Source organism: Serinicoccus shuyuelongi (genome assembly GCF_045032955.1).
Classification (GTDB): domain Bacteria; phylum Actinomycetota; class Actinomycetes; order Actinomycetales; family Dermatophilaceae; genus Ornithinicoccus.
The window spans coordinates 1-114,147 of the sequence record NZ_JBJFZU010000013.1 but is presented as its reverse complement, the minus strand read 5'-3'; the positions used below and the strand labels follow the sequence as shown (position 1 = coordinate 114,147).

Annotated in this window: 104 protein-coding genes (1 of these 104 only partly in view); 54 read left to right on the top strand and 50 right to left on the bottom strand. The window is 71.0% G+C overall.

The window, feature by feature from the left end; all coding sequences use genetic code 11:
• Window positions 1-1,303, top strand: the 3' portion of a protein-coding gene (locus tag ACI3EY_RS15320; RefSeq protein ID WP_405041005.1) for a sensor histidine kinase. Its footprint begins 185 nt before the window's first position; 1,303 of the gene's 1,488 nt are visible here — the last part of the coding sequence; the start codon falls outside the window, past its left edge; it ends in the stop codon at window positions 1,301-1,303.
• 45 nt (window positions 1,304-1,348) lie between these two features.
• Window positions 1,349-2,686, top strand: a complete 1,338-nt coding sequence (locus ACI3EY_RS15315; protein ID WP_405041004.1) for a S1C family serine protease — start codon at window positions 1,349-1,351, stop codon at window positions 2,684-2,686.
• A 119-nt stretch (window positions 2,687-2,805) separates the two neighbouring features.
• Here ACI3EY_RS15315 and ACI3EY_RS15310 read toward each other — a convergent pair whose 3' ends face one another.
• Window positions 2,806-4,509 carry an ABC-F family ATP-binding cassette domain-containing protein gene (locus tag ACI3EY_RS15310; protein WP_405041003.1) on the bottom strand — a complete coding sequence of 568 codons (1,704 nt, stop codon included), beginning with the start codon at window positions 4,507-4,509 and terminating at the stop codon, window positions 2,806-2,808.
• 157 nt (window positions 4,510-4,666) lie between these two features.
• Here ACI3EY_RS15310 and ACI3EY_RS15305 point away from each other — a divergent pair, with 157 nt between their 5' ends.
• The 3 genes from ACI3EY_RS15305 to ACI3EY_RS15295 all read left to right on the top strand — a co-directional run bounded on the left by ACI3EY_RS15305 (window position 4,667) and on the right by ACI3EY_RS15295 (window position 8,426).
• Window positions 4,667-5,890 (top strand): NAD-dependent epimerase/dehydratase family protein, encoded by a 1,224-nt coding sequence (locus ACI3EY_RS15305; RefSeq protein WP_405036361.1) that lies wholly within the window; start codon window positions 4,667-4,669, stop codon window positions 5,888-5,890.
• Window positions 5,887-7,098 (top strand): glycosyltransferase family 4 protein, encoded by a 1,212-nt coding sequence (locus tag ACI3EY_RS15300; RefSeq protein ID WP_405036360.1) that lies wholly within the window; start codon window positions 5,887-5,889, stop codon window positions 7,096-7,098. Before ACI3EY_RS15305 ends, ACI3EY_RS15300 begins: the two co-directional genes overlap by 4 nt.
• Window positions 7,099-7,160: 62 nt before the next feature.
• On the top strand, window positions 7,161-8,426 hold the full coding sequence (locus tag ACI3EY_RS15295; protein WP_405041002.1) for an NRAMP family divalent metal transporter: 1,266 nt from the start codon (window positions 7,161-7,163) through the stop codon (window positions 8,424-8,426).
• A gap of 6 nt (window positions 8,427-8,432) precedes the next feature.
• Here ACI3EY_RS15295 and ACI3EY_RS15290 read toward each other — a convergent pair whose 3' ends face one another.
• Window positions 8,433-8,735, bottom strand: a complete 303-nt coding sequence (locus tag ACI3EY_RS15290; RefSeq protein ID WP_405041001.1) for a thiamine-binding protein — start codon at window positions 8,733-8,735, stop codon at window positions 8,433-8,435.
• Window positions 8,736-8,793: 58 nt separating this feature from the next.
• On the opposite strand from ACI3EY_RS15290, the gene ACI3EY_RS15285 reads away from it, so the two are divergent.
• Entirely contained in the window at window positions 8,794-10,959 is a 2,166-nt protein-coding gene (locus tag ACI3EY_RS15285; RefSeq protein WP_405041000.1) for a HelD family protein, read from the top strand.
• On the opposite strand, the gene ACI3EY_RS15280 is transcribed toward ACI3EY_RS15285, so the two are convergent.
• Window positions 10,956-11,921 carry a glycosyltransferase family 2 protein gene (locus ACI3EY_RS15280; protein ID WP_405040999.1) on the bottom strand — a complete coding sequence of 322 codons (966 nt, stop codon included), beginning with the start codon at window positions 11,919-11,921 and terminating at the stop codon, window positions 10,956-10,958. The two genes, ACI3EY_RS15285 and ACI3EY_RS15280, sit on opposite strands and share 4 nt — an antisense overlap.
• 177 nt (window positions 11,922-12,098) lie before the next feature.
• Between ACI3EY_RS15280 and ACI3EY_RS15275 the strand changes: the two genes are divergently transcribed.
• The 3 genes from ACI3EY_RS15275 to ACI3EY_RS15265 all read left to right on the top strand — a co-directional run bounded on the left by ACI3EY_RS15275 (window position 12,099) and on the right by ACI3EY_RS15265 (window position 14,066).
• Window positions 12,099-12,740, top strand: coding sequence for a hypothetical protein (locus tag ACI3EY_RS15275; protein ID WP_405036355.1), 642 nt, complete (start codon window positions 12,099-12,101; stop codon window positions 12,738-12,740).
• Window positions 12,741-12,907: 167 nt separating this feature from the next.
• A complete protein-coding gene (locus ACI3EY_RS15270; RefSeq protein WP_405040998.1) occupies window positions 12,908-13,348 on the top strand; it encodes a hypothetical protein in 441 nt (146 codons plus the stop codon).
• Complete coding sequence (locus ACI3EY_RS15265; protein ID WP_405040997.1) at window positions 13,338-14,066, top strand: HD domain-containing protein; 729 nt, start codon at window positions 13,338-13,340, stop codon at window positions 14,064-14,066. Before ACI3EY_RS15270 ends, ACI3EY_RS15265 begins: the two co-directional genes overlap by 11 nt.
• Before the next feature lie 97 nt (window positions 14,067-14,163).
• On the opposite strand, the gene ACI3EY_RS15260 is transcribed toward ACI3EY_RS15265, so the two are convergent.
• Window positions 14,164-14,943, bottom strand: coding sequence for a DUF4031 domain-containing protein (locus ACI3EY_RS15260; RefSeq protein WP_405040996.1), 780 nt, complete (start codon window positions 14,941-14,943; stop codon window positions 14,164-14,166).
• Between the two features lie 115 nt (window positions 14,944-15,058).
• Here ACI3EY_RS15260 and ACI3EY_RS15255 point away from each other — a divergent pair, with 115 nt between their 5' ends.
• Window positions 15,059-15,355, top strand: a complete 297-nt coding sequence (locus ACI3EY_RS15255; protein WP_405036351.1) for a WXG100 family type VII secretion target — start codon at window positions 15,059-15,061, stop codon at window positions 15,353-15,355.
• A 213-nt stretch (window positions 15,356-15,568) separates the two neighbouring features.
• Here ACI3EY_RS15255 and groL read toward each other — a convergent pair whose 3' ends face one another.
• Window positions 15,569-17,200 carry a chaperonin GroEL gene (gene groL, locus ACI3EY_RS15250; RefSeq protein ID WP_405036350.1) on the bottom strand — a complete coding sequence of 544 codons (1,632 nt, stop codon included), beginning with the start codon at window positions 17,198-17,200 and terminating at the stop codon, window positions 15,569-15,571.
• 236 nt (window positions 17,201-17,436) lie between these two features.
• A complete protein-coding gene (locus ACI3EY_RS15245; protein ID WP_405040995.1) occupies window positions 17,437-18,285 on the bottom strand; it encodes an MBL fold metallo-hydrolase in 849 nt (282 codons plus the stop codon).
• Between the two features lie 156 nt (window positions 18,286-18,441).
• Here ACI3EY_RS15245 and ACI3EY_RS15240 point away from each other — a divergent pair, with 156 nt between their 5' ends.
• On the top strand, window positions 18,442-18,888 hold the full coding sequence (locus tag ACI3EY_RS15240) for a universal stress protein (RefSeq protein ID WP_405040994.1): 447 nt from the start codon (window positions 18,442-18,444) through the stop codon (window positions 18,886-18,888).
• Complete coding sequence (locus tag ACI3EY_RS15235; RefSeq protein WP_405040993.1) at window positions 18,885-20,546, top strand: sodium:solute symporter family transporter; 1,662 nt, start codon at window positions 18,885-18,887, stop codon at window positions 20,544-20,546. The genes ACI3EY_RS15240 and ACI3EY_RS15235 overlap by 4 nt, the downstream gene beginning before the upstream one ends.
• A 27-nt stretch (window positions 20,547-20,573) precedes the next feature.
• Here the strand turns inward: ACI3EY_RS15235 and ACI3EY_RS15230 are convergent, their stop codons facing one another.
• Entirely contained in the window at window positions 20,574-22,241 is a 1,668-nt protein-coding gene (locus ACI3EY_RS15230) for a formate--tetrahydrofolate ligase (protein ID WP_405040992.1), read from the bottom strand.
• Window positions 22,242-22,290: 49 nt separating this feature from the next.
• Window positions 22,291-22,581, bottom strand: coding sequence for a DUF3263 domain-containing protein (locus ACI3EY_RS15225; protein ID WP_405040991.1), 291 nt, complete (start codon window positions 22,579-22,581; stop codon window positions 22,291-22,293).
• 117 nt (window positions 22,582-22,698) lie between these two features.
• On the opposite strand from ACI3EY_RS15225, the gene ACI3EY_RS15220 reads away from it, so the two are divergent.
• The 6 genes from ACI3EY_RS15220 (at window position 22,699) to ACI3EY_RS15195 (ending at window position 27,623) form a co-directional block, all read left to right on the top strand.
• Window positions 22,699-23,376: a uracil-DNA glycosylase gene (locus ACI3EY_RS15220; protein WP_405040990.1), complete on the top strand. Its 678-nt coding sequence runs from the start codon at window positions 22,699-22,701 to the stop codon at window positions 23,374-23,376.
• On the top strand, window positions 23,373-24,269 hold the full coding sequence (locus tag ACI3EY_RS15215) for an SGNH/GDSL hydrolase family protein (protein WP_405040989.1): 897 nt from the start codon (window positions 23,373-23,375) through the stop codon (window positions 24,267-24,269). Before ACI3EY_RS15220 ends, ACI3EY_RS15215 begins: the two co-directional genes overlap by 4 nt.
• A gap of 201 nt (window positions 24,270-24,470) precedes the next feature.
• On the top strand, window positions 24,471-24,866 hold the full coding sequence (locus tag ACI3EY_RS15210) for a TOBE domain-containing protein (RefSeq protein WP_405040988.1): 396 nt from the start codon (window positions 24,471-24,473) through the stop codon (window positions 24,864-24,866).
• The gene (gene modA / locus ACI3EY_RS15205) at window positions 24,863-25,681 is read left to right on the top strand and encodes a molybdate ABC transporter substrate-binding protein (RefSeq protein WP_405040987.1); all 819 of its coding nucleotides are present in this window, start codon (window positions 24,863-24,865) and stop codon (window positions 25,679-25,681) included. The genes ACI3EY_RS15210 and modA overlap by 4 nt, the downstream gene beginning before the upstream one ends.
• Before the next feature lie 47 nt (window positions 25,682-25,728).
• A complete protein-coding gene (locus ACI3EY_RS15200; RefSeq protein WP_405040986.1) occupies window positions 25,729-26,532 on the top strand; it encodes an ABC transporter permease in 804 nt (267 codons plus the stop codon).
• Complete coding sequence (locus ACI3EY_RS15195) at window positions 26,529-27,623, top strand: ABC transporter ATP-binding protein (protein WP_405036340.1); 1,095 nt, start codon at window positions 26,529-26,531, stop codon at window positions 27,621-27,623. The genes ACI3EY_RS15200 and ACI3EY_RS15195 overlap by 4 nt, the downstream gene beginning before the upstream one ends.
• A gap of 5 nt (window positions 27,624-27,628) precedes the next feature.
• Here the strand turns inward: ACI3EY_RS15195 and ACI3EY_RS15190 are convergent, their stop codons facing one another.
• Genes ACI3EY_RS15190 through ACI3EY_RS15170 form a run of 5 tightly spaced genes read right to left on the bottom strand, consistent with a single transcriptional unit; the run spans window position 27,629 to window position 33,450 of the window.
• Complete coding sequence (locus ACI3EY_RS15190) at window positions 27,629-28,495, bottom strand: carbohydrate ABC transporter permease (protein WP_405036339.1); 867 nt, start codon at window positions 28,493-28,495, stop codon at window positions 27,629-27,631.
• The gene (locus ACI3EY_RS15185) at window positions 28,485-29,396 is read right to left on the bottom strand and encodes a carbohydrate ABC transporter permease (RefSeq protein ID WP_405036338.1); all 912 of its coding nucleotides are present in this window, start codon (window positions 29,394-29,396) and stop codon (window positions 28,485-28,487) included. The genes ACI3EY_RS15190 and ACI3EY_RS15185 overlap by 11 nt, the downstream gene beginning before the upstream one ends.
• Window positions 29,393-30,691, bottom strand: a complete 1,299-nt coding sequence (locus ACI3EY_RS15180) for an ABC transporter substrate-binding protein (RefSeq protein WP_405040985.1) — start codon at window positions 30,689-30,691, stop codon at window positions 29,393-29,395. The genes ACI3EY_RS15185 and ACI3EY_RS15180 overlap by 4 nt, the downstream gene beginning before the upstream one ends.
• Window positions 30,692-30,703: 12 nt before the next feature.
• Window positions 30,704-32,377, bottom strand: a complete 1,674-nt coding sequence (locus ACI3EY_RS15175) for an FAD-dependent oxidoreductase (RefSeq protein ID WP_405040984.1) — start codon at window positions 32,375-32,377, stop codon at window positions 30,704-30,706.
• Entirely contained in the window at window positions 32,377-33,450 is a 1,074-nt protein-coding gene (locus ACI3EY_RS15170; protein WP_405040983.1) for a LacI family DNA-binding transcriptional regulator, read from the bottom strand. Before ACI3EY_RS15170 ends, ACI3EY_RS15175 begins: the two co-directional genes overlap by 1 nt.
• A gap of 199 nt (window positions 33,451-33,649) precedes the next feature.
• Between ACI3EY_RS15170 and ACI3EY_RS15165 the strand changes: the two genes are divergently transcribed.
• The 3 genes from ACI3EY_RS15165 (at window position 33,650) to ACI3EY_RS15155 (ending at window position 38,135) form a co-directional block, all read left to right on the top strand.
• Window positions 33,650-35,947: a DUF1349 domain-containing protein gene (locus tag ACI3EY_RS15165; protein ID WP_405040982.1), complete on the top strand. Its 2,298-nt coding sequence runs from the start codon at window positions 33,650-33,652 to the stop codon at window positions 35,945-35,947.
• Between the two features lie 240 nt (window positions 35,948-36,187).
• On the top strand, window positions 36,188-37,336 hold the full coding sequence (locus ACI3EY_RS15160) for an acyl-CoA dehydrogenase family protein (protein ID WP_405040981.1): 1,149 nt from the start codon (window positions 36,188-36,190) through the stop codon (window positions 37,334-37,336).
• A 25-nt stretch (window positions 37,337-37,361) separates the two neighbouring features.
• Entirely contained in the window at window positions 37,362-38,135 is a 774-nt protein-coding gene (locus ACI3EY_RS15155) for an SDR family NAD(P)-dependent oxidoreductase (RefSeq protein WP_405040980.1), read from the top strand.
• Here ACI3EY_RS15155 and ACI3EY_RS15150 read toward each other — a convergent pair.
• Genes ACI3EY_RS15150 through ACI3EY_RS15135 form a run of 4 tightly spaced genes read right to left on the bottom strand, consistent with a single transcriptional unit; the run spans window position 38,095 to window position 40,333 of the window.
• Window positions 38,095-38,574 (bottom strand): DoxX family protein, encoded by a 480-nt coding sequence (locus ACI3EY_RS15150; RefSeq protein WP_405040979.1) that lies wholly within the window; start codon window positions 38,572-38,574, stop codon window positions 38,095-38,097. The genes ACI3EY_RS15155 and ACI3EY_RS15150 overlap by 41 nt on opposite strands.
• A complete protein-coding gene (locus ACI3EY_RS15145; protein WP_405040978.1) occupies window positions 38,571-39,476 on the bottom strand; it encodes an alpha/beta hydrolase fold domain-containing protein in 906 nt (301 codons plus the stop codon). The genes ACI3EY_RS15150 and ACI3EY_RS15145 overlap by 4 nt, the downstream gene beginning before the upstream one ends.
• A 10-nt stretch (window positions 39,477-39,486) precedes the next feature.
• A complete protein-coding gene (locus tag ACI3EY_RS15140; RefSeq protein ID WP_405040977.1) occupies window positions 39,487-39,897 on the bottom strand; it encodes a hypothetical protein in 411 nt (136 codons plus the stop codon).
• A 43-nt stretch (window positions 39,898-39,940) separates the two neighbouring features.
• Window positions 39,941-40,333 carry a hypothetical protein gene (locus tag ACI3EY_RS15135; RefSeq protein ID WP_405036328.1) on the bottom strand — a complete coding sequence of 131 codons (393 nt, stop codon included), beginning with the start codon at window positions 40,331-40,333 and terminating at the stop codon, window positions 39,941-39,943.
• A gap of 154 nt (window positions 40,334-40,487) precedes the next feature.
• Here ACI3EY_RS15135 and ACI3EY_RS15130 point away from each other — a divergent pair, with 154 nt between their 5' ends.
• Together ACI3EY_RS15130 and ACI3EY_RS15125 are read left to right on the top strand one after the other, a co-directional pair.
• Window positions 40,488-41,015 carry a DUF421 domain-containing protein gene (locus ACI3EY_RS15130; protein ID WP_405040976.1) on the top strand — a complete coding sequence of 176 codons (528 nt, stop codon included), beginning with the start codon at window positions 40,488-40,490 and terminating at the stop codon, window positions 41,013-41,015.
• Window positions 41,016-41,103: 88 nt separating this feature from the next.
• Window positions 41,104-41,808 carry a TetR/AcrR family transcriptional regulator gene (locus tag ACI3EY_RS15125; protein WP_405040975.1) on the top strand — a complete coding sequence of 235 codons (705 nt, stop codon included), beginning with the start codon at window positions 41,104-41,106 and terminating at the stop codon, window positions 41,806-41,808.
• Between the two features lie 6 nt (window positions 41,809-41,814).
• Here the strand turns inward: ACI3EY_RS15125 and ACI3EY_RS15120 are convergent, their stop codons facing one another.
• From ACI3EY_RS15120 to ACI3EY_RS15100, 5 genes are all read right to left on the bottom strand, one after another.
• Entirely contained in the window at window positions 41,815-42,888 is a 1,074-nt protein-coding gene (locus tag ACI3EY_RS15120; RefSeq protein ID WP_405040974.1) for a YihY/virulence factor BrkB family protein, read from the bottom strand.
• Entirely contained in the window at window positions 42,885-43,187 is a 303-nt protein-coding gene (locus tag ACI3EY_RS15115; protein WP_405040973.1) for a DUF3618 domain-containing protein, read from the bottom strand. Before ACI3EY_RS15115 ends, ACI3EY_RS15120 begins: the two co-directional genes overlap by 4 nt.
• Window positions 43,184-43,642 (bottom strand): phage holin family protein, encoded by a 459-nt coding sequence (locus tag ACI3EY_RS15110; protein WP_405040972.1) that lies wholly within the window; start codon window positions 43,640-43,642, stop codon window positions 43,184-43,186. The genes ACI3EY_RS15115 and ACI3EY_RS15110 overlap by 4 nt, the downstream gene beginning before the upstream one ends.
• Window positions 43,643-43,677: 35 nt before the next feature.
• Complete coding sequence (locus ACI3EY_RS15105) at window positions 43,678-44,232, bottom strand: hypothetical protein (RefSeq protein WP_405036322.1); 555 nt, start codon at window positions 44,230-44,232, stop codon at window positions 43,678-43,680.
• Between the two features lie 103 nt (window positions 44,233-44,335).
• Window positions 44,336-45,250, bottom strand: a complete 915-nt coding sequence (locus tag ACI3EY_RS15100; protein ID WP_405040971.1) for an NAD(P)-dependent oxidoreductase — start codon at window positions 45,248-45,250, stop codon at window positions 44,336-44,338.
• Window positions 45,251-45,499: 249 nt separating this feature from the next.
• Here ACI3EY_RS15100 and ACI3EY_RS15095 point away from each other — a divergent pair, with 249 nt between their 5' ends.
• The 3 genes from ACI3EY_RS15095 to ACI3EY_RS15085 all read left to right on the top strand — a co-directional run bounded on the left by ACI3EY_RS15095 (window position 45,500) and on the right by ACI3EY_RS15085 (window position 47,856).
• The gene (locus tag ACI3EY_RS15095; protein ID WP_405040970.1) at window positions 45,500-46,462 is read left to right on the top strand and encodes a hypothetical protein; all 963 of its coding nucleotides are present in this window, start codon (window positions 45,500-45,502) and stop codon (window positions 46,460-46,462) included.
• A 75-nt stretch (window positions 46,463-46,537) separates the two neighbouring features.
• A complete protein-coding gene (locus tag ACI3EY_RS15090) occupies window positions 46,538-47,389 on the top strand; it encodes a class F sortase (protein WP_405040969.1) in 852 nt (283 codons plus the stop codon).
• Window positions 47,390-47,439: 50 nt separating this feature from the next.
• Entirely contained in the window at window positions 47,440-47,856 is a 417-nt protein-coding gene (locus tag ACI3EY_RS15085) for a hypothetical protein (RefSeq protein WP_405036319.1), read from the top strand.
• 81 nt (window positions 47,857-47,937) lie between these two features.
• Here the strand turns inward: ACI3EY_RS15085 and ACI3EY_RS15080 are convergent, their stop codons facing one another.
• The 6 genes from ACI3EY_RS15080 to ACI3EY_RS15055 all read right to left on the bottom strand — a co-directional run bounded on the left by ACI3EY_RS15080 (window position 47,938) and on the right by ACI3EY_RS15055 (window position 53,651).
• Window positions 47,938-48,765: a hydroxypyruvate isomerase family protein gene (locus ACI3EY_RS15080; RefSeq protein ID WP_405040968.1), complete on the bottom strand. Its 828-nt coding sequence runs from the start codon at window positions 48,763-48,765 to the stop codon at window positions 47,938-47,940.
• Between the two features lie 10 nt (window positions 48,766-48,775).
• On the bottom strand, window positions 48,776-49,438 hold the full coding sequence (locus ACI3EY_RS15075) for a class II aldolase/adducin family protein (RefSeq protein ID WP_405040967.1): 663 nt from the start codon (window positions 49,436-49,438) through the stop codon (window positions 48,776-48,778).
• Window positions 49,435-50,691: a 3-oxo-tetronate kinase gene (otnK, locus tag ACI3EY_RS15070; RefSeq protein ID WP_405040966.1), complete on the bottom strand. Its 1,257-nt coding sequence runs from the start codon at window positions 50,689-50,691 to the stop codon at window positions 49,435-49,437. Before otnK ends, ACI3EY_RS15075 begins: the two co-directional genes overlap by 4 nt.
• Before the next feature lie 12 nt (window positions 50,692-50,703).
• Window positions 50,704-51,990, bottom strand: a complete 1,287-nt coding sequence (locus ACI3EY_RS15065; RefSeq protein WP_405040965.1) for a TRAP transporter large permease — start codon at window positions 51,988-51,990, stop codon at window positions 50,704-50,706.
• Window position 51,991: 1 nt separating this feature from the next.
• The gene (locus ACI3EY_RS15060; RefSeq protein ID WP_405040964.1) at window positions 51,992-52,525 is read right to left on the bottom strand and encodes a TRAP transporter small permease; all 534 of its coding nucleotides are present in this window, start codon (window positions 52,523-52,525) and stop codon (window positions 51,992-51,994) included.
• Between the two features lie 64 nt (window positions 52,526-52,589).
• Entirely contained in the window at window positions 52,590-53,651 is a 1,062-nt protein-coding gene (locus ACI3EY_RS15055; RefSeq protein ID WP_405040963.1) for a TRAP transporter substrate-binding protein, read from the bottom strand.
• A 138-nt stretch (window positions 53,652-53,789) separates the two neighbouring features.
• On the opposite strand from ACI3EY_RS15055, the gene ACI3EY_RS15050 reads away from it, so the two are divergent.
• Window positions 53,790-54,620 (top strand): DeoR/GlpR family DNA-binding transcription regulator, encoded by an 831-nt coding sequence (locus ACI3EY_RS15050; RefSeq protein WP_405040962.1) that lies wholly within the window; start codon window positions 53,790-53,792, stop codon window positions 54,618-54,620.
• Window positions 54,621-54,721: 101 nt separating this feature from the next.
• On the opposite strand, the gene ACI3EY_RS15045 is transcribed toward ACI3EY_RS15050, so the two are convergent.
• The 8 genes from ACI3EY_RS15045 to ACI3EY_RS15010 all read right to left on the bottom strand — a co-directional run bounded on the left by ACI3EY_RS15045 (window position 54,722) and on the right by ACI3EY_RS15010 (window position 65,312).
• Entirely contained in the window at window positions 54,722-56,005 is a 1,284-nt protein-coding gene (locus ACI3EY_RS15045) for a mandelate racemase/muconate lactonizing enzyme family protein (protein WP_405040961.1), read from the bottom strand.
• 32 nt (window positions 56,006-56,037) lie between these two features.
• Window positions 56,038-56,811: an RraA family protein gene (locus ACI3EY_RS15040; RefSeq protein ID WP_405040960.1), complete on the bottom strand. Its 774-nt coding sequence runs from the start codon at window positions 56,809-56,811 to the stop codon at window positions 56,038-56,040.
• A 40-nt stretch (window positions 56,812-56,851) separates the two neighbouring features.
• Complete coding sequence (locus ACI3EY_RS15035; protein WP_405040959.1) at window positions 56,852-58,018, bottom strand: oligopeptide/dipeptide ABC transporter ATP-binding protein; 1,167 nt, start codon at window positions 58,016-58,018, stop codon at window positions 56,852-56,854.
• Window positions 58,015-60,000 carry a dipeptide/oligopeptide/nickel ABC transporter permease/ATP-binding protein gene (locus ACI3EY_RS15030; protein ID WP_405040958.1) on the bottom strand — a complete coding sequence of 662 codons (1,986 nt, stop codon included), beginning with the start codon at window positions 59,998-60,000 and terminating at the stop codon, window positions 58,015-58,017. Before ACI3EY_RS15030 ends, ACI3EY_RS15035 begins: the two co-directional genes overlap by 4 nt.
• Window positions 59,997-60,932: an ABC transporter permease gene (locus ACI3EY_RS15025; RefSeq protein WP_405040957.1), complete on the bottom strand. Its 936-nt coding sequence runs from the start codon at window positions 60,930-60,932 to the stop codon at window positions 59,997-59,999. The genes ACI3EY_RS15030 and ACI3EY_RS15025 overlap by 4 nt, the downstream gene beginning before the upstream one ends.
• Window positions 60,933-60,997: 65 nt before the next feature.
• A complete protein-coding gene (locus tag ACI3EY_RS15020) occupies window positions 60,998-62,506 on the bottom strand; it encodes an ABC transporter substrate-binding protein (protein WP_405040956.1) in 1,509 nt (502 codons plus the stop codon).
• A 233-nt stretch (window positions 62,507-62,739) separates the two neighbouring features.
• A complete protein-coding gene (locus tag ACI3EY_RS15015; RefSeq protein ID WP_405040955.1) occupies window positions 62,740-64,476 on the bottom strand; it encodes a dihydroxyacetone kinase family protein in 1,737 nt (578 codons plus the stop codon).
• 38 nt (window positions 64,477-64,514) lie between these two features.
• Window positions 64,515-65,312, bottom strand: coding sequence for an aldo/keto reductase (locus ACI3EY_RS15010; RefSeq protein WP_405040954.1), 798 nt, complete (start codon window positions 65,310-65,312; stop codon window positions 64,515-64,517).
• A 197-nt stretch (window positions 65,313-65,509) separates the two neighbouring features.
• Here ACI3EY_RS15010 and ACI3EY_RS15005 point away from each other — a divergent pair, with 197 nt between their 5' ends.
• Genes ACI3EY_RS15005 through ACI3EY_RS14985 form a run of 5 tightly spaced genes read left to right on the top strand, consistent with a single transcriptional unit; the run spans window position 65,510 to window position 70,051 of the window.
• On the top strand, window positions 65,510-66,298 hold the full coding sequence (locus ACI3EY_RS15005; RefSeq protein ID WP_405040953.1) for an IclR family transcriptional regulator: 789 nt from the start codon (window positions 65,510-65,512) through the stop codon (window positions 66,296-66,298).
• A 56-nt stretch (window positions 66,299-66,354) separates the two neighbouring features.
• Complete coding sequence (locus ACI3EY_RS15000) at window positions 66,355-67,311, top strand: NAD(P)-dependent oxidoreductase (RefSeq protein WP_405040952.1); 957 nt, start codon at window positions 66,355-66,357, stop codon at window positions 67,309-67,311.
• Window positions 67,312-67,316: 5 nt separating this feature from the next.
• Window positions 67,317-68,291, top strand: a complete 975-nt coding sequence (locus ACI3EY_RS14995; protein ID WP_405040951.1) for a sugar kinase — start codon at window positions 67,317-67,319, stop codon at window positions 68,289-68,291.
• 45 nt (window positions 68,292-68,336) lie between these two features.
• Window positions 68,337-69,173, top strand: a complete 837-nt coding sequence (locus ACI3EY_RS14990; RefSeq protein ID WP_405041007.1) for a hydroxypyruvate isomerase family protein — start codon at window positions 68,337-68,339, stop codon at window positions 69,171-69,173.
• Window positions 69,170-70,051, top strand: coding sequence for a 2-hydroxy-3-oxopropionate reductase (locus ACI3EY_RS14985; protein ID WP_405040950.1), 882 nt, complete (start codon window positions 69,170-69,172; stop codon window positions 70,049-70,051). The genes ACI3EY_RS14990 and ACI3EY_RS14985 overlap by 4 nt, the downstream gene beginning before the upstream one ends.
• 43 nt (window positions 70,052-70,094) lie before the next feature.
• Here the strand turns inward: ACI3EY_RS14985 and eda are convergent, their stop codons facing one another.
• Window positions 70,095-70,745 (bottom strand): bifunctional 4-hydroxy-2-oxoglutarate aldolase/2-dehydro-3-deoxy-phosphogluconate aldolase, encoded by a 651-nt coding sequence (eda, locus tag ACI3EY_RS14980; protein WP_405040949.1) that lies wholly within the window; start codon window positions 70,743-70,745, stop codon window positions 70,095-70,097.
• A gap of 282 nt (window positions 70,746-71,027) precedes the next feature.
• Between eda and ACI3EY_RS14975 the strand changes: the two genes are divergently transcribed.
• Together ACI3EY_RS14975 and ACI3EY_RS14970 are read left to right on the top strand one after the other, a co-directional pair.
• Window positions 71,028-72,491 (top strand): protein adenylyltransferase SelO, encoded by a 1,464-nt coding sequence (locus ACI3EY_RS14975; RefSeq protein ID WP_405040948.1) that lies wholly within the window; start codon window positions 71,028-71,030, stop codon window positions 72,489-72,491.
• A gap of 145 nt (window positions 72,492-72,636) precedes the next feature.
• On the top strand, window positions 72,637-72,798 hold the full coding sequence (locus ACI3EY_RS14970; RefSeq protein WP_405040947.1) for a hypothetical protein: 162 nt from the start codon (window positions 72,637-72,639) through the stop codon (window positions 72,796-72,798).
• Window positions 72,799-72,901: 103 nt separating this feature from the next.
• On the opposite strand, the gene ACI3EY_RS14965 is transcribed toward ACI3EY_RS14970, so the two are convergent.
• Window positions 72,902-73,675 (bottom strand): enoyl-CoA hydratase/isomerase family protein, encoded by a 774-nt coding sequence (locus ACI3EY_RS14965; protein WP_405040946.1) that lies wholly within the window; start codon window positions 73,673-73,675, stop codon window positions 72,902-72,904.
• Between the two features lie 195 nt (window positions 73,676-73,870).
• On the opposite strand from ACI3EY_RS14965, the gene ACI3EY_RS14960 reads away from it, so the two are divergent.
• Window positions 73,871-75,091: a CaiB/BaiF CoA transferase family protein gene (locus tag ACI3EY_RS14960; RefSeq protein ID WP_405040945.1), complete on the top strand. Its 1,221-nt coding sequence runs from the start codon at window positions 73,871-73,873 to the stop codon at window positions 75,089-75,091.
• A 54-nt stretch (window positions 75,092-75,145) separates the two neighbouring features.
• On the top strand, window positions 75,146-75,982 hold the full coding sequence (locus ACI3EY_RS14955) for an HpcH/HpaI aldolase/citrate lyase family protein (protein ID WP_405040944.1): 837 nt from the start codon (window positions 75,146-75,148) through the stop codon (window positions 75,980-75,982).
• Window positions 75,983-75,992: 10 nt separating this feature from the next.
• On the opposite strand, the gene ACI3EY_RS14950 is transcribed toward ACI3EY_RS14955, so the two are convergent.
• Entirely contained in the window at window positions 75,993-76,730 is a 738-nt protein-coding gene (locus ACI3EY_RS14950; protein ID WP_405040943.1) for an IclR family transcriptional regulator, read from the bottom strand.
• Between the two features lie 168 nt (window positions 76,731-76,898).
• Here ACI3EY_RS14950 and ACI3EY_RS14945 point away from each other — a divergent pair, with 168 nt between their 5' ends.
• Genes ACI3EY_RS14945 through ACI3EY_RS14925 form a run of 5 tightly spaced genes read left to right on the top strand, consistent with a single transcriptional unit; the run spans window position 76,899 to window position 82,222 of the window.
• On the top strand, window positions 76,899-78,272 hold the full coding sequence (locus ACI3EY_RS14945; protein ID WP_405040942.1) for an MmgE/PrpD family protein: 1,374 nt from the start codon (window positions 76,899-76,901) through the stop codon (window positions 78,270-78,272).
• Window positions 78,269-79,477, top strand: a complete 1,209-nt coding sequence (locus tag ACI3EY_RS14940) for a CaiB/BaiF CoA transferase family protein (protein ID WP_405040941.1) — start codon at window positions 78,269-78,271, stop codon at window positions 79,475-79,477. The genes ACI3EY_RS14945 and ACI3EY_RS14940 overlap by 4 nt, the downstream gene beginning before the upstream one ends.
• On the top strand, window positions 79,474-80,001 hold the full coding sequence (locus tag ACI3EY_RS14935; RefSeq protein WP_405036291.1) for a MaoC family dehydratase: 528 nt from the start codon (window positions 79,474-79,476) through the stop codon (window positions 79,999-80,001). The genes ACI3EY_RS14940 and ACI3EY_RS14935 overlap by 4 nt, the downstream gene beginning before the upstream one ends.
• Window positions 79,998-81,173 (top strand): acyl-CoA dehydrogenase family protein, encoded by a 1,176-nt coding sequence (locus ACI3EY_RS14930; RefSeq protein WP_405040940.1) that lies wholly within the window; start codon window positions 79,998-80,000, stop codon window positions 81,171-81,173. Before ACI3EY_RS14935 ends, ACI3EY_RS14930 begins: the two co-directional genes overlap by 4 nt.
• Window positions 81,173-82,222, top strand: a complete 1,050-nt coding sequence (locus tag ACI3EY_RS14925; protein ID WP_405040939.1) for an LLM class flavin-dependent oxidoreductase — start codon at window positions 81,173-81,175, stop codon at window positions 82,220-82,222. Before ACI3EY_RS14930 ends, ACI3EY_RS14925 begins: the two co-directional genes overlap by 1 nt.
• Window positions 82,223-82,275: 53 nt before the next feature.
• Here ACI3EY_RS14925 and ACI3EY_RS14920 read toward each other — a convergent pair whose 3' ends face one another.
• The 6 genes from ACI3EY_RS14920 to ACI3EY_RS14895 all read right to left on the bottom strand — a co-directional run bounded on the left by ACI3EY_RS14920 (window position 82,276) and on the right by ACI3EY_RS14895 (window position 88,973).
• Complete coding sequence (locus tag ACI3EY_RS14920) at window positions 82,276-83,595, bottom strand: CoA transferase (RefSeq protein WP_405040938.1); 1,320 nt, start codon at window positions 83,593-83,595, stop codon at window positions 82,276-82,278.
• Window positions 83,592-84,719: an MFS transporter gene (locus ACI3EY_RS14915; RefSeq protein WP_405041006.1), complete on the bottom strand. Its 1,128-nt coding sequence runs from the start codon at window positions 84,717-84,719 to the stop codon at window positions 83,592-83,594. The genes ACI3EY_RS14920 and ACI3EY_RS14915 overlap by 4 nt, the downstream gene beginning before the upstream one ends.
• Before the next feature lie 107 nt (window positions 84,720-84,826).
• A complete protein-coding gene (locus ACI3EY_RS14910; RefSeq protein WP_405036287.1) occupies window positions 84,827-86,137 on the bottom strand; it encodes a TRAP transporter large permease in 1,311 nt (436 codons plus the stop codon).
• Window positions 86,134-86,661, bottom strand: coding sequence for a TRAP transporter small permease (locus ACI3EY_RS14905; protein ID WP_405040937.1), 528 nt, complete (start codon window positions 86,659-86,661; stop codon window positions 86,134-86,136). Before ACI3EY_RS14905 ends, ACI3EY_RS14910 begins: the two co-directional genes overlap by 4 nt.
• Complete coding sequence (locus tag ACI3EY_RS14900) at window positions 86,661-87,734, bottom strand: TRAP transporter substrate-binding protein (protein ID WP_405040936.1); 1,074 nt, start codon at window positions 87,732-87,734, stop codon at window positions 86,661-86,663. Before ACI3EY_RS14900 ends, ACI3EY_RS14905 begins: the two co-directional genes overlap by 1 nt.
• Window positions 87,735-87,980: 246 nt before the next feature.
• Window positions 87,981-88,973 carry a hydroxymethylglutaryl-CoA lyase gene (locus tag ACI3EY_RS14895; RefSeq protein WP_405040935.1) on the bottom strand — a complete coding sequence of 331 codons (993 nt, stop codon included), beginning with the start codon at window positions 88,971-88,973 and terminating at the stop codon, window positions 87,981-87,983.
• 239 nt (window positions 88,974-89,212) lie between these two features.
• Between ACI3EY_RS14895 and ACI3EY_RS14890 the strand changes: the two genes are divergently transcribed.
• Genes ACI3EY_RS14890 through ACI3EY_RS14880 form a run of 3 tightly spaced genes read left to right on the top strand, consistent with a single transcriptional unit; the run spans window position 89,213 to window position 93,208 of the window.
• The gene (locus ACI3EY_RS14890; RefSeq protein WP_405040934.1) at window positions 89,213-90,031 is read left to right on the top strand and encodes an IclR family transcriptional regulator; all 819 of its coding nucleotides are present in this window, start codon (window positions 89,213-89,215) and stop codon (window positions 90,029-90,031) included.
• Between the two features lie 10 nt (window positions 90,032-90,041).
• Window positions 90,042-91,280, top strand: a complete 1,239-nt coding sequence (locus tag ACI3EY_RS14885) for a CaiB/BaiF CoA transferase family protein (RefSeq protein WP_405040933.1) — start codon at window positions 90,042-90,044, stop codon at window positions 91,278-91,280.
• Window positions 91,277-93,208, top strand: coding sequence for an aconitate hydratase (locus ACI3EY_RS14880; RefSeq protein ID WP_405040932.1), 1,932 nt, complete (start codon window positions 91,277-91,279; stop codon window positions 93,206-93,208). Before ACI3EY_RS14885 ends, ACI3EY_RS14880 begins: the two co-directional genes overlap by 4 nt.
• Before the next feature lie 24 nt (window positions 93,209-93,232).
• Here the strand turns inward: ACI3EY_RS14880 and ACI3EY_RS14875 are convergent, their stop codons facing one another.
• Entirely contained in the window at window positions 93,233-93,649 is a 417-nt protein-coding gene (locus ACI3EY_RS14875; RefSeq protein WP_405040931.1) for a PaaI family thioesterase, read from the bottom strand.
• A 129-nt stretch (window positions 93,650-93,778) separates the two neighbouring features.
• Between ACI3EY_RS14875 and ACI3EY_RS14870 the strand changes: the two genes are divergently transcribed.
• The 8 genes from ACI3EY_RS14870 (at window position 93,779) to ACI3EY_RS14835 (ending at window position 103,619) form a co-directional block, all read left to right on the top strand.
• Complete coding sequence (locus ACI3EY_RS14870; RefSeq protein ID WP_405040930.1) at window positions 93,779-94,585, top strand: GntR family transcriptional regulator; 807 nt, start codon at window positions 93,779-93,781, stop codon at window positions 94,583-94,585.
• A 14-nt stretch (window positions 94,586-94,599) separates the two neighbouring features.
• Window positions 94,600-95,787: a CaiB/BaiF CoA transferase family protein gene (locus ACI3EY_RS14865; RefSeq protein ID WP_405040929.1), complete on the top strand. Its 1,188-nt coding sequence runs from the start codon at window positions 94,600-94,602 to the stop codon at window positions 95,785-95,787.
• A complete protein-coding gene (locus ACI3EY_RS14860) occupies window positions 95,784-97,052 on the top strand; it encodes an MmgE/PrpD family protein (protein WP_405040928.1) in 1,269 nt (422 codons plus the stop codon). Before ACI3EY_RS14865 ends, ACI3EY_RS14860 begins: the two co-directional genes overlap by 4 nt.
• 37 nt (window positions 97,053-97,089) lie before the next feature.
• On the top strand, window positions 97,090-97,893 hold the full coding sequence (locus ACI3EY_RS14855) for an enoyl-CoA hydratase-related protein (protein WP_405040927.1): 804 nt from the start codon (window positions 97,090-97,092) through the stop codon (window positions 97,891-97,893).
• Window positions 97,894-97,934: 41 nt separating this feature from the next.
• A complete protein-coding gene (locus ACI3EY_RS14850; RefSeq protein ID WP_405040926.1) occupies window positions 97,935-99,092 on the top strand; it encodes an acyl-CoA dehydrogenase family protein in 1,158 nt (385 codons plus the stop codon).
• Window positions 99,093-99,103: 11 nt separating this feature from the next.
• A complete protein-coding gene (locus ACI3EY_RS14845) occupies window positions 99,104-100,294 on the top strand; it encodes an MFS transporter (protein ID WP_405040925.1) in 1,191 nt (396 codons plus the stop codon).
• A gap of 90 nt (window positions 100,295-100,384) precedes the next feature.
• On the top strand, window positions 100,385-101,794 hold the full coding sequence (locus ACI3EY_RS14840; protein ID WP_405040924.1) for a DUF2252 domain-containing protein: 1,410 nt from the start codon (window positions 100,385-100,387) through the stop codon (window positions 101,792-101,794).
• 22 nt (window positions 101,795-101,816) lie between these two features.
• Window positions 101,817-103,619: a DUF7800 domain-containing protein gene (locus ACI3EY_RS14835; RefSeq protein ID WP_405040923.1), complete on the top strand. Its 1,803-nt coding sequence runs from the start codon at window positions 101,817-101,819 to the stop codon at window positions 103,617-103,619.
• Between the two features lie 3 nt (window positions 103,620-103,622).
• Here the strand turns inward: ACI3EY_RS14835 and ACI3EY_RS14830 are convergent, their stop codons facing one another.
• Window positions 103,623-104,981 (bottom strand): pyridoxal phosphate-dependent decarboxylase family protein, encoded by a 1,359-nt coding sequence (locus tag ACI3EY_RS14830; protein WP_405040922.1) that lies wholly within the window; start codon window positions 104,979-104,981, stop codon window positions 103,623-103,625.
• 285 nt (window positions 104,982-105,266) lie between these two features.
• On the opposite strand from ACI3EY_RS14830, the gene ACI3EY_RS14825 reads away from it, so the two are divergent.
• Window positions 105,267-105,725: a hypothetical protein gene (locus ACI3EY_RS14825; protein ID WP_405040921.1), complete on the top strand. Its 459-nt coding sequence runs from the start codon at window positions 105,267-105,269 to the stop codon at window positions 105,723-105,725.
• Window positions 105,726-106,692: 967 nt separating this feature from the next.
• On the opposite strand, the gene ACI3EY_RS14820 is transcribed toward ACI3EY_RS14825, so the two are convergent.
• The 3 genes from ACI3EY_RS14820 to ACI3EY_RS14810 form a co-directional block, all read right to left on the bottom strand.
• Window positions 106,693-107,307 (bottom strand): hypothetical protein, encoded by a 615-nt coding sequence (locus ACI3EY_RS14820; protein ID WP_405040920.1) that lies wholly within the window; start codon window positions 107,305-107,307, stop codon window positions 106,693-106,695.
• Window positions 107,292-107,699: a hypothetical protein gene (locus ACI3EY_RS14815; protein WP_405040919.1), complete on the bottom strand. Its 408-nt coding sequence runs from the start codon at window positions 107,697-107,699 to the stop codon at window positions 107,292-107,294. Before ACI3EY_RS14815 ends, ACI3EY_RS14820 begins: the two co-directional genes overlap by 16 nt.
• Window positions 107,700-107,861: 162 nt before the next feature.
• Window positions 107,862-112,760 carry a S8 family serine peptidase gene (locus tag ACI3EY_RS14810; RefSeq protein WP_405040918.1) on the bottom strand — a complete coding sequence of 1,633 codons (4,899 nt, stop codon included), beginning with the start codon at window positions 112,758-112,760 and terminating at the stop codon, window positions 107,862-107,864.
• Between the two features lie 123 nt (window positions 112,761-112,883).
• Between ACI3EY_RS14810 and ACI3EY_RS14805 the strand changes: the two genes are divergently transcribed.
• On the top strand, window positions 112,884-113,873 hold the full coding sequence (locus ACI3EY_RS14805) for a helix-turn-helix domain-containing protein (RefSeq protein WP_405040917.1): 990 nt from the start codon (window positions 112,884-112,886) through the stop codon (window positions 113,871-113,873).
• Window positions 113,874-114,147 lie beyond the last annotated feature (274 nt).

Sequence of the window (114,147 nt, the reverse complement as noted above, 5' to 3'; positions counted from 1 at the left end):
GCCGCTGGCCCGGAGCGCGTTCACCCAGGTCGAGGAGCAGGCGGCCGGTCTGCCGCCCTCGGAGCAGCAGGTCTTCGTCCCGCCGAACCCCTACTACGTCCTGGTCACCCCCGCCGACGACTCGGTCCCCGCGATCGCGCTGCCCACCCAGCAGATCAACAACCCGCCCGACCTGGGCAGGCTCGAGACCGACGACCCGCGGCTGGGCACCCCGTTCACCGTGAAGAGCACCGACGACGTCACCCGGTGGCGGGTGCTGGCGGCGCGGGTGGAGAACCCCAGCGGCCAGATCGGCGGCACCATCGCCGTCGGGCTGCCGTTGACCGCGGTCGACAACACGGTGAGCCAGCTCTTCTTCCTCACCGTCGTGATCGGGCTCACCACGATGGTCGTCGTCGGCGTGCTGGGCTGGTTCGCGGTGCGTCGCGCCTTCCGTCCGCTGACCCGGATGGAGGACACCGCCGCCGCGATCGCGGCCGGCGACCTCACCCGACGGATCCCGCCGCCGGGCGCCAGCGACGAGGTGGGCTCGCTCTCGGACTCGCTCAACGTCATGCTCGCCCGGATCGAGCAGTCCTTCGGTGTGCGCCAGGCCTCCGAGCGACGGATGCGCGACTTCGTGGCCGACGCCTCGCACGAGCTGCGCACCCCGCTGGCGACCGTCAAGGGGTATGCCGAGCTGCACCGGTTCGGCGCGATGTCCGACCCCGAGGACGTCTCCGGCGCCATGCGCCGGATCGAGGACGAGGCGACCCGGATGACCCGTCTCGTCGAGGACCTGCTCACCCTGACCCGCTGGGACTCCGAGCCCGAGATGTCACCGACCCGGGTGGACCTGACGGTGCTCGCCTCCGACGTGGTGCAGGACGCCCGGGTCCGCGCCCCTCAGCGGACCGTCGAGCTGGTGCCGCTGTCGGAGGACCAGCCCGACCTGGTCCCGGTGGTAATGGGTGAGGACGGTGCGCTCCGCCAGGTGCTGACCAACCTGGTCGCCAACGCCCTGGCGCACACCCCGCCCGGGACGCCGGTCGACGTGGCCGTCGGCCGGGACGACGAGCTGGTCGTCGTGGAGGTCCGTGACCACGGTCAGGGCCTGGACGAGGACACCGCGGCCCGGGTCTTCGAGCGCTTCTTCCGCACCGACAAGTCCCGCAGCCGGGCCTCCGGAGGCACCGGCCTCGGCCTGGCGATCGTCGCCGCCATCGTCGGCCGCCACCAGGGAAGCGTCCGGCACGTCCCCACGCCGGGCGGTGGCGCCACCTTCCGGGTGGAGCTGCCCGCGGCACGTTCAGCAAACTCATAGCCTCGACCCAGGCTGTGCCGATCTCGACCTGATGACATAGGACATATGAGCACCCCGCACCCCGACCCCCACGCCGACCGCCGCAACGGTGACGCCGACGACCTCACCGCCCCGATCCACCGCGACGACACCGGTCCGGTGCCGGGACCGACCGCCACGGGGTCGACCCCGACGGCCGCCGCCCCGACGGGAGCACCCTCGACGGGAGGCACCCCCACGGGACCTGTGACGACGGCCACCCCGACCGGACCTGCCCCCTCCTCGGCCCCGCGGCGCCCCCGACGCCGCTCCGGTGACGTCGTCGTCGCCGCCGTGCTGGCGGCGGTGCTCGCCTCCGGTGGCACCTTCGCCCTCACCGAGCTGGCCGCCGGTGACGACGACAGCCCGCAGGTGATCGAGGCCTCCGGCGAGGCGCAGGGCACCACGGTGTCCCTCAGCGGCGAGCAGGACTGGGCCTCGGTCGCCGAGGCCGTCACCCCCAGCACGGTCTCGATCGCGGTGGCCGGTGCCGCCGGCCAGGGCTCCGGGTCCGGGGTGGTCTGGGACGACCAGGGCCACATCGTCACCAACGCGCACGTCGTCGAGGGTGCCCAGGAGGTGCAGGTGTCGCTGCCCGACGGACGCACCTACTCCGCCGACGTCGTCGGCTCGGACGTCTCCAGCGACCTGGCCGTGCTGCAGCTGCAGGACGGGCCCGACGACCTGCAGGCGATCGCCGTCGGTGACGACGACGCGCTCGGTGTCGGTGACCCGGTGATGGCCGTCGGCAACCCGCTCGGCCTCTCCGGCACGGTCACCACCGGCATCGTCAGCGCCCTGGACCGCCCGGTCAGCACGCAGAGCGCGCAGGGCAGCCAGCAGGCCCAGGCCGTGGTGACCAACGCGATCCAGACCTCCGCGGCGATCAACCCCGGCAACTCCGGCGGCGCCCTGGTGAACGCGGCCGGTGAGCTGGTCGGCATCAACTCCTCGATCGCCTCGCTCTCCTCGGGTGTCGGCGGTCAGAGCGGCTCGATCGGCATCGGCTTCGCCATCCCCTCGGGCAAGGTGCAGCTGATCGCCGAGCAGCTCATCGAGACCGGCACCGCCACCCACGCCTTCCTCGGGGTGGGGCTGAACGACGCCCAGGCCGAGGTCGACGGGGCCACCGTGACCGGCGCCGTCGTCACCCAGGTCGAGGCCGGCTCCCCTGCCGCCGGCGCCGGGCTGGCCGAGGGCGACGTCATCATCGCCATCGACGAGGAGCCGACCACGAGCGCCACGGCCCTGGTGGGCCAGGTCCGTGAGCGGGCCGCCGACGAGGAGGCCGTCGTCTCCTACGTCCGCGACGGCGAGCGCACCGACGTGACGGTGCGGCTCACCACCCGCCCCGACGAGGGCTGACCGGCGACTCTCAGCCGGTTCGTCATCCTGCGGCTCGTTCGTGCAGGACGAAGGATGACGAACCGGCTGAGAGTGGTGTCCCCTCGCCGGTATGCCCGCCCGCCGGTGACCGCGACGCGCTAGCGGGCCCGTCGCACCCGGGCCTCGTCCCAGACCGGCTCCGGCGTCTCGAGCACCCGCCCCTCGGCCGAGAAGAGCACGAACCGGTCGAAGGAGGCGGCGAACCAGCGGTCGTGGGTGACCGCCAGCACCGTCCCGTCGAAGGCGTCCAGCCCGGCCTGCAACGCCTCCGCCGAGTGCAGGTCCAGGTTGTCGGTCGGCTCGTCGAGCAGCAGCAGCGTCGCCCCGGAGAGCTCCAGCAGCAGGATCTGCAGCCGCGCCTGCTGCCCGCCGGAGAGCGACTCGAACCTCTGGTCCCCGGCCCGGGCGAGCTCGTAGCGGTCGAGCACCCGCGCCGCCTCGTGCTGCGGCATACCCCGACGGTGCTCGTCCCCACGGTGCAGGATCTCCAGCAGGGTGCGCCCCAGCAGGGCCGGGTGGTCGTGCGTCTGGGCGAACCACCCGGGACGGACCCTGGCCCCGAGGCGCGCCACACCGGTGTGCGCCACCGGCGCCGGCACCACGTCCGAGACGGGCAGGTGCTCGACCTCCGGCTGCGACCCGCCGGCCGCCAGCAGCCGCAGGAAGTGCGACTTGCCGGAGCCGTTGGAGCCGAGCACCGCCACCCGGTCCCCGAACCAGACCTCCAGGTCGAAGGGCCGCATCAGGCCGGTCAGCTCCAGGCCCTCGCAGACCACGGCCCGCTTGGCGGTCCGGCCGCCGCGCAGCCGCATCGAGACCTTCTGCTCCCGGGCCACGTCCTCCGGCGGACCGGCCTCCTCGAAGCGCCGCAGCCGGGTCTGGGCGGCCTGGTACTGGCTGGCCATGTCGGCGTTGTAGGCGGCCTTGGCCTTGTACCGCAGCATCAGGTCACGCAGCTTGGCGTGCTCCTCGTCCCAGCGTCGACGCGCCTCCTCCAGCCGCTCGTTGCGCTCCTGGCGGGCCCGGTGCCAGCCGGCGAAGCCGCCGGGGTGCACCCACAGCGTGCTGCCGGCAGCGCCCGGCTCCAGGGTCGCCACCCGGGTCGCCACCTGCGCGAGCAGCTCGCGGTCGTGGCTGATCAGCAGCACCGTCTTGGGGTTGTCGGCGAGCTGCTGCTCCAGCCAGCGCTTGCCCGGCACGTCGAGGTAGTTGTCCGGCTCGTCCAGCAGCAGCACCTCGTCCGGCCCGCGCAGCAGCGCCTCCAGCGCCAGCCGCTTCTGCTCTCCCCCGGACAGCGTGTCGGTACCGCGCCACTGCGCCTGCTCGAACGGTATGCCGAGGGCCGCGACCGTGCACACGTCCCAGAGCGTCTCCTGCTCGTACCCGCCGATGTCCGCCCAGTCGGAGAGCGCCTGGGCGTAGCCGAGCTGGGCCGGCTCGTCGTCGACGGTCATGATCGCCAGCTCTGCCCGCTCGAGCTCGCGCGCCGCGGCCCGCACCCGTGGAGGGGCCACCGAGACCAGCAGGTCCCGCACCGTGGGCGGCTCCTGACCCGGCGTCCCGTCACGCCCCATCCGGCCGATGAACTGCGGCATCACCCCCAGGCCACCGGTCACCGAGACGCTGCCCTCGTGCGGGCGCAGCTCCCCGGCGACCATCCGCAGCAGCGTCGTCTTGCCGCTGCCGTTGGGGCCGACGAGAGCGACCCGGGCCCCCTCCCCCACCCGCAGACCGACGTCCCGCAGCAGAGGTCGCCCGTCCGGCAGCGCATACCCCAGCCCGGTGATGTCCAGATGACCCATGCCGAGCAGTCTCCCCCGCCGCCGGGCACCGGGGCCACCGGGTTTCCGGCGCCGCGCGCCAGGGGGAGCCGAGGACCCGTCCAGGGCCCCGGGATTGGTACCTTGGGGCAGCACCGGCACCCCCTGAGCCGGCGCGAACCGATGCGAGGAGTCCTGGGTGAAGATCGCAGTGCTCGGAGGTGACGGCTTCTGCGGATGGCCGGCAGCCCTGCACCTGTCCGACCTCGGCCACGACGTGGTCATCGTGGACAACCTCTCGCGGCGCGGGATCGACGAGGAGCTGGGGGCCGAGTCGCTCACCCCGATCGCCTCCGTCGAGGACCGGCTGGCCGGCTGGGAGGAGGTCGGCGGTCGCCCGATGACCTTCGTCCGGCTCGACCTGGCGCAGGACTACCCGGGGCTGGTGGCCTTCCTGCGGGAGCACACACCGGACGCGGTGGTGCACTTCGCCGAGCAGCGCTCCGCCCCGTACTCGATGAAGTCGCCGGGGCACAAGCGCTACACGGTCGAGAACAACACCGGCGCCACCCACAACCTGCTGTGCGCCCTGGTGGAGACCGGGCTGGACGTGCACCTGGTGCACCTGGGCACGATGGGCGTGTACGGCTACGGCACCGCAGGGATGGCCATCCCTGAGGGCTACCTGGACGTGGAGATCGCGGCCGACGACGGCTCCCGGGTCGAGCAGCAGATCCTCTACCCGAGCAACCCCGGCTCGATCTACCACATGACCAAGGTGCTGGACCAGCAGCTCTTCGCCTACTACGCCAAGAACGACGCGCTGCGGATCACCGACCTGCACCAGGGCATCGTCTGGGGCACCCACACCGACCAGACGCTGCGTGACGAGCGGCTGATCAACCGGTTCGACTACGACGGTGACTACGGCACCGTGCTCAACCGTTTCCTCATGCAGGCGGCCGTGGGCTACCCGCTGACCGTGCACGGCACCGGTGGCCAGACCCGCGCCTTCATCCACATCCGCGACATGGTGCGCTGCGTGCAGATCGCGCTGGAGAACCCACCCGCCACCGGTGACCGGGTGAAGATCTTCAACCAGATGACGCAGACCCACCGGGTCCGGGACCTCGCCGAGCTGGTCGCCCGGATCAGCGACGGCGAGGTGGAGCTGGTGCCCAACCCTCGGCACGAGGCACCCGAGAACGAGCTGCACGTGCACAACGAGACCTTCCTCGACCTGGGCCTGGAGCCGACCCTGCTGGAGGAGGGCCTGCTGATGGAGATCGAGGACGTCGCCCGCCGGTATGCCGACCGCGCCGACCTCGAGAAGATCCCCTGCACCTCCACCTGGACCCGGCAGCAGCAGCCGGGTGTGCCGGCCTCGCGGGCCGCCGTCGGTGCCGCCGAGCGCACGGCTTGACCGGCGCCGCCCCCATGCGGATCGCGCTCTTCACCGAGGTCTTCCTGCCCAAGGTCGACGGCGTCGTCACCCGTATCACCCGCACGCTGGACGAGCTCGGTGAGCTCGGGCATACCGCGCTGGTGTTCGCCCCCGGCGACCCGCCCGCGCACTACGGGCCGCACCGGGTGGTGCGGGTGCGCTCGGTGTCCTTCCAGCCCTGGTACCCGGAGATCATGGTCGGGCTGCCGACGGCCAGGATCGCCCGCGAGATGCAGGCCTTCCACCCCGACCTGGTGCATGCGGTCAACCCGGTGTGGCTGGCGGCCTACGGGGTGATCTCGGCGCGGCGACGCAACCTGCCGCTGCTGGCCAGCTTCCACACCGACGTCCCGTCCTACACGACCCGGCTCGGCAACGGCCTGTCCGTGCTGCGCGCGCCCTCGCAGGCCTGGATCACCGGTATGCACAACCTCGCCGAGGTGAACCTGTGCACCTCCACGCAGATGGTCGACCGGGCGCGGGAGGTGGGGATCCGCGAGGTCGACCTGTGGCCCAAGGCGGTCGACACCCAGGGCTACCGGCCGGACCGGGCCGACGCCGTGATGCGGGACCGGCTGACCGACGGGCACCCCGAGGCGCCGCTGATCCTCTACGTCGGGCGGCTCTCCCGGGAGAAGGACCTGGACCAGCTGCTCGAGCCGATCCGGGCGCTGGCACCCGAGGGCGTGCGGATGGCCTTCGTCGGCTCCGGGCCGGGCCGGGCGGAGCTGGAGCGGATGTTCGCCGGGACCCCGACGGTGTTCACCGGCTACCTCGGCGGGGCCGAGCTGGCCGCGGCCTACGCCAGCGCCGACGTCTTCGCCTTCCCCTCGACCACCGAGACGCTCGGTCTGGTGGCGCTGGAGTCGATGGCCAGCGGGGTGCCGGTGGTCGGCGCCGACGCCGGTGGCATCCCGTTCGTCATCGACGACGGCCGCACCGGCTACCTGGTCACCCCCGGCGACACGGCCACGCTCACCGCCCGGCTGCGGGCGGTGCTGACCGATGCGGACCTGCGGGCCCGGCTCGGCACCGCGGCCCGGGCCGACGCCGAACGGCACTCCTGGCGGGCGGCCACCGAGTCGCTGGTGGAGTCCTACGAGCTCGCGGTGCAGCGGCACGAGGGCCGGCGCCCCGTGCCCCGGCCGCTGCGGGCCCGGTCCCACCGCGCGCACCGCGGTGGGTAGAGGTCGTCAGGGCTACCCGTAGCCACCGCGGTGGCGCCGATCCCGGTGGTACCCTGCCGCGCATGGTCGTCGACGGGGATACCAGGGCCGCAGCACGCTCGACGTGGCGCAACAGGTGGGCTGCGATGGGGCCGGGCCTGCTGGCCGCCTCCGCCGCCATCGGCGCCTCGCACCTCATCTCCTCCACCCAGGCCGGGGCCCTCTTCGGCTGGCAGCTGGTCTGGCTGATCGTGCTGGCCAACGTGCTCAAGTACCCGTTCTTCCGGTTCGGCCCGCAGTACGCCGCCGAGACCGGACGCAGCCTGGTGGAGGGCTATGCCCGGCGCGGGAGGGCATACCTGTGGGTGTTCTTCGTGCTGGTGGCGTTGTCCTCGGTGGTCTCCGCCGCGGGAGTGGCGCTGTTGTGCACGGTGATCCTGGCCTACCTGGTGCCGGCCTCCTGGGGCCTGGGCGTGCCGCTGCTGGCGGCGCTGCTGATGGGCGTCACCTGGCTGCTGCTGGTCGGCGGCCACTACACCGCCCTGGACCGGGTGACCAAGGTGATCGTGGCGACCCTCGCGGTGTCCACCGTCGCCGCCGTGGTGATGGCCGCGTCGCAGGGCCCGGTGCGCCAGCCCGCCTTCGAGGACCCGTCCCCGTGGACCCTGGCCACGCTGCCCTTCCTGGTCGCCGTGATCGGCTGGATGCCGGCGCCGGTGGAGATCAGCGCGCTGAACTCGCTGTGGGTCAAGGCCAAGGCGAAGGACCGCACCATCGCGGTCAAGGACGTGCTCTTCGACTTCAACACCGGCTACGTCGTCTCCACCGTGCTGGCCGTCTTCTTCGTCGCGCTGGGGGTGCTGGTCCAGTACGGCTCCGGCGCCGAGCTGGAGATGGCCGGCGGCGCCTACATCCCGCAGCTGATGGCGATGTACGGGGCCGCGATCGGGCAGTGGGCGGTGCCGCTGATGGCGCTGATCGCCTTCGCCTGCATGTTCGGCACGGTGATCTCGGTGGTCGACGGGTATGCCCGGGCCGCCGCCGAGTCGCTGCGCCTGCTGCGGGGTCAGCCGGAGATGACCAGCCGGTCCAAGGACGTGTGGATCACCGGGATCAGCGCGGTGGCGCTGGCGATCGTGGTCTGGATGAGCGCCGAGCTGGCGACGATGCTGCGCTTCGCGATGGTCAGCGCCTTCCTCACCGCGCCGGTCTTCGCCTGGCTCAACTTCTCCATCATCCGCAGCGAGCGCCAGCTGTCCACCGGGATCAAGGCGCTGTCCTACGCGGGGCTGGTCTTCCTCATCGGCTTCACCGCGCTCTTCCTGGTCTCCCAGCTGGGCGTGCTCTGAGGCACCTCAGTCGTCGGCGAGCTGCGCCTCGACCCGGGCCACCTTCTCGGTGAGCTGACCGGCATACCCGGGACGCAGGTCGGCCTTGACCACCAGCGAGACGCGCGGCGAGTGGGTGGCGACCGCGTCGCAGGCCGCCTTGATCACCGGCATCACCTCGTCCCACTCCCCCTCGATCGTGGTGAACATCGAGGTGAGCTCGTAGGGCAGGCCGGAGGCGCGGACGACGCGCAGGGCGTCGGCGACGGCGGCGCTGACCGAGCCGGACCCGGTGGCGGTGGTCGGGGCGACGGAGAACGCGAAGAGCATGCCGCCCACGCTACCCGTCGACCGCGGAGCCTGACGGCGGACGCACGCAGGCGGTAAGGTGGCTGGCCCCCTCCTCCTCCTCACCCCCACGAGGTATGCCGACATGCCGCCTGCCCTGGACCCTCCTGATCCCGACACCCTCGATCCCACCACCGACCCCGCCCTCGACCCCACCGCCGAGCTCGCCGCCGAGCAGGCGCACCTGGAGCGTGCCCGTACCGAGCTGGCCCGGATGCGCGAGCACACCCTGTCCCTGCAGGCGGACGGCGGCGACGCCATCGCCGGCGAGGCCCTCGCGCAGACCCTGTGGCTGCGTGCGAAGGCCCTGCAGGATGACCCCGGTACGACCCTCTTCTTCGGCCGGGTGGACCGCGCCGACGACCCCTCGCAGGGCGGGCACGCCGGGGAACGGCTCTACATCGGGCGCCGGCACGTCTCCGACGCCGACGGCGAACCGGTCGTCATCGACTGGCGGGCCGGCGTCTCCACCCCGTTCTACCGGGCCAGCGGCAGCGACCCGATGGGCCTGGTGCTGCGCCGGCGGTTCGGCGTCGACAGCGGCCGGATCACCGCGCTGGAGGACGAGTGGCTGGCCTCCGGCACCGTCAGCGACGAGCCGAGCGCCCTGCTGGCCAAGGAGATCGAGCGCCCCCGGATCGGCCCGATGCGCGACATCGTCGCCACCATCCAGCCCGAGCAGGACGAGATCGTCCGGGCCGACGTCAGCACCACCCTGTGCGTGCAGGGCGCCCCGGGCACCGGCAAGACCGCGGTCGGACTGCACCGTGCCGCCTGGCTGCTCTACGCGTTCCGGGACCGGCTGGCCCGCTCCGGGGTGCTCGTGGTCGGGCCGAACCGGGCGTTCCTGGAGCACGTGGGCGCGGTGCTGCCCTCGCTCGGGGAGGTCAGCGTGCGGCACACCACCGTGGAGGAGCTGGCCGGCGGAGGTGGCCGGGTCCGGGCCACCGACCCCACCGAGGTCGCCCGGCTCAAGGGCGAGGCCCGGATGGCGCAGGTGCTGCGGGAGGCGCTGTGGGCGCAGGTCCGCCCGGTCACCGAGGCGCTGGTGGTGCCGCGCGGCTCGCGGCGCTGGCGGGTGCCGGCCTACGAGGTGGCGGAGATGGTGGCCGAGCTGCGCACCCGCGGGGTCGGGTATGCCGCCGCCCGGGCGATGCTGCACCAGCGGCTGGCGCACGCGGTGATGGTGGCGATGGAACGCGCCGGGGACGCGCCCGACGACCGGGTGCAGGACAGCCTGGCCCGGTCCGCGACGGTGAAGGCGTACGTGAAGACGCTCTGGCCGCAGGTACGTCCGGCGGCGGTGCTGGCGCAGCTGCTCTCCACCGGCGAGCACCTGGCGGACGACCAGCAGGCGATGCGCTGGGCGGACCCGCCGCGGACGGCGGCCGGCGCCCGCTGGAGCGCGGCCGACCTGGTGCTCCTGGACGAGCTCGCCGACCTGCTGGACCGCACGCCCAGCCTGGGTCACGTCGTGCTGGACGAGGCGCAGGACCTGTCCCCGATGCAGCTGCGGGCGGTCGGGCGGCGCGCCTCGACCGGGTCGCTGACCGTGCTCGGGGACCTGGCCCAGGGCACCACGCCCTGGTCGACAGCCTCCTGGGCGGAGTCGTTGCACCACCTGGGCAAGGAGCTGGATGCGGCCACGACGCACCTGGAGGAGCTGGTGCGCGGCTTCCGGGTGCCCTCCTCGGTGATCGAGTTCGCGGCCCGGCTGCTGCCCTCGATCGCGCCCGACCTGAGGCCCCCGGAGTCGGTGCGCTCGCACCCCGGCCGGCTGGACGTGCTCCGGGCCGAGGGGTCCGGGGACGGCGGCGATGCGGTCGGCGGCGCGGTGGAGGCTGTCGACGGCGCGGTGAAGGCGGTGGGTGAGCTGGTCGTGGCCTACCAGGGGTCGGTGGGGCTGATCGTCCCGGACGCCTGGGTGGGCCGGGTGGGCACGGCGCTGAGCAGCGCCGGCGTCGAGCACGAGGTGCTCGACGGGACGCACGCCGGCGAGCGGCTGCAGCGGGTGCACCTCGTCCCGGCCACCGTCGCCAAGGGCCTGGAGTTCGACCAGGTGGTGGTGCTGGAGCCGACCACCATCGCCGAGGCCGAGCCGGACGAGCGGACCGGCCTGCGCCGGCTGTACGTGGTGCTCACCCGGGCCGTCAGCGGGCTGACCGTCGTGCATACCCGCGAGCTGCCCGCGCCGCTGCGGGACTAGCGGGCCTCGGTCTCCCCCGAGTCGTGGGCCACGTGGTAGGTCGGCCGGTCCAGCTGCATCGTGTAGGTCCGGCCGACGTACTCGCCCATGATCCCGAGGCAGAGCAGCTGCACCCCTCCGACCGCGGTCACCACCATGAAGGTGGAGGTCCAGCCGGGCACGGTGAGCCCGACCGCGAAGCCGACGAGCGCGTAGACCAGCAGGCCGAGGGCCACCAGCGCCCCCAGGAAGCCGAGCCATGTGGCCAGCCGCAGGGGGGCCAGGCTGGCGCCGGTGATGGAGTCGACCGCCAGCCGGAGCATCTTCGTGAAGGGGTACTTGGAGCGGCCCGCCGCGCGCTCGTCCCGGCGGTAGGAGAGCACCGCGGAGGGGAAGCCGAGGGAGGGCACCACCAGGCGCAGCACCCGGTGGTGCTCGGGCAGGGCGTTGACCGCCTCGACCGTGGCCCGGGACATGAGCCGGAAGTCACCGGCGTGAGTGGGTCCGTGGTCCGCGCCGAGGCGGCGCATCGTGTCGTAGTAGCCGTGCGCCGTGACCCGCTTGAAACGGGTGTCGCTGCTGCGGTCCGAGCGGGTCGCGTAGACCACGTCCAACGACTCCCGGCGGGCCACGTCCACCATGTCGGCGATCAGCTCCGGAGGGTCCTGCAGGTCCGCGTCGATGGTCACCACCAGCTCCCCGCCGGCCCGCGCCAGCCCGGCCGAGATCGCCGCCTGGTGCCCGGCGTTGGCGCGCAGCCGCACCACCCTCAGCTGGGGCCAGGACCGCAGCTCGCGCTGCAGCAGCACCGGGGTGGCGTCGGTGCTGCCGTCGTCGACGACCAGCACCTCGTAGTCCCGCTCCTGCCCCAGACCGTCCAGCACCGGCCGCAGCCGGGCCACGAACAGCGGCAGCACCTCCTCCTCGTCGAAGACGGGCACCACCACGCTGAGCGCGGTCGAGCGGTGCGGTGGGGTGGTCATGCGGGCCTCGTCGTCCGAGAGTGGTGGGTCCCGAGCATTCTAGGTGGGGTGCAGTCGATCGCGAGGTCCCCGGCCGACCCTGGGCACCCCGGGCGTGCGCGGAGGTCCGGGGTCGCAGCCCCGGCGGTCACGGCATACCGTAGGGACGGCAGTAGAGCCCATCACGAGGAGACACCCATGCACCCCACCCACATCCCGCTGCGGGTCGCCACCGGCGCCTTCATCCTGAACTCCGGCATCGGCAAGCTCAAGTCCACCGAGGAGCAGGCCGAGCAGACGCACGGCTGGGCCTCCAGCGTCTACCCGGTGTTCAAGGACATGAAGGCCGGTGACTTCACCAAGCTCCTCGCCTACAGCGAGATCGGCCTGGGCGCCGCCCTGCTCTGGCCCAAGGTGCCCTCCGCCGTGGCCGGCGCCGGGCTCGCCGCGTTCGGCGTCGGGCTCACCGGGATGTACCTCAAGACCCCCGGGATGACCCAGGAGGACGGCATCCGGCCGACCCCCGACGGCATCGGCGTCGCCAAGGACGTCTGGCTGGTCGGTGCCGGGCTCACGCTGGCCACCCAGTCGTTCCTGTCCGGCACCAAGCACGCGGCCGAGGCCGTCGTGGACGGGGTGGGCAACGCCGCCGGCGCGGTGGCCGGCGGGGTCACCGGTGCCGCCAGCTCGGTCGGCCACGGCCTCTCCAGCGCGGTCGGTGCCGGTGGTGGCAAGAGCAAGGGGGCCTTCGCCAGCATCGCCGACACCGCGCACGACGCCCGCGAGGACCTCGCCGACGCCCTGGCGGACCTGGCGGACTCGCTGCTCGGCAAGCGCTGACCCGGACCTGGTCGAGCGCAGGACCCGTCACGCCGAGCGTGGCGGGTCCTGCCGTTCCCGGTCCGGGCCGGTCCCACCCCGGTCCAGGTCCCACCCCGGTCCACCCCGCTCCACCGTGATGTGGACGTGCGACAGTGGTGCCCGACCGCGCAACGAGGAGGTCCGACGTGCGGGAGTTCACCGCCGGTGACGTACTGGTGCCCGGAGGGCGGTGGGCCTGGGTCCAGGTCCTCCCCGCGCTGCTCGTCACCGCACTGGCCCTCAACCAGGCCGTGGACCCGGAGGGAGCGCGCACGCTCTGGTGGGTGCTCGCACTGGTCGGCCTGGCGTTCGCGCTGGGGCATGTCGCCCAGCTGGCGCACCAGCTCACCACCCGTTCGAGCCGGAGCATCCGGGTGGACGCGCACGGGCTGCTGCTGCCCGAGCACGGGCCCGTCGCCTGGTCACAGGTGCAGACGGTGACGACCACCCCCGGCGACAAGCAGGAGAGGTACTGGTCGGTCGTCCTCGACGACGGCACCCCGGTCAGGACCGGCTTCACCCGCGGGGACTCCCAGCTCCGCGAGAGCTGGGAGCGGCACCGGCCGGGGGGCGGGCGTGGCCGCTGACGGCATACCTCCAGGTGCCCCGCCCTCACCGGGCTTCCCCGGTGGCTCTTCCGGGGACCGGTCCGAGGCGCTGCTGGACCGGTGGCTCGCGGACGCGGCGCTGCTGGCGCCCGCGGCGGGTCACGACCGGTGGTTGGCCGAGGGGTCCGTGCTGCTGCTCGGCTGGTCCGAGGCTCGGCGCAGCTACCACACCACCGAGCACCTGGCGGAGGTGCTGGCGGCCCTCGACGAGCTGGTGGCGGCCGGGGAGCTCGGCGGCGAGGACGCGTTGCTGGCCCGGACCGTCGCCTGGTACCACGACCTCGCCTACGACCCGCGCGCCCGCCCGGGCAGCAACGAGCACCGCAGCGCGACCCTGGCCCGGGACCACCTGCACGCCCTCGGCGTCGAGGACAGGGTGGTGGACGAGGTCGAGAGCGGGGTGCTGATGACCCTGGACCACGAGGGGGCGGTCGGACGGCCGGCGCACGACGCGCTGCACGACGCCGACCTGTGGATCCTGTCCGCACCCCCGGCCCGGTATGCCGCCTACCGAGAGCAGGTGCGCCACGAGTACGGGCACGTGCCGCCGGAGGCCTTCCGCGCCGGGCGCGCGGCCGTCATGGGCGCCTTCGCCGGGCGGGACCGGCTCTACCGCACCGGGCACGCGCACCGCCGGTGGACCGAACGGGCGCGCATCAACCTGGCTGCGGAGCTGGAAGACCTGCGCGGGGCCTGAGAGCGGCGGAGCACAACGCTCGCCCGGTCGGGGCACAACGCTCGCCCGGTCGCGGCACAACGCTCGCCCGGTCGGGACACGAGGCTCGCCCGGTCGGTCAGGGAGACCGGTGCCGGCACCACCAGTCCACCAGCGGCCACCACGGCTCCTGCTCCCCCAGACGGCGGGCCTCCTCCGGGGTGCACCACCGGGCCTCCAGCACCTCGGTCAGGTCCGGGGTGAGTGGCAGGGGGGCCGGCAGCTCGACGGCGTACACCTGCAGGTAGTTGTCGCCCTCGTCCCAGGTGGCGGTACCCCCGCCCGGCCCGACGGTGATCCGTTCGTAGCCCACGGGCGTCAGCTCCTCCGGGCGCAGGGTGAGTCCGACCTCCTCGGCGATCTCGCGCACCGCGGTCTGCCGCACGTCCGCATCACCGGTGTCCCGCTTGCCGCCGGGCGGCCCCCAGCCGCGCGGGTGCTGACGGACCAGCACCAGCCGGTCGTCGGCCGCGGAGCCGACCAGGACCACCGCCGCCCCGGAGGTATGCCGCTCACGGTCGGAGGCGACGACCTCCAGCAGGTGCGGGGTCGGCGCCATCGACCCCAGGCCGTCGGGGCGCCGGGCCAGCGGGCGCTCGCCGCGACGCTTGCGGAAGCGCAGGCCGCTGTCCCTCAGCCGTCGGGCCAGCTGCGCACCGGACACCTCCAGCGCGCCCGCCGCGACCGCGTCGGCATACCGCTCCTGCGGCACGTCGTAGTGGTCCCCCTCGAAGAGCCGGGTATCGATCCCGGCCCGCCTCGCCACCCGGTGCAGCTCATCGAGATCGGTGTCGCTGGCCAGGTGCGACCACACCCGGCCGTGCGCCGGCCACATCGGCGGGTCGATGAGGACGCTCACCCTGCGACCCTAACCGGGGGCCGGCCTGTGGAGAACTTCTGCGGGCCTGTGCCCGCCCGCCCTACCGTCGGGTCAGGAGGTGGCCGACCGGCCACCGGACCCAGGAGGGGCAGACATGAGCAACACCTTTGCCGTCGACACGGCCAGGATCGCCGGCGCGTCCGGCGACATCGAGCGCATCGCGGCGAGCATCGAGGCGGACGTCCGGTCGATGATGGCCAAGCTGAACGCGCTGCAGGACTGCTGGCGGGGGTCTGCGGCCGGCAGCTTCGCCGCCGTGACCCAGGACTGGAGCGCCACCCAGGAGCGGGTGCGCACCTCGCTGCAGCAGATCTCGACGACGCTGCGGACCGCGGGCCAGGACTACGAGCTCGTCGAGCAGACCAACCGGATGCGCTTCACCCCGCAGTGAGGGTGCGCCGGTGCCGCGTCCGGGTCGAGCGCCCCACCAGTGCGGCGAGGCGGTGGCACCCGCCGTGACGGGTGCCCCCTCCACCCCGGGAGAGACCTCGCCGCCGCTCCCCGGGCAACGCCGACGGGGCGGCCCCTCGTGAAGAGGGACCGCCCCGTCGGTCGTGGTCCGCCCGCGAGCAACGCGGGCGTGCTCGGATCCGACCCGGGTGGGTCAGAAGTCCATGCCGCCCATGCCACCCATGCCGCCGTCACCGGCCGGCATGGCCGGGGTCTTCTCCGGCTTGTCGGCGATGACTGCCTCGGTGGTCAGGAACAGCGCGGCGATGGAGGCCGCGTTCTGCAGGGCAGAACGGGTCACCTTCACCGGGTCGGCGACGCCGAAGCCCAGCATGTCGCCGTACTCGCCGGTCGCGGCGTTGAGGCCGTGACCCGGGGTCAGGTTGCGCACCTTCTCCGCCACGACGCCACCCTCGAGACCGGCGTTGATCGCGATCTGCTTGAGCGGGGCCTCGATGGCGACCTTGACGATGTTGGCGCCGGTGGCCTCGTCACCCGTGAGCGAGAGACCCTCGAAGGCCGTGGACGCCTGGATGAGAGCCACGCCACCACCGGCGACGATGCCCTCCTCGACCGCGGCCTTGGCGTTGCGGACGGCGTCCTCGATGCGGTGCTTGCGCTCCTTGAGCTCGACCTCGGTCGCCGCGCCCGCCTTGATGACGGCCACGCCACCGGCCAGCTTGGCCAGGCGCTCCTGCAGCTTCTCGCGGTCGTAGTCCGAGTCCGAGTTGTCGATCTCGTTGCGGATCTGCGCGACCCGGCCGGCGATCTGGTCGGCGTCGCCGCCGCCCTCGACGATGGTGGTCTCGTCCTTGGTGACCACGACCTTGCGGGCGGTGCCCAGCATGTCGAGCTCGGCGGTCTCCAGCTTGAGACCGACCTCCTCGGAGATGACCTGGCCACCGGTGAGGATGGCGATGTCGGCCAGCATGGCCTTGCGCCGGTCACCGAAGCCCGGGGCCTTGACGGCCACGGACTTGAAGTTGCCGCGGATCTTGTTGACCACCAGGGTCGCCAGGCCTTCGCCCTCGACGTCCTCGGAGATGATCATCAGCGGCTTGCCGGACTGCATGACCTTCTCCAGCAGCGGGAGCAGGTCCTTGACCGAGGAGATCTTGGAGTTCACGACCAGCACGTAGGCGTCCTCCAGGACGGCCTCCATGCGCTCGGTGTCGGTCACGAAGTAGGGGCTGATGTAGCCCTTGTCGAACCGCATACCCTCGGTGAGCTCGAGCTCCAGGCCGAAGGTGTTGGACTCCTCGACGGTGATGACACCCTCGTTGCCGACCTTGTCCATGGCCTCGGCGATCATCTCGCCGATCTCGGTGTCGGCCGCGGAGATGCTCGCGGACTGCGCGATCTGCTCCTTGGTGTCGACCTCCTTCGCCATGGACAGCAGGCTGTCGTTGACCGCCTTGACGGCGACCTCGATGCCCCGCTTCAGGGCCATCGGGTTCGCGCCGGCCGCGACGTTGCGCAGCCCCTCGCGAACCATGGCCTGGGCGAGGACGGTCGCGGTGGTGGTGCCGTCACCAGCGACGTCATCGGTCTTCTTCGCGACCTCCTTGACCAGCTCGGCGCCGATCTTCTCGTAGGGGTCCTCGAGCTCGATCTCCTTGGCGATGCTCACACCATCGTTGGTGATGGTGGGGGCTCCCCACTTCTTCTCGAGCACGACGTTGCGGCCCTTGGGGCCGAGGGTCACCTTCACGGCGTCGGCAAGGGTGTTCATACCCTTTTCGAGCCCGCGGCGAGCCTCCTCGTCGAAAGCAATGGTCTTGGCCATCTGCGCTGTTTCCTCCACACGTGGACGAAATGGATGACCGGGTGCCGCCCGCGACGGACGAGCCGGATCGCCGGGGCTCCTGTCGCCTCGGCTCCCGACCCTCGGCAAGCCGGTCGGTTGTTATCACTCTCGGGGTGAGAGTGCTAGGTCCATGATGAGCACTCGACACCCCCGAGTGCAAATACGCCGCCCGGCAGGTCGCCGGACCGGCCCCGGCGAGAGGGTGCGCGCACCCCTCAGGAGGTCGGTCCGGACCTCAGCTCCAGGGCCCGCACCGCCGCCTGACGCAGGGTGTGGTCCTCCAGGCCGAGGCCTCTGGCGGCGCTGGCGAGCGCGTCGACCCCGGTGGGTCGGCCGGCGAGCACCTCGGTGAACGTCTCCGCGAGCCGACCCAGCAGGGCGGCCTGCTCCTGCACGAAGGACCGGTCGACCACCCGGCCGTGGCCGGGCACCCAGGTCTCGGACAGCACGCCGGCGGGCCGTTCCAGCAGTGCATGCAGGGTGGCGGCCCACTCCATCGGGAAGGCGTCCTCCATGGCCGGGTCCGCGCCCTCCTCCACCAGGTCCCCGGCGAAGACCACCCCGGCGTCCGGGACGGCGACCGCCAGGTCGTGGTCGGTATGCCCCCGGCCGGCGTAGAGCAGCTCCACCTCGCGCCCGCCCAGGTCGATGGCGGTGTCCTCCTCGACGAGGTAGAACGGCAGCACGATCTCGGTGGCCTCGACGTCCCGGGCGATCTCCTCGCGGTCCGTGCTGCGCAGGTGCTCGACCACCTGGCGCCGCTGGTGCTCACCGGTGCGGAGCAGGTCGTCGGCGGCACCGGAGTGGGCGTAGATCTGCGAGTCGCGGAAGGCGGCGTTGCCGAAGCAGTGGTCGAAGTGCGCGTGCGTGTTGACCACCACCAGCTCGAGGTCGGTGATCTCCCGGACGGCCCGGAGCAGGTCGCTGCCCTGCCGGTGGAAGCTCCGGGTGTCCACGACCAGGGCCCGCTGCTCCCCCACCACCAGGCCGCAGTTGAGCTTCAGCTCCTCGTGCCGGCGCACGTGCACACCGGGTGCCACCTCACGCCAGGACACCTCGCTCATGCCCCGCAGTCTAGGTGCCGGTCGTTTCCGGGCCGTTGCGCCGCGGGGGGCACACGCCGAACTCACCCGTGGGGGTGAACTTGCCGTCCGACCCTTGCGCAGGCCCGGCGCCCCACCCAGGATGATCTGCACGTCACCGCCGACAGGAACACGGTCATGCCTTTCCCTGAGCGCATCCTCCTCGCCACCGACGGGTCGACCAGCGCCACGCTGGCCGGCCGACGGGTCGCCCAGCTCGCCGCCGACACCGGCGCCGAGGTGCACGTCCTGCACGTCGCCCTGGTCTCCACCTGGACCACCCCCGCGCCGCTGGGACCGGCCCAGCGGGAACGGATCCTCGCTGAGGCGCATACCGTGCTGGCGGCCGCCGTGCTCGAGCTCGAGGAGGCCGGGGTGGATGTGGCGTCCGGCACCGTGCGGACCGGGCGGGCCACCGAGCAGATCCTGCTCCGCCGCGGCGAGCTCGAGGCAGACCTGGTCGTCATCGGCCACCGCGGGCAGAACGCCCTGACCCGGGCCCTGCTCGGCAACGACGCCGAGCAGGTGGTGCGGCACGCCCCCTGTGCCGTGCTGGTGGTCCGGGACGAGGAGGGCCGCCGATGATCTCCGACGTGCTGCTGCCGATGTCCGCCGGTGGCAGCACCCCCGACTTCACCGTGCGCGCGCTCGACCTGTCGGTGATCATCGCCTACCTGGTGCTGAGCAGGATCATCCCGCTGGTCGCGCAGTCCCGGATGAAGAAGAAGGCCAAGGCCGGCGGCAAGGAGACGGACGAGTCCGAGGACTACTTCCTCGGCGGCCGCAACTTCCTGTGGCCCTTCGTCGGCCTGTCCCTGGTCGCCACCAACATGTCCGGCGCCACCTTCGTCGGGCTGGCCGGCGGGGCCTACGAGCAGGGCATCTCGATCTTCGCCTACGAGTGGATGTCGGCCGTCATCCTGGTCATCTTCATCTTCTTCATCCTCCCGTTCTACCTGCGCTCCAAGGTCTTCACGCTGCCGGAGTACCTGGAGCAGCGCTACGACCGGCGCTCCCGGATGGCGTTCGCGGGCTTCAACCTCTTCGCCAACATGTTCATCGACATGGCCGCGGCCCTCTTCGCGGGCGCGGTCGTCGTCAAGGTGCTCTACCCGGACGTCCCGATGCTCGTGTCGGTGGCGGTGCTGGCGCTGCTGGCTGCCGTCTACACCGTCATCGGGGGCCTGGGCGCGGTCATCATCAGCGACTCCATCCAGGCGACGGTGACGCTGATCGGCGGCGTCATCGTGCTGATCGCCACCTTCAACGCCGTCGGCTCCTGGGACGCGGTCACCGAGGCGGCGGGCGAGGAGCGGATGAGCCTCATCCTGCCCGCCGACAACCCGGACCTGCCCTGGCCCGGGCTGATCACCGGGGTCCTGGTCATCGGCCTGTACTACTGGACCACCAACCAGCTGGTGGTCCAGCGCACGCTGGGCGCCAAGTCCCTGGACCACGGGCGCTGGGGCTCGCTGCTGGCCGGCTTCATCAAGCTGGCCTTCCTCTTCCTGTTCATCCTGCCGGGCGTGATGGCCCTGGCGATCTACCCCGAGCTGGACGACCCGGACACCGTCTTCCCGACCCTGGTCTTCGACCTGCTCCCGGTGGGTGTCCGCGGCCTGATCCTGGCCGCCGTGATCGCGGCGATCACCTCGACCGTCGACTCCATCCTCAACTCCGCCTCGACGATCGTCACGATGGACTTCGTCAAGACCTTGCGGCCGGACACCTCGCAGCGCGGACTGGTCTTCAGCGGCCGGGTGGCGACGGTGGTGGCGCTGGTGGTGGCCATCGCGTGGGCACCCTTCATCGCCCAGTTCGACACCCTCTACGAGTACCTGCAGTCGGTGCTGTCGTTCCTGGTGCCACCGGTGGTGGCGGTCTTCCTGGTCGGCATCGCCTCCAAGCGGATCAGCGCGACCGCGGCCTTCGTCACCCTGGTCGTGGTGCAGCCGCTCGGGCTGCTGGCCTTCATCCTCACCCAGGTGGTGCCGGAGGAGCCGACCATCCAGTTCCTGTATGCCGCCGGCCTCAGCCTGGCGCTCTCGGTGGTGATGCTGGTCGTGATCAGCATCCTGGGGCCCTCGCCGGACGAGTCCAAGACCAAGGAGCTCACCTGGAAGAAGGACTACTGGACCGAGGAGACCGCGGCCCTGAAGGGTGTCCCGGTATGGGCCAACTACCGGCTCATCTCGGTGGTGCTGCTGCTCACCACGGCCGGGATCGTCATCGCCTTCGCGTGAGGCTTCTGACCTACGTGAGCACCTTGCTCAGCTGAGGCCGGTGATGGTGCCGTCCTCGGCGATGTCCATGCCGTTCGCGGCAGGCACCCTGGGCAGCCCGGGCATGCGCATGATGTCGCCGGTCATCGCCACCACGAACCCGGCCCCGGCGTTGACCACCAGCTCGCGCACGGTGATCGCGAAACCGCGGGGCGCACCCAGCAGGGTGGGGTCGTCCGAGAAGGAGTACTGGGTCTTCGCCATGCAGACCGGCAGGTGGGCATACCCCTCCTGGGTCAACTGCTGCAGCTGGGTCCGGGCGGTGGCGGTGAGCTCGACCCGGTCGGCGCGGTAGATCTCGGTGGCGACCCGTTCGATCTTGGCGAGGATGTCCTCGGCGGCGTCGTAGAGCGGGGCGAAGCTGTTCGGCTGCTCGCACAGCCGGACCACCTGTCGGGCCAGGTCCTCCCCGCCGGCTCCCCCGTGCGCGAAGACCTCGGAGAGGGCCACCTCCGCGCCGACCTGGGCGCAGCGCTGCCGCACCAGGTCCAGCTCGGCGTCGGTGTCGCTGGGGAACCGGTTCAGCGCGACCATCACCGGCAGGCCGTACTTCTGCACGTTCTCCAGGTGCTGCTCGAGGTTGGCCAGCCCGGTGCCCAACGCCTCCAGGTCCTCGGTGGCCAGGTCGTCCTTGTGCTGGCCCCCACCCTTCTTGAGGGCCCGGACGGTGGCGACCAGGACGACCGCGTCCGGACGCAGCCCACCCACCGGGCAGACGATGTCGAAGAACTTCTCGGCGCCCAGGTCCGCGCCGAACCCGGCCTCGGTGACCACGTAGTCGGCGAGCTTCAGCGCCGTCCGGGTGGCCAGCACCGAGTTGGCCCCGTGCGCGATGTTGGCGAACGGTCCGCCGTGGATGATCGCCGGGGTGTTCTCCAGGGTCTGCACCAGGTTCGGCTTGACGGCGTCCTTCATCAGCATCGCCATCGCGCCGGGCGCCTCCAGCTGGGCGGCGGTGACCGGCTCCTTGTCGTAGGTGTGCCCCACGATGATCCGGCTGAAGCGCTCCTTGAGGTCCTCCAGCCCGGTGGCCAGGCACAGGGCCGCCATGATCTCGCTGGCCACGGTGATCTCGAAGCCGGACTCGCGGACCACCCCGTCGCCCTTGCCCCCCATCCCGACGACGATGTTGCGCAGCGCCCGGTCGTTCATGTCGAGCACCCGCTTCCAGGCGATCCGCTTGGGGTCCAGACGCAACGGGTTGCCCTGGTGCAGGGAGTTGTCCACCAGCGCGGCGAGCAGGTTGTGCGCCGAGGTGATGGCGTGGAAGTCGCCGGTGAAGTGCAGGTTGATGTCGTCCATCGGGACCACCTGGGCGTAGCCGCCGCCGGCCGCCCCGCCCTTCATCCCGAAGCACGGCCCCAAGGAGGGCTCGCGCAGGGTGGTCATCGCCTTCACGCCGATCCGGTTCAGCGCCATCGACAGACCCACGTTGGTGGTGGTCTTGCCCTCACCCGCAGCCGTCGGGTTGATCGCCGTGACCAGGATCAGCTTGCCGTCCGGGGTGTCCGCGAGGCGGTCCAGCACGCCCAGGGAGACCTTGGCCTTGTCGTGCCCGTAGGGCTCGACCTCCCCCGGGTCCAGGCCTAGCGCGTCGGCGATCTCGGAGATTGGTCGCAGCGAGGCTCCCTGAGCGATCTGCACATCGGTCAACATCCGGTGGCCTCCTTGCCAGCGACGACGTCGAGGGAACCCTACAAGCAGGTCAGCTCTCGATGCCCAGACGACGCATCGAGCGGGAGCGCTGCCGACGGGAACGGTCCCGGCGCAAGCGCTTGATCAGCAGCGGCTTGTGGGCCAGCGCGGACTCGCTGTCGATCAGCTGGTTGAGGATCTGGTAGTACCGGGTGGCGCTGAGGTCGAAGAGGTCCTTGATGCCCTGCTCCTTGGATCCGGCGTAGGTCCAGTGCCGGTTCTCGAAGTCGAGGATCTCCCGGTCCCGCTCGGACAGGTCCGGGGAGGTGTCGACCTGCTGCGCACGCGTGGCAGCGCCCATGGTGAAGTCCTCTCGCCGCGTCGGCCCGATCAGATGCGTCGTCAGTCTACGACACGGGAACTACAGGCGTGTCATTCCGGCGTCGCCGGTCGCGCCACGGCCGCATACCCTGGATCCATGAGCCCCACCCCGCTGCCCGACCTGGTGCACCCGAGCTGGGCGGAGGCCCTCGCGCCGGTCCAGGACGACATCACCGCGCTCGGCGACTTCCTCCGGGCGGAGGTCGCCGCGGGGCGCGGCTACCTGCCCGACGGCGCGCACGTGCTCCGGGTGTTCGAGCAGCCGCTGGACAGGGTCAGGGTGCTGGTCGTGGGCCAGGACCCCTACCCCACGCCCGGGCACGCGGTCGGCCTCAGCTTCTCGGTCGCGCCCGACGTCAGCCCGGTGCCGCGGAGCCTGGGCAACATCTACACCGAGCTGGTCGAGGACCTCGGCGTGCCCCGCCCCACCAGCGGCGACCTGTCACCCTGGTCCGAGCAGGGGGTGATGCTGCTGAACAGGGTGCTGACCGTGCGCCCGGGAACCCCGGCGAGCCACCGCGGCAAGGGCTGGGAGGCCGTCACCGACCTGGCCATCGACACCCTGGTCCGGCGCGGCGGACCGCTGGTGGCGATCCTCTGGGGGCGGGACGCGCGCAGCCTCGCCGCCCGGCTGGGCGACGTGCCGCGGGTGGAGAGTGCGCACCCCTCCCCGCTGTCGGCACGCAACGGCTTCTTCGGCAGCCGCCCGTTCAGCCGGACCGACGAGCTGCTGCGCCAGCAGGGCGGCGAGCCCCTGGACTGGAGGCTGCCGTGAGCGGGCACGGAACCCCGCAGGTGCCAGAGGTGGCGCACCCGCTGCGCCTGGTGCACGGGGAGTCCGGTCCGAGCGTGCACGGCGGCGCCGGCAGCGTGCGGCCGCAGTCCCGCCCCTGGGGTCGATACGTGGCCATCGGTGACTCCTTCACCGAGGGCATGAGCGACCCGGACCCGGCCGTGCCGGACGCCTACATCGGGTGGGCCGACCGGCTCGCGGCCCTGCTGGCACCGCACGCCCCGGAGTTCTCGTACGCCAACCTGGCGGTGCGCGGGCGCAAGCTCGCCGACGTCGCCGGCCCGCAGCTGGAGGCCGCGCTGGCCCTGCGGCCGGACCTGGTGAGCATCGTCGGCGGGGGCAACGACATCCTCCGCCCGCGGGCGGACGTGGACGCGCTCGCGGCCCAGCTCGACGAGGCCGTCGCGCGGATCCGCGCCACCGGTGCCGACGTGCTGCTGGCGACCCCCACCGACCCGGCCGGCGCCCCGATCATCGGCCGCACCCGGGGGCGGGCGGCGGCATACATCGCGCACATCTGGTCGATCGCCCAGCGGCGCGGCTGCTTCGTGCTGAACCAGTGGGCGTGCGACTTCCTCAAGGACTGGCGGATGTGGTCCCAGGACCGGATCCACATGACCCCGGAGGGGCACCGGCGGATCGCGCTCACCGCCTACGTGGCGCTCGGGCACAGCGCCGAGGAGGCGGACTGGCGGGCACCGCTGCCGCCACAGGCACCGGCCGGCACCGTGGAGACCGTGCGCGGGCACGCCCAGTGGGCCCGGGAGTATGCCGGCCCCTGGGTGCAGCGGCGGCTCCAGGGGCGGTCCTCGGGGGACCACCGGGAGGCCAAGCGGCCGGACCTGCGGCCGATGGGCGACCCCGAAGGCGCCTGAGCGGCCCGACCTGTTCCCACCGCGGTGGGAACGTGCTGCCCGGACGACCTCTAGCCACCGCGGTGGAAACGTGACGGCCTGACGGCCTCCGACCACCGTGCCTACCGCGGTGGGAAGGTGTTGCCCTGACGACCTCTAGCCACCGCGGTGGGGGGCGTCGTCACCGGCATATGGCGCAGATGCGTGGGTATGCTCGACCCTATGACGCAGATGCGAGTCTCCGAGGCGGCCGAGCTGCTGGGAGTGTCCACCGACACGGTGCGCCGGGCCGTCGACGCGGGGCGGCTGCCCAGCACGAAGGACGACGCGGGGCGCACCGTCGTCGAGGGGGCCGACGTCGCCGTGCTGGCCCAGGAGCAGGCGCACCCGGCCGAGATCGGGGCCGTCGGCCTGTCCTCCCCGCGGAACCAGATGCGCGGGATCGTCACCCGCATCGTCAGCGACCCGGTGATGTCCCAGGTCGACATCCAGGCCGGCCCGTTCCGGCTGGTCTCGTTGCTCTCGACCGAGGCGGTGCAGGCGATGGGGCTGCAGGTCGGGTCGGTGGCGGTCGCGTCGGTGAAGGCCACCAACGTCTCGGTGGGGGTGCCGGTATGAGAGTGGTCCGAGCGTCGGTCAGGGCGCCGGGACGGTCCGCGGTGGCGGTGCTCGCCTGCGCGACCCTCGTGCTGGCCGGCTGCTCGGGCGTCGCGGGTGGAGCAGCGGGCACCGGCGATGGGGACGGACCACGCACGCTCACCGTGCTCGCGGCCGCCTCGCTGACCGACGTGCTGGGGCCGGTCGCGGAGAGCTTCGAGGCGGCGCACGAGGGCGTCACCGTCGAGACCAGCTTCTCCTCCAGCTCGACCGTCGTGCAGCAGGTGAACGAGGGCGCCCCGGCCGACGTGGTCGCGCTGGCCGGGGAGGCGTCGCTGGAGCCCCTCGAGCAGGAGCGCCGCTCGGGACCGGTCACCCTCTTCGCGACCAACCAGCTGGAGATCGCGGTCCCGCCGGACAACCCCGCCGGGGTCACCGGGCTGGACAGCCTGGCCGAGGAGGGCCTGCGGCTGGTCGTCTGCGCCGAGCAGGTGCCCTGTGGTGCCGCCACCCTGGCCCTCTTCGAGCAAGAGGGCCTCTCCCCCGCGATCGCGTCCTACGAGAACGACGTCCGCGCGGCGCTGACCAAGGTCGAGCTGGGTGAGGCCGACGCCGGGCTGGTCTACCGGACCGATGTGGCCGCCGCCGGCGACCGGGTCCGCGGCATCGAGATCCCCGGCGAGCGCAACGTGGTCAACCGGTACCCGGCGGTGGCCGTCTCCGAGCAGGAGCTGGCGCAGGCCTTCGTGGACCACCTGCTCTCCGCCCAGGTGCAGGGCCAGCTGGTCGACGCCGGCTTCGGTGAGGCCCCCGCCGCCGGGGCCGGGTCCCGGTGACCGCCACCCGGGTGCCGAGGCGGGGGCCGGCCGAGGTGCCGCCCCGGGTGCCGGCGCAAGGGCGGGCCGCGCGACGGCATACCCCCCGGTCGTGGTCGTTGCGGGTGCCGGCGCTGGTCGGCATCGCGTTCATCGTGGTGCCGCTGCTGGCGCTGCTGGTGCGCACCGACTGGGCGAACATCACCACCCACCTGGCCGCGCCCGTCGTCGGTGAGTCGCTGCGCCTCTCGGCGGTCACCACCAGCGCCACCATGGTGCTGGTGTGGCTGCTAGGGACTCCTTTGGCCTGGCTGCTGGCCCGCTCGGACCACCCGCTGACCTCGTGGGGGCGGGCGCTGATCACCGTCCCGCTGGTGCTCCCCCCGGTCGTCGGCGGGGTGGCGCTGCTGATGGCCTTCGGTCGCCGCGGTGTACTCGGCGGGTCGTTGGACGCGTGGTTCGGGATCAGCATCCCGTTCACCACGGTGGCGGTGGTGATGGCCGAGCTGTTCGTGGCGCTGCCGTTCTACGTCATCTCGGTGGAGGGCGCGATGCGGGGCCTGGACCGCCGCTACGACGACATCGCCGCGACCCTCGGCGCCGGCCCGGTGCGCACCTTCACCACCGTGGTGATCCCGATGGTGCTGCCCGGGATCGCGGCCGGCTCCGCGCTGGCCTGGGCCCGGGCGCTCGGCGAGTTCGGCGCGACGATCACCTTCGCCGGCAGCTTCCCGGGCCGGACGCAGACCGCACCGCTGGGGGTGTATGCCGCTCTCGAGCAGGACCCGCAGGCCGCGATCGCGCTGTCCGTGGTGATGCTGCTGGTCAGCGTGGTCGTCCTGGGGGCCCTGCGGAGCCGGTGGCTGCGGTGAGCGGCCAGGCCCTGTCCGCCGAGCTGACGATCGACCGCGGTGGGTTCCGGCTGCGGATCGACCTGGAGGCCCCGGCCGGGGTGACGGCGCTACTCGGGCCGAACGGGTCCGGCAAGTCCACCGCGCTGCTGGGCCTGGCCGGGCTGCACCCGCTGACCTCCGGGCACGTGCGCGTCGGGGGCACCACCTGGGCGGACACCCGGGGTGCCGGCCCGCTGCGCCGTGGGTTGGCGCCGGAGGCGCGCAGCGTGGGGATGGTGCTGGCCGAGCCGATGCTCTTCCCGCACCTGAGCCTGCTCGACAACGTCGCCTTCGGCCCCCGCTCGCGAGGTATGCGCCGGGCCCCGGCCCGCGAGCGCGCCCGCTCCGAGCTGGACCGGGTCGGTCTCGGTGACCTGCGCGGTCGTCGCCCGTCCCAGGTCTCCTCCGGTCAGGCGCAACGGGCGGCGCTGGCCCGGGCGCTGGCGACCGATCCCGCGCTGCTGCTGCTGGACGAGCCGCTGTCTGCGCTCGACCCGCAGACCCGCTCCCGGACCCGGGCCGACCTCGCCGCCCGGCTGCGGGACTACCCGGGGGTCACCGTGGTCACCACCCACGACCCGCTGGACGCCCTCACGCTGGCCGACCAGCTGGTCTTCGTCGAGGACGGTCGGGTGGCCCAGGTCGGCAGCCCGGGCGAGGTGGTGGCCCGCCCGCGGACGGCCTACGTGGCCTCGCTGGTGGGGCTGAACCTGCTCGCCGGGGTGCTGGAGACCGGCGAGCCCCCGGTGCTGCGGCTCGAGGGAGGCGAGCCGCTGGTGCTCGCCGAGCCGCCGGCAGGGGCCCGACGCGGCGACCGGGTGTGGGCCACGGTGAACCCCGAGGCGGTCTCCCTCTTCACCGGGCGCCCGGACACATCCGCCCGCAACCTGTGGCCGCTCGAGGTGGAGTCGGTGACGGTAACCGGGCAACGGGCCCGGGTGCACCTCGGGGGCGTGCTGCCGCTGGTCGCCGAGGTGACCCTGGGCGCGGTCGCCGCCCTGGGCATCACCCGCGGCCGGCAGCTGTGGGCCGCGGTCAAGGCGACCGAGATCCACGCCTACCCCGCCTGAGCGCGTCAGCCCTTCAGCCCGGTCTGCGCCAGCCCCTCGATGAACTGCCGCTGGGCCAGCACGAAGATCGCGAGCACCGGCAGCACCGTCATCGACGCCGCCGCCAGCTGCACGTTCCACATCTGCCCGCCGTAGGCGTCGGTGTATCGGGTCAGCGCCTGCGGCAGCGTGAACATCTCGGGCGACTGCAGGAAGACCGTCGGCTCCAGGTAGAGGTTCCACACGTGCTGGAAGGTGAAGATCGCCACCGCGGCCAGCGCGCTGCGGGCCAGCGGCATCGCGATGTACCACCAGATGCGCCACCTCCCCAGCCCGTCGAGGCGGGCGGCCTCCTCCAGCTCCACCGGCAGGGTGATGAAGAACTGCCGCATGATGAACGTCGCCAGCACGCTGGGGGCGCCGAAGGTGGTGGCCAGGATCAGCGGCCAGTGGGTGTCGACCATCCCCCAGCTGTTGAACATCTGGAAGAGCGGGACGATCGTCACCTCGCTCGGGATGAGCAGCCCGAGCAGCACCACCAGGAACAGCGCGTTCTGGCCGGGGAAACGGATGCGCGCGAAGGCATACCCCGCCATCGAGGAGATCAGCATCGTCCCCACCGTGACGATCATCGCGATGTAGACGCTGTTGAAGTACTGCCGGACGAAGGGTTGCAGGGTGAAGGCGTCCCGGTATGCCTGCAGCGTCGTCTCCTGCGGCCACAAGGTCGGCGGGTACGCGAAGATCTCGCTGATCGGCTTGAAGGACGAGGTGACCATCCACCAGGTGGGCATCACGAAGGGGATGGCCAGCACGCACAGCGCGGCGTAGAAGATGATGCGCCGGCCTACCGGGGTGGGCGCACGGGTCGCCACGGCACTGTCAGTTCTCATAGAACACCCATCTCTTGCGCATCTGCCACTGCACGATCGTGAGGACGAGGACGATCAGGAAGAGCAGGATCGCCAGCGTCGATCCGTAGCCGAACTGGTGGAAGTCGAACGACTGCTGCACCAGGTAGTAGACAAGGACGGTGGTCGAGATCCCGGGACCGCCCTGGGTCAGGACCGCGACCTGCGCGAAGACCTGGAGCGAGCCGACGATGGTGATGATCGAGGTGAGCATGATCATCGGTGAGATCAGCGGCAGCGTGATCCGCAGGAAGCTCTGCCGCGGGGTCGCCCCGTCGATCTCCGCCGCCTCGTAGAGGTCCTTCGGCACGCCCTGCAGGGCGGAGAGGAAGAGGACCATGTTCAGGCCCACATTCTTGAAGGCCTGCACGACGATGACCGCGATCATCGCTCCCCAGCCCTCGCGCAGCCAGTTCGGCCCGTCGATCCCGAGCACGGACAGCGCCCCGTTGATGCCGCCGTCGTTCTGCAGCAGGAAGCCCCAGACGATGGTCCAGGCCACCAGGGAGATGACGACCGGGGAGAAGAAGATCGTCCGGAACGCGGTGATCCCGCGCAGGGTCCGGTTGAGCATCACCGCCAGCAGCAGGGCCAGGGAGAGGTTCAGCACCACCAGCCCCAGCGAGAAGACCGCCGTCGCGCGCAGCACCGGGACCAGCTGCGGGTCGTCGAAGAGCCTCTCCACGTTCTCCAGGCCGACGAAGGTGAAGCTGCCCGCCAGGACGTTCCACTCGTGGAAGGAGTAGTAGAAGATCAGGCCGAGCGGGGCCAGGACGAACAGGACGATGCCGAGCAGCTGGGGGGCGATGAAGACATACCCGCTCCAGGCGTCACGTCGGGCGTAGGCGGGGCGCCGTCCTGCTCGCTGCCGGACCAGCGTCACGTGTCGCTGCCGAGGAGCGGTGAGATCGCCCCACAGGTCTGCTCCAGGGCCGCGGGGATGTCGGCGTCCTCGGTCCACAGGTCGTCCAGGGACGCCCGTGTCTGCTGGGCGATCTGCACGGCGTCGGTGTGGCTCGGACGCACGACACCGTCGGCGATCCCGGGGATGACCACGTCCTCGATCTGCTCCGGGGTCAGCAGCGGGTTGGCGTCGGCCATCACGTCCAGCGTCAGCAGCGAGGTCCGCGGCGGCGGGAAGTACTCCGCCAGGTCGGCCCCGTTCTCGGCGTTGGTGAAGTAGGCGAGGAACTCCGCCGACGCCTGCGGGTTCGGCCCGCTCTGCAGGACGCCGACCCCGGCCTGGCCGGTCACCGCGTACTCGCCGTCCGGGCCCTCGGGCAGCGGCAGCAGGTCCCACTCGAAGCCGTCTTCGGGCAGCAGGTTGGCGCGCGAGATCTGGGTCACCGTGAAGGCGGCCTCGCCGGCGAAGAAGTCGGCGCTGCTGCCCGGTCCCGGCATCGACCCGGCGTCGAAGGCCGCGTCGTGCAGGAAGTCGAAGGCCTCGACCATCTCGGGGCTGTCGAAGGTGCAGCTGGTGCCGTCCTCGGTCCAGGGTTCGGCGCCCCAGCCGTTCCAGACCGTGCTCAGGTAGTCCCAGTTCAGGTAGTCGAAGTCGCGGATGACGAACCCGGACTCCCCGGTCTCCTGCGCGACGGTGGACCCGGCGTCGCTGACCGCTTCCCAGGTCCAGTCACCCTCGGACCGCATCTGCGGCGCACTGGGCAGGCCGGCCTCGGCGAGCAGGTCGTTGTTGACGAAGGTCACGAAGGGTGAGGTGCTGAACGGGTAGGCGAGCAGCTCGCCGTCCTGGGTCCACAACGAGGCGGCGCTCTCCGCGATGTCGTCGACGTCATACCCCTCGGTCGCCTCCAGGGTGTCGCTCAACGGCATCAGGGCGCCGCTGGCGACGAAGTCGGGCGCCGCGTTCTCCAGGATCCAGGCCATGTCCGGCGGGCTGCCGCCGGCGAGCTGGGTGGTGACGGTGGAGGTGTAGTCGTCGAACGGCAGCGGGTCGAAGGTGATCGAGGCGATCTCCGGGTGGTCGGCCATGTAGTCGTCGGCGATCGAGTCGAAGAGCGCCAGGTGGTCCTCGTTGGAGGTCCAGATCGTCATCCGCAGGTCGATGTCCTCGGTGGCCTCGTCGCTGCCACCACCACCGCCGCCCGAGCAGGCGGCCAGCGTCAGGCCGGCCAGCGGCAGCAGGGTCAGCCTCTTCAGCGTCGTTGCTGAGGTCATGATCGTCTCCTTCTAGTAGCCGACGACGTCGGGCCAGTGCAGCTCGACGCCGGTGTTCGTGAGCACGGACTGGAACTCGGTGAGCAGCCCGTCGGTCGCCTGGACCGCGCGCGGGGTCACCGCACGCTCCAGGCAGAAGGCGGCGAGGGACCCGGCGGCCTCGCCGATGTTCCACTCCACCGGGTGCAGCCGGAAGGCACCGTTGGTGATGTGCGTGGTCCCCACGTTCTTGCCCGCCGGGAGCAGGTTCTCCAGCCGCCGCGGCACCAGGATGCCGAGCGGGATCTCGAAGGGGGTGCTGGCGATGTCCAGGTAGTTGTCCCCGCCGGTGCTGGGGTGCAGGTCCACCCGGTACATGCCGACCCCGACCGAGTCGTGGGTGGTGAACGGTCGGGCGTGCCCCTTGTGCTCGATGGACAGGTCCGTCTCGGTGACGGTGCCCACCGTCAGCAGGCGCCGTGACTCGCGGATGTAGGGCGCCATCGCCAGCCCGTCCGGGCCCTGCGTCAGGTCGCCCCGCAGCCGCAGCCCCGGGAAGCCCTTCCCGCCGTCCGCGCGCGGGGCCTCGGTCTGCAGCCAGTACAGCATCGACAGCGACTGCCGCCGGGCCGCGGCCTGGTGGGCCAGAGCCTCCTCCGGGTCGACGTCGACGAGGGTGCCGTCCAGGTAGTCGATCATCGGCCAGTTCACGAGCACCACGTCGCTCGGGTATGCCCCGGGCCGGAAGTTGGCGCGGTCCAGGATCCGGCGGAAGGTCCACAGCTCGCGGTCCCCGGGGTTCTGGGCCTGGTCGGCGACCTGGTCGGCGGTCTGCGCGTGCGGGGTGAAGGTGCGGGTTAGGGTCTCGAGCGTGCGCGGGTCGGGGCCGGTGAGCGACAGCATCGGCGCCCCCCAGTAGTCCGGCTGCTTCGTCCGCCACTGCTCGTAGTCGTGCGGCGGGTCGATGGTGTGGTCCTCGCCCTCGACGTGGTCGACGACGAAGCACCAGCTGAAGGCCTGCTGGTTGCCCGGTTGCGCCTGCTCCGGCGCACTGGGCTCGCCCGTCTGGTCCCGAGACTCGAAACCGGTGACGTACTCGGCTCCGGTCAGCGGCAGCAGGTCCCCCAGCTCGGTGGCGTCGATGACGTAGTCCGCCGCGACGGTGACCTCACGACCGGGGCCCTCGAGCCGCAGCGTCACGTCCCGGACCCGGTCGCCCTCCGTGCGTGCCCGCACCGGCACCGCGGGCTGCAGCACCTGCAGGCGGCCGGCGGCGCGGTGCGGGGCCAGCATCGCCTCCAGCACCGCGACCCCGACGGCCGGCTCGGCGCACAGCCGGCTCACCATGCCGTTGCCCGGGTTCAACGCCGTCTCGCCGCGGGCCTCCTCGGTCAGCGGGTAGCAGCGGCGGTAGTAGTCGCGGATCCCGTCGCGCAGCCGCCGGTAGCGTGCGGTGACGCCGAACTGCTCGACCCAGGAGTGCTCGTCCAGGGGGACGCCCTGGCTGGTGAGCTGACCGCCCAGCCAGGCGTACTCCTCGCTCAGCACGACCCGCCGGCCGGCCTCCAGCGCGGACAGGGCGGCGGCCACCCCGCCGAGGCCACCGCCGACGACCAGCACGTCGGTGGTGAGCCGGTCGGCGACACCGCCGGGGACCGGGGCGCCGAGGCCGTGGACAGGTGGGGAGGAACGGGGGGTGATGGTCATCAGGTGGTCTCCAGGTGGTGGTCGGCGGGTTCGGACAGCGTCGATCCGGGGACGATGTCGCAGGGCAGGGTGAGCCGGAGCTCGTCGGGTCCCACCTCGACGTCGGGGTCGAGGATCCTGCCCAGCAGGGACAGCGACTCCGAGCCCAGGCGGGTCCGCGGGGGGCTGAGGCGGGTGAGGTCCGGGTCGCCCTCGGCGCTGTGCGAGGGGTCGGCCAGGGTGACGATCGAGAGGTCCTCGGGCACCCGCACACCGTCCTGGACCGCGAGCCGGTGGATCGCGAGCGCGTGCACGGGCGACTCGACGACCAGGACGGTCGCCCCGCTGGCCCTCAGCTCGGCCCAGGCGTCGGTGAGGTCGTCGCCCTCGTCCGCGCTGCGCCAGGCCACGGCCGCGGCGGACGGGTCCTGGCGGCGCAGCCCCTCGGTGAACCCGGTGAGCCGGTCCTGGACGGACTCACCGGAGCTGTCCCGGTGCAGCATCGCGAAGCGGCGGTGGCCGAGCTGCCAGCAGCGCTCGACCAGGGTGGCGACCCCGGCGACGTAGTCCGCGGCGACGAAGGGCACCCCCGCCGCGTCACGGCGACCGATGGCGACGAACGGGAAGCCGCTGTCGACCAGGCGCTCCAGCTCCTGTCCGTCCATCTCCAGCCCGAGCAGCAGGCACCCGTCGGCCAGCCGGAGCCGGGTCGAGGGGTGGAACAGGCTGCGCCGGCCGTCCTCGACGGGAGCGGAGGTGAACATCAGCAGGTCGCAGCCGAGGAGCTCGGCCTCGCTCTCGATCCCGGTGAGCAGCGCGGCGTAGAAGTCCCGGCTGGCCGAGGGAAAGGCCGGCTCGTAGGTGAACACCCCGATCAGGCGGTTGCCCACCCCGGCGAGGCGTCGTGCGGCCGGGTCGGCCACGTACTCGAGGTCCTGCAGGACCTGCCGGACGCGCTCCCTGGTGGCCGCCGGGATCCGACTGACGGCGTCGGCCTTGCCGTTGACCACCAGCGACACCGTCGCCTGGCTGACCCCGGCCAGCTCGGCGATCCGGCGCTGGGTGATGCGGGGAGGCGTGCTGCGGCGGGTCACTCTCACTCCTCCTCGAGGGACGGTCGGCCGGATGCGTCCGACCCCTGGATCTGTCTGCGGAAACGCACTAGTCTGGGTGAACCCGGTGCTAATGCGTATTAGCACGAGTATAAGCGGTTCCCCCGCCACGTTGTCAACGGGCTGTCCGAACGAGGTCGGCCACCGGCGCGGACGACCGCGCGAGACGAGAGGCAGATCAATGACGATCACCCACCGACCCCGGCGCACGGTCGCCGCGGCAGCGAGCACCCTGGCCGCGGTGCTGGCCGGCACCCTGGTCGCCGTGTCGGCCGGCCCGGCACTGGCCGACACCGCCGACCCGCCGGACCCGTGGCCGGAGTTCGGCTACCAGGGGGTGATCACCGACAAGGACACCCTGGAGTTCAACGAGACCGACGAGTTCATCTTCCCGAGCATCTTCGAGGCCGGGGAGCATCTCGAGGACCCGCTCGGCCACTGGTACCTCTACTACGCGCCGCACGACGACCCGGGCGGCATCGCCCTCATGTATGCCGACGACCTCGAGGGTCCCTGGACGGAGTACGAGGACAACCCGCTGATCACCAACACCTGGGGTGACATCTACTCGGTCCCGCACGTCTCCAGCCCGGAGGCGATCTGGAACGACGAGGCGGACGCGATGTTCCTCTACTTCCACGGGGACAACTCGCAGACCCGGTGGGCGGAGACCGACGACGGCGTGACCTTCACCTACGGCGGGATCGCGGTCGACAACGACATGGGCGGCGACGACGTCACCGAGACCAGCTACGCGCGGGTCTTCGAGCACCCCGACCCGGCCTCCGGGTACGCGTACGGGATGTTCTACATGGGCAACAAGACCGACGACATACGCCGGATCCGGCTCGCCGAGTCCGTCGACGGCACGACCTGGGACGTCGAACCGGAGTACGTCGTCGAACCGGGGACGGAGGAGGGCCAGAACGTCTCCGGCGGCAACCTGTGGGAGTGGCAGGACCAGCTCTACGTGATCTACCACGCCTCCAGCGGCAACATCTACGCCCGCACGGTCGACGAGACGCTGCGCGAGGTGGGTGACGAACCGATCCTGCTGCACTCCTCGAGCGGTATCGGCGACGACATCGGCCGGGTCGCGGCCCCCGAGATCCTCTCCTCCGAGGGTGAGACGTACATGTTCTACGAGGCCGGGGACAGGCTGGGCGCCACCATCGCCTGGGCCAAGGACGGCGCCGAGGTCGTCGTCCCCCCGCCGTTCGGTAGCTTCCCGCAGGACCCGGACAACCCGCTCTTCGCGGAGTGCGCCGCACCCGGCAGCGACGAGTTCACCGGCGACGCGCTGGCGCAGGACACCTGGTCACGGGTGCTCCGCGAGGACGACGCGCGGCACGAGGTCGGTGACGGCGTCCTCACCGTCCCGACCTACAGCGGCGGCGTCGCGCAGGCACCGCTGCTGCAGCAGGAGCTGCCCGACGGGCCGTGGCAGGTGACCACCGCGGTCGACATCGACGCCACCGACCGGTTCCAGCAGGCCGGACTGCTGCTGTACGCCGACGACACCCACTACGCCAAGCTCGACCTCGGGCGCGCCACCCCGGGCCCGACCGTCGAGCTCGTCTACCACCGGGACGGGCAGAACCGCCAGGACAGCTCGGCGCCCGAGGTGCCCGGCACCCGGTCGATGTGGCTGCGGCTGACCAGCGACGGCGACACCGCCCGGGCCTCCGTCTCCTACGACGGCGAGACCTTCTCCCGGTACGGACGGGACATCGACCTCGCCGAGGCCGGGTTCACCCACGTCGGCCCGTACGCCTTCCGGGGCATCGACAGCGCGCCGGAGATCGACGCGTCCTTCGACTGGTTCCGCCTCTCCCCCACCGAGGACGAGTATGCGCAGTGCGCCGGTGGTGACGAGCCGCTGCCGAAGGACTCCGAGTCCGCACCTCCCGCGCGGGCGAGCCTGTCCTCCACCAGCGGGTGGGCGCACGGGCTGCACGACGGGAACCACGAGATCCGGATGGACCTGTGGTGGGGCCACAACGCCTCCCGGGTGATCCTCTTCGAGAACGGTGAGGAGGTCGCCCAACAGGACCTGGTGGCCGACGGCCCGCAGGCGCAGCACGCCACCTTCGACATCCAGGGCCGGGTCGACGGCGAGTACGTCTACATCGCGCAGCTGCTCAACTCCCAGGGCAGCACCGAGACCGCGCCGGTGACCGTGACCGTGACGGACGCCGCACCCGGGGTCCCCGTGGTCAGCCACGACAACAGGGACGGCGATGGCGACTACCGGGTCAGCGCGAACATGTGGTGGGGCACCAACGCCACCTCGTGGACGCTGCTCGAGGACGGGACGCCGGTGGCCGAGGGTGACCTGAGCGCGGCCTCCCCCGCGGCGCAGCGCGTCCAGGTCGACCTCACCGACCGTTCCGTCGGCGAGCGCGAGTACGTGATGGTCCTGCGCAACGCCGCGGGGACGACCCGCAGCGCCCCGGTGATGGTGCCGGTCACCCGCTGACGCGCCGACCCGACCACCCGCATACCCCCTTTCCCGACCGGGCGAGCGTCCTGTTCCGACCGGGCGAGCGTTGTGCTTCCACCGAACGCAGCACAACGCTCGCCCGGTCGATGCACAGTGCTCGCCCGGTGGGTGCACAGTGCTCGCCCGGTCGGTGCACAGTGCTCGCCCGGTCAGGGTTGGGGGGGCGGTGGGGTGCGGTTATCAACTGACGCGACGTCCGGCGCTAGCGTGCCGGGCATGGTGCAACGAGTGCTCCCGACCGAGGAGGCCGCCGACCTGCTCGCGCTGGTCCGTGAGATCGCCGACGAGCAGCTCCTCCCCCAGGTGGACGAGGCGGAGGCCGCGGCCCGGTTCCCGCGGGAGGTCTTCTCGATGCTCGGCCGGACCGGCCTGCTCTCGCTCCCGTTCGCCGAGGAGCACGGCGGCGGCGGACAGCCCTACGAGGTCTACCTGCAGGTGGTAGAGGAGATCGCCCGGGGCTGGATGTCGGTCGCCGTCGGCGTCTCCGTGCACTCCCTCACCGCCTCCCCGATGGCCCACTTCGGCACCCCGGACCAGCAGCAGGCCTGGCTGGGCGGGATGCTCTCCGGCGACCAGCTCGGTGCCTACGGCCTGTCCGAGGCCCAGGCCGGCTCGGACGTCTCCGCCATCCGCACCCGCGCCGTCCGGGACGGCGACGACTACCTGCTCACCGGCAGCAAGGCCTGGATCAGCCACGCGGGCCACGCCGACTACTACACCGTCTTCGCCCGCACCTCCGACGACGGCGGCCGCGGCCTGTCCTGCTTCCACGTCCCCGCGGACACCGCCGGGCTGTCCTTCGCCGAGCCCGAGCGCAAGATGGGCCTGCACTGCGACACCGTCGGCGAGATGGTGCTCGACGGGGTGCGGATCCCCGCGTCGCACCGGATCGGCGCCGAGGGGCAGGGTATGCCGATCGCGCTCGCCGCCCTGGACGCCGGGCGGCTGGGCATCGCGGCCGCCGCCACCGGTCTCGCCCAGCGGGCCCTGGAGGTCGCCACCGCCTACGCGCAGCAGCGCGAGCAGTTCGGCCGGCCGATCGCCAGCAACCAGGGGCTGGCGTTCCTGCTCGCCGACATGGCCGCCGCGGTCGGCACGGCCAGGGCCACCTACCTGCACGCCGCCCGCCTCAAGGACGCCGGCCAGCCGCACACCCAGGAGGCCTCGATCGCCAAGCTGGTCTCCACCGACGCCGCGATGCGGGTGACCACCGACGCCGTGCAGGTGCTCGGCGGCTACGGCTACACCACGGACTTCCCGGCGGAGCGGTTCATGCGGGAGGCCAAGGTGACCCAGATCTTCGAGGGCACCAACCAGATCCAGCGGCTGGTCATCTCCCGCCAGCTGCTCGCCCAGCACGCCTGACCCCCCACCCGAGAGGACCCGCACCATGCAGATCACCGAGCGCACCGTCGCCCTCGTCACCGGGGCCGCCAGCGGCCTCGGCGAGCAGAGTGCCCGCCGACTGCTGGACGCCGGGGCCAAGGTGCTCCTCGTGGACCTGCCCGGTGGCCGGGGCGAGGAGCTGGCCGACGAGCTCGGCGACCGGGTGAGCTTCGCCGCCGCCGACGTGCGGGACGGCGAGCAGGTCGCCGCCGCGGTCCGCGCCGCCACCGACCTGGGCGAGCTGCGGGTGGTGGTGAACTGCGCCGGGGTCGCGACCCCCGGCCGGATCCTCTCGCGCCGCGGGGTGGCTGACCTCGAGGCATACCGCACGGTGGTGGAGATCAACCTGATCGGCACCTTCAACGTGCTCCGGCTGGCGGCTGAGGCGATGGCCGCCAACGAGCCCGACCTCGCCGAGCACGGCGACCGGGGCGTCATCGTGATGACCGCCAGTGTCGCCGCCTACGACGGCCAGGTGGGCCAGGCCGCCTACGCCAGCTCCAAGGCGGGGGTCGTCGGGCTCACGCTCACCGCCGCCCGCGACCTCGCCGACAAGGGCATCCGGGTGATGACCATCGCCCCCGGCGTCTTCGAGACCCCGATGATGTCGGGCCTCGGCGACGAGGTGAAGGACTCGTTGGAGGCGCTGGTGCCGCACCCCTCGCGCCTGGGCCGACCCACCGAGTATGCCGCGCTGGTCGCCCACATCGTGGAGAACCCGATGCTCAACGGCGAGGTCATCCGCCTCGACGGTGCGTTGCGGATGCCCCCGCGCTGACCCGTTCCCGGCGCCCTGCCCGCCAGGCGCGCCAGGCTCCGGTCGACCACAGCGCCCACGCCACCAGCACCGGCTGGAAGAACAGCCGGACCAGGCGCCCCTGGTCGGTCTCCAGCCCGAAGGCGTCCCGACCCTCGACGTACTGCGCGACGTTGCCGGGGAAGATCGCGACGAAGAAGGCCGCGGTCAGCCACCCCATCAGCACCCGGTGCCGAACGAGCAGGAGCAGACCCAGCCCGAGGGCCAGCTCGGCCACCCCGGAGGCCAGCACCACGAGGTCGGCGTCCACCGGCACCCAGCTCGGCACCTGCGCCTGGAACTCCTGCCGCCCGAAGGTGAGGTGGCCGGTGCCGGTGAAGAGCAGCGCGGCACCGAGCAGGAGCCGGGCCAGGGTGCGCGGCCAGGACGTCCGCGTCGGCCTCGCGCCCGTCGAGCTCACCGGCTCTCCCGCGGCAGCAGGTGGCTCGCGAGGAAGGCCACCGACTCGTCCAGGATCGGGTCGACGGGCCGCCCGACGAAGCAGTGGTCGGCGTCCTGGACGATCGAGAGCCGTGAGTCCGCCCCGGCAGCGACCAGCGCGTCGTGGATCCGGTGGGCGTCCTCGACCGGCACGATGCTGTCCTGGGTACCGTGCACCACGAGGGTGGGCGGGGACCACGCACTGACCTGCGAGACCGGCAGCAGCGCCCGGACGATCCCCGGGTCCGCGGCCGGGCCGGGGCCGTCCCAGCCGGCCAGGAACGCGTGGAACTGGTCGTTGGGGGTGTACCAGGCGACGAGCGCCGCCGGCAGCGGCTGCGGGCCCTGCACCCCGACGGCACCGAGCAGGTCGACATCGTCGACCACGTCGCCGTGGGCGGCACGGGCCGGCGCGAAGGACGCCATGCACGCCAGATGGCCCCCGGCGGACTCGCCCCAGACGCCCGTGCGCGACGCGTCGACGCCGAGCTCGTCGGCATACCGGTGCAGGTAGCGCAGTGCTGCGTGCACGTCGTGCACGCAGGCGGGGAAGGGCGCTTCACCCAGGTGCCGGTAGTCGATGGTGGCGACCGCCATCCCGGCGGCGACGACCTTCTCGAAGAGCCCCTGCTGGGTCCACCACAGCGGCAGGTAGCGGCGGTCCCCCTCGGCCCAGCCCCCGCCGTGGATCCAGACGACCAGCGGGGGGTCGCTCACCCCGACCGGGACGTGCAGGTCGAGGGTCAGCGAGCGGTGGCCCCGCAGCATCGCGTAGGTGAGACCGGTGCGGCTGCGGGCCCCGGCGACGACCTCCCCGGTCAGCGGCGGCAGGTGCGTGGGCGGCGCCCCGGTCTCGGTCGGGCGCAGGTCTCGGATGTCCATGCGCCCCAGCCTAGGGTCGGCGGGCGCGCCAGCCCTGCGGGTCGACGTGCCAGCGGCGCAGCCGCTCCAGCTCCGTGGGAGGCACCGCCAGCAGGGTGATGAGCCGTCCGTCCCGGGCGACCGCCTGCACCCGCCAGGCGTGCCGACCGGGCAGGTCGGTCCGCAGGTCCAGGATGTCGTCGCGGGTCAGCCGGGTGACCTGCGCCCCGGAGGTGAGCACGATGGCCTCCTCCTCCAGCCGGGTGCCGCTGCGCTCGCGCCGGCTGGCCCAGACCAGGAAGGCCCCGTAGCCGGCCCACAGGGAAGTCAGGCCCACCTCCAGCGGCCGCCACGGCCAGGCCACGACCAGCGCCCCGACGGCGCTGAGGATCACGGCGACGCCGATGCCCGCGCGCAGGGTCGGCAGCCAGCGCGGCTGCATCAGCCACTCCTGCGGTTCCGCGCCGGGCGCCACCGCACCCGCCTCAGCGGCGCTTCAGCCGCTTGCGCAGGGTGGCCACGTCGCTCATCGGGACCCCGGGCAGCTCCACCGCGCGGCCGTTGCCCAGCACCGCCACCGCTCCCCCACGTCGCGGGTCCTCGCGCACCGCCGTGACGGCGCCCCGCTCGATCTCCAGGGCCCGCACCCCGTTGTGCACGACCAGACCGTCGGCGGACACGGTGGTGCTGCCGCCGATCCGCAGGTACGTCACCGCGATCAGCACGAGCACGGCCAGCCGGAGCACCAGACCGACCAGGTCGTCGCTGACGGCGACACCGCCCGAGGTGTAGTGGCGGACCGTGAAGACGATGACCAGCACGAACGCCAGCACCAGGGCCCACGACAGGGCCTTGGGCCGGTGCCGGGTCCAGGTCATCGGGCGCTCACCCCGACCGGGCGGGGCGCCGCTGCCGGCGACGGGCACGCGGGGGCGAGGGAGGGCATACCCCCAGCCTAGGGACCCCACCCCGTTCCCGCGGTATGCCGGGGCGCAGACTGGACGTCCGTCGTCGCCGAGGAGAGGTCCGACCGTGTGGTTCGACTCGTGGTCCGCCGTCCTGAGGATCGTGCTCGTCGGGGCCGCCTCGTACGTCGCGCTGGTGGTGCTGCTGCGCCTCAGCGGCAAGCGCGTCCTGGCCAAGCTGAGTGCCTTCGACCTGGTGGTGACCGTCGCGCTGGGCTCGATGCTGGCCAGCGCGGTACTCAGCAAGGACGTGCGCTACGTCGACGCGCTGACCGGGATGGCCCTGCTGGTCCTGGCCCAGCTCGCCGTCACCACGGTCACCAGCCGGCTGCCCGGAGGACGCTCCTTCGTCAACGCCGAGCCGACCGTGGTGGTGATGCACGGCCGGCTGCTGGAGGAGGCCCTGACGCGGATGCGGCTCACCCAGGACGAGGTGATGCAGGCGATCCGCTCCTCCGGGCACGGTGGTCTGGACTCGGTCGGAGCGGTGGTGCTGGAGCCGGACGGCACCCTCAGCGTCGTCGGCCGCTCCTCGGTCGGCGACGGACAGGCGCTGGCCGCCGTCCCTGGCTGGTCCGGGACCCGGTCGGGCTAGCAGGTCAGTGCTGGAAGGTCAGGGCTGGCAGCCGGTCGACCCACCCCGCGCAGGTAGCCTGCCAGGGACGACGTGGAGGAGACCTCGGATGGCCCGCCGGACCGACAGCACCAGGACCTACCCGCTGAGCCGCGATGAGATCGTCGGCAAGGCGCTCGAGGTCATCGACGCCGACGGCCTGCCTGCGCTGAGCATGCGCAGCCTCGGGGCGGCGCTGGGCGTGGAGGGGATGGCGCTGTACCGGCACGTGAGCGGCCGGGAGGACCTGCTGGAAGGGGTGGTGCAGCAGGTCCTCGACGGTGTCCTGCAGTCACTGGACCCCGAGCTCACCGCCACCTGGCAGGGCTACCTGCAGAGCCTGGCGCACGCGGTGCGGGACGTGGCGGTGACCCACCCCCGGGTGTTCCCGCTGATGGCCACCCGCCACCCGGCCGCAGCCTGGCTCCGGCCACCGCTGCGCAGCCTCGCGGTCGTCGAGCACTTCCTGGACACCCTGGACCGGCTCGGCTTCGAGGACGAGCAGATCGCGACCACCTACCAGGCGTTCACCTCCTTCCTGCTCGGCCACCTCCTGCTGGAGAGCCTGCAGCGCGGGGCGCCCGGCGGTCCGGCCGACGAGCCGCTCGACGAGGGTGAGGCGACGGTGCCCAACGCCGACGGCAGGACCGACGTCGACCGGTTCCCGGCTGTGGTGCGGCTGCGGCCCCTGCTGAGCAGGGACACCGCCGACCAGCACTTCGAGATGGCGCTGGAGATGCTCATCGACCGGCTCGAGATGACGCGCAGCCAGTAGCCCGGCTCAGGCGTCGGTGTCGCGACCGGCGTCACGGTCGGCGTCGCGGCGCAGCTCGCGCCCCTGCCGTATGTCCTCGCGGGCCTTCTCCTCGTCCTTCCGGATCTTCGTGTCGTCACGCGGCGGCAGCTGGATCTGCTCCTCCGCGTGCTGCCCGGCGAGCAGCTCCCGGGTGCGCTCCAGCTCGGCGTCGACCTCCGCGCCGAAGAGCAGCGCGAGGTTGGTGATCCACAGCCAGAGCAGGAAGATGACGACACCGGCCAGCGACCCGTAGGTGTTGCCGTAGCTGGCGAAGGTGGCGATGTAGAACCCGAACCCGGCCGAGGCCACCGCCCAGACCACGAGTGCCACGATCGCGCCGACGCTGATCCACCGGAACGTCGGCTGCTTCACGTTGGGGGTGGTGTAGTAGAGGATCGCCACGACGAGGACCACCAGGGCGACGATGACCGGCCACTTGGCGATGCGGGCCACCAGCAGGGCGGTCGACCCGAGGCCGACCGCGTCCCCGACGGCCTCGGCGACGCTGCCGGAGAGCACCAGCAGCAGGGCGACGACGACCACCAGCAGCAGCATCACCAGGGTGACCAGCAGCAGGACCGGACGCAGCTTCCAGACGGGCCGGCCCTCCTCGATCTCGTAGACCGAGTTCATCGCCCGGCTGAAGGCGTTGACGTACCCGGAGGCGGACCACAGCGCCGTCAGCAGGCCGAGCACCAGCGCCAGCCCGGCCCCGGGGGACGAGGCCAGGGACTGCACCACCGGTTCCAGGGTGGAGGCCCCCTCCTCGCCGACGACCTGGCCGAGGACGGGCATCACCGCGTCCAGGGTGGCCTGGCTCTGGCCGACCACGCCCAGCAGCGAGAACAGCGCGATGAGGGCCGGGAACATCGCCAGCACGGCGTAGTAGGTGAGCGCCGCCGCCAGGTCGGTGCAGTCGTCGTCGATGAACTCCCGGAACGCCTTGCGCGCCGTGTACCTCCAGCCGGGGCCGCTCACGTCGGTGGGCGAGTCCGGCTTGTCCGCGGACTCGGGATCCCGCTGACGGCGATCCTGGTCGGCGTCCGTCTGCCGGCTCACCGGCGGGTCCTGCGAGCGACGCCGGACCAGAGGGTGACGACCGCCACCCCGCTCAGGGCCAGGGCGACCAGCCGCGCCGGGTCGGTGTTCGAGTCCGGTCCCTCGCCCGGTCCGGTCAGCGTCGACCGCACCTTCGCCGTGGCGGAGCTCATCGCGTCGCGGGCCCTGGCCTTCACGTCCAGCCGCGCGGACAGGGCGTCGACGGTCTGCGCCAGGTCCTCACGGTGCCTCTGGATGGTCTCCTCGATCTCCTGCACTTCCGGCGTCGCCGCCGTGTCCTGCTCCGTGTCGTGAATCATCGGTGCGCCCCTTCCTTGACCTGCGCCAGGTCCTGCTGGACGGACTCCTTGGTGCGCTCCGGCGTCAGCGGGGTCGCCTCGTCCACCTGCTTCTTGCCGATCAGGCCCGCGACACCCGCGGATGCCAGCAGCGCAAGGCTGACGACCAGCGCCGCGGCCCAGGCGGGCAGCACCAGCGCGAGGGCCAGGATGGCGGTGGTGACCAGCCCGGCGGCACCGAGGAACCCGAGGAGGCCGCCGGCGCCGAACAGGCCGACGCCCCTGCCCGCGTGCGACGCCTTCTCGCTCAGCTCGGCCTGGGCGAGCCGCAGCTCGTCACGGACGAGCGTGCTCACCTGCTCGGTCAGCCGCGAGACGAGTTCGCCGGTGGAGGGATCGCTCCCGGGGGTCGTCGATCCGGGGGACGCGGATCCTGGGGACGTCGATCCGGGTGCCGTCGGTCCTGGTGCTGCCATGGGTGCCTCCTGGTGGTCGTGAGGGTGGTGCGAGATCAGCGGAAGAGGCCCTTGACGACCTGCGAGGCGCGCTGCTGCTCACCCTGCTGGGCGCCGAGCACGATGACGGCGCCGACCAGGACGGGGGTGGCCCACTGCAGGATGCGCAGCTGCTTCTGCTGCTCGGCGAGGTCGGTGGGGGTGTCCGAGCGGGGCGCGGTGGCGGAGTGTGCGGCCGGAGTGTCCCCGTCCTTGAGGTGCTGGGCGATCTTGCCGCCGAGGACTCCCGAGTAGGCGGTCGTCGCGAGCGCGGCTCCGGTCAGGACGATCTTGGTCACCGTGTTGGCGCGGACACCGTCCTGGTGGCGGGCACGGGTGCGGTTGTCCAGCAGCACACCGGCTCCGCCGACCAGGTGCAGGGCGATGGAGGCGGCGGCGACCGGGGACCAGCGCGCCCAGCCGGAGGTGGCCACGGTGAGGGCCTCGCGCCCGTCGGAGGTGTCCGCGGAGGCGCCGTTCAGGCCGGTGGCTCCCATCAGGGATCCGCCGAACCAGGAGGCGGCGCCGAGGTCGTGCATGGACCGGACGAAGGTGGCGCGGTTGCTGCTCATCTGAACTCCTCAGGGTGGTGGTGCATGGTTGTGTACACCGTAAGCACCCTGTCCGTGCCCTGCGTCCTGAACGTCCACCCCCCTCCGCGGGGGCGCCCGGAGGTCAGCGTCCGGAGAGCCTGCGGACCACCCGGTGCAGCGCCGAATGGTCCAGCCCGCCGTCGCCGGTGGCGACGAGCGAGCGCATCAGCTGCCGGACGACCCCGCCGACCGGCAGCACCACCCCGACGTCGTCCGCCGCTGCGTGCGCGATCCGCAGATCCTTGTCGTGCAGCGTGGCGCGGAACCCGGGCGTGTAGTCCTGGTTCAGGAAGGCGTCACGCTTCCTGGTCAGCGCCGTGCTCCCGGCCAGCCCGCCCCCGAGGACGTCCACCGCGGGGCCGAGGTCGACCTGGTGCGCCTCCAGGAACACCAACGCCTCGGCGATCAGCTGCAGGTTGCCGGCGACGATGAGCTGGTTGGCGGCCTTGACCACCTGCCCTGACCCGGCCTCGCCGACCCGCACGACGGTGCTGCCTAGGGCCTGCAGCACAGGGAGTGCGGCCTCATGATCCGCCTCGTCGCCTCCCACCATGATCGACAGCGCGGCGTCGATGGCCCCCTGCTCGCCACCACTGACCGGGGCGTCCAGCACCCGGTGCCCGAGGGCACCCAGCTCCTCGGCGATCTCGCGGCTCACGGCCGGGTCGATCGTCGACATGTCGATGACCAGGCCGCCCTCGCCGAGCGGCAGGTCGGCATCGAGCAGCACGGCCCGCACGTCAGGGCCGTCCGGGAGCATCGTCAGCACCACGTCGGGGTCGGTATGCAGCTCGCCGAGCGAGTTCACGACCGGCACCCCCTCCTGGCGGGCACGGTCACGGGACGCCGGGGTGCGCGTGTACGCCCGGACGTCGAAGCCGGCGCGGGCGAGGTTGGCGGCCATCGGCCGCCCCATCACCCCGAGTCCGACGAAGGAGACCTTGTGCATACGTCCTGCCTTTCCTCGATTGGGTTGGTTCGCCCGGGCCGGGAGCACAGGATCTCCTTCGGCGCGGAAGCGAACGTGCTCAGCACCGTCCCAGTATGAGGCCGGCACCGAAGGTGAGCGGTATACACCCGGCTGACCTGCGAAGACAGCCTCCACGCTGTGTGATCTATTTCACTTCTGCATGTTGTTCCGGTATGTACGCAGACGGGTTCGGCTGACTTAACATTCCCTCGACGGGGCGTCGCTCCGACCGGCCCCGATCGGCGCGGCTGCACGACCACATCCCCGGAGAAGCACATGTCCCTACCCCGCCTTACCCTGCGGCCGCCACTCGCCCTGCTCACGGCCCTGCTGGCCGCCTTCGCCCTGATGCTGGCCTCCCTCGTCGCCGCCCCTGCGGTCTCGGCCATGGAGGACGACGCCGCTCAGACCGCGGATCCGGCTCCGGTCGAGGAGGCACCCCAGGCCCTTCCGGCCGAGGACTTCGTCGTGGACTACGTCGGCCCCGAGTGCTGGGACAGCTCCTACAACGTCTACGTGGAGTACGCCCGCGACGACACCGACCTGCGCCTGGTCCTGCAGGAGCAGGTGGACGGCACCTGGGTCACCCTCAGCACCCAGCGCTTCTACGACGGCTCGGCCGCCGTCTGGAGCGACTGGCTCGAGGAGGGGGAGACCGGCACCTTCCAGGTGCTCGTCTACGACCGCACCTCCGCGGCGGAGCAGACGCTCCTGCACGGTCCGGTCACGGTCACCGGCGTCTCCAGCGAGGGCTGTGACGGCGAGGAGTTCCCCTACCTGCCCGAGGACGAGTGGACCGTCGCCGAGCCCGACTGCGGGACCGTGACCTTCACCAGCCGGACGGACGTAGAGATCGCCGTGGTCTGGATCGTCGAGGACGCCACCACCTACGAGGAGAACTACTTCTTCCTCGCGCCTGGCGAGTCCCACACCATCGAGACCGCGTACGACTCCGTCTACTGGGTGAGCATCACCGGCCTCGACGAGGACCTGCTGCCCATCGACGATGAGATCTCCTTTGCCGGTGAGGGCGACGTGGAGGTCGAGCAGGACTGCGCCGTCCCCACAGAGCCCGAGCCCACCGAGCCGACCCAGCCGGAGCCCGGGCAGCCCGGTGACGACGAGCACACGATCCCCGGCAAGGTGCAGACCGACGGTGGCGCGAACACCGCGACCATGAGCCTCGGCCTGGGGCTGCTGTCCCTGGCGGGCCTGGCACTCGTGCGCCGCACCGTCTGATCCGACCTCCCGATGCCCCCGCCGCGCCCACCGGCCCGACGGGGGCGTCATCGTCACCCACCCGAGGAGCCACCCGTGGCCATCAGCCCGAGCACCGGCCCGCATCGACGGACCCTGCGCAGGGGGGCCACCGTGAGCCTGCTCGCGCTCGCCCTGGTCGGTGCACTGCTGACGTTCTGGGGGTGGCGGGGAGGCTCGGCGGTGGGCCAGGCCGATACCGACATCGCGACCGCACCGCCGTCTGCTGCAGCATCTGCCTCGCCGGCCCCGGCGCCGGCGCCGACCGAGGCCATCACCGCGACCCGGGACGCCCGCGAACGTCCCACGCCGAAGGCACCGCGCAGGACGTCGACCCCCGTACCGACCGCGACCCAGGCCCCTTCACCTGCAGCGACCGCCGAGCCCACCCCGACGCAGGTTCCCGCCATCGCCGACGTCGAGGCGGGCCCGGTCCACGTCACCATCTCCCGTGGTGCCGAGGTCCTGGTGGACGCGCCCGTCGCCCTCACCCAGCTGAACGACCGGGACGAGCTCAACCCGCCCGCAGGGGTGGTGGGCTGGTACGGCCCGCCGGAGTGGGCCACCGTGCCGGGTGACCTCTCGACGTACCCCGGGGTGCTGGCCGGGCATACCAGGTATGACGGCGTCCAGGACGTGTTCCACCGCCTGGGCGAGGTGCGCGCCGGGGACACCATCACGATCGGCTACGCCGACGGTGAGCAGGCCAGCTTCAGCGCCGACGCGGACGCGCTGTCGGTGCCGAAGAACGACGTCACCGAGAAGGCCGGCTCGGACTACGCCTGGGTATGGCGTCTGCCCGACCCGGACCGCAAGGTCTCGTTGTTCTCCTGCGACCTGGGGCAAGGGATCGACCTCACCGGGCACAGCGTGAACAACTGGGTGGTGCAGGCGACCCGGACGGCATGACAACCATCACCGGTATGCGGCCGTCCGGCCTCGGCCGTAGCGTTGACCACATGATCCTCAGCCGGGGCGTGCCGCTGCTGCTTCTCCTCTCCGCGTGCCTCGGCGTCAGCGGCTGCAGCATCGGGTGCACCGCGGTGGGAGCCGCGAGCGGGGTCCAGGTGCTGGTCACCGGAGATGCCGCGGTGGCGGAGGAGGACACCCGGATGGACGTGACCACCTGTGTCCGCGGCCACTGCCCCGCCACCGCCCAGGACCTCGCCGCCGGGGAGCGGCCGAACTTCTTCGTCGAGGCGCCCTGGGTCGACTCCGAGCGGCCGGTCGAGGTGCAGGTGACGGTGCACGAGGGCCGTCGCGTCGTCGCCGGACCGGTGACCCTGACGGTCACCCCTGAGGTCGTCCAGCCCAACGGTCCGCACTGCGACCCGACGGAGTACGTCGCGACGGTCGAGGTGGCGGCGCACCCCTGACCAGCGCTCGCCCTGGCATCCCGTCACGGCCGGGCCGAAATGGCCTCGACAGCCGCTCGCCGCGGATCGTGTCCGCGGCCCTCAGCTCTCGAGGGTGCGCAACCAGCGACGCCAGGCCCCAAGGCTCGCGACGGTCGACGTTGTCGGGATGAACTCGAGCGCCAAGGCGCCCTGGTAGCCCGCCTCCACCGCGGTCGCGACGAAGGTCTCGATCCGGCCGTCACCGCTGCCGGGCTCGCCCCGGTCAGGGGTGTCGGCCAGCTGCACGTGGTGCACCGTCGCCCCCAGCTCACGGGCGGTGGCCACCGGGTCCTCGCCGTTCCGGGCGAGGTGGAACTGGTCCAGCAGGAAGCCGAGGTTGGTGACCCCGGTGCCGCGGCCGACGCGGTCGATGATCGCCAGGGCGTCGGCGGACGTCTTCATCGGGTAGGGCGGCATCCCACTGACCGGCTCGAACATGATGGTGGCATCGATCTCGGCGGCCTGGGTCGCGGCATACGCCAACGAGCCGTCGGCGACCGCGTCCTGCTCCTGCGCGTCCAGGCCCTCCCGTCGGTGCCCGTACGGGGCGTTGAACATCCGGGTGCCCAGCCGACGACCGATGTCCATGGCGATGTCGACGCTGTCCCGGAACTCCTCGACCCGTTCGGGATAGGAGAGCACCCCGCGCTCCCCCGCCGGCATGTCACCGGCGAAGAGGTTCATCGCGGTCAGCGAGACCCCCGCCTCGTCGACAGCCCGGACGAAGCGGTCCACCTCCTGGGTGGACGGGCGACCGGTGGTGCCGAACGGCCACCAGAACTCCACCTCGGTGAAGCCCGCCTCCCGGGCGGCGGCGGGCCGCTCCAGCAGCTCCGTCTCGGTGAACAGCAGGCTCAGGTTGGCTACCCAGCGCAGGTTGTCGAACATGACGGTCCTCTCAGACGGTGGTGGAGACGCCCCAGGGCTGTCCGTAGGTGGTGGTGAGGTGCTCGACCTCGTCCGCGGCGAGCAGGCGCGCCTCCGGTCGCTGCCCGACGGACAGCGTCACCCGGGCGGCCTGCTCGATCTCGATGGCCCGGGCGACGGCCTCCTCGACGGACGCGCCGGCCACGACCGGGCCGTGGTTCTGCAGCAGCGCCCCGTGACAGTCCACGGTCAGGTCCCGCAGGGCGGCGGCCTGACCGACGTCCCCCGGAGGTGCGTACGGGACCATCGGCAGGTTCCCGACCCGCATCAGCAGGTAGGGCGTCAGCGGCGGCAGCGCGCTGTGCTCGGCCCACGCCGGCAGGCAGGAGGCCGCGACGGCATACGGGGAGTGCAGGTGCACGACGCAGACGGCCTCAGGGTCGCGGACGTACAACGCCCCGTGCAGTCCGTACTCCTTCGAGGGTCGTGGCCCGCTCACGTGCTCGAGGCCCTCGGCGGTCACTGTCATCCTGGACAGCGCGGTAGCGTCGAGCCGGCTCAGCGACGACCCGCTCGGGGTCAGGTGGACCTCGGAACCGACCCGCACCGAGATGTTTCCCGACGCGCCCGGGGAGAGACCGAGCTCGGCCAGGTGACGACCTGCCCAGCACAGCTGCTCGACGGTGGCGCTCATCGCAGGGCCTCCCAGGCGGTGAGGAACAGGTCGGCGGTGCCGAAGTTGCCCGATTTGAGGACGACGTTGTGGTCGGTCCCGCCGGCATCCGTCCCGCTCAACCAGGAGACGCCGGGGCTGAGGGGCTGGCCCACCCGCAGTCGTCGTACCCCGAGGCGCTCAAGGACCGCACCGGAGGTCTCACCACCGGCGACGACGAGCTGCAGGGCTCCGGCACCGGAGAGCAGCGCGGCAACGTCGGCGAGCGCGGCCTCCACCAGCGGGGCGGTCGCGGCCCGGACGGCGGGGTCCGGGTCGACGTCGCCGGGGTGGCCCACGGAGTAGACGAGCACCGGACTCCCCGGTGCGCGACGCCACTCCTCGCAAACCCAGGACACGACCCGGTCCAGTTCCGCGTCCCGGTCCCCAGCCAGGGCCGCGACGTCGAGGCGGCGATGGGCCAGGTATGCCTGTGCACGCTGGACCTGCTCCTGGGTCGCGGCCGAGGCGCTGCCGGAGAGGATGAGCTTCTCCGAGCCGGTTTCGGTGACCTCCTCCGGCTGTCCCACCCCCGCGAGCGCACCGAGGGCCAGGCCGGAGCCACCCGTGACGAGCGGGTCCTGCCTCGTGGCCTCGGCGATGACCGCGAGGTCGTCGTTGGTGAGCGCGTCGACGACGACCAGGCGCCGACCGTCCGCCTCCGCCCGGTCGAGGACCTCGCGGACGGCGGCAGGGCCCTGGCGCACGACCTCGTGCGGGACGAGCCCGACCTGGTGCACCGTCTGGGGGCTCAAGATCCGGACGACGTCGGAGTCCCACATCGGGTTGAGCGGATGGTCCTTGAGCGGGCTCTCGTCCAGCGGCTGGGAGCCGACGAAGAGGTGCCCCTGGTAGACGGTGCGGTGGTTGTCCGGGAAGGACGGGACCACGACCGCACGGGAGGCCCCGGTGAGCTCCAACAGCGCGTCGGCCACCGGGCCGATGTTCCCCTGCGGCGTGGAGTCGAAGGTGGAGCAGTACTTGTCGTAGAGCTGCTCGTAACCCAGCCCGCGGAGCAGACGCGCGGCGGTGAGGCTCTGCTCCACCGCGGCGTCGGCCGCGATGCTGCGGGTCTTGAGGGCGACGACGACCGCGTCGTCGTCCTTGAGACCCGCCAGTTCCGCGGGGTCGTGCTCGGCGCCCAGCAGCACGGAGGTCCGCAGACCTCGCGCACGCCAGTTGCCGGCCAGGTCCGTCGCGCCGGTGAAGTCGTCGGCGATGGCTGCGTGTCTCACGGTGGCTCCTCGTCAGTAGCCGAGCAGGCGGGGCAGGAACAGGACCACGTCGGGGAGCAGCGCCAGGATCACCACGACGGCGATCAGGACGCCGACCAGGGGCAGCACGGCCACGGACACCTTCTCGATGGTGGTCCGGGCGAGCTTGGCGGTCACGAACAGGCAGACACCGACCGGAGGGGTCGCCACCCCGAGCGCCAGGGCGGCCACCACGATGACACCGACGAAGAGCGGGTCCAGATCGGAGCTGCTGGTGATGCCCACGATGATCGGCGCGATGATCGCGATGGCGGCGTTGGTCTCCATGAAGCTGCCGATGACGATCAGCAGGGCGACCAGGACGAGCATGATCGCCCACTCGGACTCGAGGTTGCCGAGCAGGGCGTCCGCCGCGGTCCGCGGGATGCGCTCGTAGGTCATGATGTAGCCGAGCACGGCCGCGGTGGCGATGACGGACAGGATCACGCCGGTCGTCACGGCGGTCCGACGCAGGGCGTGGTAGAGCCCCGACCAGGACAGGCTGCGCAGGAAGATGCCGGCCACGACCAGGGTGTAGCTGGCCCCGACGGCGCCCGCCTCCGTCGGGGTCATGAACCCGAGCAGGATGCCGCCGATGATGATGACCGGGATGGCGAGCGCGCTCAGCGCCTGCAGCAGAGCGGTGCCGACGACGCTCAGGCTCTCCCGTTGGTGGACAGGGACCTGGTAGCGGGTGGCCATCCAGCGGACCACGAGCGCCAGGCCGAGGACGGACAGCAGGCCGGGGACGTAGCCGGCGACGAACAGGCCGCCGATCGAGACCCCGGTGAGCGAGCCGTAGACCACCATCGAGATGCTCGGCGGTATGACGGTGCCCAGGCTGCTCGAGCTGCTCTCGATGGCCGCGGCGGCCGCCGGCGGGTAGCCCTGCTTCTTCATCGCCGGGATGGTGATGGAGCCGGTACCGACCGAGTTGGCCACGGACGAACCGGAGAAGGAGGACATCGACGCGCTGGACACGATGGCGACCATGCCCATACCGCCGCGCAGGTGGCCGACGAGGACCTGCGCCAGCCGGACCAGGCGGTCGGAGATGCCGCTGGCGTTCATCAACTCGCCCACCAGCACGAAGAAGGGGATGGCGAGCAGCGGGAAGGAGGACGCCTCGGAGGCCATCAGCTGCGGGATGATCGTCAGCGGCACGCTGGCCGGCATGAAGAAGTAGACGTAGGCCAGGGAGGACAGACCCATGGCGAAGGCGATGGGGACCCGCAGCAGGAGCAGGACCACGAACGAGAGCGCGAGGACGGTGACACCCATGTCAGACACTCTCGATGTCGTCGTCGTACCGCGTGTGCAGGGTCAGCGTGGGCTCGCCGCGCCAGAGCTGGACCAGGTTGGCGCAGACCCGGAGCACCACGAAGGCGGACGCCAGCACCATGCCGACCAGGACGGACGCGTACTGCCAGGCCGGTGAGATCTGCAGGCTGGGCGTCAGCCGCCCGCCGTCGAGGGCCAGCTGGACGTACCGAAGGGCCTCGAAGGACACCAGCACGAGGAAGACCAGCAGGAGCACGTCGGCCAGGACGGTCACGGCCGTCTCCAGCCGACCCCGCAGCCGCGAGACGAGCGCCGTGATCGCGAGGTGCCCGCCCTCCAGGAAGCCGAGCACCAGCCCCACGAAGATCATCCAGGCGAAGAACAGGGTCGCCAGCTCGGTGGACCCACGAGGGACCACCCCGAAGAACCGGAGCACCACGCTCCCGGTGATGACGACCACCACCCCGGCCACGAGGAAGACCGCTATCGCCTCCAGGACCTTGGCCGGGTACCGCAGCACAGACACGACCCGCATGGCTGCCTCTCTCTCCGTCGTCCGTGACCCGGGTCCGCGGGTATGCCGCGGACCCGGGTACTGGTCAGTTCTGCAGCTCGGTGATCTGGTCGCGGCTCATGTCCAACCCGGACAGGTGCTCGTCGACGGAGGCCTCGGTGGCGGCCCGGAACGGTTCGATGTCCGGGGTGACCACGTTCATGCCCTCCTCGCGCAGCAGCTCCAGCTCCTCTTCGTTGGTGGTGAGCTGCAGGTCGGACTGGAACTCGCCGGCGTCACGGATCGACGTCAGGATGAGCTCTTGGTCCTCCTCGCTCAGACCGCTGAAGAACTCCTCGTCCATGAGGACCGTCTGGTTCTGGGTCATGTGACGGGTCAGGGTCAGGTTGTCCTGGACCTCGTAGAGCGCGTTCTGGTAGATCGTGCTGATCGGGTTCTCCTGGCCGTCGATGACGCCGGTGTCCAGGGCCGAGTAGACCTCGCTGAACGGCATCGGGACCGCCTCGGCACCGAAGTCCTGGATGGCCATGGTGTGCAGGTCTGCCGGAGGGGTCCGGATGACCAGACCGCTCATGTCACCCGGCTCGCTGACCTCGGTACCGGCCGTCGTGAGGTTGCGGTTGCCGTACCACCAGGCGTTGTCGATGACCCGGTAGCCGGTGTCCTCGGCGCAGGCCTCGACGATGCCGGCGTTCCAGTCCGAGCCGGTGAGCTCCTGGAGGTTGGCGTACTGGTCACGGTCACCCTCACCCTCCAGGATGTAGGGCAGGGCGTACACGCCCAGCTCGGGGCAGGTGTCGGCGGCGACGGCGGTCGCGACGATCGCGACGCGCACGTTGCCCATGGTGAGCCCTTCCATCATCTCGGGCTCGGAGCCGAGCTCCTCGGCCGGGTAGACCTCGACGGTGATGCGGCCGTCGGAACCTTCGTCGACCAGCTCCTTGAACCTCTCGGCGCCCTGGTTCATCGGGACGGTCGCGGCCTGCGAGTGGCCGATGGTGAGGGTGATGGACTCCTCGCCGCCGCCCTCAGCCGCCGCCTCGCCGTCGTCGCTGTCGTCGGCGCCGCTCCCGCGTCCGCCGCAGGCCACCAGGGCCAGTGCCGTGGACGCAGCCAGGGTTGCTCGCAGGACTGTTCTTGTCTGCACGTTGATCGTTCCTCTCCACGCGCCATTGCAAGGATATGTGCGTTCGCACAACGCTTTGACCGTAGCGTAGCCAGCGACGCCGCGTCAACGCGAGATATGCGTGTTCGTTAGAACACAACATCGAAGCCGAGCGGTAGTGTGCACCCGACACCGACCGTCGCTCCCTCGTTCCTGGAGGCAACCATCACCGATCTGCAGACCCAGACCGGTCGCGGCTCAGGCAGCCTCCCGGCCGACCAGCGTCGCTCGCACATCCTGGAGGCCGTCCGCTCGGCCGGGGAAGTCGACGTGCGTCGGCTCGCCGCCGACCTGGGCGTCTCCCAGATGACGGTGCGGCGGGACCTCTCTCATCTCGACCGCGTCGGCCTGCTGCGGCGGGTGCACGGGGGCGCGACCGTCCGCGCCTCCCCGACGGCCCGCTCCGAGGTGATGCCGGCCGAGAAGACGGGCATCGCCCAGGCCGTCGCGGGGCTGGTCCAGGACGGTGATGTGGTGGGCATCGACGTCGGGAGCACCTGCACCGCTGTCGCCCACCAGCTCGCTCTGCGCGAAGGACTGACGGCGGTGACCACGTCGCTGCACGCCGCGCTGGCCTTCCAGACCTCGCCCAGCAGATGCGTGCTGCTCGGGGGGATCGTGACCCGCGAAGGGTCCCTCGTCGACGGAGGACCGCTCGTCCACCGACGCGAGCTCAACCTCACGAAGCTGGTGCTCGGCTGCGGCGGCGTCTCCGCCGACCGCGGTATCACCTACTTCGACCTGGGTGAGACCGCCATCCGCGAGGACCTCATCGAGCGCAGCGAGACCGTCATCCTGGCCGCCGACCACTCCAAGTTCGAGGTCGACAGGGCCATCACCCTCGGGGGCCTGGGGGTCATCGACGTGCTGGTCACCGACGCGGAGCCGCCGCAGCGGCTCGCCGAGGCGCTGCGGGCGGCTGACGTGGAGGTCGTCGTCGCCTCGACGTGAGGCGACTCCCTGACCTCATGCCCCTGGGCCGGCCCGGCTGATCACGCCGGGCCGGCCACAGCACCGTCACACAGCACTACATCCGTCACCGGATGGAGCACTCACCCCCACTGCCGGTCATAGCTCCAGTCCCCGTCCCAGGAGGAGGTGTCAGCGAACCACTGGCTCTGCGGGTGGAGCCTGGCGCGCATGGCCTCCTCGTTGATGCCGGTGAAGCCGAGGCCGGGACCGTCCGGCACGGCGATGTGCCCGTCCTTGAGGATTCCCTCCGGGAGCCCGGTCACCAGGTCGGCCCACCCGGGCACGTCGGCGGCGTGGAACTCCAGGGCGAGGAAGTTCTCGGTCACGGCTCCGATCGCCACACTGGCCATCGTGGCGATGGGGGTCGCAGCGAGGTGCAGTGCCATCGGGACGCCGTACCCCTGCGCCAGGTCCCCGATCTTCTTGGTCTCCAGGATGCCGCCGGCCGAGGCCGGGTCGGGGTGAGCCACCCTGATGGCCTGGGCATCCAGCAGGGGCTTGAAGCCCTCGGCGAGATAGATGTCCTCCCCGGTGCAGGTGGGGGTCGCGATGGACTCGGTCAGCTGCCGCCACTGCTGGGTGTACTGCCACGGGATCAGGTCCTCGAGCCACTCCAGCGAGAACGGCTCGAGGGCGCGGGCCAGCCGGATGCAGGAGTCGACGTCCATGTAGCCGAAGTGGTCGGCAGCGATCGGCAGCTCGTAGCCGACGACCTCCCTGACCCTGGCGACGTAGTCGGCGATGTACTCCACGCCCAGCTGGGTGATGTGGGTCCCGGTGAACGGGTGCATGGTGAAGGGCAGGTCCTTGGGGTGCCGGGTCCGCTCGACCGGCCGGGCGATCACCGCGCCGGGCACATCCCACAGCAGGGAGAGTCCGACGTCCATCTTCACCATCTGGAAGCCCTGGCGCTGGCGCTCCAGGAGCTTGGCACCCATGGCTTCGGGGTCGCTCTGCTCCTGGGTGTCGGCGTAGACGAGGATCTCGTCGCGGTACTTGCCCCCGGCGAGCAGCCAGGCCGGCACGTCGTAGGCCTTGCCGGCGAGGTCGAGCAACGCCATCTCGACCCCGGACACCCCGCCGCCCTGGCGCCCCGGGCCACCGAACTGACGGATCTTCCGGAACACCTTCTCGACGTTGCACGGGTTCTCACCGAGCAACCTGCTCTTGAGCATCAGGACGTAGTTGACGCTGGACTGGTCCCGGGCCTCACCCCAGCCGGTGACGCCCTGGTTCGTGTCGATCCTGATGATCGTGTGCCGCATCGGCACGCCGGACAGCTCCGCGACGCGCACGTCGGTGATCCTCAGGTCACTGGACCTGGCACCGGTGTTGAGACGGTTCTCGAGCCCGAGCTCAGTCATGTTGTTCCTACCTTCGTTGTCGGTGTGGGCGGTCATCGGCGGGCGAGGAGCCACTGCTGGAAGTCCGACTCGACCTCGTGGCTCCACTCCGGTATGTCGATCTCGGCGCTGGTGTAGACGCGGTCGGCGAGACGCGACTTGCCGAAGATGTCGCGCATCTGCGTTCCCTCCGCGTGGGCGGCGACGGTCTCCGCCAGGTGCGGCGGAATGACACTGACCCCTGCCGACGTCGCGAGGATCACGTCACCCGGCAGGACCGTCACACCGCCCAGGCGCACGGGCACGTTCAGCCCGGCGATGGTCACGTCACCGATGCCCGTGGGGTGCGAGCCCTGGTGGAGGATGTTGATCGTCGTGATCTCCGCGATGCCCTGGGCGTCGCGGATCCCGCCCTGGATGATGGCGCCGGTCCCCGTCCGGGTGGACACGGCCGTGGCCAGGTTGTCCCCGACGAAGGTGCCGTGCTCGATCTTCCCGAAGAGGTCGACCACCATCACGTCGTTGTGCTCGAGGCTCTCGACCACCCACCAGTTCTGCTTGACGACCTCGCCACCGGAACGCTGCTCCTGCCGTCCGGCTTCGAGGATGACCTCGTCGAAGTCGGGCCTGAACGGGAGGAACTGAGCGGTGACCGCACGGCCGACGAACGAGTGGCCCGGGTTCGTCTCGCGCCACCCGTCGGCGAACTGGTGGTGGTAGCCGGCGTGCTTCATCGGCTTCCAGGCCTGCTCCACCGTGATGCCGCGCAACCGGTCCAGCACCTCGTCGCTGACGCGCGGACGTCCTCCGGGGAATCGCTCGCCCACCCACCGTGGAGTCAGCGCCGTCATGACGGATTCAGCGGGTTCAATCTGCATGGGTCCTCTTATCTTGGGCAGCATCGGATGTGATCCGGTCCTCCGATGGTGTGAACGCCGGGCCCGAGGCGGGACCGACGGTGATACCGGCACGTGGGTGTCCGGAGGTCTCGTCGTAGAGATGGCACTGGACGCCGACCGCGTCCACCTGGATCGTCCGAGGGCGTTGCTCGCGGCAGACGTCGGCGACGAACGGACACCGGGAGGCGAACGGGCAGCTGTCCGCGCCCGCGTCGGTGTCGGAGTCGGTTCTCACGTCCACGCCGGAGCCGGCCCGCGCGAGCTGACGTTCCTCGCGCTTACGGCGCTGCAGCTGCGGGTGCGGCACCGGGACCGCGTCGAGCAGGACCCTGGTGTAGGGATGCAGCGGAGCCGAGCACACCTGAGCGGCGGGACCGGACTCCATGACCTGGCCGCGGTAGAGCACCACGACCCGGTCCGCGAGGTGGTTGATGACCGCGATGTCGTGGGAGATGAACAGGTAGGCGACACCGAGCTCCGCCTGCAGCTCCTGGAGGAGCAGCAGGATCTGTGCCTGGGTGGACACGTCCAGGGCGCTCACGCTCTCGTCGCAGACGATCAACCTGGCGCCGATCGACAGGGCCCGGGCGATGGCGATGCGTTGTCGCTGCCCGCCGGAGAAGGAGCCTGGGTACCGGTCGGCAGCGTCGGCGGGCAGGGCGACCCGGTCCAGGAGCCGTCCGATGACCTGCCGAGCCTCGCCCGCGCTGTGCCGACCGCTGGCCTGCAGCGGTTCGCTGAGGATCTGCCCGATCGTCATGGCCGGGTTCAACGAGCTGTAGGGATCCTGGAAGACCACCTGGAGGTCCTGGGCGAGCTCGGCCCGGCGACGGCGGGACAGGCCGGTGATCTCATGCCCCTCGAAGCGGATGGACCCCTCCGTGGCCGGCGCCAGACCGAGCACCGCCCGCCCGATCGTCGACTTCCCGGAGCCGGACTCGCCCACCAGCCCGACGGTCTCGCCGGGGGCCACGCTGAGGCTGACGCCGTCGACGGCGCGGAAGGTGCGACGCCGACGGACGCGGTAGTCGACCGCGAGTCCCTCGATCGTGAGGAGCGCCTCGGGCGCATCTCCGGTCTGCCCGGCCGTTCCTGCCGGCCCGGCATCGTGTCGGGAGGTCGTGGGGGTACTCATCGGTCACCTGCTCGTCGCGACGTGTCGGTGACGGCCCCTGCCGACGCCATCACCGGGGAGAGGTCCAGATCCTGCGAACGCACGCAGCGCACCGAGTGGGCCGGGTGCACCGGTTCCAGAGGGATCGGCCCGGCCCGGCACACGTCGGTGGCGAAGGAGCACCGTGCGGCGAACCGGCAGTGCTGCGGCCAGGCGCTGGGCAACGGGACGGTGCCGGGGATCCCGCTGAGCTCCTGCTCGACGCCCAGCAACGGCGTGGACGTCATCAGGGCCTGGGTGTAGGGCATCTGGGGGTTGTCGAAGAGGTCGTCGACCGGGGCCTCCTCGACGATCTGACCGGCATACATGACGATCACCCGGGAGCAGATGTCGGCGATCACCCCGAGGTCGTGGGTGATGAGGAGCAGCCCCATCCCCAGCCGCTGCTGCAGGTCCCGCAGCAGGTCGAGGATCTCGGCCTGCACGGTGACGTCGAGCGCGGTGGTCGGCTCGTCGGCGATGAGAAGGTCGGGCTCGCCGCTGATCGCCAGCGCGATGGCGACCCGTTGGGCCATCCCTCCGGACAGCTGGTGAGGGTAGGAGGTGAGCACGTCCTCGACGCGGGGGATCCCGACCAGGGCGAGCAGCTCCCGTGCACGGGCACGGGCGGACGACCTGTCGTGGCCGTGACCCCGCAGCACCTCGATCATCAGGCTGCCCACGGTGAAGGCCGGGTCCAGCGCGACCATCGGTTCCTGGGAGATCAGCGCGACCGTGCGGCCACGGAGGTCACGGAAGCTGCGCGGGGCCGACTCGGTCGAGCCACCGGCGATGCGGATCCGGCCATCCACGCTTCCCGGCTCCGGGACCAGCCCGATGAGGGCCAGCCCCGTCATCGTCTTGCCGCAGCCGGACTCTCCCACCAGACCGATGACTTCCCCACGCCTCATCGAGAACGAGACGCCACCGACGACGGGAACCGGTCCGTCCTCACCGGGGAACGAGACGGACAGGTCCTGCACGTCCAGCAGGAGATCGCGGTCGTCCGTCGCCACCGCCTGCGGAGCCGCCGTCCCTGCCCGCGCAGATCGTGTGCGGGCCTGCGAGGCGTCCGGCGACGTCGAGCGAGAGGCATACATCGCGTCGCGCAGGTAGTCCCCGAGAAGGTTGAGGGCCAGGACGGTGATGACGATCATCACGCCGGCCGGGGCCAGCAGCCACGGGTGGACGTTGATCGCGCTGGCTGCCTCGGAGATCATGCCTCCCCAGTGCGGCACCGGCGGCGGAGCGCCCAGCCCCAGGAACCCCAGGCCGGCCTGGACCACCAGCGCGGTCCCCAGCGCGGCCGACCCCTGGATCATCACCGGACCCAGCGCGTTGGGCAGCACGTGCCGGGACAGGATGCGCCCCGTCGACAGTCCGGCGACCTTGGCCGCATCCACGTACAGCTCCTCGCGGACGGCCTGGGTCGAGGCGCGGACCAGGCGGATGAAGGCGGCCGACATCAACAACCCCAGCACCATCATGGCCGCCCAGATGTTGTTGCCCAGCACCGTCGCCACGGCGAGCAGGACGAGGATCGTGGGCAGCGTGATGAGGATGTCCTGGATCCAGCTGATCACCGCGTCGACGGTCCCGCCGGCGTAGCCGGCCACCAGCCCGAGCGCCGTTCCCAGACCGATGGCGATGGCCACCGCGAAGCCGGCACTCAGCAGCGTCTCCCACCCGCCGTACAGCAGCCTGGCCAGGACGTCCCGGCCGAGCATGTCCGTGCCCAGCCAGTGCTCGGCGCTGGGGTTCTGGTACGACCTCGCCAGGTCCTGCTGCAGCGGCTCACCGATGTCCAGGGTGCGGTACACCACGCTGAGGACGACGACCAGGAGGATCCAGGCGAGGCAGGCCACAGCACCTGGTCGTCGGAGCAGACGTGCTGCCGTACCGCTGCGCCGGCGCTGGCGCACGACTCGGCTGTCCTCGGGGGTCCCGGTCTGTTCGACGCTCATGCCCTCACCTTGGGGTTGACGACGGAGTTGAGAAGGTCGACGGCCAGGTTGATGACAACCACCGCCACCGCGGTCACCAGGAGAACCCCGAGCACCACAGGAAGGTCGTTACGGGCAAGGGCGGTCATCGTCAGCTGCCCCAGTCCGGGCACGGCGAAGACCTGTTCCACGATGATCGATCCGCCGGACAGGTTGACGAACTGGATGCCGAGCGTGGTCAGCACCGGCACACCGGAGTTCTTCAGGACGTGCCGGTAGAGCACCGAGTTCTCGCTCAGCCCGTTGGCCCGCAGGGTGCGCACGTAGTCCCGGCCGAGGTTCTCGAGCATCGCGGAACGGGTCTGGCGCGCGATGGCCGAGATGGAGACCGTCGCCACCGCGATCACCGGGAGCACGAGGTGCAGGGCCCACAGCTGTGGGTCCTCGGCGAGGGGGACGTACCCGGTCGCCGGCAGCACGTCGAGGGTGAGCGAGAAGGCGAGCACCAGCAGCAGGGCCAACCAGAAGTTCGGCACGGCCAGCGCCAGGACCGTCCCGCTGACCAGGATCCGGTCCAGGAACCCGCCCCTCACCGCAGCGATGACACCGATCGGCACGCCGATCAGCAGGGAGAGCACCAGCGACAGCACCACCATCGACAGCGTGACCGGAGCGCTCGCGACGATGCTGTCCAGCACCGGCTGGCCGTTGTGCCACGAGACCCCCAGGTCGCCCCTCAGCGCGCTGAACACCCACTCGGCATACCGTTCGACCACCGGACGGTTCAGTCCGAAGCTCTCGCGGATGGCGGCGATCGTCTCCGGTGTGGCGTCCTCCCCGGCGCGGGAGTCGGCGATGTCGGTGGGGAGCAGGTTGAGCAGGAAGAAGGCCAGGGCCGAGACCCCGAAGAGCATCGGCAGGGCATACAGGAGCCGCTTGGCGATATAGCGCATTGCATCCGTCGCTTTCTGGGATCGGCAGGTCGGGGGCGCGAGGCCCCCGACCTACCGAGCTGCCGTCAGGGCTGGTTCAGCCCCTCGAGGATGTACGGGCCGCCGTGGCCGGGCAGGACCATGATGTCGGTCACCGCCTCCTCGTCGTAGTACGTCAGCGAGTTCACGTAACCCAGCGTCAGGTTGTAGGCACCCTCCACGGAGACCTCGGCGATCTCCTCCATCAGGGCGACCTGCTCGTCACCCGTCGTGGTGACGGCCTCCTCGTAGAGGTCGCGGATCTCGGGGACCTCGTGCCCCCGCTGGTTGGTGGCGGTGGCCGGCCCCAACCAGAGTGCGGGCGGGGTGGCGAAGGAGTCGGCCAGCCCTTGGGCGACGGCTGCCGCGTCGTACTTGCCGATGTCGGTGTTCGCCGTCTCCCCCGGAGGCCGGACGATCAGGTTCATCTCGATCCCCACCTCCCCGAGGTACCCCGCGATGGCCTCCGCCATCGGCTGGTCCTTGGTGAGCGTCACGGCATCGAACGAGAAGCCGTCCTCGTAGCCGGCCTCGGCCAGCAGCCGGCGCGCCTCGTCGGGGTCGTAGGGGTAGAAGTCCAGCAGGTCCTCGACGTAGCCGGGCCCGCTGCCCGGGGTGAAGGTGAGGGAGCTGGGGACGCCCTGGCCCTGGAAGACCGTGTCCATGATGGTCTCGCGGTCGATGGCCATGTTCATCGCCTGACGCACCTCGAGGCTGGCGAAGGCCGGGACGTTCTCGCCCTCCCGGTCGTAGAGCGCGATACCGTTCGCGTTCTGCGGCTGGGCGAAGATGGACAGGTCGGTCGTCTGCGCGGCCTCGTAGTTGTTGCCACCGCCGTACCCGACGTCCACCTGGCCCGAGACCAGGGCGTTGTACATCGCCTGCGGGTCGGTGTACACGTTGATGACCAGCTCGTCGAAGTCGAAGCTGTCGGCGTCCCAGTAGTCCGGGTTCTTGACGTAGGTGTAGGTGCTGTCCGTCACGGTCCGGCCGGCGTCCAGGGTGTACGGGCCCGCGCCGACCGGGTTGGTCCCCAGGTCGCCGGACTCCAACGCGGCCGGGCTGGGGACCGCCCCCATGTGCCCCACGAAGAACTTGGTCAGCCGGGGGTCGGGCCTGCTCAGGTCCAGACGCACCGTGAGCTCGTCCTCCACGACCACCTCGTCGATGGCGTCGAGGTTGCGGTAGGGCGTGTCGTCCGCCTCGCGGCCGTAGTCCAGCCAGGTCTTCACCGCTTCGGCGTCGTACGGCTCACCGTCGGTGAACGTCATCCCCGGGCGCAGGGTGAAGCGCAGCGTCTGTGCGTCCTCCCACTCCCAGGACTCCGCCATGCCGGGCCGCTCCACCCCGTCGGCGTCGCGCTCGATCAGGGAGCCGTAGAGCGCGTGCATGTGCGCACTGACCTGTGCCCCGGCGATCGCGTACATCGGGTCGTACGTCTCGGGCGCGAAGGCATACCCGATGGAGACCGAGGAGGTCGACTCCGCGGTCGACGCCCCCTGCTCTTCCCCGCCACCGCTGCACGCGGAGACCACCAGGGCCATGGCGGCGGCCACGGCGACCGCCCCTGAGCGCCTCGGACGAGACAGCTGCGATGAACTCTTCGTTGACTTCATGACGTGTCCTCTTGTAGGGACGCCCCGGCAGGACGTCGGTCAGACCTTGCTCGAAGGCGACCGTCCGTGGACCTTGTCGTCGAGACGGGCAACCTCTGCCCGCTCTGTGCCTTCATTGCCACAACATGCCTATCGTAGCATCCCATGCAACGTATATGCATGAGATGCAACAACTAGTTCGCTGATCCCACGATCAGCGCGAGGGAGACCGCACCCGGGTCCGGGGTGCCGATCGATGCGTCCCCGTGCGTACGCGAGCGCCCGGTCCGCGCGGCGTGGTCCGCCGTCGCCTGCGCGGCCCGCGTCGCCGCGTCGGCGGCCGCGGACCACGCCTCGCGCAGGGAGCTCCCCCGGTCGAGCTCGTGGCGCAGGTGCTCGACGAACGGCACCAGTGCGTCCACCATCGTCTTGTCACCCAGCTGGGCCCCGCCCCTGGACTGCACCGCGTCGAGGAAGGCCTGCACCGCGTCGAGGACCTGGCCGGCGGTGGGCTCGGCGTCGTCTCCGAGGCTGTCCCCCGAGGCACGGAGGCCGGCGCCCCACAAGGCACCCGAGGTGCCTCCGGCCACGTCGGACCAGGCGGTGCCCGCCCGGTGCAGGGCGGTGCCCAGACCGGCGCCGTCAGCGACGCCTGCCCCCATGGCCTGGTGAGCTGCTCGCGCGCCCCGCACCATCCCTGCTCCATGGTCGCCGTCCCCGGCCACGGCGTCGAGGGCGCCCAGCTCGGCCTCCTGGGCCTCCACCGCGCTCACCGCCCGCCCGAGCGCCTCGTGCGCCCACCCCGCCGCCGCGACCGACCGGGGGTCGGCGGGCGCGGTGACATCGGGCCGCATACCCCTGTCCGTCCCGGCAGAAGCGGCGCGGGGGTCGACGTCCGTGCTCGTGGACGCCGACACCGGGGGTGTCGACGATCCCGTCTCGGCGCGCCAGAAGGAGGAGGTATGCGCGGGCGCCAGCCAGTAGGACTCAGTCTCCTCGTCCAGGTCCAGCAGCGACACGGAGACCCCGGCCATGTCCATGCTCGTGACGAGGCTGCCCACGACCGGCGCCACCACCCGCGCCCCGGCTGCGACCAACCGGGACTGCACCCGCGCCGCGACGAGGTACAGCTCGTCCGGGGTGGTGGCACCCAGACCGTTGACGAGGACGGCGACCGCTCCCCCGGTGCTGATCGGCCGGTCGGCCGTCAGTCCGTCGACGAGGAGGTCGGCCACGTCCTGCGCCGTCCCGAGCTCCTGGTGGGACAGTCCCGGCTCGCCGTGGATGCCCAGACCGACGGCCATCTGCCCGCTGGGCACGGAGAACAGTGCCTGGTCGGCACCGGGCAGGGTGCACCCGGAGAAGGCGACACCCAACGAACGGGTGGCGTCGTTGACCCGCACCGCGAGGTCGGCGAGCGGGTCGAGCGCCATCCCGGAGTCAGCGGCGGCAGCCAGGACCTTCACCACGAGGAAGCTGCCCGCGATGCCACGCCGCTGGTGGCGCTCCGCAGGGCCCCCCGAGGCGATGTCATCGGTGACCGCCACCAGCCGGGCCGGCACCTCGTCGCCCTCCAGGGCCTCGCGCGCCGCACCGAAGTGCAGGATGTCCCCCGCGTAGTTGATCGGGACGAAGAGGACCCCGCCACCGGCCTCGGCGGCGCGGGCGACGGACAGCACCTGCGACTCGGACGGCGAGGAGAAGATGTTTCCGCAGACGGCCCCATGACCCATCCCTGGACCGACCCAACCGGCGAAGGCGGGGTGGTGACCGGATCCACCCCCGAGCACCAGCGCCACGTGTCCCGCTCGTGGCGGCGTGGCCCGGATGACGCCCCCGGGCACCGCCTGGACCAGGTCCGGGTGGAGCGCGGCGAAGCCCTCCAGCGCCTCGGCGGCGAAGTCTGCGGGGTCGTTAGCCAGGTGCGTCACAGGTGTCTCCGATGTCGAGGCGGCAGGAGGGGACGGTCTCAGTCATCCTCAGGAAGCCCGTTGGTGGGCGGCCGGTGCGGGTGACTGCCGATCCGGTGATCCCGGTTCATGTCCGCCAGGAGCTGGTGGTCCGCCTCGCTCAGCTCGAAGTCGGTGACCGCCAGGTTCTGCCGGATGCGGTCGGGGTGGGAGGACTTCGGGATCACGACGTGCCCGAGATCCAGGTGCCACCGAAGGATGACCTGGGCCGGGGTGCGACCGACCCGTGCGCCGATCTCGGCCAGGAGCGGCTCGTCCAGCAGCTTGCCCTGCCCCAGCGGGCTCCATGCCTCGGTCCGGATGTCGTGCTCCTGGTGATAGCGGCGGAGCTCGTGCTGCTGCATCCACGGGTGCAGCTCGATCTGGTTGACGACCGGCTGGTGGTCCGACGACGTGCGGAGCAGCTCGAGGTGCTCGACGAGGAAGTTGGAGACACCGATGGAGCGCGTCTTGCCCTCCTGCTGCAGCTGCACCAGGGTGTCCCAGGTCTCCTCGATCAGCCCGAGATGGGCCATCGGCCAGTGGATGAGGTAGAGGTCGACGAAGTCGACACCCAGACGCTCCAGGCTGCGGTCCATCGCAGCCCGCGTCCGCGTGGCACCGTGGCAGGTGTTCCACACCTTGGTGGTCAGGAAGATCTCCTCACGGGGCACGCCGGACTCGCGCAGCCCCTGACCGACACCACGTTCGTTGCCGTAGGCCGCTGCCGTGTCGATCGAGCGGTATCCCGCCTCGACAGCCGTCCGTACGTTGGCCGCGGCATCCGCGGAGCCCACGCGCAGGACCCCCAGTCCCACCGGTGGGATGCTGTTCCCGTCAGCGAGCGGGACCCGCTGCTGACCGGGCGAGCTGCCCGGCTTGGCATGATCGGCTATCTCCATGGACATCGAGCACCAGCTCCCGTGATGGCGTGAGTGAACTGACTTGTTGCAGGTGGTGCAACGGCGTTCTGTCAGGTAGGATGGAACGTACCTACGAGCCCCGGGGATGTCAAATGGTCACGCACACCACCAGCCCAGCCCTCACGAACGCCGTCGCCGACCTGCTTCCCAAGGCGAACATGCTGCTCCGGGGCCTCGGTGTCCTCGAGTGCGTGGCGGAGTCCCCGAACCGCACCGGGGTCAGCGTGGGCGAGGTCGCCTCCCGGACCGGGCTGGAGAAGTCGACGGTCTCGCGGACCCTCGCGATCCTGCGCGAGGCGGGCTACGTGCGGCAGGACGGCTATCGCCGCTACCGGCTCACGGGCAAGCTGACCACGCTCTCCCAGGGGTACTCCAACGTAGCCGACCTGCTGGTCGCCGCGCGCCCGCACCTGGAGTCGCTGCACGCGGAGTTCGACGAGGAGGTCCACCTCGCCACCCTGGACCAGGGCTACATGGTCTTCGTCGACTACATCCCCTCCTCCCAGGTGGTCCGCTCGACGCTCTCGACCACCCAGCGACTCATCCACGAGACCGCGGCCGGCCGGGCAGCCCTCTGCCTCCTGGACCACGAGGCCCGGGTGGATGCGCTGAGGCTCTCCGCCGACGCCGGCGGAACGTCCTTCAGCTCGGTCGAGCTCACCGAGATCCTCGCCGAGCTCGACGGCGCCAAGGAGCGGGGGTGGGCGGGCTACGACCGTGGCGACGAGGTCTCGCGATTCGCCGCTCCCATCCTGGACGAGAGCGGTGAACCGCTGGCCGCCGTATGCCTGTCCGGGCCCACCTTCCGGATCAGGGGCCAGGAGGAGGCCTACGGAGCGGCCGTCGTCCATGCCGCCCGAGAGATCACCGCGACGCTCTGAGCACCACCCACCCCCACTGGCCCACGTGGCGCACCCACCACCTCCGAGGATGACCTGTGAAACTGCTGCTGCCCGACTCGCTGCCCCTGGACCCGCACCTGCCCGACCACGTCACAGCGGTCCGGTATGACGCGACGGCGCCGGTTCCCGAGGAGCACCGGGACGCCGAGGCCCTGGTCGTCTGGGGCAGCTCGCGGGCCGACCTCGCCGAGGCCGCCCCGCACATGGAGCAGCTCCTCTGGGTGCAGAGCCTGGGAGCGGGCGCCGACTCGGTGCTCGCGGCGGGCTTCCGGCCCTCGGTGCGCATCGCCACCGGGGCCGGGCTGCATGACGGCCCCGTCGCGGAGCACGCCCTGACGCTCACCCTCGCCCTGGTCCGGCGTCTGGCGTCGACCGCTCAGGCGCAGCAGGAGCGCCGCTGGGCCCCCGAGCTGGGTGGGGCGCAGCCCTTGCGGCCGGATCGGGGCCCGGTGACCTCCCTCCTCGGCAGCAACGTCGTCATCTGGGGCTTCGGGCACATCGGTCAACGGCTGGCCGGGCTCCTGCAGGGACTCGGTGCCACCGTCCGGGGGGCCGCGCGCTCGCCAGGTGTGCGCGGCGGCGTCGTGGTCGTCGGCCCTGAGGACCTGGACGACGAGCTGGGACGGACGGACATCCTCATCATGATCCTGCCGAGCTCGCCCTCCTCCGATCGAGCCCTGGACGGTCCGCGTCTCGCGCGGCTGCCCGAGCACGCCTACCTCGTGAACGTCGGTCGCGGGAGCACGGTGGACGAGGAGGCGTTGGTGGAGGCTCTGGCAACCGGGAGGCTGGCCGGTGCCGCCCTCGACGTCGCGAGCGTCGAACCGCTCCCGTCGTCCGCGGCACTGTGGGAGGCCCCGAACCTGTGGATCACCCCGCACTCGGCGGGGGGACGCCCGGTCGGCGCCGAGGAGCTCATCGAGAGCAACCTCGCGGCGGTGCTGCAGGACCGACCGTTGCGCAACGCCGTCCCTGCGTCGCGGGCGACATGACGGGCGTGGAGGCCGGCACCCGGGGCGGGGGGCTCGTCACGTTTGGCGAGGCGCTGGGGCGCCTCACCTCCGAGCACGTCGGGCTGCTGGAGTCGGGTCGTCCGCTGACCCTGTCCATGGGCGGCGCCGAGTCCAACGTGGCCATCGGTGCCGCCCGCCTCGGCGCGGACGTCACCTGGGCCGGACGCCTCGGGTCGGACAGCGTCGGCGACCTCATCGAGCGGCGGCTCCGCGCCGAGGGTGTCACGACCCGCCTGACCCGCGGGGCCGGGTTCACCGGCCTCATGGTGTGCAGCCGACGGACCACCGGTGCGCTCCGGGTGGACTACCACCGTGCCGGCAGCGCGGCCTCGCAGCTGAGCCCGGCGGACGTCGGTGACGAGCTGGTCCGAGGGGCGGACATCCTGCACGTCACCGGAATCACCCCGGCGCTCGGCGCCTCGGCACGCGACACGACGGCGTGGGCGGTCCGCACGGCCAGAGACGCCGGCGTCACCGTCTCCTTCGACGTCAACTTCCGGAGCAAGCTCTGGAGCACCGAAGAGGCCCGGCCCGTCCTCCAGGACCTCCTGGAGCACGCCGACATCCTGTTCGCCGGTCCGGAGGAAGCGGCGCTGGTGCTGGGGGTCACCCTCGACCCGAGCCGGGACGACCGGGGCCGTCTGGCACGGCTGGCGGCACAGGCAGGCCCACGGGAGGTCGTCATCAAGGACGGCAGCCGTGGTTGCCTCGCCGTCATCGACGGCCACGAGTACGTCCGCGACGCTCCCACCGTGACCACGCTGGACCCGGTCGGGGCAGGGGACGCCTTCGTCGCGGGGTACCTGACCGAGCGCCTGCAGGACGTCGACCCGCAGGGACGTCTGACGACAGCCATCCGGGCCGGCGCGTATGCCGTGACCGTCCCCGGCGACTGCGAGGGGCTGCCGTTCCGTCACGAGCTGGACGACCTCGAGGCGACGACCGACATCCTCCGATGACACCGAGAGTCCGATGACACCCGAGACGAAGGACATCACGTGGAGATTCCCTACACGGTCAACTGCTCGATCCTGCTGACCCACCTCGACCTTCCCGAGCGGCTCCGGGTCGCCCGAGAGGCGGGCTTCACCGGGGCGGAGCTGTGGTGGCCTTTCCCCGTCGCCGTACCGGACGACGACGACGTCGACTCGCTGGTGCGCGCCGTCACGGACAGCGGGATCCAGCTGACCGGCCTCAACCTCTTCGCCGGCGACATGCCTGCCGGCGACCGTGGGCTGATCTCCTGGCCCGCTCGCACGCAGGAGCTGCGCGACAACCTGGACGTCGTCACCGACATCGGCGAGCGCACCGGGTGTCGACGGTTCAACGCCCTCTACGGCAACCGCATACCGGGCATCGACCCGGCCGAGCAGGACGCCCTGGCCGTGGAGAACCTCGCGCTCGCCGCCCGGGCGGTGGAGCGCATCGGCGGGACGGTCCTGGTGGAGCCCGTGTCGGGGATGCCGTCCTACCCCCTGAAGACGTCCGGCGACGTCGTCGCCGTCCTCGACCGGGTCCAGACCGAAGCCGGGGCCACCACCATCGGCCTGCTGCTCGACGTCTACCACCTGGCCGTCAACGGCGCGGACGTGAGCCACGACGTCACGCAGCACATCGACCGTGTCGCCCACGTGCAGATCGCCGACGCCCCGGGGCGGGGCGCTCCCGGGACCGGCGCCCTCCCCCTGGACCGCTGGATCTCCGAGCTGCGTCAGGCAGGCTACGAGGGGCCCGTCGGCCTGGAGTACCAGTCCGTCGACCCGGACCCCTTCGGCTGGCTCCCCGTCGCACACCGCTCCGCCTCGTCATCGACCACCACCCCAGGAAAGGGATCCGCATGAGCACCATCGCCTTCATCGGCCTCGGGATCATGGGTAGCCCCATGGCCATCCACCTGCAGCACGCCGGACACGAGGTCACCGGTTACAACCGCACCTCGGAGAAGGTGAGACCTCTCGTCGAGGCCGGCGGCACCGAGGCGGCGTCGATCGCCGAGGCGGTCGCGGAGGCGGACGTCGTCTGCCTCATGGTGCCGGACTCCCCTGATGTCACCGAGGTGCTGACATCTGAGGACGGGGTCTTCGCCCACGCCCGACCGGGCACGCTGATCATCGACTTCTCCTCGATCCGCCCGGACACCGCCAAGGACCTGGCGCACCAGGCGCAGGATGCGGGGCTCCGCCTGGTCGACGCCCCCGTCTCCGGAGGCGAGGCCGGCGCCAAGAACGCCACCCTGTCGATCATGGTCGGTGGGTCCCAGGACGACGTCGACGCGGCGAGGGAGGTCCTGGACGTCGTCGGGAAGACCATCGTCCACGTCGGTTCCCCCGGTGCCGGTCAGACGGTCAAGGCGGCCAACCAGCTCATGGTGGCGGGCAACATCGCCCTGCTCGCCGAGGCCATCGTGTTCCTCGAGGCGCACGACGTGGACACCGCCGCAGCGGTCCAGGTGCTCGGCGGTGGGCTCGCAGGATCAGCTGTGATCGACCAGAAGGCGCAGAAGATGCTCGACCGTTCCTTCGACCCGGGCTTCCGCATCGACCTCCACCACAAGGACCTGGGCATCGTCACCGCAGCTGCGCGCGAAGCGGGAGTGGTGACGGTGGTGGGGTCCTTGGTGGCGCAGCTCATGGCGTCCGCACGTGCCAACGGGGACGGCTCCCTGGACCACTCCGCGCTCATCGGGGTCATCGAGCGTGCGAGCGGCCGCACTCCCTGAGTCGCGACGACCTACCGACCGTCGGTGACGGGGACGACGCTGCTCAGGACACCGTGCCGCGGAGCGACGAGATCTCCCCGGCGAGCTCCTCGATCCTCGCCCAGTCGCCTGCGGCGACGGCCGATTCCGGCGTGATCCACGAACCGCCGACGCAGGGAACGTTGGGCAGCGCCAGGTAGTCCCGGACATTGGCCTGGTTGATGCCCCCCGTGGGACAGAACTGGAGGTCCGGCAGGGGGCCCCGCAGGTTCGACAGGTACCGGGCACCGCCGGCGTCCTCCGCGGGGAAGAACTTGACGGTGCGCCATCCACGGCTCGCCAGTTCCAGCATCTCCGTCACCGTGGCTGCACCGAGCAGGGCGGGTATGCCTTCGTCGTGGACGGCGTCCTGCAGCGCGGCCGGCGATCCGGGCGAGACGACGAAGCGAGCGCCGGCGTCGACGACGAGGGCCACCTGTTCCGGGGTGACCACCGTTCCGGCACCGAGCGTGATCTCCGGCACCTCTTCGGCGATGGCCCGGATCGACTCGACCGCCGTGCTGGTGCGCAGCGTCAGCTCGATGACGGACACCCCACCCCGGACGAGAGCCTTGGCGACCTCGACGGCTGCGTCGGGGTCCGGGGCCCTCACGACCGGCACCACCGGGCTGATCCGGCAGATGTCTTCCATCGTGAGTGTGTCGGTGCTCGGCACGGTCGTCACCTGTTCTCGTGAGTACCCCGCTACAGCTGACGTCGCGCGGCCGGGGAGCGTCGTTCCGCACCCCGGATTCTACCTCTCACCACCCGGGCAGGGGTTGAGGGACACGAGCCCTCGACCCCTGCTCACAGGCGTGCGGAAAGACTCAGGAAAGGCCGAGGCTGAGGCGCAGCGGCTTCGTCGCAGGACCTGTCAGCAGCTCGAAGATGTGTCGCGCCTCCTCACTCCCGGTCGCATCGCCACGCCAGCTCCCCGCCCCTCGTCTACGCTCGACGAGTGAGCGTCACACCCCGGCAGACTGTGTCCTTCGACAACCAGTTCGCCCGAGAGCTGGGCGAGCTCGCCGTCCCGTGGCAGGCCGAGGACGCACCGGACCCCCGGCTGCTGCTGCTCAACGAGTCCCTGGCTGCCGAGCTGGATCTCGCACCGTCCTGGCTCCGCAGTCCCGAGGGCGTGCGCCTGCTGGTCGGGCATCTCGTCCCGGACGGCGCCACCCCCGTGGCGCAGGCCTACGCCGGGCACCAGTTCGGCGGGTACTCACCGCGTCTCGGCGACGGGCGGGCGCTCCTCCTGGGCGAGATCACCGACACCTCAGGCACCCGGATGGACGTCCACCTCAAGGGCTCCGGTCGCACGCCCTTCGCTCGCGGCGGTGACGGCCTGGCCGCGGTCGCTCCGATGCTGCGGGAGTACCTCATCAGCGAGGCGATGCACGCCCTCGGCATCCCGACCACGCGATCGCTCGCGGTGGTCGCCACCGGGCGGCCGGTGCAGCGCGAGACGCTGCTGCCCGGAGCCGTCCTCACACGAGTCGCCTCCAGCCACCTGCGCGTCGGCAGTTTCCAGTACGCCCGCGCCACCGGCGACATCGATCTACTGCGCCGTCTCGCCGACCACGCGATCAGCCGCCACCACCCCGACGCCGCCGAGGCTGACAACCGCTACCTCGCGCTGTTCGAGGCGGTGATCTCCAGCCAGGCCGAGCTCATCGCCCGCTGGATGCTGGTCGGCTTCGTCCACGGAGTGATGAACACGGACAACATGACGATCTCCGGCGAGACCATCGACTACGGTCCGTGCGCCTTCATGGAGGTCTTCGACCCGGCGACGGTCTACAGCTCGATCGACACCGGCGGACGGTATGCCTACGGCAACCAGCCGGGCGTCGCCCAGTGGAACCTCGCTCGCCTCGCCGAGGCACTGCTGCCCCTCCTGCACACCGATGAAGAGCAGGCCATCGCGCTGGCGGTGGGCTCCCTGGACAGGTTCTCCGCACAGTTCGCCTCGGCCTGGACCACCGGCATGAAGGCCAAGCTCGGGCTGGCGGACACGGTGAGCACGGACCTCGTCGACCCTCTGGTCGGCGAGCTGTCGACCCTCCTCCAGGACAACCGCATCGACCACACCTCCTTCTACCGCCGCCTCAGCGATGCGGTCCGCGGCGACACCGAGCCGGCCCGCGGCCTCTTTATGGACCTGGCGGGTTTCGACGTCTGGACCCGACGGTGGCTGGCCCTCGAGCCGCAGGCCGAGCTGATGGACCAGGTCAACCCCATCTACATCCCTCGCAACCACCTGGTCGAAGAAGCTCTGGCAGCCGGCAGCGACGCCGACCTGGACCCCCTGGTCCGCCTCCTGGACGCCGTCACCGACCCCTTCCGCGAGCGCCCCGGCCTCGAACGGTACGCGGACCCCGCACCGACGGACTTCGGTCGCTACCAGACCTACTGCGGCACCTGACCCACTAGACGCGCACCTGCACACCTTCGACGACGAGTCTGATGCATCGCCGGGTGGGTGATTTCTGCCCCGGCGTGCAGCTTGGAGGCGTGATTCGGTGCACGGCCCCTCCAGGATCCGGTCGGTGCGGAACGAACAGTGCGGTGTGACGACGACGCTGCGGCCTACCAGAACGGACTCCTCCCTCAGTGGGAAGAAGGTCTCGATCCGGGCGTCGCTGCTGCCCGGCACCGACGCGGAGCCGCCGCAGCGGCTCGGTGAGGCCCTGCGGGCGGCTGACGTCGAGGTCGTCGTCGCCCGGGCGTGAACCGCCCCGGAGGCCAGGCCCGCATGAACTGCTGAGCACGCCCACCCGGGCGTCTGCATCGACCTCTCCCCGCCGCTGAGCGAGCTTCCGACCGCGAGCAGCGTCAGGAGGCGGGGATGCGGGGGCGAAGCGCTGCTCGCGCACGTTCAGCGACGCCGCCGTCGACCAACGAGTCGACGAACTCGGCGATCATCTCGTCCACGTCACCGGTCAGCCCCTCCTCCTCCAGAAGCATCCGCTTGGTGGCCCGCACTGCACTGTCGACGTTCTCGCGCAGCTCCCGAGCGATCCGGTCCACGGCGACGTCGAGGCCGCCGACAGGGACCAGCTCGTCCACGAGCCCTGTCCTGAGGCACTCGACCCCGTCCAGCTCGTGCGTCAGCAGGAGCACCCGGCGCGCGACGCCCGGTCCGCCGAGCCGGGACAGCCGCCCTGTGGTGATTCGGTCCGGCACGACCCCGAGCCTGGACACCGGGATCTGGAACGCCACGTCGTCCTCGGCAACCCGGAGGTCGCAAGCCAAGGCGAGCTCGGCCCCTCCACCCCGGACATGATGTTTCAGCGCCGCCACGGTGACCTTGGATGAGGTGGCCAGGGCGTGGAGCGCCGACGCCACCCTGCGGGCGAAGGCACGCGCCGTCACCGGATCACCGGCGGAGGCGACCATGTCCGCCAGATCGGCCCCCGCCGAGAAGGCCGACCCCTCTCCGCGAAGCACGATCAACCGGACGGCCGAGTCCTCTTCCAAGCGGTGCATGTGGTCGGTGAGCTGCACCCACATGGACCTCGTCACCGAGTTGTGCTTCCACGGGCGGGCGAGTACGAGCGTGGCCACGTCCCCGTCGAGTTGGCACCTGACCTCCCCGGCGTGATCCATCGGCATCTCCTCGTGGTCGGTCTCTGTGGTCCCCACAGTGTGGCGCATCCGTCGGCACACGACGCATGGGCACCACGCCGAGCACCGGTGCGGGATCGCTCACCGCATGTCGGGCTCACTCACGCGGGTGGTAGGAAGGAGGCCAGCACCCGCGCCCGCAGGTGGGCGAGGCACAACCCCGACTCAGGAGCACGCATGGAGCAGACACCCGGCCAGGGGCAGGCGGACGCGGAGGGTCCTTTGAGCGGGATCGTGGTGCTGGACCTCAGCCGGGCACTCTCGGGTCCGCATGCGGCCATGATGCTCGGGGACCAGGGCGCTCGCGTCATCAAGGTGGAGGAACGAGTCAGCGGTGACCAGACGCGATCGTGGGGGCCGTTCGTCCGGGGGGACCAGAACGACCAGGACGTCTCCACATACTTCCTGTCCTGCAACCGGAACAAGGAGTCCATCACCCTGGACCTGAAATCCGAGGAGGGCCGGGCCACCCTGCGCTCCCTGGTGAGGCGGGCGGACGTACTGGTGGAGAACTTCCGTCCCGGCGTCCTCGACCGGCTCGGTCTCGACGCCGCGACGGTGTCAGAGCTGAACCCCCGCCTCGTGCTGCTGTCCATCTCGGGCTTCGGCCACGACGGGCCGGAGGGGCAGCGGCCCGGCTACGACCAGATCGCCCAGGGTGAGGGCGGCCTGATGTCCGTCACGGGGAGCGGGCCGGGAGACGAGCAGCGGGTCGGGGTAGCCATCAGCGACGTCCTGGCCGGGATGTACGGCGCCTTCGGTGTGGTGTCGGCCCTGGTCGAGCGTGACCGGACGGGCCGGGGACAGGTTGTCCGCACCTCCTTGCTCGCCTCGGTCGTCGGAGTGCATGCGTTCCAGGGCACCCGATGGACGGTCGCGGGGGAGGTGCCTCAGCCGGTCGGCAACCACCACCCGACCATTGCTCCCTATGGCCTCTTCCGGTGCAAGGACGGCGGCGTGCAGATCGCCTGCGGCACTGACGCCCACTGGCGGGACCTCTGCGACGTGCTTGGCCTGGATCCCGCCGCCGAGGACATGGGGAGCGGCCACATCAGGGTGGCGCGACGAGACCGGCTGGTGCAGATCCTCGAGGAGGCGTTGAGCGCCTGGACCGCACAGGACGTCCTGCGCGCCCTGGAGACGGCAGGGGTGCCTGCTGGTCGGGTCCGGAACCTCTCGGAGGTCTACACGTGGGAGCAGACCCTGTCCCAGGGCCTGCTCGTCGGTGTCGACCATCCGCAGCTGGGGCCGATCACTCTGCCCGGACCCCCGTTGCGGTTCTTCTCGCGTACGGAGTCGGGGGAGTCCGAGGTGACCCGTCGTCATCACGCCTCCCCACCGATGCTCGACGAGCACGGGGCGCAGATCCGCACGTGGCTGGAGGAGCTGGTCGACTGACCTGGGGTGGGCCACCCGCCCCCTCGCCACCCGCGATCAGAACGGAGCAGTGACATGACAGACGAATCGACCCGCTCGGCGGCGCAGGACGAGCTCCGCTCCGCGCGGACCGCGCTCTTCGTGCCCGGGGACCGACCCGACAGGTTCGAGAAGGCAGCCGCCAGCGGGACGGACCTGGTGGTCTGCGACCTCGAGGACGCCGTGACCCCGGAGCGCAGGTCGGAGGCACTCGGAGCGGTCGCCGACTGGCTGGCAGGCGAGGCACGAGCCTGCGTCCGCACCAACGCCTCGGGCACGACCGAGCTGGAGGCGGAGCTGACGAGACTGCGCGGACTGCCAGGCCTGCTCGCTGTCATCGTGCCGAAGGCCGAGGAACCCGCCGAGCTCGAGCGCATCCACCGACACCTCGACGTGCCGGTCGTGGCGTTGATCGAGAGCGCGGTCGGCGTGGCGCGGGTCACGGAGCTCGCAGCGGCCCCCGGCGTGGTCAGGCTGGGCTTCGGTCACCTCGACTACTCGGTGGACATCGGCAGCGGGAACGGGCGCGCGGCGATGCTCACCGCCCGGTCGGCCGTCGTCCTCGCCTCGAGACTCGCAGATCTCGCCGGCCCCTTCGACGGGGTGACCCCCGAGCTCGACGACGTCGACAGGGTCGCCGACGACGCCACCTACGCCCTCCACCTGGGATTCGCCGGCAAGCTCCTCATCCATCCACGGCAGGTCGCCCCTGCCCGACGGACCTTCACGCCGGGTGCGGAGGAGGTGGACTGGGCGCACCGGGTCGTCGCCGCCTCCGAACAGGGCGGAGCGGTCCGGGTGGACGGCTCCATGGTCGACGCCCCCGTCGTCGCCAGGGCGTTGCGCGTGCTGAGCCAGAACAGGGAGGTCTGAGCGCCAGGCCCTAGAGGTGTCGGTGCATCGCGTCTGCGATCTCTCGGCACACCGCAGCGACGTCCGCTCCGACCTCCGGGATGTCCAGTTCGTGGAAACGGGGCGCCGGCATGGACAACGAGATGGAGCCGATGACCTGACCACCCGGTCCGAGGATCGCCGCTCCCACGGCCGAGATGGCGTCACGCCACTCGGCCTCGTTCGTGGCATACCCCCGTTCTCGAGCCAGAGCGACCTGGTCCCGCACCTGCTTGGGGTCACGCAGAGTGCTGGCAGTGTGGCCGCTGATCGGCTGCGCCAGGACCTTCTCGAGCGCCTCGGGCCCCAACCCTGCCAGCATCGCCCGGCCGCCCGCCGTGCTCACCAGGGGCGCTCGGGTACCGAGCTGCAAGAAGGTCCGGAGGTTGTTCGTACCGTCGATCCGGGCGATCACCAGCAGATGGTCCCCGTCCGGCACCCCGAGGTGGACCGTCTCCCCGTACCGGTCCCGCAGGGCGGACATCTGCGCCTCAGCGCTGCGCGGGAACGGGCTCGATGTCGCGCCGGAGACACCGATCCGAAAGACCTTGCGCGTGAGGCGCCAGTGCACCACGCCGTCACCGGCGGTCTCGGCCCACCCCGCCAGCTCGAGCGTGCGCAACGTGCGCTGCACGGAGGACTTGGGCTGCTGCACCAGGCGGGCGAGCTCGGACACACCCACCGGCTGGACGCCGGCCAGCGTCTCCATGAGGGTGAGTGCGTTCTGCACGGCACGCACTCCTCCACCACCTGCCGAATCCTGCATCGGGGATCCCCTAGACCTTGGCGCGAGCAACCTCTTGACATCAACGCAAGACAGACTAACGTAGGCCACTAGATAGAACATTGTGCCGACAGATGGCACGCACGCCACGGTTCTCATCGAGGAGGCCCAACGTTGGAGGACTACACCCGACAGCTCGGTGAACTTGCTGCGTCATGGGTGCCGTCGGACCGCCGGTTCTCCGACCAGCTGGCACGTCGGGCGGTCATCGACACTGTGGCGGTCAGCCTGGCAGCGCTCGACGACCCGACCGTCACTACCGCACTGCGCGCCCTGGGGCCCGGCAACGGTGGGCCGGCCACCGTCCTGGCCACGGGACAGGGCGGCGACCCCGGGCACGCGGCGCTGCTCGGAGGCCTGCTCGGTCACGCCCTCGACTACGACGACGTCGACGACGCCATGATCGGCCACCCGAGCACTGTCCTGGTGCCCGCACTCCTGGCCGTCGCCGAGGAGCTGGACGTCGCCGGGGACGCGGTCCTCGACGCCTTCGCCCTCGGTCTGCATGTATGCCGTGACGTCGCTGCGCGGGTGGGCATCGAGGCGCACTACACGAAGGGTTGGCACTCGACCGGCACGGTGGGGACGATCGGGGCCACAGCGGCGCTGTCGAGGCTTCGTCGGCTCGATGTCGGCGCTACCCGCCACGCCCTGGGGATCGCTGGCTCCCTGGCCGGGGGCAGCAGACAGAATTTCGGGACGATGACCAAGCCGCTCCACGCCGGAGTTGCGGCCCACAACGCAGTCCTGGCCACCCGCCTGGCCGCGGCCGGCTTCACCGCGGACCCCGACCAGCTGGAGAGCCCGCTGGGTTTCCTCGCCCTCCACCACGGAGCGGGCTCCGGCTCCGCCCCCGACGCCACCACCCAGGACGGTCTCAACGTCAAGCTCTACCCGTGCTGCTACTACATCCACAGCGCCGCCGACGCGGTGCTGGAGCTGGTGGGCGCGGGTGTGCGCACCGAGGACGTGGAGCGCCTGCGCGTGACCGTCCAACCGGGAGGGTTGGGGCCTCTCATCCACACGCACCCCGCCACAGGTCTGCAGGGCAAGTTCAGTATGGAGTACGCCATGGCGGCGGCGGTCCTGGACCGCCAGCTCACGCTCGCCACCTTCACCGACGAGCAGGTGCAGCGCCCAGCCGTCCAGCAGCTCCTGCAGCGCGTGGAGACGACCGAGTCGGTGGTGCCCCCGGCCGGTGGGGACGCGCACGGCGCCTTCGCCGTCGTCGAGGTGGACGTCCGCTCCGGTGGACGTCTGCAGCGCCGGGTCGACCGTCCACGGGGCCACGCCACCCGGCCCGTCACCGACGACGAGCTCCACGTCAAGTTCGCTGACTGCGCCGCCTACGCCGGCCTGCACCCCGAGGAGACCGAGCCCATCCATGAGCTCCTCTCCCAGCTGGGACCGACGAGGTCCGTGCGCGCCTCCGTGCGTCCGTTGCGCGAGCTCGTTCGCCGTCGTGCGGCGGCCGGGACGACCGGATGACTCGCACGTCCAGCGCCCATGGTGCACCGCGCCCCCTCGAGGGAGTTCTCGTTGTGGCGGTGGAGCACGCCGTGGCCGCCCCCCTGGCCACCCGGCAGCTGGCTGACCTGGGGGCGCGGGTGATCAAGGTCGAGCGCCCCGGAGGAGGCGACTTCGCGCGGGGCTACGACGACAAGGTCGACGGGCTTTCCAGCGCCTTCCTCTGGCTCAACCGTGGCAAGGAGTCCGTCGAGCTGGACCTGAAGACCGACACCGGTCGTCGGAGCGTGGAACGACTTCTCTCGCGCGCCGACGTCTTCGTGCACAACCTGTCCTCACAGGCAGCGCTCCGTGCCGGACTGGACACTGCCGCCGTGCAGGGTCGCCACCCGTCGCTGATCGCCTGTGCCATCGGCGGCTACGGCACCACCGGGCCGATGGCCGACACCAAGGCCTACGACCTGCTCATCCAGGGCGAGACCGGCCTCATCTCCCTCACCGGCGATGGCGAGGTGATGGCCAAGGTCGGCATCTCGATCGCCGACATATCCGCCGGGACCACCGCGTGCACCAGCATCCTCGCCGCCCTGCGTCACCGGGACCGTACCGGCGTCGCCCTCCCGGTCGACGTGACGCTCTTCGACAGCCTGACCGAGTGGCTGGCCTACCCCCTGTACTACACCCGCTACGGAGGCACAGCCCCGGCCCGGACCGGCACCGGGCACGCGACGATAGCTCCCTACGGCTCGTTCCCGACCGCTGACGGCCCGATCCTCCTGGCGGTGCAGAACGACCACGAGTGGCGCCGTTTCTGCGAGACGGTGCTGGAGCAGGCGGACCTCGCCCACGACCCGCACTTCGTGACGCACGCCGCGCGCGTCGCCAACAGAGCCCGCCTCGAACGCCTCATCGCCGACCGGCTCGAGCACCTGTCCCGCGCCGACGTCGCCAGGCTGCTGACGCAGGCCGACATCGCGCACTCCCGGCTCAACGACATCAGCGAGCTCGCGGAACACCCGCAGCTGACCAGTCGCGACCGGTGGGTCGGCACCGGCAGCCCGGTGGGAACGGTCGAGACCCTGTTGCCGCCCTGGCTGCCCACGTCCCCGGACGGCACACCACCGGACCTGGGAGCTGTCCCCGCACCGGGAGAGCACACCGCGAGCGTTCTCGCCTGGCTGGCGGCGGACGACCATCCCCCTCACGACCCGGAGACGACAGCATGAACACCAAACCCGGATGGACAGGTCGCTACTTCGAGGACTTCGAGGTCGGCGACGTCTACGAGCACGTGCTCGGACGGACCGTCACCACGACGGACAACAGCTGGTTCACCCTGCTGACGCAGAACACTGCCCCCATCCACTTCGACCACGACTACGCGTCCCGGACCACGTTCGGCAAACCCCTGATGAACTCGGCCTTCACCCTGGCACTCGTCACCGGACAGACCGTGTCCGACATCTCCCAGAACGTGTTCGCCAACCTCGCCTGGGACAAGATCACGCTGCCGCTGCCGGTCTTCGAGGGCGACACCTTGCACAGCCGGTCCAAGGTCCTGGGCAAGAAGGAGTCCAGGTCCCGCCCCGAGCTCGGCATCGTCCACGTCTACACCGAAGGGTTCAACCAGCACGGTGAGGTCGTCATCACCTTCGAGCGCAAGGTGATGGTCTACCGGCACGGGCATGGTCCTCGGTTCACCGCGCCCCCGACAGTTCCGACCACTCCCCTCCCCGAGGTGCAACCATGACGACCACGACCCCCCAGCCCGGCGTCGAGTCCGAGCTGCGGCGCGACCTGCGACAGCTCGTCGACCAGATCTGTGCCGACTACCCGGATCCGTACTGGCGTGAGATGGACAAGACGCACAGCTACCCGGAGGAGTTCGTCGCGGCGCTGACCGGCACCGGCGCGCTGGGCGCGCTCGTCCCCGAGGAGTACGGCGGGCTCGGCCTCGGTATGGGCGATGCCTCGGTCATCCTCGAGCAGATCAACCGCAACGGGGCCAACGCCGGCCCGGTGCATGCACAGCTCTACACGATGGGCGCCGTGCTGCGTCACGGCAGTGAGGAGCAGCGCCGCCAGTACCTCCCCGGCATCGCCGACGGGTCCATCCGGCTGCAGGCGTTCGCCGTCACCGAGCCGACCGCCGGCACGGACACCACGAGCCTGCGCACCAGGGCCGTCCGGGACGGGGACGACTACGTCATCAACGGGCAGAAGGTCTGGATCTCGAGGGTCCAGCACTCCGACCTCATGCTCCTCCTCGCCCGGACGACCCCCCTGGACCAGGTGGAGAAGAAGTCCCAGGGCCTGTCCCTCTTCCTCATCGACCTGCGGGAGGCGAAGGGCATCACCGTCCGCCCCCTGGAGACCATGGTCAACCACGAGACCAACGAGGTGTTCTTCGACGACGTCCGGGTCCCGTCGTCGGCTCTGGTGGGCGAGGAAGGACGCGGCTTCACGTACGTCCTGGACGGGCTGAACGCCGAACGGATCCTCATCGCCGCGGAATGCGTCGGCGATGGCCGCTGGTTCATCGAGCGCGCCAGCCGCTACGCCACGGACCGCATCGTCTTCGGGCGCCCGATCGGCGCCAACCAGGGTGTGCAGTTCCCCATCGCCCGAGCGCACGTCAACGTCGAGGCCGCCGACCTCATGCGGTGGCGGGCCGCGGACCTCTTCGACGCCGGGCACGCCTGCGGGGCAGAGGCCAACATGGCCAAGCTGCTGGCCTCGGAGGCCTCGTGGGAGGCGGCGAACGCGTGCCTGCAGACCCACGGTGGCTACGGTTTCTCCACGGAGTACGACATCGAGAGGAAGTTCCGTGAGACACGCCTCTACCAGGTGGCGCCCATCTCGACGAACCTCATCCTGTCCTACGTGTCGCAGCACGTCCTGAAGATGCCCAGGTCCTTCTGATGGCGCCCCTCACCACCCAGCACCCGCGCGTGGGACTGCTGCTCTGCAGCCAGTTCGCGGCGGGCGAGGACCCGGCCGCTCGCTTCGAGGAGCAGCTGGAGCAGGTACGGCTGGTGCGAGACGCGGGCTTCGGGTCCGTCTTCGCCTCCCAGCACTACCTGGCGCATCCGTTCCAGTACCTTCATCCGCTTCCCGTGCTCGCCAGGATCATCCCCGAGCTGGGCGACATGCGCCTGGGCACCGCCATCAGCCTGCTGGCCCTGCCCAGCCCCGTGGACCTCGCCGAGCAGGTCGCGACGCTGGACATCCTGAGCAACGGGCGGATGACCCTCGGCGTGGGGCTCGGCTACCGCGACGTGGAGTTCTCCGCCTTCGGGATGGGCCGGACCGGTCGACTGAGGCGCTACCTGGACAACCTCGAGCTCGTCCGCGCCCTCTGGACCCAGGACCGGGTCACGTTCCACAGCGACCATGCGACGTTGGACGACGTGCCGGTCGCCCTGCGGCCCGTCCAACGACCGCACCCCCCGATCTGGATGGCCGCGCACACCGAGAAGGCCATCCGACGCACGGCTCAGATGGGCCTGCCGTGGGTCGCGGCTGCGGCACACGTCGACGAGGAGCACCTGGCGCGCCAGGTGGGTGTCTACCGGGAGGAGAACGCCGCGCTGCAGCAGGGCGAGCCCGAGCTGCCGCTCCTCCAGGAGGTCTACGTCGCGCCGACCGAGGAGCGGGCCCTGGAGGTGGTCCGCCGCTCGCTCGCGACGAAGTACGAGGCGTACGCCCAGTGGGGTCAGGACCAGGTGCTACCGGAGAGCCAGTCCTTCGACAAGGAGTTCGACGAGCTGCGGAAGGGACGCTTCCTCATCGGCGACCCCAGGGGCGTGCTGGAGCGCATCCGTCGGCTGCAGGCGGTCGCTCGGCCCACCCAGCTCCTGCTGCGTATGCAGTGGCCGGGCATGACACAGCAGGAGACGGTCTCCAGCATGGAGCTCTTCGCCGAGGAGGTCCTGCCCCACCTGGACTGGACGCCGCAGACGAGTCCGTGACGGCGGCCACGGGTCTGCGCGACCGCACGGCTGAGGTGCGTGAGCCCCGATGGTCACCATGACAGGTCCGCGGCACCGTACCGCCCCGGGACTCCCAGCGGTACCGGCACCCCGTCCCGGGTGATCGGTCCGACGGCGTGGTCCAGCAGCCCGTGAGGGCTGTGCGTCTGCTGCGTCGTGACCGAGAGCTGCCTCGCCGCTCCGCTCACCGGTGGCAGCTGCAGGAGCACGTGCGCCGTCCGCGCCAGCGAGAGGTGCGCGCTGCCGGCTCCGTCGCGGGTCCTGCGCAGGAGAAGAGCCATCGCGGCGGCCGCCATGCCGTACCCGGTGGCGTGGTCGAGGGCCTGCACCGGTAGGGCGCCCGGGCGCCAGGACCCACCCACCTCGCCTCCGTAGACGTGCCCGATGCCGGTCGCCGCCTGGACGATGCTGTCGAACCCGCGCCGCCCTGCCCACGGCCCCTGGTGGCCGTAGGCATCCAGCACGATGACCACGAGGTGGGGGTACCTCTCGCGCAGTGCCTCCTCGCCCAGGCCCCACCGGTCGAGCGCCCCGGGTCGGTAGCCGGTCACCACCACATCGGCGGCGCCGAGCAGGTCCTCCACCCGTGAGCGGGTGCCCGGGTCCCCGAGGTCTGCCACGACGCTGCGCTTGCCCGCTCCCGTGTCCAGGTGCTGCGACAGGATCTCAGGACGGTGGGGTGGGTCCACGCGCAGGACGTCCGCCCCCAACTGGGCCAGCAGTCGTGTGCCGGTCGGGCCGGCGATCACACGGGTGAGGTCCAGCACCCTGACGCCGGACAGTCCCGGCCCGGCCGGCGGCGACGACCCCGAGCCGCCGAAGCGCCAGTTGATCCAGGGTTCGTCCGCGACCGCCCGCCCCGCAGCTGAGCTCAGCCACTCCCCCGGCGTACGCAGCCCCGCAGCGATCCCGCCGGCTGCGTCCACCGCACCCTCGATCTCGGCTGCCGTCCGGTCGCGCAGGATCCGCGCCAGCTCTTCGGGCTCGCTCACCCCGTAGACCTCGCGAAGCGCCAGGACGTGGTGCGGGTAGTTCCCGTGAAGTCGGACCCACCCATCGGCTGCACGGAACCACCGCGACAGCGGCGCGAACATCTGGGGTGTCCTGCCGTCGACGCGCAGGTACTCCTGAGAGCCGAAGGCGCCGGCCACCTGCGCCGCGGGCACGGCCAGGCCACGCTCACCCGTCAGCAGCCGGAAGGCGCTGACCGCCGCCCGGACGCTTCCGAGGGCGAGACCCTCGACGTCGAGCGGTCCGGCCCACCAGCGACGTGGGCCGTCGACCGCGTCGGGTCCGTCATCGACGGTCCCGACAGCCGGCTCGAGCCATTCGGCCAGTCGAGGAAGGCTCACGTCCGTCGCCCGGCGACCGCGACCGCCACCGTGGCCGACAACGCCAGCGCGGTGAGGACCCACAACATCGCAGGGTAACCGTTGAGCGTCTGGGCGAGGGCGGTACCGGCCCACGGGGCAAGGGCGGCCGCGGTGGTGATCGGGGCGGCGAACCACCCGGACAGCGTGCCGTACGACTCAGTACCCCAGACATCGGCCACCAGCGTGGCCTGGAGCAGCGTCGCCGCACCGCGCACCGCTCCCAGGAGCATGGCGAACACGACAAGAAGAACCGCGGGGCCGGGCACAGCCGCGAGCAGGGCCAGGCATACCACCGACCCCGCCAAGAGAACGCTGGTTCGACCGGGCGGGGTCGTGCGGGCTGCGAGCGGCGCGTAACCGGCCCGGCCGAGAAGCTGGCCCGCACCGATGAGCCCGAAGGCCAGCGCGGCGAGCGAGGCGCTGAGGCCACGGCTGGTGAGCAGGGGGATCAATGTCATGCTCGCGGCGTACAGCCCGAACGCCGTCACCGCCATGGCTCCGGAGAGCAGCACGAATCGTGGTCGACGCAGGACCGCCCGCAGCGGCAGGTCGTGGCGCTCTCTCCTGCGTTCAGGACGGTCGGCGCGCCACGGTCTGGCCAGCACGACGAGGTGGAGTGGCACAGTGATGACACCCAGAAGGCCGGCGAGGCAGAGGTAGGTGGAGCGCCAGTCAAGGTGGGTGAGCATGACCTGCGTGAGCGGAGCGAAGACCGTGCTGGCCAGGCTTGCCACCAGGGTGAGAAGTGTCAGAGCGCGCACCCGTCTCGGCCCGAACCACTCCGTGAGCGCCGCAAATGCCGGCTGGTAGAAGACGGCGGCCATGGCCAGACCCGCCAGTACCCATGACCCGAGGAACATCACGAAGTGATGCGAGAGAGCGAGCCCCACCATCGCAACGACCGCCAGGCATGAGCCGCCCGTCATCACCGGGCGAGGACCCCAACGGTCCAGCCACCGACCGACCGGCACCCCGGCGACGGCCGAGGAGACGAGGCCGGTGGAGAAGGCCGCCATGGCGGCACCCGCTGACCACCCGGTGTCAGCAGTGACAGAGGCGAGCGCCACCGGGAAGGCGTAGTACATGACGCCCCAGCTCGTGATCTGTGAGACGCAGAGCGCGACCAGGACACCCCAGGGTGAGGGCTCACCCTGGGGTGTCCTGCCAGGGCTGATGGCCCCTACCAGGTCCTGCTCCCTGTGACCTTCGCCTATCCGACGATCACCGATGGGAGCCACGTCGCGATCTCCGGCACCACGAGCATGACCATGAGGAGGCCGAACTCGATGATGATGTACGGGATGACACCTCGCATGATCGAGCTGAGCGGGATCTCGGGCATGACGGACTTCATGGCGAAGAGATTCAGCCCGACAGGTGGTGTGATCACCGCCAGCTCGAGGTTCATCACCAGCAGCACACCGAACCAGAGCGGGTCGTAACCCAGCTCTGCGACAACCGGAACCAGCACGGGGGTCACCACGAGCAGCAGCGACGCGGCATCGACCATGCACCCCAGGGCGACGAGCACGACCATGATGGCGGCCATGATCACGAAGGACGGCAGGTCCAGCCCGCCGACGAACTCTGCGACCGTGCTGGGGACACGCGCGAGGACGAGAACCTTGGTGAACACGAAGGCCGAGGCCACGATGGCCAGCACCGCGCAGCTCACCTGGACCGTGGAGACCAGGATGCGCTTGAGGTTCGCCCAGGACAGCGCCCGGTAGACGAGTCCTGCGATGAGGAACGCCGCAAGGGCTCCCACGGCGGCCGCCTCCGTCGGTGTGGCAAAGCCGGTGTAGATCGCCCCGAGGATGCAGACGATCAGCAAGATGGCCGGGATGACCTTCCTCAACGAAGCGAACTTCTCGCCCCAGGTGTACCGCTCGTCCGTGCGGGGCGCGTTCTCCGGACGGATCGTCGCGACGACGATGATGTAGCCGGCCATGAGCACCGCCAGCAGGATTCCGGGCACGATCCCACCGGCGAACAGTGCCGCCACGCTGGTGCCGGTCACAGCCGAGTAGAGGATGAACATCAAGCTGGGCGGGATCAGCATCGCCAATGCTCCTGGCGCGACCACGGACCCTGTGGCGAACGCTGGTTTGTATCCCTTCTCCAGCATCGCAGGGACCGCCATACGTCCCACGACGGCCACCCCCGACAGGCTCACACCGGACATCGCACCGAACGTCGCGCACGACGCGACGCTGGCCACGCCGAGGCTCCCGGGAAGCCTGCTCATCCACTTGTACGACGTCCTGAAGAGATCTCGCCCCAACCCGGTCACCGACAGCGTCTCGCCGATGAGGATGTAGAGCGGGACGGCGACCAGGGTGAAGTTCGCCAGCTGGGCCGTCAAGGCCAGAGGAAGGGTCTGCAGACCCTGGTCACCGCGAATGAGGTAGAGGCCGAGGATCCCGGCGAACCCCAGCGCGAGAAACAGTGGCGTCCTGATGAAGATCAGTGCAAACAGCACGATGATCGAGATGACTGCGCCGGTCCCGGGGTCGATCATGCGACGCCCTCCTTCGGGTGTGTATCAAGATCGACCGCGGGCGCTGGCGCCACCAGGGCGATCAGAGCCAGCAGCAGGCCACCGAGGGCCATCGGGGCGGAGACCCAGGACACCGGCAGGCTGAACGTTCCCGAGGTCTGCAGGCCCGCGGTCGACGCCGATCGGACGAGGTCGATCCCGTACCACGTCAGGACCAGCCCGAAGACGACGGCGACCACCCGGGTCGCCCAGCTCGCCCCCACACGGACCGCGCGGGGCAGGTGGTCGTAGACAAGATCGACCGCGATGTGGTCGTCCCTGGCGTACAGGTAGGGGATCGCCAGGAACGAGATCGCCAGCAGACCGTTGGAGGCGAGGGTGAAGACCCATTCGGTGGGTTGGTTGAGCACGTAGCGGGCCAGGACGTCGTAGCAGATGATCACCATCAGGAGGAAGATGCCCGTGGCACCGACGACCCAGGCCGCTCTGGCGACCGCGTACAAGGCCCGCCGCACCGCCTCCAACGCATTCCTGGAACTGGTCATCAGTTCCCGATCAGGCCGAGCGCCTCTTCAGCCGTGGCGGGGTCGTCGACAGACTCTGACCACTGGTCGTAGGTCTCGGCGACGGCCTCCTCGAAGGCTGCGGTCTGGGCGTCGTCGAGCTCGACGATCTCAACTCCGGCGTCCTCGATCGTCTCGAGGTACTGCCCCTCGTGGACACCCACCATGTGGTCGGTCCCCTCCTCGGAGTACACGCGACCGGCCTCCATGAGAGCGTCCTGCTGGGCGCCCGTCAGGTCGTCGAACCAGCTCTTGCGGACGTAGGCGTCGACGCTGTAGGCGCCGAAGGGGGCAGCGGTGCCGTACCTCACGACCTCCTGCAGGCTGCGCCCGGGGATGGTCCCGATGTAGGAGAGGACACCGTCGACCGTGCCCCGCTCCAGGGCCTCGTAGACCTCCGCGGAGCTCATGGTGACCGGAGAGCCGCCCAGCGCCTCGATGGTGCGCCCCTCAAGAGGGCCGGCCACACGGATGCGCATGCCGTTGATGTCCTCAGGCGACGTGATCGGCTCATCGGCGGTCCAGATCCACTGGTAGGTGGTCGGCATGGTGCCGATGGACATCAGATCCTGCTCCGCCAGCTGCTCGTTGAGAAAGGTCCGCAGCTCGCTGTCGTAGGAGAGGGCAGCCCGCTGGTCCTCGTACTCGTTGGTGACGAACGGCAGCTCGTAGACCCCCAGGATCGGATAGGTGGAGGAGATGTAGGAGCTGGTGGTGAAGACCATGTTGGCCACTCCCTGGGTCAGGCCAGGGACGAGCTGGTCCGCCTCCAGCAAGGTCCCGGAGTCGTACCAGTCGAAGGTGATCGCCCCGTCGCTGGTGCCCTCGGCCTCCTCCATGAAGACCTCGAACCCGTGGTACAGGTCGTCGTAGGAGGGCGGGATGTAGGTGGCGGCGGTGATCTCCAGAGGCTCCACGTCTGCGCCGGCCTCGCCGCTGCTCCCGTCTTGCTCATCGGCGCTGTTTCCGCAGGCGCTGACGACGAGGGCGGCTGCGGCAAGGCTGAAAGCAGGGCCCCTGCGGCGGGCCAGGGTCGTGCGTGTCTTCGTTGACATGGTCTTCTCCTGTGCGGGATCTAATGAGCGGTGATACAGCAGTGATCAGACGGGGTCCGTCGCTCTGGCTGAGCGGTCATCTTTGACCTTCCGATGGACCTGGTGCGTGCGGACCCGGGTAGCGCACGAGCGCCTGCCTGGCACGGTGTCCCGGCGGGAGTCTCGACGGGGCGGAGCGCGGGGCGACCCACCCAGTGGTACAGCGTTCCGTTTTCACATGAGCCTCACAGAGGTGTCAGTTGCCTGTCAAGCATCTGGGCCGGTGTGCAGCTGCCAGGACGGGTCAGCGCGTGCGAAAGAGCTCTCGAGGGAGTGGTCCACGACCGGGGCGACCTCGTGCCGGGCGATCCGGATCAGCGCGTCGAGGTCGACGCCGGTGCCGATCCCGAGGAGCTCCAGCATGTGCACCAGTTCCTCGGTGGCGATGTTGCCGCTCGCACCCGGGGCGTAGGGGCATCCGCCCAGGCCACCGACGCTGGCGTCGAGGATCGTGACGCCGGCAGCGATGCTGGCCAGGACGTTGGCCATGCCCAGGCCGCGCGTGTTGTGCAGGTGCACGCTGAACGTGATGTCCGGGAAGTCCTGACTGAGCCGGGCGAAGACGTTGTGGACGTGGGCCGGGTCGGCAAGACCAGCGGTATCCGCCACGCTGATGCAGCGGACCCCTGCCTCGGCGTACAACCCCACGACCCAGGCGATCCGGTCGTAGGTAGGGCGCCCCTCGAAGGGGCAACCGAGAGCGGTCGCCATCACACCCACCAGGCGAACCCCCTCGTCCCGTCCCAGCTCGATGGCGGGCCGGATCCGGTCGAATGCCTCGCTGGTCGGACGGTTGGCGTTGGCGATGCTGTGCGCGTCGGTCGTCGAGAGCATGAGCTCCCAGGTGTCGACCGCGAAGGCGGCGGCCCGCTGGGCACCGCGGAGGTTGGGCACCAGCACCGAGTAGTCGACCGCCGGGTTGCGCTCGATACGACGCAGCACGTCATCGGCGTCCGAGAGCTGCGGAACCGCCTCCGGTCGCACGAACGACGTCAGCTGGATCGCAGGCAGTCCGCTGGCGGACAGAGCGTCGATGATGGCCACTTTGGCATCGGTGGGAATGCGACGACGCTCCAGCTGGAACCCGTCGCGAGGTCCGACCTCCTGGATGGTGACCGTCGCCGGCAGCTCGAAGGGGAAGGTGCCCAAGGCGGACATCCCCGTGTAGCCACGGGCCCGGGCGGTGGTTGCGGTGGCCACTCCGTTTCCTCTCGTCAGCAACGTTGCTTCCGTACCCCGGCCGACGAAGCGACCCCCACAGCTGTGGTCGGCGGGCCTCTTGTCAACTTTTGGGCGAGCAACTACCGTAGCACGCACCATCCACAGCGTGGATGGTTAAACCACATCGTGGATGTATGCTGTTCACGCCGTGGGCGAGCGGCAGAAGGGATGACGCCGATGTCACCGAACACGCCTGACGCGCGACGCGGGGTCCACCGATGACCTCTGTGCGCGGCCGTCCGGCCGCGAGCCGCCCCAGCCCCGTCCTGGTGCTGAGGAAGGCCGGAGCCGTTCTCGAAGCCTTCACCCCCGAGGAGCCGGCGCTGACGGCCCGACAGGTGCAACAACGGACCGGACTGCCCGCCACCACCACCCTTCGGCTGCTCTACACGATGGTCGAGGAGGGTTTCCTGGACCGGCGGGGTGATGAGTACCTCCCCGGCCTGGCCACCCTGCGCTGGGCGGCGATCGCGCGCCGAGGCATGGACCTCGTCTCGCTCGCACAGCCGGTGCTGCAAGGACTCCGCGACACCACGGACGAGAGCGCGTACCTGTACGTCCGCCACGGACTGCACTCCGTGTGCGTCTCCGTGGCCGAGTCACGCCACGCGGTGCAGCAGGTCCTGCGGGTGGGAGAGGTCCTCCCCCTGCACGCCGGGTCCGCAGCGCGGATCTTCCTCGCCTTCGACCCCGGGGCCATGGAGTCGCTCGGCTCGGTAGCGCTGCCGGCGCTGACCAGCCGCACCATCACCGACCCCGCCCGGCTGCGGGAGATCGCGGTCGAGACCAGGCGCGCCGGGTATGCCGCGTCCTTCGAAGAGCGGTCGCTCGGAGCCGTCTCCTTGAGCGCTCCGGTCTTCGACGACCGAGGCAGCCTGGCCGCCGTGCTCGGCGTCGCGGCGCCGCGTCAACGGTTCAGCCCCGACCGCGTGTCGTCGCTGGCGCCGCCCGTCGTGAGAGCCGCACGCACGCTGTCCGACCAGCTCGGCCACTCGCCCTCTGCCGAGGACTCACCAGCCACCGTCCGCCCTACCTGAGGACCTCCACGTGACCAGTCGACCTTCTGCAGGACCACTGCATGGCATCCGGGTTCTCGAGCTCGGCAACTTCATCGCCGCACCGACCGCCGGTCGGCTCTTCAGCGAGTTCGGCGCCGAGGTCATCAAGGTGGAGCGTCCCCACACCGGGGACGAGCTGCGCGCCTGGCGGCGCACCGAAGGCCAGACGTCCCTGCTCTTCCGCACGATGGCACGAGGGAAGAAGTCGGTCACCGTCGACCTGCGCAGCGAGGAGGGGCGCGACCTCGTGCTGCGGATCGCGGCAACCTGCGACGTGGTGCTGGAGAACTTCCGGCCCGGGACCCTGGAACGGCTGGGACTCGGCCCCCAGCAGCTGCGACAGGCTCGTCCCGAGCTGGTCCTCGTGCGCATCAGCGGCTACGGCCAGACCGGGCCGTACCGGGACCGTCCGGGCTTCGCGAGCGTGGCTGAGGCGATGGGTGGGCTGCGTAACCTCACCGGCGACCCGGACCGGCCGCCCGTACGGGTCGGGGTGAGCATCGGTGACACGCTGGCCGGCCTGTACGGAGCCCTCGGAGCCGTGATGGCGCTGCTGCAGCGCGAGCGCGCCGACGGCACCGAGGGCGAGACGCCAGGCGGCGAGACCGTCGACGTCGCGCTCTACGAAGCGGTGTTCGGCGTGCTGGAGGACCTGGTGCCGGAGCACGACGGCTACGGACTCACGCGGACCCGGACCGGGTCGTCGCTGCCGGGCATCGTTCCGTCGAGCACCTATCCCTGTCTCGACGAGGACTGGGTGGTGATCGGCGGCAACGGCGACGCCATCTTCCGGAGGCTGATGCAGGCCGTCGGCCGCGAAGACCTCGCCGACGACCCGGACCTGGCCGACAACGCGCAGCGGGTCCACCACCGTGAGCGGATCGACCGTGCCATCGCGGACTGGACCAGGCGCCGTGGCCTCGACGAGGTGGTCGAGCGGCTGGAGGGATGCGGCGTGCCGGTGGGGCCCATCTACTCCGCCGCCGAGATCCTGCGCGATCCGCACTACTCCGAGCGGGAGATGCTGGTACGCCACCGCGTCGAGATCGATACCGGCGACGTCCGCGAGGTCACGTTCCCAGGGGTGGTCCCCAAGCTCGCCCACTCCCCCGGGAGCACGCGAGGCGTCGGCCCGGACCTGGGACAGCACACCGACGAGGTCCTCACCGGGCTGTTGGGGCTCACGCAGGCCGAGGTCGACCGCCTCCGGACGGAGGGAGTGCTGTGAGCGCCGAGAACCTGACCCGCAAGATCCTGCTCGACCACCTGCGCCAGGGCCGGCTGGAGCCCGGGACCGACATCACTCTCGACGTCGACCAGGTGCTGCTCGAGGACGCCACCGCCACGATGGCCGCCATGCAGTTCGAGCAGCTCGGCGTCGACGAGGTCGCCGTACCGCTGGCCGTCGTGTACGTCGACCACAACGTGCTGCAGATCGACGACAAGAACATGCAGGACCACCGCTACCTGCGCACCTTCTGCGCCCGCTACGGCCTGCGCTACTCCCCGGCGGGCAACGGCCTCTCCCACTACATCCACCTGGAACGCTTCGGCCGACCTGGGCACCTGCTCATCGGTGCCGACTCGCACACCACCATGGCCGGCGCGCTCGGTATGTTCGCTACCGGCGCCGGCGGTCTGGATGTCGCGGTGACCCTGGCCGGCTTCGGTGCCGAGCTCACGTGCCCGCGGGTGGTGGGCGTCGAGGTGACCGGCTCCCTGCCACCGGCCGTCGAGGCCAAGGATGTCGTCCTCGAGATCCTGCGCCGCCGCGGCGTGCGAGGGGGCCGAGGTTCGGTGTTCGAGTTCTACGGCGAGGGCCTGGCGGACCTCACGGTGACGGCGCGCGCCACCATCGCCAACATGATCGTCGAGACCGGCGCCACCGCAGCGATCTTCCCCTCCGACGAGCAGACCCGCCGCTGGCTGCAGGCGCAGCATCGACCCGCCGACTTCCGACCGCTCCAGGCGGATCCGGGAGCCGTCTATGACGAGCGAGAGATCGTCGAGCTGTCCACCCTGGAGCCCCTGGTGGCAGTCCCGCACTCGCCGGGGAACGTGGTGCCGGTGACCGAGATGGAGGGCACGGAGCTCGTGCAGGTCTGCGTGGGCTCCTCGGTCAACAGCTCCTACGAGGACCTGGCCACCGTCGCCGCGTCGCTCCGCGGCCGTTCTGTGGCCCCCGGACTCCAGGTGACCGTGACCCCGGGGTCGCGGCAGATCCTCGACACCGTCATCCGCGCCGGCGTCCACCAGGACCTGCTCGCCGCCGGGGCACGGGTCCTCGAACCCATCTGCGGCCCGTGCATCGGCATCGGCCAGGCCCCGGTCAAGGGAGAGCCGTCCCTGCGGACCTTCAACCGCAACTTCCCCGGACGCAGCGGAACCGCCGAGGACCAGGTCTACCTCTGCTCCCCCTCGACCGCGGCGGCCAGCGCGGTGACCGGCCGCATCACGGACCCCCGCGGGATGCAGCTGCCCGAGCGGCGACCAGCCGTCCCCTCCGACCCGTCCGTCGTCGACATCCACATCACCGCGCCCCTGCCCGCCGACCAGCGTCACCACGTCGACATCGAACGCGGCGACAACCTGGTGCCGCCACACCGCCCCGGGCCGCTGCCGGAGGACGTGCGCGCCAAGGTCGGGATCGTCGTGGGCGACGACATCTCCACCGGCGACATGGCGCCCGACGGAGTCATCGCCATGGCGGTCTGGTCCAACATCGCCCTGTGCGCGGAGTTCATGTTCCGACGGATCGACCCGGAGTTCCACGACCGCGTGCACGGCTGGGGCGGCGGGCTGATCATCGGTGGCCACAACTACGGCCAGGGCTCCTCCCGCGAGCACGCGGCGCTCTCCCCGTTGCACCTGGGTGTGCGGGTCGTCGCCGCCGCCAGTTTTGCCCGGATCCACCGACGCAACCTGATCGCGGTCGGCATCCTTCCCCTCGTCCTGGAGGACCCGTCCGACCGTGACCGGGCCCACGTCGGCCAGGAGTGGTCCATCCCGGGCCTGGCGGACGCTCTCCGGCAAGCCCGGGACTCGGTCACCGCCGAGACCGACGAGGGGCCGGTCCCGCTGCGCATCGACCTGTCGCCACGGGAGCGGGAGATCGCCCTCGCGGGTGGACTGCTGGACCTGCTCGCGGCGCGGTAGCCCGAGGGACGCGACCGGGGCCGGTCAACCGGTCCACTCCACGAAGAGCTGGGTCTGCATGGAGGCCGACAGCTCCTTGCCGTCGCCTCTCGTCGTGGTCACCAGGACCACAAGGGTCGTGCGGCCGACGTGCAGGGGCGTCGCCACCGCTGTCACCGTGTCCCCCACGCGCGCCGACCTGAAGAAGTTGGTCTTCCCCTCGACAGTGACCGTCGTCCGCCCCGGAGGGCAGCTGAGCAGGGCCAACGTCCCTGCGGTGTGGTCGACCAACGACATCAGCGCCCCACCGTGGAGCACGCCGTTGCGGTTGGCCAGACGCTGCGACACGGGCATCCGGTTGACCACCCGTTCCGGTCCTGCACCGGCCTCCTCGATGCCGAGGAGGTCGGAGAAGTTCGACGTGCGCGGCACCTGCTCCTCGCTGCTGACGCTCTCTTTCATCGCTGCCTCTCCTTCGTGGTCACGGCGTCTCACGCGCACCTGCGCGCCCATCGGAGACCGACACGGCCACCATTTGACGAAATGGTATGCCATTTGCCATGCTCGTCTCACACCGCAGAGAGGGATGACGTGGCACAGCCGCAGATGACGGCCCGCGCGGAGCAGCCGGGCTACCGCCGGCTCGCCGCCGCTCTCCGCGACGAGATCCGGCACCAACGGTGGGGCGAGGGTGAGGCCCTTCCCACGGACGGGGAGCTGGGTCGACGCTTCGGCGTGAGTCGGCAGACGGTCCGTCGCGCCTACCTCGACCTGGTCAACGAGGGCCTGGTCTACCGCGTCCCCGGTCGTGGCACCTTTCTGACACCCTCCCATCTGCGGTACCACCGAGCCTTCGAGACGGTGGACGACCTGCTCGCGCTCTCGCAGGACACCGAGATGGAGATCCTCCAGCCGTTGGGGGGGACCTTCGACCTGCGCGCGGGCGCGGCGCTGCAGCTGACCGGGCGCCTCATGTACGGAATGCGGTTCGTCCGCCGCCACCAGGGCACGGTGTTCTGCCACACCTCGGTCCACCTGCCCCCGGACATCGGCCTCCTCATCGAGGACGACGAGCCGTTCACAGAGGTCGGCACCCGGAGCACGCGCACGGTCATCGGCTCGCTGGCCGGACGCGGCCTCCAGATCAGCGGGGCGGAGCAGTCGATGACAGCCCACGCCGCTGACGAGACCGACGCCGAGCGGCTGGGCTGTCCGGTCGGGCACCCGTTGCTCCGCATCGAGCGGCTCTACGTCGACGCCAGTGGACGCCCGGTGGAGTGGGCGGTCTCCGACTTCGTCCCCGAGCACTACACGCACCGGCTCCACCTCGGACGTCAGGCTCGTCCTGGACCGGCACTGACGGTGGCCACGTCCCCGACGAGAGGAACGTCCCCGTGACGCCCGGAGCCCCCGTGAACCCCCTGGCCGACATCACCGTGGTCTCCCTGGAGCAGGCGGTGGCCGCGCCTTTCGCCACACGTCAGCTCGCCGACCTGGGCGCCCGTGTGATCAAGGTCGAACGGCCCGGACGAGGCGACTTCGCACGCGGCTACGACGAGACGGTCAGCGGCATGTCGAGCCACTTCGTGTGGCTCAACCGCTCGAAGGAGTCGGTGGCGCTGGACCTCAAGAGCGAGCTGGGGCTGCGCGCCGTTCGCGAGCTCGCCGCGCGGGCCGACGTGTTCGTCCAGAACCTGGCCCCGGGGGCGGCCGAACGCCTGGGCCTGGGTGCCGATGACCTGCGTGCGCACAACCCGCGGCTGATCCACGTGTCGATCTCCGGCTACGGCACGGGCGGCCCGTACACGACCAAGAAGGCATACGACCTCCTCGTCCAGTGCGAGGCCGGCTTGGTCTCGATCACCGGCACCCCAGACGACCCGTCGAAGGTCGGGATCTCGGCGGCCGACATCGCGGCGGGCATGTATGCCTACAGCGGCATCCTCACCGCCCTGATCCAGCGCGGCCGGACGGGGGAGGGTGCGACGCTCGAGATCTCCATGCTCGAGGCGCTGGGCGAGTGGATGGGGTTCCCGCTCAACTACGCCCTCTACGGAGGGGCACCACCGGCCCGTTCCGGAGCGCGGCACGCAGCGATAGCCCCCTACGGACCCTTCCGTTGCGGCGACGGCGAGCAGGTCTTCCTCGGGATCCAGAACGAGCGCGAGTGGGCGAGGTTCTGCGAGCAGGTGCTCGGCGCCCCGGACCTGGCCACCGACCCCCGCTTCGAACGGAACTCGCAGCGCGTCGACAACAGTGACGAGCTCGTGGCCGAGATCGAGCGCGCTTTCACGGACCGGACGGCCGAGCAGGCCGCCGCCCGTCTGGAGGAGGTGGGCATCGCCAACGCCCTGCTCCGCACCATGGCCTCCTTCGCCGACCACCCACAGCTGGCCGCGCGCGGTCGCTGGGCGGACTACGCCTCTCCCGTCGGGCCGCTGCGCGCCCTGATACCCCCGGCCACGCTCGAGGGCCACACCCCCGTGATGGGTCCGGTCCCCGACGTCGGCCAGCACACCGACGCCGTCCTCGCCGAGCTGGGGCTGGACCCCGACTCCTTCGCCTCCGCCGTGGACCACGACCCGGAAGGAACGCCATGACCACCGCTCGCGCCCTCGCGGACTGGGCGCTCGCCCTCGAGCCCTCCCCCGAGGACCTCGCCCTGGCCGACCGCAGCCTGCTCGACACCGTCGCCGTGGCGCTCGCTGCCGGCACCCACCCGGTGAGGCCGGTGGCGGACACCCTGGCCGACGCCTCCGGTCCCCTGCCCGGCGACGTCGCCCGCTGGGCGCTGCTTGCGCACGTCCTCGACTTCGACGACCTGCACCTGCCCTCCACCACCCACATCTCCACCGTCTGCGTGCCGGTAGCCCTGGCCCTCGCCCCGCAGGACCCGACGCTGGCTGCCCGCGCCTATCTGGCCGGCGCCGGGGTGATGGCCCGCCTCGGCACCGCCCTGGGCTGGCGGCACTACACCAGCGGCTGGCACGCCACCACCACCGCCGGTGCACCGGCCGCGGCCGTCGTGGCGGGTATCGCCCTGGGCCTCGACGCCCGGCGCATCGCGACCGCCGTCGCGCTGACCGTCCCGGCGGCCGGAGGGGTGCAGCGCGCCTTCGGCACGGACGCCAAGAGCATCCAGATCGGGATGGCCGCAGCCGCTGGGGTGCGGGCGGCCCACCTCGCCGCCGCCGGCGCTTCCGCCGACCCGCGCGCCCTCGAGGCCTGGCTCGGTCTGGTCGGGGGCCACCCCACCCATCCGTCCATCACCGACCCGGCCGGTGCCAGCGCGACGGTGCCGGGCGGCCTGGCCATCAAGGTCTACCCGGCGTGCTACGCGCTGCAACGCCCGATCGGCGCGTTGCGAGAGACCGTCGGGGGCCCTGTCGGCGCCGAGCAGGTGACCGCCATCCGACTGGCCACCCCGCGCGGTACGGTCACCCCACTGGTCCACCACGACCCGCGCACGGGGCTCGAGGGCAAGTTCAGCCTCGAGTACGCCGCCGCGACCGCGCTGCTGGACGCGCACTCCGGCTTCGCCGCGTTCGACGACGGCGCCGTCACCCGCCCGGAGGCCGCCCGGCTCGTCGACCTCACCGAGGTCACGCTGACCGAGGGCACCGGTGACGGGCTGCTCGACGGGGCCGTGGAGGTAGAGGTCGACCTCACCGACGGCACCACCCGTCGCGGGCGTCTGGACCTTCCCCCCGGCTCGCCGGACAAGCCGCCGACGGCTGAGGAGATGAGCACCAAGGTCGCCGACTGCCTGCAGTTCGGCGGCATCGGCGGCGTCAGCCCCGAGGACATCTCGTGGGCGTCCGGCGCATCCCTCCTGACCACCCACCTGGGCGCGTCCGCGCGCTGACCCGCCGGACGGCATACCCGAGACCGAGAGGAACCCCATGACCACCGTGCTCGTGGACGTGGACCAGCGCGGCGTCGCGTCCGTCACGCTCAACCGCCCTGAGGTCAACAACGCCTACGACGAGACGATGCTGCACGGGCTGCACGCCGCGATCGACGCGACCGAGGCGTCGCTGTCGAGCGGGTCACCCGTGCGCTGCGTCGTGCTACGCGGCAGGGGACGCCACTTCCAGGCGGGCGCCGACCTGCACTGGCTGAGCGCCGTGCAGGCAGGAACCCCGGAGGAGAACCTCGCGGCCTCCGAGCTGACCGGCACCGCGATACGCCGACTAAGCGCACTCGCCGTGCCGGTCGTGGCGCTCGTCCAGGGGGCCTGTCTAGGCGGCGGCACGGGAGTCCTGGCAGCGGCCGACGTCGTGCTGTGCGGCGAGGACTCCGTCTTCTCCATCGCCGAGGTGCGCTGGGGTCTGCACGCCTCGATCATCCTGCCCCAGCTCGCGGATGCCATCGGGCCGCGGCAGGTGCGCCGCTACGCCCTGGCCGGCGAGCGCTTCGACGCCGCCGAGGCGCACCGCATCGGTCTCGTCCACGACGTCGTCGCGCGGGATGCGCTCGAGGCCCGCGGCGCCGAGGTCGTCGAGGCGATCCTGGCCAGTGGACCCGGTGCCGTCACGACGACCAAGCGACTGGCGCGAGCGCTGTCCTGGACAGCTGCGGAGGACGGGTCCTTCGACCGGCTCGTAGCCGAGCACAGCACTGCCCGGCAGTCGGCCGAGGCCCACGAGGGTCTGAGCGCCTTCCTGCAGAAACGTGCACCCGCCTGGGCGCCGTCGGATCGCTGACCCGAAGTCCGAGCACACCCCTACCCCAGTGAGGCCCCATCGTGACCGTTGACGCCACCGTCGAGACCGCCCGCACCCGGACCCGGGAGGTGACCGCCCGCTTCGACGACGAGTACTGGCGCACCGCCGACCAGGAGCGTGCCTACCCGCAGGAGTTCGTCGACGCCATGGGCGCCTCGGGTCTGCTCGCCGCCATGATCCCCACCGACCACGGCGGGCTCGGCTGGGGCATCGGGGCGGCGTCGGCCGTCATGGAGGAGATCAACGCCAGCGGCGGCCACAGCGCGGCGTGTCACGCGCAGATGTACACCATGGGCGCGGTGCTCCGGCACGGCACCGAGGAGCAGAAGCGCCAGTACCTGCCCGCCATCGCCTCGGGCGACCTGCGACTGCAGGCCTTCTCGATCACGGAGGCCTCCGGCTCGGACACCTCCCGCATCGAGACGGTGGCCGAGCGCGATGGTGACGACTACGTCATCACCGGTCACAAGACATGGACGAGCCGCATCGAGGAGTCCGACCTGGCGCTCATCCTGGCCCGCACGTCTGTCCGGGGTGAGCGGCCGACCGAGGGCATGACGTTGTTCCTCGTCGACCTGCGGGAGGTGCGCGCCACGTCTCCCGAGCAGCTGGAGGTCATCCCCGTGCGCACGATGTTCAACTACGCGACCAACCAGGTGCGCTACCACGGGCTGCGGGTACCGTCCTCGGCGGTGCTGGGCACGGTCGGCAAGGGTTTCCGGCACGTCATCGACGGCTGGAACGCCGAACGGATACTGCTCGCCGCCGAGGCGGTCGGCGACTCGCGGTGGTTCGTCGACCGCGCCGTCAGCTACTCCCAGGAGCGGGAGATCTTCGGCCGGCCCCTCGCGGTCAACCAGGGGGTGCAGTTCCCGATCGCGGACGCCTACATCCGTATGCGCGCGGCCGACGGTGTCAGGTGGGAGGCCTGCGCGCTCTTCGACGCGGACCAGCCGTGCGGCGCCGAGGCCAACATGGCCAAGTGGCTGGCCGCCGAAGCGAGCTGGCAGGCGGCGAACACCTGCCTGGACACCTACGGTGGTTTTGGTTTCGTCGACACCTACGACGTGGAACGAAAGTTCCGGGAGACGCGCGTCTACGGCGTGGCTCCCGTGAGCAGCAACATGATCCGCTCCTTCATCGCTACCAAAGTCCTCGGCCTCCCCAAGTCTTACTGAAGCCTGACCTCATGAGCGATCCGTCTCGCACGGGCCCGGTCCGTAGGCTCTCCGCGGCTGCTGCTCTCTCGACACTCGGGGCGATCCCAGCCTTCCTGCTCGGCGCGCAGTTCGTCCTGATCCAGGAGGACCTGTCCCTCGACGAGCGCCATCTCGGCGTCGCGGTCGGGATCTTCTTCGCTGCTGCAGCCGTCGCATCGCTCCCGGCCGGCTCGGTGGCCGACCGCCTGGGACAGCGAGCGAGCACCCTGGTGGCGGGCGGACTCTCCTTCACCGCCGCCGTGATCGTCGCCGTCGCAGCGCGAGGGACGGCCGTCCTCCTCATGGGTGTCGGGGTCGCCGGGGTGGCCAACGCGGCCCTCCAGATGACCGCCAACGCATCGCTCGCCCGCTCGATACCGCGGCGCCGTCAGGGCCTCGCCTTCGGCATCAAGCAGTCGGCGGTGCCTCTGGCCATCCTCCTGGGCGGCTTGGCGGTGCCGGCAGTGGGCCTCCTGGTCGGCTGGCGCTGGACGTTCGGAGCTCTCGCACTGTGCGCCGTCGTGGTGATGGCCCTCGCCCTTCGGGGTGGCAGCGACCGGCCGATGACCGCATCGACCACTGCATCGGCTAGTGATGGTGCCCCGCGCGCGGCGTTGGTGCTGACAGCGGTGGCGGCCACGATGGCGAACGGCGCTGCGAACTCGTTGGGCGCTTTCTTGCCCGCGTGGACCTACAGCCTGGGGGTATCCACGGGAGCAAGTGGCCTGCTCCTCGCCCTGTGCGCCGCCGTCTGTGTCGCCGCCCGGGTTCTCTCCGGATGGGCCGGCGACAGGCGAGCGGGACGCAACATCCCCTGGGTGGCAGCCCAGATGTCCCTGGGCGCCGTCGGGTTCGTCCTCCTGGCCCAGGGCGACGTTCCGCTCGTCGTGCTCGGGGCCCTCATCGCCTTCGGCTTCGGCTGGGCCTGGCCCGGGTTGCTCATCTTCGCGGTTGTCCGAGTCGGGCGAGACCGGCCCGCTAGCGCATCCAGTGCCGTGCAGTCCGGCGGGTTCGCAGGTGGCGCCCTCGGCCCTCCGCTCTTCGGCTGGCTCATCGTGACGACGTCGTACGAGACCGGCTGGCTCGCTGCGGCCGGCCTGCTGCTCGCCGCCGCGGCGCTCCTTCTCTACTGCCGACGCCTCTTCCTTCGAGATCTGCATCGACGTCCACCGGCCGAGTAGCGAGGTGTTGCACCCTGGTCCCGGACACGCCAGGGTGAGGTCCGTGCCAGACCACCACGTCCACGCCCCGCTGGATCCGGCCGCGGTCCGGTGACCCCAGCAACCACCGGCCACCGGGTCCTCGCCACCGCCGACAGCACGGCATACGCCTCCATCCGCAGACGGCCCACCTCGCGGGCCGAGCGCTACGCCATGGGCAAGGCGCTGCGCAAGGAGGTACCCCGCAAGAGCCTGGGTGACTGGACACCCCGACCAGAGCGGCCGGACCCGGTGTCGCTGATCCAGGAGTCGCACGAAGGGCGGCGCAGCGAGCTGGTCCCGCTGCGCGTGGACCGGATGACCGCCAGCCCCTACGGCTTCCTGCGAGGCACCGCGATCGTGATGGCCGACGACGTCGCGCACCTGCCGGCGACCGGGATCATGCCGGTGATCGGCGGCGACGCACACTTCGGCAACTTCGGTTTCTACGCCTCCCCCGAGGGCGAGCTGGTGATCGACCTCAACGACTTCGACGAGGCCCACCCCGGATGCTGGGAGTGGGACCTGCGGCGTCTGGTCGCCAGCATCCATGTGGCCGGACGCGCGAACGGTCTGTCCGAGAAGCAGTGCGAGGCGGCCGTGCGGGCCTGCGTCGCGGCATACCGCAGCGAGCTGAGGTTCCTGGCCGAGCAGCCGCTGATGATGCGCTCCTACAACCGGCTCGACGTCCACCGGATGCACGAGACCGCGACCGAGAAGACCCTGCGCAAGGAGATCCACCGCTCGGTCGAGCGGGCCCGCAGGCGCACCAGCGACCGCGCCCTGCCGAAGTTCACGGCCGAGCAGGACGGACGACGGATGATCGTCGAGGACCCGCCGACGATCACCCGGGTCAGCGACGCCGAGCGGGAGGCCCTGGCCGAGGCGCTCGACGGCTACCTGATGACGCTCGCACCGCACTGGCGCCGGGTGGTCGGCGGCTACACCCTGGTCGACATCGCGCACAAGGTCGTCGGGGTCGGCAGCGTGGGGCTGCGCGCCTACGTCGCGCTGCTGGAGGGCAGCACCCCCGACGACGTGCTCTTCCTGCAGCTCAAGCAGGCCCGCCGCTCGGTCATCGCCCCCTACGTGCACGGCGACTCCGCGCTGCACGAGCACCAGGGCCAGCGGGTGGTCGAGTACCAGCAGGCGCTGCAGACGGTCAGTGACCCGCTGCTCGGGTGGGCGACCGTCGGCGACGACTACACCTACTACGTGCGCCAGTTCCGCAACAGCAAGGGCACCATCCCCCTGGACGCGATCGACGCGCCCGCCCTGACCGACTACGCGGGTATCGTCGGTCACCTGCTCGCCAAGGGCCACGCCCGCACCAGCGGGGCGTCCATGATCGCCGGGTATGTCGGGGGCTCGGACAAGGTGGACGTCGCCCTGAGCAGGTTCGCCCGGTCCTACGCCGACCAGACCGAGGCCGACCACGAGCAGCTGCTGGCGGCGGTGAAGCGCGGCGAGCTCCCCGGCTGACCTGACGGGCACAATGGTGACCATGACTGAGTCGCTCGTCCTGGGTCCGTTGCTGCGGCACGTCGACGACCGGTCCGCGGCGATCTGGGTCGAGACCGACCGGGCCGCCGTGGTGACGGTGCGCCTCGCCGACCACCCGCGGGGCCACCGTGACTGGCGCAGGTCCACCTTCGCCGTGCACGGTCACCACTACGCCCTCGTCGAGGTGGGCGACCTGAGCCCCGGGACGCGGACGGCATACCAGGTGCTGGTCGACGACGAGGTCTGCTGGCCGCTCCCGGACAGCCCGTTCCCAACGAGCACCGTGACCACCGCCTCGCCGGACGGGCCGGTGCGGCTCGCGTTCGGTTCCTGCCGCACCAGCGTCCCCCACGACGCCCTGCACCACCTCAGCCACGGCGTGGACGCGCTGCGGACCTTCGCCCTCGACGTCGCGGGCGGCGGGTCCGGCCCGCTCGGCGGGCTCCCCGACCTGCTCCTCCTGCTCGGGGACCAGGTGTATGCCGACTCCACCAGCGCCGCGATGCGCGACTTCATCGCCGCCCGGCGCGACCCGAAGGAGGGGCCGGGCACCGAGCTGGCCGACTTCGAGGAGTACGCGCACCTCTACGCCCTGGCCTGGGACGAGCCGGCCCTGCGGTGGCTGCTGTCCTGGTTGCCGTCACTGATGATCTTCGACGACCACGACGTGCGCGACGACTGGAACACCTCCGCGCGGTGGCGCGAGCAGATGGAGGCGACGACGTGGTGGCACGGCCGCATCGTCGCCGCGCTGGGGTCCTACTGGGTCTACCAGCACCTGGGCAACCTCTCCCCCGGCGCACGCGCCGCCGACCCCTTGTGGCAGGAGCTGAACCGTCGGGAGGAGCTGCACCCAGGACAGGAGGTGGACCTCACCGAGGCGGTGGACGCCTTCGCGGCCGACGCCGACGCACACCCCTCGTCCTACCGGTGGAGCTACACCCACCCGCTGGGCAGGTCCCACCTCGTCGTCCTCGACACGCGCGCCGCGCGCGAGCTGACGCCCGGCAGCCGGTCGATGCTCGACCAGACCGAGATGGCGTGGGCGGACGAGCAGCTGAGGGGAGGTCACGAGCACCTGATCGTGGCGACCTCCGTGCCGTTCCTGCTGCCCAGGGGCCTGCACCACCTCGAGTCCTGGAACGAGGCCCTGGCCGACGGCCGGTGGGGACGGCGGTTCGGCCGCGTCGGGGAGCACCTGCGCCAGGGTCTGGACCTGGAGCACTGGGGTGCCTTCAGCGGCTCCTTCGACCGGGTCGCCCGGATGGTCGACGAGGTCGCCGACGGGGAGCGTGGACCGGCACCGTCCTCGGTCATGTTCCTCTCCGGGGACGTGCACCACTCCTACATCACCGAGGTCGAACGCACCAGCGGGTCCCGGATCCTGCAGCTCGTCTGCTCTCCTATCCGCAACCCTCTCCCCCGGGCGCTAAGGGCGTTCGTGTCCTGGAGCTCGCACGCCGCCCGCCCCCTGGGCCGGGTCCTGGCCCGCTCGGCCACGGTGCCGGACCCGCGGTGGCGCTGGCACGGCGTCGCAGGACCCTGGTTCACCAACAACCTCGCGCTGGTGGAGATCGACGACGGGCACCTTCGCGCGGCCTGGGTGTCCGGCAAGGTCCTGGGCAGCGAGGACGACCACCCGCGGCTGGCCACGGTCGCCGACCTCGAGCTCGCCGTCCCACCCGTCGGCGCCGGGCACGAACCCGCCCTCGCCCACGTGCACCCCGGCGTCGTCGGTGGGGCGCGTGGCCGGATGCTCCGCCTGATCGAACGACGACGCGCCGGGAGGGACCACACCCGCTGAGCGTCAGGCGATGCCGCTCGCGACGCTGCGGACGGCCGCCATGCACCGCTCGACGTCCTCCTGGGTGGTCGACCAGTTGCTGACCGAGATCCGCAAGACTCTCTGCCCGTGCCAGGTCGAGCCGGTCATCCACGTGGTGCCGTCGGCGAGCAACCGCCGGACCACCTCGTCGGTGCGCTCGTCCGACCCGAAGCTCGCACACACCTGCGTGAACACCACGTCGTTGAGGACGGTGACCCCCGAGATGGCACGCAGGGCCTCCGCGAACGCGGTGGCGTGCATGCACAGCCGCTCGACGAGGTCGGCGACCCCCTCCCTGCCCAGGCAGCGCAGCACGGCCCACACCGGGATCGCCCGGCCCCGGCGGGAGAGCTCGGGCACCTTGTCCAGCGGTTGGCAGGTCTCGTCACGCACCAGGTATGCGCCGTGGGCCCCCATCGCCGCCTGCAGCGCCGCGGCGTCCCGCACGATGCACAGTCCGCTGTCGTAGGGCACGTTGAGCGTCTTGTGCGCGTCGGTCGCCCAGGAGTCCGCGTCCTCATAGCCCTGCACGAGATGTCGGTATGCCGGTGCGGCGCCGGCCCAGAGCCCGAAGGCACCGTCGACGTGCACCCACGCGTCGTGCCGGTGGGCGATGGCGACCGTCTCGGCGAAGGGGACGCACGCCCCGGAGTGGATGTTGCCGGCCTGCAGCACGACCAGGACCGGCCCGTCGAGGGCAAGCTCGAGGGCGTCGGCCCGGATCCGCCCCTGGTCGTCCACGTCGACGACCTCGGGGGCACCCAGGCCCAGATAGCGCAGCGCCACGTCCACCGTGTCGTGCCGCTCGGCCCCGACCAGCACCCGGACCGGAGGTCCCCCGGTGAGACCCCGGCGGGCGACGTCCCACCCTGCACGGCGCAGGACGGCGTCCCGCCCGGCGGCCAGGCCGGTGAAGTTGGCCATCGTCGCACCGGTGGTGAAGCCGACGGCGCTCTCGGTAGGCAGGCCGAGCAGGTCCAGCAGCCAGGCGCCGGCAATGTCCTCGACCGCACTGTGCGCAGGTGTCAGCGTGCGCAGCCCGCTGTTCTGGTCCCAGGCGCTGACCAACCAGTCCGCGGCGCGCGCGGCCGGGTGCGTGCCCCCGATGACGAACCCGAAGAAGCGGCCCGACGCCATCGCGGTCAGTCCGGCGTCACAGGCCTCCGCCAGCAGCGCGATGGCCTCCTCTGGCGGGCACCCGTGCTGGGGCAGGTCCGGGCCCAGCGCGGCGACCACCTCCTCGATGGTCGCCTGCGGGGGCACGGGTCGGTGCTCCAGCGAGTCCAGCCAACTCGTGGCGTGCTCATGCGCGACGTCCAGCGCCCGGGTGTAGGGGTCCATCGCCGGAGTCTCCTCCTACGAGGGGTCCGTGAACAGGGTCTTAGGGACCGCATCGCAGGGACCTCCTCCAGCGACCCCCCGGGGTCGAGCTGCGGCAGTGCGTCGTTCTGACCTGGCCCGTGACAAACCGGTGGTCGTCCACTACCTTGAAATCAGCTCTTCGTGTCCCGTTCCTGGCCCAGCCCACGCGGCTGCAATCGGCGGGTCTACTGGTTGCGGCAGCCAGTCAGGCACACCACTCGTGTTTCTCACCCTGACTCCGCAACATTAGCGAAGGGCTTCCTTGTGGCTACTGACGTCCGACTAGATGACGATCCCACCGAATCCTGGGTAACCATCGACGGCCAAGTTCTCAACATAGCCGGTTCCGACCTGATCCTGAGTTCGACAGAACGGCGAGGTACGCACGGTGGGCAGTTTCGCCGCGCCTTGGTGCACGACACCAACGACGGCCTAACGGTCAACTTCGCTCACGACTACACGGGTGGGGTGAAGATCAACGGCGCTTCCCTGAACTTGAAAGTTGTCAGCCAAGGGCAGAAGTCGGAACTGCCAAAGGCCGGAAATGCGGGCGACCTGGTGCTCACCAGAAACGTCACAAGCATCGAGGGCGGAGCCGTCGTGGGTGAAAGCTTCACCCTGTGGCTCTGCACCGGAAGCCCTGCTCAGACGCGGCGCCTGAACGCCGCCGCCTCGTGGTTGCCGATATCCACCGGCGAAGCGGTGGTCGGCACCAGCGAGTGAGACCTGGATGCTCTCGATGCACGCCTCGAAGCCACCCCTGATGCCAGAGGCACATCTGACGACGCACGTGATGGAACCCCAGGAGAGAGGTCTCAATGTAATCGTTACGCGACTTGGGTTTGTTGTTCGGCCTGCCTGAAGGCGACCCGGCCGACGCAGGGGCGGGCGCCCCTTGGGCGGAGAGTACGCGCTTGGCCTTGGTCGGCAAACTTCTAGCGCCGATCAGCAACGGAAACGAGCGGACATCATTGCGCGCCATGCTCCGCCGAGTTACCGACGCCCGACCGCCTATAGGACTACAGGCCGAAGTGATTGGGGCACGTGTGGGTCGTGAACCATTCGCACCAACGGTTCGCATTCAGTCAGGCAGTGGCCTGGTTCTCTCGACACGCATCCATATCTTCAAGCCCGACAGCCTGGTGGAGATATGGCGAGGCGAGAACTACGGCGCCTCAGGAGTCGAGGTGTCCACCCCGCTGCACTCAGCGGGTGAGTTCGATCTGGCAGTACGCCGAGTAGGGATAGAAGGCGCGGGCCTACGGAAAGTGTCCACGAGCTTCCGCGTGCGCATGGTGGCCGCATCCCAGCCACCGGTGGATCCGCCCCCGGTCGACCCACCTCCGCCTCCACCGCAGCTCTTCATCGAGGTGGAGCACGCATCCGGTGGTGGGTTCACTGTGCGTGGCTCCGGCTTCCTCCCGAGGTCCCGCGTATATCTCGCAGTCGGTGATGGGACGCTGACGACCCCAGACCTGTACTTCACCGCGACCTCTGACGAGAACGGCCAGTTTGTCGGGCTCGAGACAGGGAACATCTGCCAACCCGGGGGCCGCCGGATCTTCGTGGCCAACGATGGGCGTCTTCATGCAGGGCGTCAGGTGACGAGCAACCCTGTCGAGATGACGTGCCCCTACTAGCCGGAGATGTCTGACGCTTGTCGCGCAGGTGGCGGTCTCGCTGTGAGGCGCTAGCACGGCGCGATGGTCACGCCCTCGCTCACAGAGTCCACCTCGATGCTGTCGCCGATGAGACGGACGGCCCTCTCGGAGCCGACGTCGACGCAGGTGGCCTTCTCCTCGCTCGGTGTCGTCGCCGCGGGGAACCACAGTGTCAGGGTCGCGAGAAGGACCAGCAACGCCCCTGCGCTGACCAGACGAAGTCCCCGAACAAGATGCCGACGGACCACGACGGACTGCTCCTCCAGCGCCGCGAGATAGCGACCGTGGAGGCCGGCGATCGAGCCCGTCTGAATCGTCGTCGCTTCGCCGGCATCTCCGTAGGCCGCCCGGTAGAGCAGGTAGGTCCCGGCGGCAAGGAGCAGATAGGCGACGGTGACGACGACAGCGATGCCCCAGCGCCCGACCTGGGAGACGTCGGCGATACTCTCCGGACCCTTGAGGATCGCGACGACCGCGACGAGGGCGGTCAACGTCGACGAGATCCCCAGCCAGCTCTTCGCCAGCTGCCGCGCGCTCTTCAGGACGGTGACCCTGTGGGACTGCAGCTTCTGTTCCGTGTCCAGGTCATCGAGCGTCACCTCCGGGCCTTGCTCGTCGGAACGGTCCCTCATGGACTGCGCCACCGGATGACCCAGCTGGCACCGCACCCCGAGGTGTCACTGCCACTGTGCGAGCGGCCGCACCTGCACTCGAACGGCACGTCCGGGTCCACCTCCACCTTCACTGGCACCGTCCTGGCAGACCGCCCGAACAGCCTGTCCCACCCGGGGACGGTCAGGTCCGAGACGTCGCCACCGGCGGCCAGGTCTGGCAGCTGGACGATGCCCTTTGCCGAGCGGCTGTTGCGCAGGGACGGGCCACCGCACCGCGGACAGGGACCGGCAACGATCCGTTGGTCCTCGTGGGCGGTGAAGGTGTAGGCGCCGAGATCGATAGCGGCACCGCCCACCACCTCACGGAAGAAGGGCACGTCGTCCTCATGCGGTTCATCTGCTTCACGATCGGCATCGCACATACAGGGCCTCCACGGGGACAGACCAGCACGACCACGGTGACTACGCCGCCAGTCTGGCAGGTCTTGACGTCCCGTGGGGTGCCACTGCGGGCGGAGGCATCCCACCGATGAGCAGGGGCGCCGGTGGATGAACCACCGGCGCCCCTGCTCATCGGACGGCGATCAGGGCTGGAACAGCTCCTCGATCGCTCGGCGCACCTCTTCGGGGATCCGCAGCTCGCCACCGAGCAGGGTCACCTGCGAGGGATCGCGCTCGGTCAGCGCGAGGCCGGTCACCGTAGGCAGGTTCTCCGCCCTGGTCAACAGCATCGGGCTCCCGTGCAGGCCGGCCAGGGCGCCGCCGGAGAGGGCGTCCGCATACTCCTGCCCGGAGGCCACGAACTCGCGGCCGGTAGGCGTCAGCTGTTCGGCGACCGCCCCTGCGGTCTTGTACCGGTCCTTACCGGCCAACCGCTCCACGGTGCCGGCGTAGCTCTTCAGCTCGTCGAACACCGAGTCGTCGATCGCCACGTCCCCGCCCAGCAGCACGATCCGCTCCGGAGCCAGTGCCGTCAGCGCCTGCACCGTGGCCGTCGGCAGGCCATCGGGCCTGGTGAGGAGGATCGGGTCGGCGCCCTGGCCGGCGAGCGGACCCGCGGACAGGGAGTCCGCGAACTCGCGGCCGGAGGCGACGTAGACCGTGTCGACGTCGTCGGCGACGAACAGTTCGTGCGCCAGCTCTGCAGCTGTGCCGTAGCGGTCCTTCCCAGAGACGCGCGAGACCTGCGCCCCGGTCAACGAGTCGACCTGGTCCAGGACGGTGTCGCTGATCGCCTGCGTCCCACCGAGGACGACGACGGTCGTCGGGGACAGCTCCGCCAAGGCCGTCGCGGTGGGGCCAGGCAGCTGCCCCGCCCTGGTGAGGAGGACCGGAGCACCGTCCCGGACCGCGGGGGCAACGCCGCTCAGGGCGTCCGGGAACTGCTGCCCACTGGCCAGGTAGACCGTGTCGACGTCCCCGAACTCGAGGGCGGTCGCCGCCGCGGTGGCGTAGCGGTTCTTACCGGCGATCCGGTCGACCTCCACCGGCGCGGGCTCGACCGGCTCGGGCAGCCCGACGGCGCGGTGCACCTCCTGCTCCACGGTGCTGCCGGCGGAGTCCTGGGCGCTCATCCGAAGCGACAGCGTGCCGTCGTTCGACTCCGGGACGTCCTCGGGCAGATCGCCCGCGAACCGTCCGTTCTCGAGCTCGCGCAGGTTCTCGATCGGGCTCCAGCTCGTCCCGCCGTCGTAAGAGATGTCCAACGTGGCGTCCGACAGGATCGGGGACTGCGACGCACCGTTCTGGTGCCCCACCGTGAACTCGACGGTGGCCGGCTCCCCGGTCGGCGAGGCCGGACGCAGCCTGTTCTGCAGGTCGACGTCGAGGTCGTAGTCGACGGTCAGCAGCGGCTCGATCCGCGTCTGGCCGTCCGCCGGACGGGACGACTCGTAGGTCCAGGCCGAGATGGTGTGCGTCGACAGCTCGGCCCACGGGGCGTGGTTGTCGACCTCGTACTCGAGGCGGTACTCCTCCGCGTCGGGCGGCAGGTCCAGGCGACCGTTGGCGTAGTCGCTCTCGATCAGCAGCTCACCGTCTGCCAGCAGCCTCATCGCGACGTCGAACCCGTCGTCGAAGTACGAGGCCGACCCCTCGGAGGTGTTTCCCTCGCCGTCGACGAAGGCAGCCAGGCGGATGTCCAGGAAGTCCTCGGTCCGCACCATCGAGCGCTCCGGCCACAGGCCGGGCCGCAACGGTCCCTCCAACCAGGACCGCTCGACACGCTCCCCGGGGGTGAAGGCCTGCGGCTGGTTGCTCAGGGTGATCTGCGCCCGCGGGTCGCTCGGCCACAGGTAGTTGTACTGGTCCTCGGGGGTGGTGATCCCTTGGATGTACTCCACCTCGGGGTCGGCCACGTAGTAGTCCACCCGCTCGCGCGGCCCGCCCACCGTCGGTGTCGGGAAGCTGATGGCGAAGTTCTCCCCCACCCGCTGGGCATACCATGCCTCGGTCAGGGTCACCTCGGTGCTCAGCTGGCTGTGGAACCCGTTGGTCACCGCGGCGAGCTCATCGGTGTCGAGCACATACTCCAGGTCTGCCGGGATGGCGCCTTCCTCGGTCAGCCGCAGGTTGTACCGGTACGGGCTGGCGGGCTCGCCGGTGGCAAGAACCGTGACCGGTCCCTGACCCAGCAGCTCCAGCAGACCGGTCCCCTCGGTGTTCGAGAGCCGCACCGTGGGCACCTCCAGCAGCATGCCGGCAGGACCAGGGTCGGGGTCCGAGCCTGCGGTGTCGTGGTAGACCGCGACCATCGCCGCTCCCGCCGCGGCCGCGTTGGTGGACTGCTCACCCGCGGAGAGGGCATCGGAGCTGCGGACGAGCGCGAGGGCACCGGTCAGGTCGGCTCCGGCCACCTCCTCCGGCGTCGCCGTCCCCACGTCGATGACCGGCAGCGAGTGCTCTCCCTCGAGTCGCGGGAACTGCCAGCTGTGGTCACTGAAGTAGTAGGGGTCGTAGTAGTAGGGGTCCAGGGACAGCGACTCGTTGCCGTCAACGTCGAGGGTGACGTCCGGGGCCTCCAGCGTCCACTGGGTGTATGCCGACAGCTCGCCCAGCTGCACGTCCTCGGTCGGCTGCATGTACAGGCGTGACTCGATCATGGTCCGCGGGGGGATGAACTGCCCGTGCGTGGTCGCCACCCCGTCCTCGGTGACCCGGTCCAGGCTGACGTGCAGCGCGGAGCCGGTCGCGGGCCGCGTCTCGTGCTCGGGGGTCTCGATCTGGACCTCCACCGCGTCCCTGGCGTCCAGGGTGAGCGTGGAGGGACCGTCGATCGAGATCTCCGGGTCCACCACGAGCGAGGTGTTGAGGACGTACTCGTCGTAGGCCGGCGGTGTCGTGGAGGACTGGTCCTCGGGCATGGTGTTCACGACACCGGAGATCGAGTAGGTGCCCGGCTCCAGCCGGATGCAGTTGCTCACCGCCCAGGAGTCGGTCGAGCACGAGGTGTCCCCCGTGCCCCAGTTGCGGGTGGCCGACACGCTCCCGTCCTCCACGTCGAGCACCCTGAAGCTGCCCTGCGCCGGACGGCCGTCACGGGCGATGCCCTCGACCACGACGTCATAGCGCTCGGGCTCCTTGTAGTAGCTGAGCGGGGTGGACAGGGTCTCCCCCGACCCCGAGGTCGCGACCACAGCGCCGCTGAACTGGCCCGTGCCGGGGGCGGTGGTGTCGAGGGTGACCGTCGCGGTCGCGCTCTCTCCCGCCGGCACCGTCAGGCTCGTCGGGTTGACGGCGACAGCGTCCTCGTGAGCCGGCTCCCCCTCGACGTTGCGTGCGCTGGCCACCAGGTCCAGGGTCAAGGGCTCCTCCCCCAGGTTGCGGTAGGTCACTGTCTCCTCCACCTGCACCTGCTCGTGCGGGAAGTCGTAGCTCCCCAGGTGCAGGGCGACCGGGTCGGCGACGGCCTCACCGTCCAGCGCGCTGGGCACGTCGACCCGGCCGGCGCCCTGGTCCAGCACCCTGAGGTCCTCGTTGGGCACCGCAGTGCCGACGAGCATCGCCCTGAGCTCCATACCGGTGAGCTCCGGCCGTGCCTGCGCCAGCAGGGCAGCCGCCCCCGCCACGTGCGGCGCCGCCATGGACGTCCCGGACATCGCGGTGTAGTGCTCGTCGATCGGGAACCCGGCCGACGTCCCGGTGGCCCTGGCGGCCACGATGTCGACACCGGGGCCCGTGATCTCCGGCTTGACCGCGTTGTCGCCGAATCGAGGCCCGCGGCTGGAGAAGTAGGCGATGTCCTCGTTCCGGTCCACCGCCCCGACGGTCAAGGCCAGGTCTGCGGTGCCGGGTGAGGTGACGGTGCCCTCCCCGGGACCGTCGTTGCCGGCCGCGATCACGAACAGCGTGCCGTGCTCCTCGACGAGGGCGTTGACGGCCATGCTCGCGGGGTCGGTCCCGTCGGTGTAGAGGCCCCTGACCCCGAGGCTCATGTTCACGACGTCGGCGCCCTGCTCGGCCGCCCACTCCATGCCCTCGATCAGACCGCTGGTGGTGCCGTTGCCGAAGTCGTCCAGCACCTTGCCGTTGAGGAGGCTGGCTCCGGGGGCGACGCCGACGGACCGTCCGTCTGATGCCGCCCCGGTCCCTGCGACGGTGGCGGCGACGTGCGTCCCGTGACCCCAGTTGTCGTTCGTGGTGTCCGCGTCGGTGAAGTTCTCGCTGGCGACCACCTGGCCGGCCAGGTCCGGGTGCTGCTCGTCGATGCCGGTGTCGAGCACCGCGACGGTGACCCCGCTGCCGTCATACCCCTGCTCCCACGCCACCGGCGCACCGATCTGGGGGACGCTGTGCTCCAGCATCGACTCGATGGGGTAGTCCAACCAGATCTTGTCGAGCCCTGTCAGCGGGCTCTGGCCGCTGTCATTGCCCCGGGCCAGCTGCTCGAGTGCCGTCGCCAGGTCCGCGGTGCCCTTGTCCGTGTCCACCGTGACACCCAGACCGTTGAGGCTCTCCAGCTCGTGGGCGTCCGCGTCGACGGCCCGGGCGGCCGCCGGCACCGACGCCCCCTCCTCGTAGGTGAGGATGAGCGGCACCGAGTCCATCCGGGCGTCGGTGTATCCGGCCTCGACCAGGTCACTGACGTTGAACAGTGCGGGGTCGAGTCGCTCCGGGATCAGCGGCATCAGGCCGTTGGGGACGACATACAGGTCATCGCCCTCGTGGTGGGTCCAGAACCCGCTCGCCGTGCCGTCGGCTCCGGGCAGGATGCTGGCCAGCTGCTGGCCGTCCGGTCCGGTCGTCACCTGCACCCTGTCCCCCGTGAGCAGGGTGACGGTGTCGGCCTCCCCCGATGCGCCTGCGGCTGCGCCGGACGCTGGGATGAGGTCGGTCGCCGTCGCCGCGGCGAGGGTCGATCCGCCGGATTCCTGCGCCACGGTCGCGAGCGGAGACAGGATCAGCGGCGTCGCCAGAGCGCCGTAGGCCAGTCGTCGCACTCCGGGCAGGCGTCGCCGCGCCGCGTGGGCAGGCTGATGTGGCATTGAGGCTCCTCGGTCGTTTAAGGGATAGCTCATTCGAGTCCGGCGCCACGGGCATGTCAATGCTTTGGTATGGCGTACGCTCGCCATGTCGACAACTCGCCATCCGACCAGGGGGTACCCAGCGTGGCGGAGCACAAGGACTTCCTGCTCGGTGGGCTCGGCGTGTCCGAGACGGAGGAAGTGACCTACCGCGCCCTGGTGCGGAGCGGCCCCTCGACGCTGGCCACGCTGGCGGAGCGGGCGAAGCTGTCCAGGGAGTCGCTACGCCGGATGCTGCCGAGCCTGGAAGAGCTGGGCCTGGTCAGCAGGCTGCCCGGCCGGCCACTGCGACTCACCGCGACACCCCCGGGAGTGGCGCTCGATGCGTTGGCTGCCCGCCGTCAGGACGAGGTGGCCTCCAGCCGCGCCGCGGCCGGCGTGCTGGTGGCCGAGGCGGCCGTCGCCACCGCCGAACGCCCCGAGGAGCTCCTGGAGGTGATCACCGGAGGGGACGCGATCGCCCAGCGGTTCTACCAGCTGCACGAGGCGGCGCAGCACCAGGTGCTGGGCCTGGTCAAGCCACCGTTCGCCATCGACACGGCCCGACCGAACGTGACCCAGGAAGCCGCGATGCGCCGGGGCGTCACCGTGAGGTGCGTCTACTGCCCCACCTCCTTCGAGTCACCGAGCATGCTCGCCAACGTGCAGCGCGCGACGGCCCACGGAGAGATCGCCCGCATCGCCGACATCCCGACCAAGCTGACGGTGATCGACGCCAAGTTCGCCCTGCTCCCCCTGACCTCCCGCTCCGTCACCGTCGACAGCGCCCTGATCGTGCACTCCAGTGCCCTGCTGGATGCCCTGATCGCCCTGTTCGAGGTCCTGTGGCGCACCGCCGCACCCCTCGACCTCGCCACGGCGACTCCCGAGGCGACCGGCCCTGACACCCTGGAGCACGACATGGTCTCGCTGCTGGCCACGGGTATGCAGGACGAGGCGGTGGCCCGCCAGCTCGGCGTCAGCACCCGCACGCTCCAACGCAAGCTGCAGACCCTCTTCGACCAGCTGGACAGCCGCACCCGGTTCCAGGCCGGCTTTCGAGCAGCAACTCGGCAGCAGCAGCGCGGGAGCTAGCCCTTCGCTGAGCATCCGTACGTTCGCGCCGATCATTCGGACCCAGCGGGTTCTACCGAATCCTCAGCAGGCGAGGTTCTGGTTGCCACCACCGGGGCTTGACCTCGAAACCTGGGCAGCCTGTTTACAAGACTACCGAGCGAAGCCGGGACTGCTGCACCGATAGGTGACAGTGGTTAGTCACGCAGCCTGGTCGGCTGGTGTCGTCATGATGGTCTCGTACTCGATGGGGGTCAACCGGCCAAGAGCGGCTTGTCGTCGGCGGCGGTGGTAG

Bases quoted from the DNA above. Each gene is read 5' to 3' on its own strand.
- ACI3EY_RS14890 (WP_405040934.1), top strand. From the start codon at position 89,213: ATGACCTCTGTGCGCGGCCGTCCGGCCGCGAGCCGCCCCAGCCCCGTC.
- ACI3EY_RS15175 (WP_405040984.1), bottom strand. From the start codon at position 32,377: ATGACCATCACCCCCCGTTCCTCCCCACCTGTCCACGGCCTCGGCGCC.
- ACI3EY_RS15220 (WP_405040990.1), top strand. From the start codon at position 22,699: ATGAGCCCCACCCCGCTGCCCGACCTGGTGCACCCGAGCTGGGCGGAG.
- ACI3EY_RS15125 (WP_405040975.1), top strand. From the start codon at position 41,104: ATGGCCCGCCGGACCGACAGCACCAGGACCTACCCGCTGAGCCGCGAT.
- groL (WP_405036350.1), bottom strand. From the start codon at position 17,200: ATGGCCAAGACCATTGCTTTCGACGAGGAGGCTCGCCGCGGGCTCGAA.
- ACI3EY_RS14930 (WP_405040940.1), top strand. From the start codon at position 79,998: ATGACGACCACGACCCCCCAGCCCGGCGTCGAGTCCGAGCTGCGGCGC.
- ACI3EY_RS15085 (WP_405036319.1), top strand. From the start codon at position 47,440: ATGATCCTCAGCCGGGGCGTGCCGCTGCTGCTTCTCCTCTCCGCGTGC.
- ACI3EY_RS14810 (WP_405040918.1), bottom strand. From the start codon at position 112,760: ATGCCACATCAGCCTGCCCACGCGGCGCGGCGACGCCTGCCCGGAGTG.
- modA (WP_405040987.1), top strand. From the start codon at position 24,863: ATGAGAGTGGTCCGAGCGTCGGTCAGGGCGCCGGGACGGTCCGCGGTG.
- ACI3EY_RS14965 (WP_405040946.1), bottom strand. From the start codon at position 73,675: ATGGATCACGCCGGGGAGGTCAGGTGCCAACTCGACGGGGACGTGGCC.
- ACI3EY_RS15190 (WP_405036339.1), bottom strand. From the start codon at position 28,495: ATGAGAACTGACAGTGCCGTGGCGACCCGTGCGCCCACCCCGGTAGGC.
- ACI3EY_RS15245 (WP_405040995.1), bottom strand. From the start codon at position 18,285: ATGAGCGAGGTGTCCTGGCGTGAGGTGGCACCCGGTGTGCACGTGCGC.
- ACI3EY_RS15115 (WP_405040973.1), bottom strand. From the start codon at position 43,187: ATGATTCACGACACGGAGCAGGACACGGCGGCGACGCCGGAAGTGCAG.
- ACI3EY_RS15290 (WP_405041001.1), bottom strand. From the start codon at position 8,735: ATGCTCTTCGCGTTCTCCGTCGCCCCGACCACCGCCACCGGGTCCGGC.
- ACI3EY_RS15140 (WP_405040977.1), bottom strand. From the start codon at position 39,897: ATGCAGCCGCGCTGGCTGCCGACCCTGCGCGCGGGCATCGGCGTCGCC.
- ACI3EY_RS14905 (WP_405040937.1), bottom strand. From the start codon at position 86,661: ATGACCAGTTCCAGGAATGCGTTGGAGGCGGTGCGGCGGGCCTTGTAC.
- ACI3EY_RS15060 (WP_405040964.1), bottom strand. From the start codon at position 52,525: ATGCGGGTCGTGTCTGTGCTGCGGTACCCGGCCAAGGTCCTGGAGGCG.
- ACI3EY_RS14830 (WP_405040922.1), bottom strand. From the start codon at position 104,981: ATGGACCCCTACACCCGGGCGCTGGACGTCGCGCATGAGCACGCCACG.
- ACI3EY_RS14940 (WP_405040941.1), top strand. From the start codon at position 78,269: ATGACTCGCACGTCCAGCGCCCATGGTGCACCGCGCCCCCTCGAGGGA.
- ACI3EY_RS15025 (WP_405040957.1), bottom strand. From the start codon at position 60,932: ATGCGCTATATCGCCAAGCGGCTCCTGTATGCCCTGCCGATGCTCTTC.
- ACI3EY_RS14910 (WP_405036287.1), bottom strand. From the start codon at position 86,137: ATGATCGACCCCGGGACCGGCGCAGTCATCTCGATCATCGTGCTGTTT.
- ACI3EY_RS14835 (WP_405040923.1), top strand. From the start codon at position 101,817: ATGACTGAGTCGCTCGTCCTGGGTCCGTTGCTGCGGCACGTCGACGAC.
- ACI3EY_RS15210 (WP_405040988.1), top strand. From the start codon at position 24,471: ATGACGCAGATGCGAGTCTCCGAGGCGGCCGAGCTGCTGGGAGTGTCC.
- ACI3EY_RS15165 (WP_405040982.1), top strand. From the start codon at position 33,650: ATGACGATCACCCACCGACCCCGGCGCACGGTCGCCGCGGCAGCGAGC.
- ACI3EY_RS14935 (WP_405036291.1), top strand. From the start codon at position 79,474: ATGAACACCAAACCCGGATGGACAGGTCGCTACTTCGAGGACTTCGAG.
- ACI3EY_RS15005 (WP_405040953.1), top strand. From the start codon at position 65,510: ATGGTCACGCACACCACCAGCCCAGCCCTCACGAACGCCGTCGCCGAC.
- ACI3EY_RS14875 (WP_405040931.1), bottom strand. From the start codon at position 93,649: ATGAAAGAGAGCGTCAGCAGCGAGGAGCAGGTGCCGCGCACGTCGAAC.
- ACI3EY_RS15225 (WP_405040991.1), bottom strand. From the start codon at position 22,581: ATGGGCGCTGCCACGCGTGCGCAGCAGGTCGACACCTCCCCGGACCTG.
- ACI3EY_RS15030 (WP_405040958.1), bottom strand. From the start codon at position 60,000: ATGAGCGTCGAACAGACCGGGACCCCCGAGGACAGCCGAGTCGTGCGC.
- ACI3EY_RS15080 (WP_405040968.1), bottom strand. From the start codon at position 48,765: ATGTTCGACAACCTGCGCTGGGTAGCCAACCTGAGCCTGCTGTTCACC.
- ACI3EY_RS14955 (WP_405040944.1), top strand. From the start codon at position 75,146: ATGACAGACGAATCGACCCGCTCGGCGGCGCAGGACGAGCTCCGCTCC.
- ACI3EY_RS15275 (WP_405036355.1), top strand. From the start codon at position 12,099: ATGCACCCCACCCACATCCCGCTGCGGGTCGCCACCGGCGCCTTCATC.
- ACI3EY_RS15110 (WP_405040972.1), bottom strand. From the start codon at position 43,642: ATGGCAGCACCAGGACCGACGGCACCCGGATCGACGTCCCCAGGATCC.
- ACI3EY_RS15135 (WP_405036328.1), bottom strand. From the start codon at position 40,333: ATGACCTGGACCCGGCACCGGCCCAAGGCCCTGTCGTGGGCCCTGGTG.
- ACI3EY_RS15310 (WP_405041003.1), bottom strand. From the start codon at position 4,509: ATGGGTCATCTGGACATCACCGGGCTGGGGTATGCGCTGCCGGACGGG.
- ACI3EY_RS15155 (WP_405040980.1), top strand. From the start codon at position 37,362: ATGCAGATCACCGAGCGCACCGTCGCCCTCGTCACCGGGGCCGCCAGC.
- ACI3EY_RS15230 (WP_405040992.1), bottom strand. From the start codon at position 22,241: ATGTTGACCGATGTGCAGATCGCTCAGGGAGCCTCGCTGCGACCAATC.
- ACI3EY_RS14845 (WP_405040925.1), top strand. From the start codon at position 99,104: ATGAGCGATCCGTCTCGCACGGGCCCGGTCCGTAGGCTCTCCGCGGCT.
- ACI3EY_RS14860 (WP_405040928.1), top strand. From the start codon at position 95,784: ATGACCACCGCTCGCGCCCTCGCGGACTGGGCGCTCGCCCTCGAGCCC.
- ACI3EY_RS15045 (WP_405040961.1), bottom strand. From the start codon at position 56,005: ATGACTGAGCTCGGGCTCGAGAACCGTCTCAACACCGGTGCCAGGTCC.
- ACI3EY_RS15035 (WP_405040959.1), bottom strand. From the start codon at position 58,018: ATGAGTACCCCCACGACCTCCCGACACGATGCCGGGCCGGCAGGAACG.
- ACI3EY_RS15065 (WP_405040965.1), bottom strand. From the start codon at position 51,990: ATGGGTGTCACCGTCCTCGCGCTCTCGTTCGTGGTCCTGCTCCTGCTG.
- ACI3EY_RS14960 (WP_405040945.1), top strand. From the start codon at position 73,871: ATGGAGCAGACACCCGGCCAGGGGCAGGCGGACGCGGAGGGTCCTTTG.
- ACI3EY_RS15075 (WP_405040967.1), bottom strand. From the start codon at position 49,438: ATGAGCGCCACCGTCGAGCAGCTGTGCTGGGCAGGTCGTCACCTGGCC.
- ACI3EY_RS15105 (WP_405036322.1), bottom strand. From the start codon at position 44,232: ATGAGCAGCAACCGCGCCACCTTCGTCCGGTCCATGCACGACCTCGGC.
- ACI3EY_RS15235 (WP_405040993.1), top strand. From the start codon at position 18,885: ATGATCTCCGACGTGCTGCTGCCGATGTCCGCCGGTGGCAGCACCCCC.
- ACI3EY_RS15295 (WP_405041002.1), top strand. From the start codon at position 7,161: ATGGTCGTCGACGGGGATACCAGGGCCGCAGCACGCTCGACGTGGCGC.
- ACI3EY_RS15315 (WP_405041004.1), top strand. From the start codon at position 1,349: ATGAGCACCCCGCACCCCGACCCCCACGCCGACCGCCGCAACGGTGAC.
- ACI3EY_RS14900 (WP_405040936.1), bottom strand. From the start codon at position 87,734: ATGTCAACGAAGACACGCACGACCCTGGCCCGCCGCAGGGGCCCTGCT.
- ACI3EY_RS15240 (WP_405040994.1), top strand. From the start codon at position 18,442: ATGCCTTTCCCTGAGCGCATCCTCCTCGCCACCGACGGGTCGACCAGC.
- ACI3EY_RS15145 (WP_405040978.1), bottom strand. From the start codon at position 39,476: ATGGACATCCGAGACCTGCGCCCGACCGAGACCGGGGCGCCGCCCACG.
- ACI3EY_RS14985 (WP_405040950.1), top strand. From the start codon at position 69,170: ATGAGCACCATCGCCTTCATCGGCCTCGGGATCATGGGTAGCCCCATG.
- ACI3EY_RS14925 (WP_405040939.1), top strand. From the start codon at position 81,173: ATGGCGCCCCTCACCACCCAGCACCCGCGCGTGGGACTGCTGCTCTGC.
- ACI3EY_RS14815 (WP_405040919.1), bottom strand. From the start codon at position 107,699: ATGTGCGATGCCGATCGTGAAGCAGATGAACCGCATGAGGACGACGTG.
- ACI3EY_RS15280 (WP_405040999.1), bottom strand. From the start codon at position 11,921: ATGACCACCCCACCGCACCGCTCGACCGCGCTCAGCGTGGTGGTGCCC.
- ACI3EY_RS14855 (WP_405040927.1), top strand. From the start codon at position 97,090: ATGACCACCGTGCTCGTGGACGTGGACCAGCGCGGCGTCGCGTCCGTC.
- ACI3EY_RS15180 (WP_405040985.1), bottom strand. From the start codon at position 30,691: ATGACCTCAGCAACGACGCTGAAGAGGCTGACCCTGCTGCCGCTGGCC.
- ACI3EY_RS15255 (WP_405036351.1), top strand. From the start codon at position 15,059: ATGAGCAACACCTTTGCCGTCGACACGGCCAGGATCGCCGGCGCGTCC.
- ACI3EY_RS15160 (WP_405040981.1), top strand. From the start codon at position 36,188: ATGGTGCAACGAGTGCTCCCGACCGAGGAGGCCGCCGACCTGCTCGCG.
- ACI3EY_RS15095 (WP_405040970.1), top strand. From the start codon at position 45,500: ATGTCCCTACCCCGCCTTACCCTGCGGCCGCCACTCGCCCTGCTCACG.